The organism is Achromobacter arsenitoxydans SY8 (genome assembly GCF_000236785.1).
Lineage (GTDB): Bacteria > Pseudomonadota > Gammaproteobacteria > Burkholderiales > Burkholderiaceae_B > Achromobacter > Achromobacter arsenitoxydans.
On sequence record NZ_AGUF01000013.1, the window covers coordinates 1 to 113526 of the forward strand.

The 113526-nt window shown below is 67.7% G+C and carries 98 protein-coding genes (1 of these 98 only partly in view); 40 read left to right on the forward strand and 58 right to left on the reverse strand.

From position 1 onward, the window contains the following. Window positions 1–56: 56 nt before the first annotated feature. Genes KYC_RS02525 through KYC_RS02545 form a run of 5 tightly spaced genes read right to left on the reverse strand, consistent with a single transcriptional unit; the run spans window position 57 to window position 5179 of the window. Window positions 57–1019 carry an NAD(P)H-dependent flavin oxidoreductase gene (locus KYC_RS02525; protein ID WP_008158549.1) on the reverse strand — a complete coding sequence of 321 codons (963 nt, stop codon included), beginning with the start codon at window positions 1017–1019 and terminating at the stop codon, window positions 57–59. A gap of 20 nt (window positions 1020–1039) precedes the next feature. Next, window positions 1040–2014: a Bug family tripartite tricarboxylate transporter substrate binding protein gene (locus KYC_RS02530; protein WP_008158550.1), complete on the reverse strand. Its 975-nt coding sequence runs from the start codon at window positions 2012–2014 to the stop codon at window positions 1040–1042. Between the two features lie 56 nt (window positions 2015–2070). Next, window positions 2071–3588 (reverse strand): class I adenylate-forming enzyme family protein, encoded by a 1518-nt coding sequence (locus KYC_RS02535; protein WP_008158552.1) that lies wholly within the window; start codon window positions 3586–3588, stop codon window positions 2071–2073. Window positions 3589–3605: 17 nt separating this feature from the next. Continuing rightward, window positions 3606–4778, reverse strand: coding sequence for a thiolase (locus KYC_RS02540; RefSeq protein ID WP_008158553.1), 1173 nt, complete (start codon window positions 4776–4778; stop codon window positions 3606–3608). After that, the gene (locus tag KYC_RS02545; protein WP_008158556.1) at window positions 4775–5179 is read right to left on the reverse strand and encodes a Zn-ribbon domain-containing OB-fold protein; all 405 of its coding nucleotides are present in this window, start codon (window positions 5177–5179) and stop codon (window positions 4775–4777) included. The genes KYC_RS02540 and KYC_RS02545 overlap by 4 nt, the downstream gene beginning before the upstream one ends. Before the next feature lie 205 nt (window positions 5180–5384). Here KYC_RS02545 and KYC_RS02550 point away from each other — a divergent pair, with 205 nt between their 5' ends. Genes KYC_RS02550 through paaG form a run of 3 tightly spaced genes read left to right on the forward strand, consistent with a single transcriptional unit; the run spans window position 5385 to window position 8523 of the window. Further along, the gene (locus tag KYC_RS02550) at window positions 5385–6575 is read left to right on the forward strand and encodes an acyl-CoA dehydrogenase family protein (protein ID WP_008158558.1); all 1191 of its coding nucleotides are present in this window, start codon (window positions 5385–5387) and stop codon (window positions 6573–6575) included. Between the two features lie 32 nt (window positions 6576–6607). Beyond that, window positions 6608–7720 carry an acyl-CoA dehydrogenase family protein gene (locus KYC_RS02555; RefSeq protein ID WP_008158559.1) on the forward strand — a complete coding sequence of 371 codons (1113 nt, stop codon included), beginning with the start codon at window positions 6608–6610 and terminating at the stop codon, window positions 7718–7720. Then, window positions 7717–8523, forward strand: coding sequence for a 2-(1,2-epoxy-1,2-dihydrophenyl)acetyl-CoA isomerase PaaG (paaG, locus tag KYC_RS02560; protein WP_008158561.1), 807 nt, complete (start codon window positions 7717–7719; stop codon window positions 8521–8523). The genes KYC_RS02555 and paaG overlap by 4 nt, the downstream gene beginning before the upstream one ends. 13 nt (window positions 8524–8536) lie before the next feature. Here the strand turns inward: paaG and KYC_RS02565 are convergent, their stop codons facing one another. Then, window positions 8537–9430, reverse strand: a complete 894-nt coding sequence (locus KYC_RS02565) for a LysR family transcriptional regulator (protein WP_008158563.1) — start codon at window positions 9428–9430, stop codon at window positions 8537–8539. A 149-nt stretch (window positions 9431–9579) separates the two neighbouring features. Here KYC_RS02565 and KYC_RS02570 point away from each other — a divergent pair, with 149 nt between their 5' ends. From KYC_RS02570 to KYC_RS02585, 4 genes are all read left to right on the forward strand, one after another. Continuing rightward, entirely contained in the window at window positions 9580–10410 is an 831-nt protein-coding gene (locus KYC_RS02570) for an HTD2 family dehydratase (protein ID WP_008158564.1), read from the forward strand. After that, window positions 10407–11600 carry a CaiB/BaiF CoA transferase family protein gene (locus tag KYC_RS02575; protein WP_008158566.1) on the forward strand — a complete coding sequence of 398 codons (1194 nt, stop codon included), beginning with the start codon at window positions 10407–10409 and terminating at the stop codon, window positions 11598–11600. The genes KYC_RS02570 and KYC_RS02575 overlap by 4 nt, the downstream gene beginning before the upstream one ends. Continuing rightward, entirely contained in the window at window positions 11597–12430 is an 834-nt protein-coding gene (locus KYC_RS02580) for an HpcH/HpaI aldolase/citrate lyase family protein (protein WP_043517379.1), read from the forward strand. The genes KYC_RS02575 and KYC_RS02580 overlap by 4 nt, the downstream gene beginning before the upstream one ends. A gap of 150 nt (window positions 12431–12580) precedes the next feature. Further along, a complete protein-coding gene (locus tag KYC_RS02585; RefSeq protein ID WP_008158569.1) occupies window positions 12581–13477 on the forward strand; it encodes a sugar kinase in 897 nt (298 codons plus the stop codon). Window positions 13478–13525: 48 nt separating this feature from the next. On the opposite strand, the gene KYC_RS02590 is transcribed toward KYC_RS02585, so the two are convergent. Genes KYC_RS02590 through hda form a run of 4 tightly spaced genes read right to left on the reverse strand, consistent with a single transcriptional unit; the run spans window position 13526 to window position 16786 of the window. Further along, a complete protein-coding gene (locus KYC_RS02590; protein WP_008158571.1) occupies window positions 13526–14014 on the reverse strand; it encodes a 2-amino-4-hydroxy-6-hydroxymethyldihydropteridine diphosphokinase in 489 nt (162 codons plus the stop codon). 4 nt (window positions 14015–14018) lie between these two features. Beyond that, window positions 14019–15389: a polynucleotide adenylyltransferase PcnB gene (pcnB, locus tag KYC_RS02595; protein WP_008158573.1), complete on the reverse strand. Its 1371-nt coding sequence runs from the start codon at window positions 15387–15389 to the stop codon at window positions 14019–14021. Next, window positions 15390–16088, reverse strand: a complete 699-nt coding sequence (locus tag KYC_RS02600) for an HAD family hydrolase (RefSeq protein ID WP_008158576.1) — start codon at window positions 16086–16088, stop codon at window positions 15390–15392. It abuts the gene before it with no gap. Next, window positions 16085–16786, reverse strand: a complete 702-nt coding sequence (gene hda, locus KYC_RS02605) for a DnaA regulatory inactivator Hda (protein WP_008158578.1) — start codon at window positions 16784–16786, stop codon at window positions 16085–16087. Before hda ends, KYC_RS02600 begins: the two co-directional genes overlap by 4 nt. A gap of 433 nt (window positions 16787–17219) precedes the next feature. Between hda and purM the strand changes: the two genes are divergently transcribed. Beyond that, a complete protein-coding gene (gene purM, locus KYC_RS02610) occupies window positions 17220–18269 on the forward strand; it encodes a phosphoribosylformylglycinamidine cyclo-ligase (protein ID WP_008158581.1) in 1050 nt (349 codons plus the stop codon). A gap of 77 nt (window positions 18270–18346) precedes the next feature. Here purM and miaA read toward each other — a convergent pair whose 3' ends face one another. Further along, window positions 18347–19306, reverse strand: a complete 960-nt coding sequence (gene miaA / locus KYC_RS02615; RefSeq protein WP_008158583.1) for a tRNA (adenosine(37)-N6)-dimethylallyltransferase MiaA — start codon at window positions 19304–19306, stop codon at window positions 18347–18349. 1 nt (window position 19307) lies between these two features. Further along, window positions 19308–21251 (reverse strand): DNA mismatch repair endonuclease MutL, encoded by a 1944-nt coding sequence (gene mutL, locus KYC_RS02620; RefSeq protein WP_008158585.1) that lies wholly within the window; start codon window positions 21249–21251, stop codon window positions 19308–19310. 100 nt (window positions 21252–21351) lie between these two features. On the opposite strand from mutL, the gene KYC_RS02625 reads away from it, so the two are divergent. After that, the gene (locus tag KYC_RS02625) at window positions 21352–21990 is read left to right on the forward strand and encodes a VTT domain-containing protein (RefSeq protein ID WP_008158587.1); all 639 of its coding nucleotides are present in this window, start codon (window positions 21352–21354) and stop codon (window positions 21988–21990) included. A gap of 72 nt (window positions 21991–22062) precedes the next feature. On the opposite strand, the gene KYC_RS02630 is transcribed toward KYC_RS02625, so the two are convergent. Together KYC_RS02630 and tsaE are read right to left on the reverse strand one after the other, a co-directional pair. Beyond that, window positions 22063–23445 (reverse strand): N-acetylmuramoyl-L-alanine amidase, encoded by a 1383-nt coding sequence (locus KYC_RS02630; protein WP_008158588.1) that lies wholly within the window; start codon window positions 23443–23445, stop codon window positions 22063–22065. After that, a complete protein-coding gene (tsaE, locus tag KYC_RS28550; protein WP_008158589.1) occupies window positions 23373–23912 on the reverse strand; it encodes a tRNA (adenosine(37)-N6)-threonylcarbamoyltransferase complex ATPase subunit type 1 TsaE in 540 nt (179 codons plus the stop codon). The genes KYC_RS02630 and tsaE overlap by 73 nt, the downstream gene beginning before the upstream one ends. Window positions 23913–24074: 162 nt before the next feature. On the opposite strand from tsaE, the gene fumC reads away from it, so the two are divergent. After that, window positions 24075–25472, forward strand: coding sequence for a class II fumarate hydratase (fumC, locus tag KYC_RS02635; RefSeq protein WP_008158592.1), 1398 nt, complete (start codon window positions 24075–24077; stop codon window positions 25470–25472). 58 nt (window positions 25473–25530) lie between these two features. Here fumC and KYC_RS02640 read toward each other — a convergent pair whose 3' ends face one another. After that, window positions 25531–26430, reverse strand: a complete 900-nt coding sequence (locus tag KYC_RS02640) for an AEC family transporter (protein WP_008158594.1) — start codon at window positions 26428–26430, stop codon at window positions 25531–25533. A gap of 244 nt (window positions 26431–26674) precedes the next feature. Between KYC_RS02640 and KYC_RS02645 the strand changes: the two genes are divergently transcribed. Beyond that, the gene (locus tag KYC_RS02645) at window positions 26675–27667 is read left to right on the forward strand and encodes a tripartite tricarboxylate transporter substrate binding protein BugE (RefSeq protein ID WP_008158595.1); all 993 of its coding nucleotides are present in this window, start codon (window positions 26675–26677) and stop codon (window positions 27665–27667) included. Window positions 27668–27754: 87 nt separating this feature from the next. On the opposite strand, the gene KYC_RS02650 is transcribed toward KYC_RS02645, so the two are convergent. Then, window positions 27755–28660 (reverse strand): LysR family transcriptional regulator, encoded by a 906-nt coding sequence (locus tag KYC_RS02650; RefSeq protein WP_008158597.1) that lies wholly within the window; start codon window positions 28658–28660, stop codon window positions 27755–27757. Window positions 28661–28845: 185 nt separating this feature from the next. Between KYC_RS02650 and ggt the strand changes: the two genes are divergently transcribed. Next, complete coding sequence (ggt, locus tag KYC_RS02655) at window positions 28846–30609, forward strand: gamma-glutamyltransferase (RefSeq protein ID WP_008158598.1); 1764 nt, start codon at window positions 28846–28848, stop codon at window positions 30607–30609. A gap of 9 nt (window positions 30610–30618) precedes the next feature. Here ggt and KYC_RS02660 read toward each other — a convergent pair whose 3' ends face one another. The 4 genes from KYC_RS02660 to KYC_RS02675 form a co-directional block, all read right to left on the reverse strand. After that, window positions 30619–32010 carry an APC family permease gene (locus KYC_RS02660; RefSeq protein ID WP_008158601.1) on the reverse strand — a complete coding sequence of 464 codons (1392 nt, stop codon included), beginning with the start codon at window positions 32008–32010 and terminating at the stop codon, window positions 30619–30621. A 133-nt stretch (window positions 32011–32143) separates the two neighbouring features. Beyond that, on the reverse strand, window positions 32144–33253 hold the full coding sequence (locus KYC_RS02665; RefSeq protein WP_008158602.1) for a CaiB/BaiF CoA transferase family protein: 1110 nt from the start codon (window positions 33251–33253) through the stop codon (window positions 32144–32146). Window positions 33254–33265: 12 nt separating this feature from the next. After that, entirely contained in the window at window positions 33266–34246 is a 981-nt protein-coding gene (locus KYC_RS02670) for a Bug family tripartite tricarboxylate transporter substrate binding protein (protein WP_008158605.1), read from the reverse strand. 46 nt (window positions 34247–34292) lie between these two features. Beyond that, the gene (locus KYC_RS02675) at window positions 34293–35999 is read right to left on the reverse strand and encodes an acyl-CoA dehydrogenase family protein (RefSeq protein WP_008158608.1); all 1707 of its coding nucleotides are present in this window, start codon (window positions 35997–35999) and stop codon (window positions 34293–34295) included. Between the two features lie 118 nt (window positions 36000–36117). Here KYC_RS02675 and KYC_RS02680 point away from each other — a divergent pair, with 118 nt between their 5' ends. Continuing rightward, entirely contained in the window at window positions 36118–37035 is a 918-nt protein-coding gene (locus KYC_RS02680; RefSeq protein WP_008158609.1) for a LysR family transcriptional regulator, read from the forward strand. 3 nt (window positions 37036–37038) lie between these two features. Here KYC_RS02680 and purU read toward each other — a convergent pair whose 3' ends face one another. From purU to KYC_RS02710, 6 genes are all read right to left on the reverse strand, one after another. Further along, window positions 37039–37893 carry a formyltetrahydrofolate deformylase gene (gene purU, locus KYC_RS02685; RefSeq protein ID WP_008158611.1) on the reverse strand — a complete coding sequence of 285 codons (855 nt, stop codon included), beginning with the start codon at window positions 37891–37893 and terminating at the stop codon, window positions 37039–37041. A 37-nt stretch (window positions 37894–37930) separates the two neighbouring features. Further along, a complete protein-coding gene (locus KYC_RS02690; RefSeq protein WP_008158612.1) occupies window positions 37931–39040 on the reverse strand; it encodes an NAD(P)/FAD-dependent oxidoreductase in 1110 nt (369 codons plus the stop codon). Beyond that, entirely contained in the window at window positions 39037–39561 is a 525-nt protein-coding gene (locus KYC_RS02695) for a flavin reductase family protein (RefSeq protein ID WP_008158614.1), read from the reverse strand. Before KYC_RS02695 ends, KYC_RS02690 begins: the two co-directional genes overlap by 4 nt. A gap of 54 nt (window positions 39562–39615) precedes the next feature. Next, on the reverse strand, window positions 39616–40245 hold the full coding sequence (pdxH, locus tag KYC_RS02700; protein WP_008158615.1) for a pyridoxamine 5'-phosphate oxidase: 630 nt from the start codon (window positions 40243–40245) through the stop codon (window positions 39616–39618). A 131-nt stretch (window positions 40246–40376) separates the two neighbouring features. Then, window positions 40377–41039: a gamma-glutamylcyclotransferase gene (locus KYC_RS02705; RefSeq protein ID WP_085945405.1), complete on the reverse strand. Its 663-nt coding sequence runs from the start codon at window positions 41037–41039 to the stop codon at window positions 40377–40379. 2 nt (window positions 41040–41041) lie between these two features. Further along, a complete protein-coding gene (locus KYC_RS02710) occupies window positions 41042–42250 on the reverse strand; it encodes an MFS transporter (protein WP_085945406.1) in 1209 nt (402 codons plus the stop codon). Between the two features lie 397 nt (window positions 42251–42647). Here KYC_RS02710 and KYC_RS02715 point away from each other — a divergent pair, with 397 nt between their 5' ends. From KYC_RS02715 to KYC_RS02730, 4 genes are all read left to right on the forward strand, one after another. Then, complete coding sequence (locus KYC_RS02715) at window positions 42648–43832, forward strand: efflux RND transporter periplasmic adaptor subunit (RefSeq protein ID WP_008158618.1); 1185 nt, start codon at window positions 42648–42650, stop codon at window positions 43830–43832. Between the two features lies 1 nt (window position 43833). After that, window positions 43834–45792, forward strand: coding sequence for a MacB family efflux pump subunit (locus KYC_RS02720; protein ID WP_008158619.1), 1959 nt, complete (start codon window positions 43834–43836; stop codon window positions 45790–45792). 5 nt (window positions 45793–45797) lie between these two features. Further along, entirely contained in the window at window positions 45798–47216 is a 1419-nt protein-coding gene (locus KYC_RS02725) for an efflux transporter outer membrane subunit (protein ID WP_043517415.1), read from the forward strand. 851 nt (window positions 47217–48067) lie between these two features. Then, window positions 48068–48907 carry a tRNA threonylcarbamoyladenosine dehydratase gene (locus tag KYC_RS02730; RefSeq protein WP_008158621.1) on the forward strand — a complete coding sequence of 280 codons (840 nt, stop codon included), beginning with the start codon at window positions 48068–48070 and terminating at the stop codon, window positions 48905–48907. 40 nt (window positions 48908–48947) lie between these two features. Here KYC_RS02730 and KYC_RS02735 read toward each other — a convergent pair whose 3' ends face one another. The 3 genes from KYC_RS02735 to KYC_RS02745 are packed head-to-tail and all read right to left on the reverse strand — an operon-like array spanning window position 48948 to window position 51010. Further along, window positions 48948–49259, reverse strand: a complete 312-nt coding sequence (locus KYC_RS02735) for a non-heme iron oxygenase ferredoxin subunit (protein ID WP_008158622.1) — start codon at window positions 49257–49259, stop codon at window positions 48948–48950. Between the two features lie 15 nt (window positions 49260–49274). Continuing rightward, a complete protein-coding gene (locus KYC_RS02740) occupies window positions 49275–49748 on the reverse strand; it encodes an aromatic-ring-hydroxylating dioxygenase subunit beta (RefSeq protein WP_008158623.1) in 474 nt (157 codons plus the stop codon). Window positions 49749–49750: 2 nt separating this feature from the next. Beyond that, window positions 49751–51010 carry an aromatic ring-hydroxylating dioxygenase subunit alpha gene (locus KYC_RS02745; protein ID WP_008158624.1) on the reverse strand — a complete coding sequence of 420 codons (1260 nt, stop codon included), beginning with the start codon at window positions 51008–51010 and terminating at the stop codon, window positions 49751–49753. 212 nt (window positions 51011–51222) lie between these two features. On the opposite strand from KYC_RS02745, the gene KYC_RS02750 reads away from it, so the two are divergent. Then, window positions 51223–52125: a LysR family transcriptional regulator gene (locus KYC_RS02750; RefSeq protein WP_008158625.1), complete on the forward strand. Its 903-nt coding sequence runs from the start codon at window positions 51223–51225 to the stop codon at window positions 52123–52125. Window positions 52126–52256: 131 nt separating this feature from the next. Here KYC_RS02750 and KYC_RS02755 read toward each other — a convergent pair whose 3' ends face one another. The 6 genes from KYC_RS02755 to uvrA form a co-directional block, all read right to left on the reverse strand. Then, complete coding sequence (locus tag KYC_RS02755) at window positions 52257–54647, reverse strand: TonB-dependent siderophore receptor (RefSeq protein WP_008158626.1); 2391 nt, start codon at window positions 54645–54647, stop codon at window positions 52257–52259. 106 nt (window positions 54648–54753) lie between these two features. Further along, the gene (locus KYC_RS02760; RefSeq protein ID WP_008158627.1) at window positions 54754–55767 is read right to left on the reverse strand and encodes a FecR domain-containing protein; all 1014 of its coding nucleotides are present in this window, start codon (window positions 55765–55767) and stop codon (window positions 54754–54756) included. After that, window positions 55731–56246 carry a sigma-70 family RNA polymerase sigma factor gene (locus KYC_RS02765; RefSeq protein ID WP_008158628.1) on the reverse strand — a complete coding sequence of 172 codons (516 nt, stop codon included), beginning with the start codon at window positions 56244–56246 and terminating at the stop codon, window positions 55731–55733. Before KYC_RS02765 ends, KYC_RS02760 begins: the two co-directional genes overlap by 37 nt. Before the next feature lie 93 nt (window positions 56247–56339). Beyond that, on the reverse strand, window positions 56340–56972 hold the full coding sequence (locus KYC_RS02770; protein WP_008158629.1) for an aminotransferase class IV family protein: 633 nt from the start codon (window positions 56970–56972) through the stop codon (window positions 56340–56342). 63 nt (window positions 56973–57035) lie between these two features. Then, the gene (locus KYC_RS02775; protein ID WP_008158630.1) at window positions 57036–58172 is read right to left on the reverse strand and encodes an aminodeoxychorismate synthase component I; all 1137 of its coding nucleotides are present in this window, start codon (window positions 58170–58172) and stop codon (window positions 57036–57038) included. A gap of 8 nt (window positions 58173–58180) precedes the next feature. After that, window positions 58181–63946 (reverse strand): excinuclease ABC subunit UvrA, encoded by a 5766-nt coding sequence (gene uvrA / locus KYC_RS02780; protein ID WP_008158631.1) that lies wholly within the window; start codon window positions 63944–63946, stop codon window positions 58181–58183. A gap of 239 nt (window positions 63947–64185) precedes the next feature. Between uvrA and KYC_RS02785 the strand changes: the two genes are divergently transcribed. From KYC_RS02785 to KYC_RS30035, 4 genes are all read left to right on the forward strand, one after another. Further along, window positions 64186–64971 (forward strand): IclR family transcriptional regulator, encoded by a 786-nt coding sequence (locus KYC_RS02785; protein ID WP_008158632.1) that lies wholly within the window; start codon window positions 64186–64188, stop codon window positions 64969–64971. A 22-nt stretch (window positions 64972–64993) separates the two neighbouring features. After that, window positions 64994–65644 carry a bifunctional 4-hydroxy-2-oxoglutarate aldolase/2-dehydro-3-deoxy-phosphogluconate aldolase gene (locus KYC_RS02790; RefSeq protein ID WP_008158633.1) on the forward strand — a complete coding sequence of 217 codons (651 nt, stop codon included), beginning with the start codon at window positions 64994–64996 and terminating at the stop codon, window positions 65642–65644. Beyond that, window positions 65637–66569, forward strand: coding sequence for a sugar kinase (locus KYC_RS02795; RefSeq protein WP_008158635.1), 933 nt, complete (start codon window positions 65637–65639; stop codon window positions 66567–66569). The genes KYC_RS02790 and KYC_RS02795 overlap by 8 nt, the downstream gene beginning before the upstream one ends. A gap of 216 nt (window positions 66570–66785) precedes the next feature. Next, the gene (locus tag KYC_RS30035; protein WP_006226408.1) at window positions 66786–66914 is read left to right on the forward strand and encodes a hypothetical protein; all 129 of its coding nucleotides are present in this window, start codon (window positions 66786–66788) and stop codon (window positions 66912–66914) included. Window positions 66915–66973: 59 nt separating this feature from the next. Here the strand turns inward: KYC_RS30035 and KYC_RS02800 are convergent, their stop codons facing one another. Further along, the gene (locus KYC_RS02800) at window positions 66974–67933 is read right to left on the reverse strand and encodes a LysR family transcriptional regulator (RefSeq protein WP_008158648.1); all 960 of its coding nucleotides are present in this window, start codon (window positions 67931–67933) and stop codon (window positions 66974–66976) included. Window positions 67934–68163: 230 nt separating this feature from the next. Here KYC_RS02800 and KYC_RS02805 point away from each other — a divergent pair, with 230 nt between their 5' ends. Next, window positions 68164–69099: a glycosyltransferase family 2 protein gene (locus tag KYC_RS02805; protein ID WP_008158650.1), complete on the forward strand. Its 936-nt coding sequence runs from the start codon at window positions 68164–68166 to the stop codon at window positions 69097–69099. A 39-nt stretch (window positions 69100–69138) separates the two neighbouring features. On the opposite strand, the gene KYC_RS02810 is transcribed toward KYC_RS02805, so the two are convergent. The 14 genes from KYC_RS02810 to KYC_RS02875 all read right to left on the reverse strand — a co-directional run bounded on the left by KYC_RS02810 (window position 69139) and on the right by KYC_RS02875 (window position 86524). After that, entirely contained in the window at window positions 69139–69876 is a 738-nt protein-coding gene (locus tag KYC_RS02810) for an ABC transporter ATP-binding protein (RefSeq protein WP_008158653.1), read from the reverse strand. After that, window positions 69877–71670, reverse strand: a complete 1794-nt coding sequence (locus tag KYC_RS02815) for a branched-chain amino acid ABC transporter ATP-binding protein/permease (protein WP_008158655.1) — start codon at window positions 71668–71670, stop codon at window positions 69877–69879. It abuts the gene before it with no gap. After that, window positions 71667–72707 (reverse strand): branched-chain amino acid ABC transporter permease, encoded by a 1041-nt coding sequence (locus tag KYC_RS02820; protein WP_008158656.1) that lies wholly within the window; start codon window positions 72705–72707, stop codon window positions 71667–71669. The genes KYC_RS02815 and KYC_RS02820 overlap by 4 nt, the downstream gene beginning before the upstream one ends. 167 nt (window positions 72708–72874) lie before the next feature. Continuing rightward, window positions 72875–74026, reverse strand: a complete 1152-nt coding sequence (locus tag KYC_RS02825; protein ID WP_008158657.1) for an ABC transporter substrate-binding protein — start codon at window positions 74024–74026, stop codon at window positions 72875–72877. Between the two features lie 176 nt (window positions 74027–74202). Continuing rightward, entirely contained in the window at window positions 74203–74931 is a 729-nt protein-coding gene (locus KYC_RS02830; RefSeq protein ID WP_043517384.1) for an SDR family NAD(P)-dependent oxidoreductase, read from the reverse strand. A gap of 39 nt (window positions 74932–74970) precedes the next feature. Continuing rightward, window positions 74971–75756 carry a cyclase family protein gene (locus tag KYC_RS02835; protein WP_008158661.1) on the reverse strand — a complete coding sequence of 262 codons (786 nt, stop codon included), beginning with the start codon at window positions 75754–75756 and terminating at the stop codon, window positions 74971–74973. Window positions 75757–75806: 50 nt separating this feature from the next. After that, window positions 75807–77054, reverse strand: a complete 1248-nt coding sequence (locus tag KYC_RS02840) for an SDR family NAD(P)-dependent oxidoreductase (RefSeq protein WP_008158663.1) — start codon at window positions 77052–77054, stop codon at window positions 75807–75809. After that, a complete protein-coding gene (locus KYC_RS02845; RefSeq protein ID WP_008158665.1) occupies window positions 77051–78220 on the reverse strand; it encodes a thiolase family protein in 1170 nt (389 codons plus the stop codon). Before KYC_RS02845 ends, KYC_RS02840 begins: the two co-directional genes overlap by 4 nt. Continuing rightward, window positions 78217–79866, reverse strand: coding sequence for an AMP-binding protein (locus tag KYC_RS02850; protein WP_008158667.1), 1650 nt, complete (start codon window positions 79864–79866; stop codon window positions 78217–78219). The genes KYC_RS02845 and KYC_RS02850 overlap by 4 nt, the downstream gene beginning before the upstream one ends. Before the next feature lie 9 nt (window positions 79867–79875). Further along, a complete protein-coding gene (locus KYC_RS02855; protein WP_008158670.1) occupies window positions 79876–80367 on the reverse strand; it encodes an aromatic-ring-hydroxylating dioxygenase subunit beta in 492 nt (163 codons plus the stop codon). Further along, window positions 80364–81683 carry an aromatic ring-hydroxylating dioxygenase subunit alpha gene (locus tag KYC_RS02860; protein WP_008158671.1) on the reverse strand — a complete coding sequence of 440 codons (1320 nt, stop codon included), beginning with the start codon at window positions 81681–81683 and terminating at the stop codon, window positions 80364–80366. The genes KYC_RS02855 and KYC_RS02860 overlap by 4 nt, the downstream gene beginning before the upstream one ends. A 55-nt stretch (window positions 81684–81738) precedes the next feature. After that, on the reverse strand, window positions 81739–82716 hold the full coding sequence (locus KYC_RS02865; protein ID WP_008158673.1) for a PDR/VanB family oxidoreductase: 978 nt from the start codon (window positions 82714–82716) through the stop codon (window positions 81739–81741). 27 nt (window positions 82717–82743) lie between these two features. Further along, a complete protein-coding gene (locus KYC_RS02870) occupies window positions 82744–84288 on the reverse strand; it encodes an indolepyruvate oxidoreductase subunit beta family protein (RefSeq protein ID WP_008158675.1) in 1545 nt (514 codons plus the stop codon). A 13-nt stretch (window positions 84289–84301) separates the two neighbouring features. After that, window positions 84302–86524 carry an indolepyruvate ferredoxin oxidoreductase subunit alpha gene (locus tag KYC_RS02875; RefSeq protein WP_008158677.1) on the reverse strand — a complete coding sequence of 741 codons (2223 nt, stop codon included), beginning with the start codon at window positions 86522–86524 and terminating at the stop codon, window positions 84302–84304. Between the two features lie 366 nt (window positions 86525–86890). Between KYC_RS02875 and KYC_RS02880 the strand changes: the two genes are divergently transcribed. From KYC_RS02880 to KYC_RS02905, 6 genes are all read left to right on the forward strand, one after another. Continuing rightward, window positions 86891–87388, forward strand: a complete 498-nt coding sequence (locus tag KYC_RS02880) for a MarR family winged helix-turn-helix transcriptional regulator (RefSeq protein WP_008158678.1) — start codon at window positions 86891–86893, stop codon at window positions 87386–87388. A 184-nt stretch (window positions 87389–87572) separates the two neighbouring features. Continuing rightward, window positions 87573–89144 (forward strand): ABC transporter substrate-binding protein, encoded by a 1572-nt coding sequence (locus tag KYC_RS02885; protein WP_008158680.1) that lies wholly within the window; start codon window positions 87573–87575, stop codon window positions 89142–89144. Between the two features lie 62 nt (window positions 89145–89206). After that, window positions 89207–90196, forward strand: coding sequence for an ABC transporter permease (locus tag KYC_RS02890; RefSeq protein WP_008158681.1), 990 nt, complete (start codon window positions 89207–89209; stop codon window positions 90194–90196). Beyond that, the gene (locus KYC_RS02895; RefSeq protein WP_008158682.1) at window positions 90196–91110 is read left to right on the forward strand and encodes an ABC transporter permease; all 915 of its coding nucleotides are present in this window, start codon (window positions 90196–90198) and stop codon (window positions 91108–91110) included. Before KYC_RS02890 ends, KYC_RS02895 begins: the two co-directional genes overlap by 1 nt. Window positions 91111–91233: 123 nt before the next feature. Beyond that, entirely contained in the window at window positions 91234–92208 is a 975-nt protein-coding gene (locus KYC_RS02900) for an ABC transporter ATP-binding protein (RefSeq protein WP_043517386.1), read from the forward strand. After that, entirely contained in the window at window positions 92205–93200 is a 996-nt protein-coding gene (locus tag KYC_RS02905) for an ABC transporter ATP-binding protein (RefSeq protein ID WP_008158686.1), read from the forward strand. Before KYC_RS02900 ends, KYC_RS02905 begins: the two co-directional genes overlap by 4 nt. Window positions 93201–93281: 81 nt before the next feature. On the opposite strand, the gene KYC_RS02910 is transcribed toward KYC_RS02905, so the two are convergent. Beyond that, on the reverse strand, window positions 93282–93803 hold the full coding sequence (locus KYC_RS02910) for a hypothetical protein (protein WP_043517388.1): 522 nt from the start codon (window positions 93801–93803) through the stop codon (window positions 93282–93284). Window positions 93804–93976: 173 nt separating this feature from the next. On the opposite strand from KYC_RS02910, the gene KYC_RS02915 reads away from it, so the two are divergent. The 4 genes from KYC_RS02915 (at window position 93977) to KYC_RS02930 (ending at window position 97756) form a co-directional block, all read left to right on the forward strand. Beyond that, entirely contained in the window at window positions 93977–94897 is a 921-nt protein-coding gene (locus tag KYC_RS02915) for a DMT family transporter (protein ID WP_008158690.1), read from the forward strand. A 93-nt stretch (window positions 94898–94990) separates the two neighbouring features. Next, the gene (gene ettA / locus KYC_RS02920) at window positions 94991–96664 is read left to right on the forward strand and encodes an energy-dependent translational throttle protein EttA (protein WP_008158691.1); all 1674 of its coding nucleotides are present in this window, start codon (window positions 94991–94993) and stop codon (window positions 96662–96664) included. 140 nt (window positions 96665–96804) lie between these two features. After that, window positions 96805–97338 (forward strand): isochorismatase family protein, encoded by a 534-nt coding sequence (locus KYC_RS02925; RefSeq protein WP_008158694.1) that lies wholly within the window; start codon window positions 96805–96807, stop codon window positions 97336–97338. Between the two features lie 193 nt (window positions 97339–97531). Then, window positions 97532–97756 carry a glycine zipper 2TM domain-containing protein gene (locus tag KYC_RS02930; RefSeq protein WP_008158696.1) on the forward strand — a complete coding sequence of 75 codons (225 nt, stop codon included), beginning with the start codon at window positions 97532–97534 and terminating at the stop codon, window positions 97754–97756. Window positions 97757–97842: 86 nt separating this feature from the next. Here the strand turns inward: KYC_RS02930 and minE are convergent, their stop codons facing one another. The 4 genes from minE to KYC_RS02950 form a co-directional block, all read right to left on the reverse strand. After that, complete coding sequence (gene minE / locus KYC_RS02935; protein ID WP_006217654.1) at window positions 97843–98100, reverse strand: cell division topological specificity factor MinE; 258 nt, start codon at window positions 98098–98100, stop codon at window positions 97843–97845. 3 nt (window positions 98101–98103) lie between these two features. Further along, window positions 98104–98919, reverse strand: a complete 816-nt coding sequence (gene minD / locus KYC_RS02940) for a septum site-determining protein MinD (protein WP_008158705.1) — start codon at window positions 98917–98919, stop codon at window positions 98104–98106. 140 nt (window positions 98920–99059) lie between these two features. After that, window positions 99060–99965: a septum site-determining protein MinC gene (minC, locus tag KYC_RS02945; RefSeq protein ID WP_008158706.1), complete on the reverse strand. Its 906-nt coding sequence runs from the start codon at window positions 99963–99965 to the stop codon at window positions 99060–99062. A 159-nt stretch (window positions 99966–100124) separates the two neighbouring features. Then, complete coding sequence (locus KYC_RS02950) at window positions 100125–101891, reverse strand: glutamine--tRNA ligase/YqeY domain fusion protein (RefSeq protein WP_008158708.1); 1767 nt, start codon at window positions 101889–101891, stop codon at window positions 100125–100127. Between the two features lie 136 nt (window positions 101892–102027). Here KYC_RS02950 and KYC_RS02955 point away from each other — a divergent pair, with 136 nt between their 5' ends. Then, complete coding sequence (locus KYC_RS02955; protein WP_008158710.1) at window positions 102028–103371, forward strand: cytochrome ubiquinol oxidase subunit I; 1344 nt, start codon at window positions 102028–102030, stop codon at window positions 103369–103371. Further along, entirely contained in the window at window positions 103368–104423 is a 1056-nt protein-coding gene (locus tag KYC_RS02960; RefSeq protein ID WP_008158712.1) for a cytochrome d ubiquinol oxidase subunit II, read from the forward strand. Before KYC_RS02955 ends, KYC_RS02960 begins: the two co-directional genes overlap by 4 nt. A 54-nt stretch (window positions 104424–104477) precedes the next feature. Here KYC_RS02960 and recQ read toward each other — a convergent pair whose 3' ends face one another. Together recQ and KYC_RS02970 are read right to left on the reverse strand one after the other, a co-directional pair. After that, window positions 104478–106307, reverse strand: coding sequence for a DNA helicase RecQ (gene recQ / locus KYC_RS02965; protein ID WP_008158713.1), 1830 nt, complete (start codon window positions 106305–106307; stop codon window positions 104478–104480). A gap of 93 nt (window positions 106308–106400) precedes the next feature. Further along, window positions 106401–107702 (reverse strand): hypothetical protein, encoded by a 1302-nt coding sequence (locus KYC_RS02970; protein WP_008158715.1) that lies wholly within the window; start codon window positions 107700–107702, stop codon window positions 106401–106403. A 256-nt stretch (window positions 107703–107958) separates the two neighbouring features. On the opposite strand from KYC_RS02970, the gene KYC_RS02975 reads away from it, so the two are divergent. The 5 genes from KYC_RS02975 (at window position 107959) to KYC_RS02995 (ending at window position 113500) form a co-directional block, all read left to right on the forward strand. Next, window positions 107959–108660 (forward strand): response regulator, encoded by a 702-nt coding sequence (locus tag KYC_RS02975; protein ID WP_008158717.1) that lies wholly within the window; start codon window positions 107959–107961, stop codon window positions 108658–108660. After that, on the forward strand, window positions 108660–110246 hold the full coding sequence (locus tag KYC_RS02980) for a sensor histidine kinase (protein ID WP_008158719.1): 1587 nt from the start codon (window positions 108660–108662) through the stop codon (window positions 110244–110246). Before KYC_RS02975 ends, KYC_RS02980 begins: the two co-directional genes overlap by 1 nt. Before the next feature lie 72 nt (window positions 110247–110318). Further along, window positions 110319–111392 (forward strand): Holliday junction branch migration DNA helicase RuvB, encoded by a 1074-nt coding sequence (gene ruvB, locus KYC_RS02985; RefSeq protein WP_008158721.1) that lies wholly within the window; start codon window positions 110319–110321, stop codon window positions 111390–111392. Between the two features lie 108 nt (window positions 111393–111500). Then, window positions 111501–112466, forward strand: a complete 966-nt coding sequence (locus KYC_RS02990; RefSeq protein WP_008158723.1) for a threo-3-hydroxy-L-aspartate ammonia-lyase — start codon at window positions 111501–111503, stop codon at window positions 112464–112466. 95 nt (window positions 112467–112561) lie between these two features. Then, the gene (locus KYC_RS02995) at window positions 112562–113500 is read left to right on the forward strand and encodes a complex I NDUFA9 subunit family protein (RefSeq protein WP_008158724.1); all 939 of its coding nucleotides are present in this window, start codon (window positions 112562–112564) and stop codon (window positions 113498–113500) included. Window positions 113501–113512: 12 nt separating this feature from the next. On the opposite strand, the gene ruvA is transcribed toward KYC_RS02995, so the two are convergent. Continuing rightward, a protein-coding gene (gene ruvA / locus KYC_RS03000) for a Holliday junction branch migration protein RuvA (RefSeq protein ID WP_008158725.1) crosses the window boundary here: on the reverse strand, window positions 113513–113526 show its 3' portion. It continues 559 nt past the right edge of the window; 14 of the gene's 573 nt are visible here — the last part of the coding sequence; the start codon falls outside the window, past its right edge — the gene reads right to left on this strand; the stop codon is at window positions 113513–113515.

Here is a 113526-nt window from a genome sequence, read left to right on the forward strand (position 1 = left end):
ACGTTGCCTCATTTGCTAGCCGGGCGTCTTAAGAACTCAGACCGACGCGAAACGCATCACCCCCGCAGCACAGCCTCCCGAGCCTCCTGATACTCCACCTCCAGCTGCCCCACCAACTCCCCCACAGCCAGAATCTCCTGCGCAGCCCCCACGCCCTGCCCGGCGCTCCACACATCCTTCCAGGCCTTGGGCCGGGAACTCTTGTCCATATTGGCCGCCGGCTTCACCCCATTGCCGGCCAAAACCACAGGATCCAGCCCCGCCGCCACGATGCTGGCCGACAGATAATTCGCCGGCACCCCGGAGAAATAAGGCGTGTAAGTCACATCCGCCGCCTGCGCCGCCAGCACCATCTCCCGGTAGGCATCCCCCGCCAGCGACTCCTGCGTCGCGATGAAGCGCGTGCCCATGTACGCAAAATCGCACCCGAGGATCTGCGCCGCCAGAATGTCTTTGCCGTGGCTGATGCAGCCCGACAGCGCCAGCGGCCCGTCGTAGAACGCTCGGATCTCGTTGACCAGCGCGATCGGATTGACCTGGCCCGCGTGGCCGCCCGCGCCAGCCGCGACCAGGATCAGGCCGTCGGCGCCGGCGTCCAGCGCGCGCTTGGCGTGCCGCACGTTCGTCACATCGTGATAGACCAGCCCCCCGTAGGCGTGCGCCGCCTTCACCACCGCCTCTGGCGCATGCAGCGACGTAATCAGCAGCGGCACGCGACGCTCCGCGCAGATCGCCAGATCGCCCTGCCAGCGCGGATTGCTGGGATGGACGATCAGGTTCACGCCGTAGGGCGCCACCTTGGCGGCCGGGTCGGCGCTGCGCCTCGCAGCAAGGCCGTCCTCGATCCGCGTGATCCATTCGTGCAACTGCTCCTGCGGACGCGCGTTCAACGACGGAAAAGTGCCGATGATTCCCGCCGCGCATTGCGCCACCACCAGTTGCGGTCCTGAGACCAGGAACATCGGGGCGCCGATGACCGGCAGGCGGGTCTGGGCGCGCAGCGCGAGCAGGGGATTCATCGTGGGTGCTCCGGTAAAGGTCAGTTGGCCTGAATGTTGGCGCTCTGGATCACGTCCGACCACAGCGCATACTCGCGGTCGATGCGCGCCTGCAAAGCCTGGGAATCGCCTGAATTGATGGTGTAGCCGCCCTCGGTCATAGCCTGGCGGAAGGCGGGATCCTTCGACACCTCGCCCAGCGCGCGGGTCAGGCGCGCCGACACCGCGTCGGGCAGCTTCTTCGGTCCGACCAGCGCGTACCAGCCCACCACCTCGTAGTCCTTCATGCCGGCCTCCATCATCGTCGGCACCTCGGGCAGCTCGGGATTGCGGGTCTTGGACGTCACGGCCAGCGCGCGCGCCTTGCCGCTCTTGATGAAGGGAATGGCCGTGCTGGTGATATCGAACATGAACGTCACCTTGCCGCTAACCACGTCCATCATGGCGGGCGAATTTCCGCGGTACGGCACGTGCAGCATGGGCGCCTGGGCCTGCTTCTTCAGCAGCTCCGCCGACAGGTGATTCGACGCCCCGATGCCGGCCGACCCGAACGACACAGCGTCCGGATGCGCCCGGGCATAGGTGACCAGTTCTCCCACGTTCTTCGCCGGAATCTGCGGGCCGATCAGGAGCACATTCGCGTAGTCGACCACCAGCCCGATCAGCGAGAAATCCTTGCGCGGATCGAACAGGGTGCTGCGCTGCACCTGCGGCGACATGGTCAGGGTGGGACTGGCGGCAAAGCCCAGCAGATAGCCGTCGGGCGCAGCCTTGGCGGTGGCGTCGGACGCGATCATGCCGCTCGCGCCGGCGCGGTTCTCCACCACGACGGTCTGGCCCAGCTTGTCGCCCAGGTACTTGGCGAAGACGCGCGCCGTCGTGTCCACGGGACCGCCCGGCGCGTAGCCCACCAGCAGGCGGATCGGCCGTTCGGGATAGGCTTGTGCCCAGGCGCTTTGGGTGGCGGCCAGTGCGGCCACGGCCGAGGCCGCGGCGATCAGGTTCTTGATGTTCACGCTCTTGTCTCCTAGTGCATGGGTGGCCGGTCGTGGAGCGGAACGCCTGTCCGCGCCTACGCCAGCCTTTCTTTCAGCGGCTGCTTCAGGATCTTGCCGCTGACGGTGGTGGGTATTGATTCGATGGGAATGATTCGCGCCGGCCGCTTGTACGGCGCAAGCTGGGCGCGCAGGTGCAGCATCAGCAGGTTGGTGTCTACCGTGGCGCCCGGCATCGCCTCGACAAAGGCGATGACCTCTTCGTTGTGGTCGGCGGTATCGCGGCCCACCACGGCGGACAGGCGCACGCCCGGAAAGGCGTTGATGACGGATTCGACCTCGATCGGATAGACGTTGAACCCCGAGCGGATGATCAGGTCCTTCGAGCGTCCCGCGATGAACAGCGCGCCGCTGGCGTCGACATAACCGATATCGCCCGTGTTGAGCCACCCGCCGGGCAACAGCGCCAGCGCGGTCTGTTCGGGATTGCGGTAGTAGCCCAGCATGACCCCGGGGCCGCGGATCAGGATGTCGCCGCGTTCGCCGGGCGTCGGGGCGGCGTCGGGATTGCCGATGCGCATCTCGACGCCGTCCACGGCATGGCCGGACGAGCAGTCGTCGCGCGGCGCATCTATGTTGGTGATGAACATGGACCCGGCATATTCGGTGATGCCGTAGCCGTGGTGCATCGGCATGCCGAAGTAGCGCTCGGCGTCGCGCTTCTGCGTGGGGTCCAGCGCGGCGCCGCCCGTGTAGATGTAGCGCAGGGCGGGCGCGCGCAGTTCCGCGCGGGGCGGCGCCGCGGCCATCATGCGGCTGAACATGGTCGGAACGCCCTGCAGGATGCTGACGCCGGGATGCGCCAATGCCTTGAACACGTCGTCGGCGTCGAACCGGCTGCGCAGCACCAGGCTGGCCCCGGCGTACAGCGTGGCCATCAGCACGGTGGCGATGCCGAAGATGTGCGACATGGGCAATGCCGCGTAGCCGATGTCCTGCGGGGTCAACCGGCGCGACGCCGCCGACACGCGCGCAAAGTGCACCAGGCCGCGGTGCGGCACCATCACGCCCTTGGGCGCGCCCGTCGTGCCGGACGTGTAGATCACGGTGGCGACCTGGTCCGCCAGAACTCCAGTTTCCGCATGCGTGGGCGAGGCCGCGCGCGCGGCCTGGATGCCGGGCCCCCATACGGACTCGTCGGCGCCGGCGGCGCCGGCGGCGACGGCATGGGCCGCGGCCGCGGACGAGACGCCCGTGGTGTACAGCAGCAATTCGGGCTGCGCGTGCTGGCGGATGTTGTCGACTTCACGCGCGGACAGGCGGGCATTCACACCCACCGGCCACGCGCCCGCCAGGCCGCATCCGAACAGCGCCGCGATCATCGCCGCGCAGTTCTCGCCCACCATCATCACGCGATGGCCGGGTTGCACGCCCTGGGCGCGCAACCAGTCCGCCGTGTCCTGCACGCGCCGCCATAGCTGGCCGTAGGTAAGCGTGCCGCCGCCTTCCTCGTACAGACAGATGGCGTCGGGCTGCCTGCGCGCCTGCAGCGCCAGGATTTCGTGGATGCGGGTGATGGATTCTGCTTGGGACATGGATGTTGCGTTAATGATCAAAGCGTGGCCTGGGTGCCCAGGATGGCGGTGGACTGGCTGGACAGCGTACCGCCGTTTCCATGCACCAGCGCAAGCTGGGCGTCGGCGACCTGCCGCGCGCCGCACTCGCCGCGCAGCTGGCGCACCGCTTCGATCATGATGAAGACCCCGTACATGCCCGGATGCACGCAGCACAGGCCGCCGCCGTTCGTGTTCACGGGTAGCCTGCCGCCGGGCGCGATCGCGCCGTCCGCGATGAAATCCTTGCCTTCGCCCTTGGCGCAGAAGCCCAGGTCTTCCAGGAACAGCAGCGTATTGATGGTGAAGGCGTCGTAGAGTTCGACGACGTCGATGTCCCGGGGCGCCACGCCGGCCATCGCGAATGCCCGGCTGCCGGATTCGGCGGCGGCGGTCACGGTCAGGTCTTCCATCGAGGAAATCTGCCGGTTCCACACCGCCGTGGCGTTGCCCAGCACATAGACCGGCGGGCGCGGCAGATCGCGTGCGCGGTCGGCGCGCACCAGCACGTAGGCGCCCGCGCCGTCGGTGACCAGGCAGCAGTCGCGCACGCTGAGGGGGTCGGACACCATGCGCGCCGACAGGATCTGGTCCAGCGTGGCCGGCTCGCGCAACTGCGCTTCGGGATTCAATTGCGCCCATTGGTTCGCGGCCAGGGCCACCCGCGCCAGGTCTTCGCGCCGCGTGCCGTACTGGTGCATGTGGCGCGCCGCCGCCAGCGCATACGATGACAGCGGGCTGAGCGGATCGTAGGGGGTCTCGTAGGGCTGAGGGTCGAACTGCTTGCGGACCCGGCCGATCTCGGCGCGGCTCAGCGTGGACGTGCGCTGGGTGCTGCCGTAGCAGACCAGCACGGCGTTGCACTGGCCGGACGCCAGCGCGTGCAGCGCGGGCATCAGGTGCGCCACGAAACTGGAGCCGCCCAGCATGGTGCTGTCGATGAACGTGGGGCGGATGCCCAGGTGCTCGATGACCGGCATGGCCCACATCGGGGCGGCGACGCTGGCCGTGCAGATGCCGTCGATGTCGCGCATGGTCAGGCCCGCGTCCGCCACGGCGCGTTGCGCGGCCTGGACCAGGATTTCCATTTCGGTGTAGCCCGCGGCCTGTCCCAGGCCGGCGTGGCCCACGCCGGCCACCGCCACGGCGCCGCGCAGATCTTTCAGCGTCATGGCGCCTCCTTGTTGGGTACGAAGACGACCAGCCCGCGCCCGTCTTGCTGCACCACCTGGGCGCGCACGCCCATGCCGATGCGCACCGCGTCCGGCGCGACGCCTTCCACGCGGCTCATGAGCCGCACGCCTTCCTGCAGGTCGATCAGGGCCACGTTGTAGTCGCCGCCCGCGTCGGGCTTGCGCCGCACCACGGTGGTGGAATAGACGGCGCCGCGTCCGTCGGGCGTGATCCAGGAAAGCTTGTCCGCGCCGCAGTGCGGGCAGAGCATCCGGGGGTAGAACACGGCGCGGTCGCAGCCGGCGCATTGCTGGATAAGAAAACGTCCGTCGTCGAGCGCCTGGCGGTACTGCGCCTCGACGCCGTGCGACACGCTTTCCGTCTGATCGGGAGCAGTCATGGCGGGATGGGATTCCAGTGTTGGCGAAACAGGCCCTAGTGTCCGCAGTGCCGCCGGCTTCGGCCATTCTTCATTGCTGAAGCAGGACTTTTGCCAATCCGTAGTGGGCGGCTTTCCCTACACGCTGTGCGAAGCCCGTCTTCGGAAGAGGCAGATTGCCCGGGCGTGCGGGCCGTGGCTAGATATCGGGCAAAGGAGGTGGACCATGAACCTGACCTGGACGCCGCAAGAGCGCCAATTCCGTGAAGAAGTGCGGGCCTTCGCCGCCGCCAGCCTGCCGGACGACATCCGCGCCAAGGTGCAGCGGCACCAGCGGCTCGAACGCGATGACTACGTGCGCTGGCACAACATCCTGGCCGATCAGGGCTGGGGCGCGCCCAACTGGCCGGTGGAATACGGCGGCACAGGGTGGAATGCGCTGCAGCGCCTGATCTTCGAGGTCGAGTGCTTCAAGGCGGGCGCGCCGCGGCTGCTGCCGTTCGGCCTGTCCATGATCGGTCCCGTGCTGATGAAATACGGCAGCGCCGACCAGAAAGCGCGCCTCCTGCCGCGCATGATCCGCGTGGAAGACTGGTGGTGCCAGGGCTATTCCGAACCGGGATCGGGGTCCGATCTGGCGTCGCTGAAGACGCGGGCCGAGCGCGACGGCGACGGCTACGTCGTCAACGGCCAGAAGACCTGGACCACGCTTGCCCAGTACGCCGACTGGATGTTCTGCCTGGCGCGCACCGATCCCGACGCCCGCGCCCAGCGCGGCATCTCGATGCTGCTGCTGGACATGCGCGATCCCGGCGTCACCGTGCGGCCCATCCGCACCCTGGACGGCGGCCACGACGTCAACGAGGTCTGGCTCGAGAACGTGCGGGTGCCGGCCGCCAATCTGGTCGGTGAAGAGAACCAGGGCTGGACCTACGCCAAGTACCTGCTCGGCCACGAGCGCACCGGCATCGCCGGCCTGGGTCATTGCCACCGCGAACTCGGCATCCTGAAAGACATGGCGGCGCGCGCGCAGTCGCGCGGCAGGCCGCTGCTGGCGGACAGCCGGATGCGCGACCGCATCTCGCGCATCGAGGTCGACATCATGGCGCTCGAAATGCTGCTGCTGCGCGTGGCCTCCGCCAATGACGGCTCGCCGGGCCCGGAGGCGTCGGTGCTGAAGATCCGCGGGTCCGAGATCCAGCAGGACCTGGCGATGCTGCAGATGGAGATCGCGGGCCCGGAATCCTGGCCCTACGATCCCGACTGGCTGGTCGCCGGCAACGACTTTCACGGGCCCGGACCCGAGATGGCCGCCGCCGCGGGCGCGGGCTACGCCGATATGCGCAAGACCTCGATCTACGGCGGCACGACCGAAGTGCAGAAAGGCATCATCGCCCGCCTGGTGCTGGGCCTGTAGGCCCGGCGCGCAACCGCACAGGAACACGACGCATGGATTTCATCTACACGGAAGAACAGCGCATGCTGGCCGACAGCCTGCGCCGCCTGGTGGACCAGGCATGGACCTTTCCCCAGCGCCGCGCCCGGCAGGCCGCCGGCAAGCTTGACGGACAGGCCTGGAGCGCGCTGGCCGAGCTGGGCGTGCTGGGCCTGAACATCTCGCAGGATCATGGCGGCTTCGGCGAAGTGCCGGCCAGCCTGCTGCCGGTGCATGTCGAACTCGGCCGCGGGCTGGTGTCCGAGCCGGTCATCCCCAGCGCCGTCATGGGCGCCGCGCTGCTCGACGCCTGCGGCGACGCGGCTCGCGCCGAGTGGCTGCCCGCCATCGCTGCGGGCGAGGCCATCGTCAGCGTCGCCTGGCAGGAGCCCGGACGCCGCTATGATGCGGCCCCGCAGGGCTGCCGCGCCGCGCGCACCGCCGAGGGCTGGCGGCTGGACGGCGCCAAGCACCTGGTGTGGCATGGCGCAGCCGCCACCGCCTGGTTCATCAGCGCGCGCGGCGACGACGGCCAGACGCTGCTGCTGGCCGTGCCCGCGGACGCGGCGGGCGTACGCATTACCGACACGCCCACGCTGGACGGCGCGCGCTGCGCGCGGCTGGACCTGGACGCGGTCAGCCTGCCCGCCGGCGCCCTGCTGGCCGAAGGCGAGGCCGCCGGCGAGGCCCTGGCGCAGGCGCTGCAATGGGGCACCGCTGCGTTGTGCGCACATGCGGCGGGCGCCATGGACCGCCTGCTGGAAATCACCGTCGACTACCTGAAGACGCGCAAGCAGTTCGGCCAGCCCCTGGCGTCCTTCCAGGCCCTGCAGCACCGCCTGGCCGAGATGCTGGTGGCCAAGGAACTTGCCCTGTCGATGGCCTACGTGGCGGTGGCGGCCCTGACCGAATCCGACGCCGCGCAGCGGCGCCGCATGATCGCGTCGGCCAAGCTCGAAGCCGCGCGCGCGGGCCGGCTGGTGGCGCAGATGGCGGTGCAGCTGCACGGCGGCATGGGCATGACGGACGAACTCGAAGTGGGCGACTATTTCAAGCGCCTGACGGTCGTGGACCAGCTGCTGGGCGACACCGCCGAGCAACTGGCAGTACTGGAGGAACTGGCATGAACGCCAACACCGCGGAATTCACGCAGATCCGCTTCACGCTGGAGCGCGGCGTGGGCGTCATCACGCTCAACCGGCCCGAGCGCATGAACAGCTTTACCGAAGTGATGCACGGCGAGCTCGCCCGGGCGCTGGACATTCTTGAGGCCGACGCCGGCTTGCGCGGCCTGGTGATCACCGGCGCCGGCCGCGGATTCTGCGCCGGCCAGGACCTGGGCGAACGCAAGCCGGCGCAGGACGGCACGCGCCGCGATCTGAGCCTCATGCTTGAAAAATGCTATCGCCCGCTCATCAACCGGCTGCGCGCCTTGCCCGTGCCCGTGGTGTGCGTGATGAACGGCGTGGCGGCGGGCGCGGGCGCCAGCCTGGTGCTGGCCTGCGACGTGGTGTACGCCGTGGAGTCGGCCCGCTTCGTGCAGGCGTTCAGCAAGATCGGCCTGCTGCCGGACGCGGGCGGAACCTGGTTCCTGCCGCGCCTGGTGGGTTCGGCGCGCGCGATGGGGGCGGCCCTGTTCGGCGAATCGGTGTCCGCGGCGCAGGCCGAGTCCTGGGGCCTGATCTGGCGGGTGGTGCCCGATGCGGCGCTGCCGGACACGCTGCAACAGGTGCAGGACACGCTGGCCGCGGGCCCCACGCGCGCCTACGCGGCCACCAAGGCGGCGCTGCATGCGTCCAGCGGCAACACACTGGCGCAGCAGTTCGATCTGGAATGCAGCCTGCAGCGCGAACTCGGCTACACCGACGACTACCTGGAAGGCATGCGGGCGTTCGCCGAAAAACGGCCGCCCGCGTTTTCCGGAAAGTGACGCGCGCGCCGGCTCAGGGCGCGCGCGGCGATTGGATCTGTTCGATCAGTTCGCGCGCGCAGCCGGGCAGGGCGTCGATGTCCCGCACCAGCAGCTTGCGTTCGCGCACCACCCAGGGTTCGTCCAGCTCGACGACGCGCAGCGTGGTGTCCGCGCCATAGCGGCGGGCGGCCGAATCGGGAATGACGCCGACGCCGACGCCCGCCTGCACCATGCGGCAGATCGAATCGAAGCTGTAGAGCTGGATGCGCTGCGGCAGACGCTGGCCGATGCGCTCGAGCTGGTCGCGCAGGAAGGCCACCAGCGTGGAGCCTTCGTGCATGGTGATGAACGGATAGCGCACCGCGTCCGCCAGCTTGACCTTGTCTTGGTCTTGCAGCGGGTGGCCATTGGGCACGACCAGCACCAGCCGGTCGGTGCTGAAGTGGATGGTCTGCAATTCGGGCGCGTCCACCGGGCCTGCGACGATGCCCAGGTCGGTCGTGCCGTCCAGCACGCCGCGCACGATGTCGCGCGTCAGGCGTTCCTGCAGGTCCACGGTGACCCCGGGATGTCCGGACAGGAACTGCGCCAGGATGTCCGGCATGAATTCCGTAACGGCGGTGGTGTTGGCGAAGATGCGGATATGGCCGGCATCGCCGTCGGACTGCTCCTGGAAGTCGTGCTTCAGGTGATCCACCTGCCGCATGATGACCCGCGCATGCTGCAGCAGTTTCTGACCGGCGGGGGTGATTTCCACGCCGCGGCTGTCGCGGTACAGGAGGCGCGTGTTGAGCTGGTTTTCCAGCGCCTTGATCCGCACGCTGACCGCAGCCAGGGACAGATGCGCCCGTTTGGCCGCCTGGGTCAGGCTGGGGGATTCGGCGATGTGGATGAACAGTCTGAGGTCGGCGAGGTCGAAGTGCATGGCCCATATATTACGGCGCGTTGTGCCGGGCCGGGCGCGGATGGCCGATTCAGGCCCAGCAAACCCCGCCTTGAGGAAAAACGAATTCACTTAGGCTGGGGCTTGCGGGCATGCTTCAGGCTTGATAATTCCACCAGAGGATTTCCGGCATGACTTCAACAGATCCGGCCGCATGGATCGGCAGCGGCGAACGCAAGGCGGACGCCATGGATCCCGGCCACGCCGCGCGCATCGCCGCAACCCTGGGCGGTCCCGTGCCCGCCGCGGGAGATGACCTGCCGCCGCTGTGGCAATGGGCCTTCTTCATCGGCACGGTGGGCATGGACGGGTTGGGGACGGATGGGCATCCCTCGCGCGGCGGCTTTCTTCCGCCCGCGCAGGACCGCAACCGCATGTGGGCGGGCGGCCGCGTCGAATTCCGCCAGCCGCTCAAGGTGGGGACGCCCGCCGAACGCGTTTCCACGGTGGCCGACGTCAAGGAAAAATCGGGCCGCACAGGCTCCTTGCTGTTCGTGACCGTGCGCCATGAATACCATCAGGCGGGCGAGCTGGCCATCGTGGAAGAACAGGACATCGTGTACCGCCAGCCGTCGCCGCCCAAGCTGACCGGCAGCGAGCCGGCGCCGCAGGCGCAATGGACCGACACCGTGAATCCTTCTCCGGTGCTGCTGTTCCGCTATTCGGCGGTTACCTTCAACGGCCACCGCATCCACTACGACCATCCCTACGTGACCGGCGTCGAGGGCTATCCCGGCCTGGTGGTGCACGGTCCCCTCATCGCCACCGAAATGGTCGCCGCGTTCCGGCGCGCCCATCCCAAGGCGCGCCTTACGCACCTGTCCTACCGCGGCTTGCGTCCGCTGATCTCGCCCGCGCCCTTCCAGGCGGCCGGCCGCCTGACCGAGCCGGGCGTGGCCCAGCTCTGGGCAGAGCAGGACGGCACGCTGGCCCACCAAGCTGAATTGAGGTTCACCGAATGAACACGCAGGCCTCCCGCCCGCTGGACGGCATTACCGTCGTCAGCCTTGAACACGCCATCGCCGCGCCTTTCTGCACCCGCCAGCTGGCGGACATGGGCGCGCGCGTCATCAAGATCGAACGCCCCGGCAGCGGCGATTTCGCCCGCGGCTACGACGAACGCGTGCGCGGCCTGTCCTCGCACTTCGTCTGGACCAACAGGTCCAAGGAAAGCCTGACGCTGGATCTGAAGCGCGACGAGGCCGGCGACATCATGGACCGCCTGCTGGAATCGGCCGATGTGCTGGTGCAGAACCTGGCCCCCGGCGCGGCAGCGCGGCTCGGGCTGTCTTTCGATGCGCTGCACAAGAAGCATCCGCGCCTGATCGTCTGCGATATCTCGGGCTACGGGGAAGGCGGCCCCTACCAGGACAAGAAGGCCTACGATCTCCTGATCCAGAGCGAAAGCGGCTTCCTGTCGGTCACCGGCACGAAGGACGACCCGGTCAAGGCCGGCTGCTCCATCGCGGACATCGCCGCCGGCATGTACGCCTATTCGGCCATCCTGAACGCGTTGCTGCTGCGCCAGAAGACGGGCCTGGGCAGCCGCCTGGACGTGTCCATGCTGGAAAGCATGGTCGAGTGGATGGGCTTTCCCATGTATTACGCCTTCGATGGCGCGGCGCCGCCCGTGCGCGCCGGCGCCGCCCACGCCTCCATCTATCCCTACGGGCCGTTCCCCGTGGGCGGAGGCTCCACCATCATGCTGGGCCTGCAGAATGAACGGGAGTGGCGCGTCTTCTGCGCCCAGGTGCTGCGCCAGGCCGAGCTGGCGGAAGATCCGCGCTTCATTTCCAATTCGCTGCGCACCGCCAATCGCGACGCCCTGCGCGGCCTTATCGTGGCCGCCTTCGCCGACCTGTCCATCGAGCAGGTGACGCAACGCCTGGAAGACGCGCAGATCGCCAACGCGCGCGTCAACGATATGGCGGGCGTGTGGGCGCATCCCCAATTGCAGGCCCGCCAGCGCTGGAGCCAGGTCGACAGCCCGCAGGGCGTGCTGCCTGCGCTGCTGCCGCCCGCCAGCAGCAGCGCCTTCGCGCCGCGCATGGGGGCCGTGCCCGCGGTGGGCCAAAACACCGATGCGGTGCTAGCATCACTGGGATACGCGCCGGAACAGGTGGCGCAATTCCATGCCTCGGAGGTCGTGTGATGCATCCCGTCGTTCGTAGCGCCCTGTTTGTGCCGGCCTCCCGGGCCGAGCGCATACCCAAAGCGCTGGCCGCCGGCGCGGATGCCGTCATCGTTGACCTGGAAGACGCGGTGGAACACCTGGCCAAGGCTTCCGCCCGCGAAGCCCTGTGCGACTTCCTGGGCCTGAATCCCCAGGCGCGGGTGTGGATCCGCATCAACGACGCGTCGACGTCCTGGCATGACGACGATCTCAAGGCCTGCCGCGGCAAGCCCGGCGTGACGGGCATCCTGCTGCCCAAGGCCGAAAGCATGATGCAGGTGCGCCACGCCGCCCAGGCTGGCGTGCCCGTGATTCCCATCATCGAAACCGCCCAGGGCGTCCTCAACGCCGGCGAGATCGCGGCGACGCCCAGCGTCGCGCGCCTGGCCTTCGGCAGCCTGGATTACGGCCTGGACCTGGGGCTGACGCCCGACACCCCTGGCGCCGAAACCGTGCTGGACCACGCCCGCGTGCAGGTGCTGCTGCATACCCGCTCCGCCGGCCTCGCGCCCGCGCTGGACGGCGTCTTTCCCGGCGTGCAGGATCAGGCTGGCCTTGCCGCCGCAGCGGGCCGCGCGCAGCAGATGGGATTCGGCGGCATGCTGTGCATCCATCCCACGCAGGTGCCGGTCATCCACGCCGCCTTCGTGCCGGCGCTGCAGGAACTGGAATGGGCGCGGCGTGTCGTCGCCGCCCATCGCGACACGGCCGCGGGCACCTTCATGCTGGACGGCAAAATGGTCGACGCGCCCGTCATCGCGCGCGCCCGCCTGGTGCTGGCGCAGGCGGGGGAACCCGCGCGGGCCTGATTCCCCTGCGGCGCGCGACAGGATCCGCCCGCCGCTTTCCGGCGCGCGCGGCAGGCCGGTTTAACCTTGCGCAAGTGTTCCAGGGTCACCGGGCGCCGCGCAGCCGCCGGCGTGTCAGACTCCACACATAGCTTCCTTAAAGGCAGGCCCATGGGCGACGCGCTTTTCATCGGACATACCTACATCGACGTCACCGTGCTGGCCGACGAATGGCCCACGGGCGACCAGAAGAGCGTGGCGCGCGACTATGCCGTGTCCTTCGGCGGCAATGCGGTCACGGCCGCATTCGCCTGTGCGCGGCTGGGCTTGCCGCCGGACCTGATCTGCTCGCTGGCGCCGGACTGGCTGGGGCACATGTACACCGACATGGCGGCCGCGCACGGGGTGACGCTGCATGCGCGCCAGGTGCGCCGGTCGTCCCTGTCTTTCATCATGCCCAACCACGGCAAGCGCGCCATCCTGCGCGCGCGCGACGTGGAATACCTGAACGATTTCCCCAGACTGGACATCGGCGGCTACCGGGCCCTGCATCTGGACGGCCATCAGCCCGACGCGGCCCTGCATTACGCGCGCGCCTGCCGTCAGGCGGGCATCCTGACCTCGCTGGACGGCGGGGGCGTGCGCGAGAACACCGACGAACTGCTGCGCTTCATCGACGTGGCCGTCTGCGCGGAGCGCATGTGCGAGCAGCTGGGGCTGACGCCTGCGGGCCTGCTGGACCTGCTCAAGGCGCGCGGCTGCCGCATCGGCGCGGTCACGATGGGCGAGCGCGGCATGCTCTGGTACGACGAGACGGGGCGGGTCGATACGCTGCCTTCGCTGGACGTGCCGGGCTCGCGCATTGTCGACACATCGGGCGCGGGCGACGTGTTCCATGGCGCCTATGTCTGGTCCTACCTGACGCGGCCCGAGCAGCCCTGGATCGAACACTTTACTTTCGCGCGGGCCGCCTCCGCCCACAAGATCCAGCACCTGGGCAACGAAGCGGGGCTGCCGCAGGTCGAGGACGTCGAGCGCGCGATGATGGCGTTCACGCCGAAGGCGTGACGGGCTGGCGGCGCCTGGATGCGCGCCGCACGGAATCGCCGCGGGCGGTCAGGCGGCGATCCGCTCGATGGACTGGTCGTGGATCGCGGCGATCCACGCGGCTATCGGCTTGCCCTGCAGCAGCAGGCCAGGCGCCAGGTCGCGCAAGGGCAGCAGCACAAAGGCGCGTAGATGCATGCGGGGATGCGGCAGGATCAGGCGTTCGTGGTCCAGCTGCGTGTCGCCGTACAGCAGCAGGTCCAGGTCCAGCGTGCGGGGCGCGTTCCGGTAGGGACGCTGGCGGCCATGCTGGTTTTCCAGGGCCTGCAGCACGTCCAGCAACTCCAGCGGCGGCAGGGTGGTGTCCAGCGCCGCCACGGCGTTGACGAAGTCGGGGCCCGAGGCGTCGACCGGCGCGCTGCGGTAGAAAGGCGACGCCGTCGCCGCGGCAATGCCGGGCGTCAATTGCAGTTCCGCCAGCACCTGGCGCAGCGTCGCGGCGCTGTCTCCCAGGTTGGCGCCCAGGCCGATATAGGCGCGGACAGGCTGGCGCTGCATGGCGTCAATCGCCGCTGGGCGAGCTGCTGCGCGGACCGCTGCGGCGCGGACGGCGGCGCCGGCGGGCGGGCGACGACGACGGCGCGTCGCCGGCATCGCGCGGCTGGCGCGCGATTTCTTCGATCATGTCGGCGCGGGTGACGTCGTCGGCATTGGCCAGGTCCATCCACCACTGCGCCAGCACGCTGTCGAATTCGCCGGCGGCGGCGCGCAGTTGCAGGAAGTCGCAGGCGGCGCGAAAGCGCGGCTGCTCGATCATGCGGTAGATGGTCTTGCCCATGCGGCGTTCGAAGCGCGGCTGCATGAACCAGATTTCGCGCATGTCCGACGAAAAGCGGCGCTGGATGGCCAGCTTCTCGGTCTGTTCGTCCAGCACCGAGTCGGCGGCCGACGACAGCGCCGGGATGGTGTGTTCGCCCTGGGCGCGCAGCTGCTTCCAGCGCACGTCCACTTGCTGCCACAGCAGCGCGGCGAACAGGAAGCTGGGGCTGATGGTCTTGCCGGCGCGCACGCGTGCGTCGGTGCGTTCGAGGGCGAGTTCCACGAAGTGTTCGCCGCCGGGCTGCTCCAGCACGACGTCCAGCAGCGGCAGCAGGCCCTTGTGCAGGCCATCCGCGCGCAGCTGCCGCAGGCAGTCCATGGCGTGGCCGCAGGTCAGCAGCTTGAGCATTTCGTCGAACAGGCGCGAGGCCGGCACGTTCTCGATCAGGTCCGCCATGGTCTGGATCGGCTGGCGCGTGGCCGGGTCGATCGCGCCGTTGAGCTTGGCGGCGAAACGCACCGCGCGCAACATGCGGACCGGGTCTTCGCGGTAGCGCTTGACGGGATCGCCGATGATGCGGATCTGGCGCTTCTTCAGGTCGGCCACGCCATCGTGGTAGTCGATGACTTCCTCGTTGTGCGGGTCGTAGTACAGCGCGTTCATGGTGAAGTCGCGGCGCTTGGCGTCTTCTTCCTGCGACCCGAACACGTTGTCGCGCAGGATGCGGCCGTGCTCGTCGGTTTCCTGGTCTTCCGAGGCCGGGGCGCGGAAGGTGGAGGTCTCGATGATTTCCTGGCCGAACACGACGTGGACGAGCTGGAAGCGGCGGCCGATGATGCGGGCGCGGCGGAACAGCGGGCGGATCTGTTCGGGCGTGGCGTTGGTGGCCACGTCGAAGTCCTTGGGTTCGAGGCCGACGATGAGGTCGCGCACCGCGCCGCCGACGATGTAGGCTTCGTAGCCATGCTGGCGCAGGACTTCGCATACCTTGATGGCGTGGCGCGACACGTTGCGGCGGTCGATGCCGTGCTTGTCGCGCGTGATGCGCAACGGCCCCTTGGGCGCCGGCGCGAACAGTCGGCCGACGAATTTTCTTATGGTTTCAGTGATCATTTAGGACTTCGAATCTTCCATGTGGTCGAACAGGTCGATCACTTGCCAGCCGCGTTCCTGCGCGATGCCGCGCAGGGTGGGGCTGGGGTTGGCGGCGATCGGGCGGGTCACCTTTTCGAGGAGAGGCACATCATTGACCGAATCGCTATAGAAAAACGATTCGGAGAAATCCGCAAGTCCCAATCCCATGCCGGACAGCCAATCGTTGACGCGCACCACCTTGCCTTCCTTGAAACTGGGCGTGCCCAGGATCCGGCCGGTGTAGCGGCCGCGCAGATATTCGGCGTCGGTCGCGACCAGGTGGGGCACGCCGAAGGCGCGGGCGATGGGGGCGGTGACGAAGCTGTTGGTGGCCGTGACGATGGCGCAGAGATCGCCGGCTTCCAAGTGGGAATCCACGAGGTCGCGCGCGGCGGGGGTGATGGACGGGCGGATGACTTCGCCCATGAAGGCTTCGTGCCAGGACGCCAGGTCGTAGGGCGAATGCGCGGCCAGGAGGCCCAGCATGAACTCCGCGGCCTGTTCGGCCGTCAGTTCGCCGCGGTTGTAGCGGTCCATCAGATCGTCGTTCAGACGGCGGGCTTCGACGGGATCGCCCGCGCGGCCCGTGCGAGCCAGATAGTCGGCCCATTGATAGTCGCTATCCAGCGGCAACAGGGTGTGATCCAGGTCGAACAGGGCGAGACGTCGGGTGGTCATGTGCGTTGTGAATCAGGATCTGCGAGCATGGCGCGCAGCAGAGGCAGGGTGATGGGGCGGCCGGTGGCCAGGGAATAGCGGTCCAGGGCGTCGAGCAGGGCCGCCAGCTTGCGGATGTCGCGCTCGTGGTGCGTGAGCATCCAATTGATGATTTCCGGCGCAAGATGCAGGCCGCGTTCGGCCGCCTGGAAAGACAGCGCGGCCAGCTTGTCGGCATCGGACAGCGGGTCCAGGCGGAACACCAGGTCCCAGCCCAGGCGCGTGCGCAGGTCTTCGCGCAGCGGCATCGACAGCGGAGCGCGGTCGCCCGCCAGCGCCAGGGCGAAGGCGCGGCCCGTGGCGGCGGATTCGCGCCAGCGGTTGTACAGCGCAAAGAGCGCGGCCTGGCGGCTGTCGTCCATGCGGTGCACGTCGTCGACGGCCACGAACTGGGGCATCGGGGACTTGGAATCGGCTTCCGCCAGGCGCCGCAGCATGTTCTCGCCGTTGGCCGGGTCGATGAAGACGGCGTCGGGGCGCGCGGTCAGGGCGCGCAGCAGGTGGGTGCGGCCGCAGCCCGCGGCGCCCCAGATGTACAGGGCGCGGCCCGGTTTTAGCGTGCGCACGGCCGCCAGCGCTTCCCCGTTGGGGCCGGCGATATAGTTGTTCAGCGATGGCGCTGGCGCGGGAAGAACGTCGAGCAGCAGCTGGCGGTTCATGAGAGGTTATCAATCGGGCTCTTCCGAAGCCTTCCGGAAACCTGCGCCGCGAAGGTTCGCAGCGGATTTCCGCGGGGGACATGCCGGGCAACGCTGCCGGGGCGCCGGAAAAACCAAGAAAATCAGTGATACATGGGCCAAAATTCGACCTGGCAAGGCCGGGGTTTGCCGTTGGGTTTTGCCCATTGGGTTTGCCATCGGGGCTTGCCGCCAGGCCTGGTTGGACCCGGCTTGGGCTTTAACCGCCAGAAACTGGCAAAATCAATACCGGCCAACCCTACACTTTAAACCACCTGAGGGGATGGTGTCGCGTCCGAGCGCTTGGCCTGGCTTGGGTTTGCGCCCTTGAGCCCTGCTTGCGCCCGCGTCATCGTAAAATGCAGGGCGTTCCACCAAATTCCCAGCAATTGTTACATACCCCACGGCATTTCTCATGACGAATCAACCTAAAGCCCCCCTGACCTACCGCGATGCCGGTGTCGACATCGACGCAGGCGACGCCCTGGTCGACCGTATCAAACCCCTTGCCGCGCGCACCATGCGCCCCGGGGTGCTGGCCGGTATCGGCGGCTTTGGCGGCCTGTTCGAAGTGCCGAAGACCTTCAAGGAGCCCGTGCTGGTCTCGGGCACCGACGGCGTGGGCACCAAGCTGCGCCTGGCGTTCGACTGGAACCGCCACGACACCGTGGGCATCGACCTGGTCGCCATGAGCGTCAACGACATCCTGGTGCAGGGCGCCGAGCCGCTGTTCTTCCTGGATTACTTCGGCTGCGGCAAGCTGTCGGTGGACACGGCGGCTGCGGTGGTGGGCGGCATTGCCAAGGGCTGCGAACTGTCGGGCTGCGCGCTGATCGGCGGTGAAACCGCCGAAATGCCGGGCATGTACCCGGACGGCGAATACGACCTGGCCGGTTTCGCGGTGGGTGCGGTGGAAAAGTCCAAGATCATCGACGGCAAGTCCATCAAGGCGGGCGACGTCGTGCTGGGCCTGGCGTCCAGCGGCGCCCACTCCAACGGCTATTCGCTGCTGCGCAAGATTCTCGAGCGCGCCAACGCCAAGCCGGACGACGATTTCCACGGCCAGAAGATGGTCGACGTCGTCATGGCCCCGACCCGCATCTACGTGAAGCAGGTGCTGGCCGCGCTGGCCAAGCATGGCGCCGCGATCAAGGGCCTGGCCCACATCACGGGCGGCGGTCTGCTGGATAACGTGCCGCGCATCCTGCAAGACGGCCTGGCGGCCAAGCTGCATCGCGACGCCTGGGAAATGCCCAAGCTGTTCCAGTGGCTGCAGGAGCAGGGCGGCGTCGAGGACACCGAAATGTATCGCGTCTTCAACTGCGGCATCGGCATGGTGCTGGTGGTGGATCCGGCCCAGGCCGACGCCATCGCCGCCACGCTGCGCGAGCAGGGCGAAACCGTCAGCAAGCTGGGCGAAATCGTGCCGCAGGAAGCGGGCATGGCGCAGACTTTCGTGGTGTAGCGCCGCGCGGCAGTTTCGCCGCAACAAAAAACCGCCGGCAACGGCGGTTTTTTTACGTCTGCGCGCTGGCGCCTTGGCTAAGCCGCGAGCGCCGCCGCCACGGCGTCGATCGTCCGGGCCACGGCGTCCGGGGCCAGGCAGTCCACGATGACGCGTTCGGGCTGTGCGCGCAGCCAGGTGATCTGGCGCTTGGCCAGTTGGCGCGTTGCGGCGATGCCCTGCTCGCGGGCGGTGTCCAGGTCGATTTCACCGTCCAGGTGGGCCCACATCTGGCGATAGCCCACGCAACGCACGGACGGCAGGCCCGGATGCAGGTCGGGGCGGGCGTGCAGGCGGCGCACCTCGTCGATGAGGCCCTGGCGCAGCATGGCGTCAAAGCGCTGTTCGATGCGCGCATGCAGCGCGGCCCGGTCCGAGGGCTCCAGGCTGATGGTCAGGTAGCGGTTGGCGTCGTCGTCGGGCTTGCGATGCGCGCGCTGCAGCAGCGCGGACATCGGCTGGCCGGACAGCTGGCAGATTTCCAGGGCGCGCTGGATGCGCTGGCTGTCGTTGGGCGCCAGTCGGGCGGCGGTAGCCGGGTCCAGTGCGGCCAGTTCGGCATGCAGGGCGGGCCAGCCCAGCCGGGCGGCGCGCGCTTCCAGTTCGGCGCGCAGGGCGGGGTCGGCCTGCGGCAGGTCGTCCAGGCCGTCGCGCAGCGCCTTGTAGTACATCATGGTGCCGCCCGCCAGCAGCGGGATGCGCCCGCGTGCGCGGATCTCGCCGATCAGCCGCAGCGCGTCCGTGCGGAACTCTGCGGCCGAGTACGACTGCACGGGATCCAGGATGTCCAGCAGGTGCTGCGGCACGCGGGCCTGTTCGTCACGCGACGGTTTGGCCGTGCCGATGTCCATGCCGCGGTAGATGGTGGCCGAATCCACGTTGACGATTTCCAGCGGCCAGCGCTCGGCCAGCGCCAGCGTGGACGCGCTCTTGCCGGCCGCGGTGGGGCCGGCAAGGCATAGGACGAGATCCGAAGCGGGGGCGAGGGAGGAAGGCAAGCTATTGTCCGCGCAGGAAAAGCTTGTCCAGGTCCGACATGGACCACTGCACCCAGGTGGGGCGGCCATGGTTGCACTGGTCGGCCCGTTCGGTGGATTCCATCTGGCGCAGCAGCCCGTTCATTTCTTCGAGGGTGAGCTTGCGGTTGGCGCGCACCGACCCGTGGCAGGCCATGGTGGACAGCAGTTCGTTGCGCTGCTCGGTCAGCAGGCGCGAGACGCCGACGGCGCCCAGGTCGCGCAGCACGGCGCGGGCAAGGGTTTCGATGTCGCCGCGGGCCAGGATGGCGGGCACCGAGCGCACGGCGATGGACGTGGGGCCGGACGGCCGCATTTCGAAGCCCAGGTCGTTCAGCTGTTCCTCGAACTCTTCGACGATGGCCACGTCCTTTTCCTGGGCGTGGAACACCACGGGCACCAGCAGGTCCTGGCGCGGCAGGCTGCGGGCGTCCAGCGCGTGCTTGAGCTGTTCGTAGACCACGCGTTCATGCGCGGCGTGCATGTCCACCAGCACCATGCCGCGGCGGTTCTGCGCCAGGATGTAGACGCCGTGCAGTTGCGCCACCGCCATGCCCAGGGGGTGTTCCTCGTCCGCGGGCAGCGTGGCGGCCGGCGCGGGTTCGCGCAGGGGGGCGGCCTTGCCGGCGGTGTCGTCGTTCAGCGGTCGGTAGAGCGATTGCCAGTCGGCCGCCGGAATGCCGGCAGGCTCCGTGTGCAGGCGGAACGGCACCTGGCTGTGGGGGCGCTGCGGGGCGGGCGATGGGCGCAGGCCGTACGAGGCGCCGCCGCCATTGCCGCCGGCATAGCCGGGCCGCGGCGAGTCCGCGGACGCCGGGTTCAGGCCGGGGGTGGATGGGGGCGCGGTCTGCGGGGCCGGCGCTGCATCAGCGGCCGGGCGCGCCACGGTTTCGAATTCGGCGTCGTCATGTTGGCCGGCGGGCGCCACCGCCGACGAGCCGCCGGTCTGCGCCAGCGTCTGGCTGACCGCATGCGAGACGAAGCGGTGCACGGCGCCGCTGTCGCGGAAGCGGACCTCGTGCTTGGCCGGATGGACGTTCACGTCCACGGCGGCGGGGTCGATATCCAGGAACAGCACGTAGGCGGGCTGGCGGTCGCCGTGCAGCACGTCCGCATAGGCGGCGCGCAGCGCATGGCTGACGGTGCGGTCGCGCACGTAGCGGCCGTTCACGTAGAGGTACTGGCGGTCGGCCCGGGCGCGTGCGGCGGTGGGGCGAGTAATCATGCCGGCCAGGCTGACCGTGCCCACCGAATGCGACAGCAGCAGGCCGTGTTCGGCGAATTCGGCGCCCAGCACGTCGCGGATGCGCTGCGGCGGTTCGGCCGGCAGCCATTGGCGCTGCGCGCGGTCGTGGTGGAAAAGCCGGAATGCGATCTGGGGGTGCGCCAGCGCGATGCGCTCCATCGCGTCGACGCAGTGGCCGAATTCCGTGGCCTCGGAGCGCAGGAACTTGCGGCGCGCCGGCACGGCGTCGAACAGCTGGCGCACGTCCACGGTGGTGCCGGGCGGGCCCGATGCGGGGCCGACCTGCATGCTGCCGGCGTCAATCTGCCAGGCGTGGTCGCCGTCGCGCGTGCGGGAAATGATGGAGACCTGGGCAACGGAGGCGATGGACGCCAGCGCTTCGCCGCGGAACCCCATGGACGCCACCGACTCCAGTTCGTTGAGCGAGCGGATCTTGCTGGTGGCGTGGCGCGCCAGCGCCAGCGGGAGTTCTTCAGGGGGGATGCCGCCGCCGTCGTCGGTGACGGCGATGCGCCGGATGCCGCCGCCCTCGAGGCGGACCTCGATGGCCCGCCCGCCGGCGTCGATGGCGTTTTCAAGAATTTCCTTGAGCACGGACGCCGGCCGTTCGATCACCTCGCCAGCGGCGATCTGGCTGATCAGCAGGTCGGGAAGCGCGAGGATGGAACGGCGTTCGGTCATTGGGCTCAGGTCTGGTGTAGCTATGCGGACGATTTTAACGTCTTGGCCCGGTGGGCTATAGTCGCTGGCAAAATTCCCTTCCGATATCAGGGCTGCTTCAATGCTTGAATTCTTCAATATGGTGCTCCACATCGACCAGACGCTTGGCGTCTGGGTCGCGCAATACGGCGTGTGGGTGTACCTGGTGCTTTTCTTGATCGTCTTCGCAGAAACCGGGCTGGTGGTGCTGCCCTTCCTGCCCGGGGACTCGCTGCTGTTCATCGCCGGCGCCTTCGGCGCGACGGGGCATATCGACCCGATTCTGATGTCTGTGCTGCTCATCGTCGCGGCGGTGACCGGCAACACGCTGAACTACGCCATCGGCCGGTATATCGGGCCGCGCGTTTTTTCGATGAACCTGCGCTTCCTGGACCGCGGCGCCCTGATGCGCACGCACGCGTTCTACGAAAAGCACGGCGGCAAGACGATCGTGATGTCGCGCTTCATTCCGGTGGTGCGGACCTTCGCGCCGTTCGTGGCGGGCGTGGCCGACATGTCGCTGGCGCGATTCCAGCTGTTCAATATTCTGGGCGCGCTCTTGTGGGTGATCAGCCTGGTGGCGGCGGGCTACTTCTTCGGCAACATCCCGCTGGTCCGCGAACACTTGAACACTATCGTCCTGATCGGCCTGGCCGCGGCCATCGTGCCCGTGGTGGGGGCGGCCGTGGTCAAGCTCTTCCGCTCGCGCCGCACCCAATAGGTCCGCGGTTCCGGCACAAAGAAAAAGGGCTGTGCGCCAGATGACGCACAGCCCTTTTCAATGCTTGGACGCCTAGCTGACGTCGCCCAGGCGGGCCAGCGGCGGGTTGGCCGTGAAATAGCGCTGGATGCCGGTCATCATGGCCTGCGCCAGCTTGTCCTGGTGCGAGGTGCTGCGCAACAGCGCCTCTTCCTGGGGATTGCTGATGAAGGCGGTTTCGACCAGCACGGACGGGATGTCCGGCGCCTTCAGCACGGCAAAGCCGGCTTGTTCGACGCTGTTCTTGTGCAGGCGGTTGATCTTCTTGATTTCGTCCAGGAAGGCGTTGCCGACCTTGAGCGAGTCGTTGATCTGCGCGGTGGTGGACAGGTCCAGCAGCACCTTGGCCACCTGGCGGTCGTGGGTGCCCAGGTTGACGCCGCCGATCAGGTCGGCCGCGTTTTCCTTGTCGGCCATCCAGCGCGCCTGCGCGCTGGTGGCGCCGCGCTGCGACAGGGCGAACACCGACGAGCCATTGGCCGACGGCTTGACCCAGGCATCCGCGTGGATGGAGACGAACAGGTCCGCATGCACGCGGCGCGCCTTCTGGACGCGCACGTGCAGGGGCACGAAGTAGTCGTCGTCGCGCGTCAGGTAGGCGCGCATGTAGGGCTGGCTGTCGATCAGCGCCTTCAGGCGCCGCGCGATGCGCAGCACCACGTCTTTTTCGCGCAGGCCGCTGCGGCCGATGGCGCCAGGGTCCTCGCCGCCATGGCCGGGGTCCAGCGCGATGGTCAGCATGCGCTTCTTGCCGCGGCTGGCCGTGGCGGGGGGGCTGGGCGGCGTGGGCAGGGCGGGCGCCGGCTGCTGGCCGCGCACGCGCGGCGGCTCGGGCGGATCCGCCCGCGTCACCGGATTGCGCTGGATGTCTTCCAGGATGCGCGCCAGCGGGTCGTCGACGTCAGGGCCGCTCTGCTTGTTCAGGATCGCGATGAGGGGATCCTGCGCGACCTTGGGATACAGGTCGAGCACCAGGCGGTACTGGTAGTCGGCCACGGGCTTGAGCGTGAATACCTGCGGCGCCACGGGCTGCTTCAGGTCGAACACCAGGCGAACCACGTTCGGCCGGTTTTGCGCCACGCGCAGGCTCTGGATGTAGGGATCGTCGGGGCGGACCTTGGAAACCAGGTCGTTCAGGGCTGCACTGAGGGTCAGTCCCTCGATGTCGACCACCAGGCGGTGGGGATTTTCCAGCGTGAACTGTTCGGCCTTGAGTTCGCTGTCGAGTTCGAGCGTGACCCGGGTGTATTCGTCGGCTGGCCAGGTCCGTACGGCCAGGATCGTTGCCGCCTGCGCCAGGCGCGGCACAACCGGCAGGACGAGCAGGGTGGCGGCGACGCTGATCAGGCGGCGTCGGGTGGCGCCTGCCGAGGGGAGGGCGCCGTCAGGGGCGGGGGGACAATCGCGTTCAACCATGTTTGTCCTCGAGCGGTGTACGCGGTCAGGGTGGCGTCACGTCCGTCGCCTGCATAGGCAAGGGAAATCAGCAGGTCTGGCGGAGGTAAAAGACCCTCTGCCCGCTCCGGCCATTCGATCAAAACGACCGCATCGTCACGCAGTAAATCTCGGAATCCTGCGTCCAACCATTCGCGCGAATCACTAAATCTATAAAAATCAAGGTGATAGAAGTATAAGTTAGAAACTTTATAAGATTCAAGCAGCGCGTAGCTTGGACTCTTGATTCGGCCTGTGATGCCGCATTCGCGCAACAATGCCCTGGTGAAGGCCGTCTTTCCTGCCCCCAGGTCCCCCTGAAGATGGATACATGCGCCTTTCGGGCCGGTTTCGCCTCCCGAGACCAGGGGGGCGAGCTGCCGCGCCAAGGACTCCGTGGCGGCTTCGTCGGACAGGTGCAAAGTCAGGCTGCAAAGAGGGGCGGACATGGCGCGGGGCAGGTGGTAAAAAACGATGATCGGAGCATGGATTGGAGCAATTATAGGAATGCGGGTTTCTGCTAACCTATAACTGATTGTTATTCTCAATAATGTCGCGACTGAAGGCTTGTTGCCGCCCGCGACCGACGCCGCCACGGAGTTGTAAGCGCCATGAAGACCCGCATCGAAAAAGACACGTTTGGCCCCATCGAGGTCCCCGAGGATCATCTCTGGGGCGCCCAGACGCAGCGCTCGCTGCATTTTTTCGCGATTTCCACCGAAAAGATGCCGGAACCGCTGGTCAACGCCATGGCGCGGCTCAAGCGCGCGGCGGCCAAGGTCAATGCCGACCTCGGCGAGCTGGACCCCAAGGTGGCCGACGGCATCATGCAGGCCGCCGACGAAGTCATCGCCGGCAAGTGGCCGAATGAATTCCCGCTGTCGGTCTGGCAGACCGGCTCCGGCACGCAAAGCAACATGAACATGAACGAGGTGCTGGCCAATCGCGCTTCGGAACTGCTGGGCGGCGTGCGCGGCGAAGAGCGCAAGGTGCATCCCAACGACCACGTCAACCGCGGCCAGTCGTCCAACGACACCTTCCCCACCGCCATGCACGTGGCGGCCGCCGTGCAGGTGGAGCACCAGCTGCTGCCGTCCCTGAAGGCGCTGCGCGCCACGCTGGCGGCCAAGAGCGCCAAGTTCTACGACATCGTCAAAATCGGGCGCACCCATCTGCAGGACGCGACGCCGCTGACCCTGGGCCAGGAGCTGTCGGGCTACGTCGCCCAGCTGGACCTTGCCGAGCAGCAGATCCGCGCCACCCTGCCGGGCCTGCATCAGCTGGCCATCGGCGGCACCGCCGTGGGCACCGGCCTGAATGCGCACCCGCAATTCAGCGCTAAGGTGTCGGCCGAACTGGCCCACGCCACCGGCACGGCCTTCGTGTCCGCGCCCAACAAGTTCCAGGCGCTGGCGTCGCACGAAGCGCTGCTGTTCGCCCATGGCGCGCTGAAGTCGCTGGCCGCTGGGCTGATGAAGATCGCCAACGACGTGCGCTGGCTGTCCAGCGGTCCGCGTTCGGGCCTGGGCGAAATCAGCATCCCCGAAAACGAGCCGGGCAGCTCGATCATGCCGGGCAAGGTCAACCCCACGCAGTGCGAAGCCATCACGATGCTGGCCGCGCAGGTCATGGGCAATGATGTGGCCATCAACATCGGCGGCGCCAGCGGAAACTTCGAGCTGAACGTGTACAAGCCGCTGGTGATCCACAACTTCCTGCAATCCGTGCGTCTCTTGACGGACGGCATGGCCAGCTTCGACAAGCACTGCGCTGCGGGCATCGAGCCCAATTGCGACCGCATTGCCGAACTGGTCGACCGTTCGCTGATGCTGGTGACGGCGCTGAATCCGCACATCGGCTACGACAAGGCCGCGCAGATCGCCAAGAAGGCGCACAAGGAAGGCCTGTCGCTGAAGGAATCGGCGCTGGCGCTGGGCTATGTGACCGAAGCGCAGTTCGCTGAATGGGTTGTGCCGGGCTCGATGACCAACGCGCACAAGCCGTCGTAAGCGGCGGCGTGCAAGTGAAATGGCCGCCCTTTCGGGGCGGCCATTTTGCTGGGGCGCATCACGCGTGCCCCATCGCCAGCAGCCACATGGGTATGGTCACGGCCGAAAACAGCGTGCCCAGCGAGATCAGCACGGCCACCATCCTGCCGTCGCCGCCCATGCGCATCGCCAGCACGTAGGCGGCGGACGCCGTGGGCAGCGCCGCGAACAGCAGCAGCATCCGCGACTCCAGCGGCGGCAGGTCCAGCAGGTGGGCCACCAGCAGGGCCACGGCCGGGAGCGCGACCAGCTTGACCGCCAGCATCCAGGCGATCAGCGAACCGTAGCCTTTGCCGCCTTCCCAGGCCAGGCTGGCGCCCACGCAGATGATGCCCAGCGCGATGGCGGCCGCGCCCAGCCGGGCGAGCGCGGTGTCCACGGGGCCGGGCAGTTGCAGGCCGGCCAGGTTGCAGGCCAGGGCCAGCAGTGTGGATATCACCAGCGGATTGCGCGCCAGTTCGCGCAGCAGGTTGCCGCCGCTGTGGCGCGCCAGCCCGTAGACGGCCGCCACGTTGGCCATGGGCACGGCGAAGCCGATGATCAGCGCCATGACCGTCTGGCCCTGCGTGCCGGCCAGGCTGGCCGACAAGGCCAGGCCGATATAGGTGTTGAAGCGGAAGCCGCATTGCGCGGATGACGCGAGGCCCAGGGACGAGGGGCGCAGCGCCAGGCCGGCCAGCCATGCCAGCGCCACGCCGGCGGCCATGACCGACGCGGTGGCCTGCAGCAGCAGGACCGCGTTGCCCGCCGTGATGGGGGTGCGGAGTATTGATTGGAACAGCAGCGCGGGGAACAGCACGAAGTACACGAGCCGTTCGGCGCCGGCGAAGAATTCGCGGGAAAAACCCAGTTTGTGACGCAGCGCCCAACCCAGCGCAACCAGCAGGAAATCAGGGAAAACCAGGAGTGCAACCGACATGAGTCAAAGGGATTCCGGGCGAGCGCCAGCCGGGGATCGGCGCGCTATGCGTGTGTAAGCATTTGCTGCTATTCTCCGTCATTCTGGCGGGCGCGTGTGCCACAAGCAACCTATAAATGCAGTGTCCATCACGCTGCGCACACGCAACGCGTCCCCACCGTTATCTGCTGGTCCGCCTACAGGCGGGCACAACACACAACGGTCCGTTTACATACGGGCTCGCAATCTTGGAGGAAACACATCTATGAATAAAGTCCGCTCCCTCGCAGTGGCCATCGCTGTCGCCACCGGCGCCGCCGGCACGCTCGGCGCGTCGGTCGCTCACGCCGCCGACAAGTACCCCAGCAAGGCCATCCGCGTGATCGTTCCGTTCGCGCCGGGCGGTTCCACCGACATCATCGCGCGCCTGGTTACGCAGCGCATGAGCCAGGAACTCGGCCAGCCGATGGTCGTGGAAAACAAGGGTGGCGCGGGCGGCGCCATCGGCGCGGCCGAAGCCGCGCGCGCCGATGCCGACGGCTACACGCTGTCCATCGCCACCGTTTCCACCATGGCCGTGAACCCGGCATGCCGTCCTAAGGACCTGCCGTACGATCCGATCAAGGACTTCCAGCCCGTCACCAACTTCGCCAACACCGCCAACGTCGTGGCCGTGAATCCGAAGTTCCCCGCCAAGGACTTCAAGGGCTTCATCGAAGAGCTGAAGAAGAACCCGGGCAAGTACTCCTACGGCAGCTCGGGCACTTGCGGCGTGCTGCACCTGATGGGCGAATCGTTCAAGATGGCCACGGGCACCGACATCGTGCACGTGCCCTACAAGGGTTCGGGCCCGGCGCTGGCTGACGCCGTCGGCGGCCAGATCGAAATCCTGTTCGACAACCTGCCGTCGTCGATGCCGCAGATCCAGGCGGGCAAGCTCAACGCCATGGCCATCGCCTGGCCCGAGCAGATCGCCGCGGTCAAGGGTGTCCCGACCTTCAAGGACGCCGGCTACCCGGTGCTGAACCAGCCGGTCTGGTACGGCCTGCTGGCGCCCAAGGGCACCCCGATGGAAATCGTGAACAAGCTGCGCGACGCCGCTGTCGTGGCCCTGAAGGACCCGAAGGTCGTCAAGGCGCTGGACGAGCAGGGCTCCGCTCCGTCGGGCAACACGCCTGAAGAGTTCGCCAAGGAAATCAAAGAGCAGTTCGACTGGGCTCAGGACGTCGTGAAGAAGCAGAACATCAAGCTGGACTGATGCTGCGCGGGGCGGGCTGGTCCGCCCCGAACGACATGCAACGGGCGCCTTCGGGCGCCCGTTGTGCTTTGCGGCGCCCGAAGGCAATCAGGCGTGTGCGTCCAGCGCCGCCAGCCGTGCGGCGCAGGCGCCGCGCAGGCGCTCGATCAGGTCGCGGTGCAGCGCGGACAGGGGATCCTGGTTGCGCGTCATGATGCTGATCGGCACGCGCAAGGCCGGTTCCAGCCGCCGCAGGCACATGCCAGGCCGCAGCATCGCCTGCGCGGTGATCGCATCCACGATGGCGTCGCCGCAGCCCGCGTCCACCAGCGCGCAGGCCACGTAATGCGTCTGCACCTGGATGGCGACCTGGGGGGCCAGGCCCTGCGCATCCAGCGCAAGCTGCAGCAGCGCGCCGGAGGCGTCGCCGGCGTCCAGCACGATCAGCGTATCGCCCGCCGGCTCCGAGAGTTCGGACAGGCGCAGCGGGCCGCTGGCGGGCTTGCGGCTCAGGTGCACCAGTTCGGTGTGGCCCAGGCCCATGCGCGTCAGGCCGGGATAGTCGTTCGTGTCGAACGTGATCGCCAGATCCAGTTCGCGGGTCAGCAGGCCCTGCACCAGTTCAGCGCTGTGGTGGGTGTGGATATCGAAGGTGATGCCGGGCTGCGCGTCGCGGCTGTCGCGCACGACGCCCGGCAAAAGGCCCAGTCCCAGGGCGGGCGCGCAGCCCAGCCGCAGGTGGCCGTGGGGGCGGTCGCGCAGGTTCGACGCCAGCCTGCGCACACTGCTCAGGTCCTGGCTCAGGCGCGCGATCTCGGGGGTGAGGATTTCGGCCTCGCGGGTGGCGACCAGCCGGCCCTTCACGCGGTCGAACAGCTTGAAGCCGAGCTGGCTTTCGGCGTGCGCCAGCAGCTTGCTGGCGGCGGGCTGCGAGATGTGCAGCGCGGCGGCGGCTTCGGTCAAGGATCCGGTGCGGCGGATCGCTTCGAATATCTCGATGTGGCGCAGGCGCATGACGCGATGTCGGGGAAGGTGGAGCGGAAACCGCGATTCTATGCCGGATGGGGCAGGGAAGTGGCCGGCTGCGCACAGGACGGCCGCCGCGCCGGCCCAGGGACGCGTGCGCCCGTGCGACAGGCGCGGACGCCTTGATTATGATGGACGACTGCCGGAAGCCCGGCCACACTCCGGAGCCGTCCATGCGCCTACGCCGTCACGCCGCCCTGCTGCTCGCCGCCGCAATGGCCGGCACGCTCCATCTTGCGCCCGGCTGGGCGCGCACCCCGCAGGCCGCCGAGGACCTGAATCCGGAAGCCGCCAGCGGCGTGCGTGCGCGCCAGCTTGTGCGCGCGCCGCATTTCATGCTGGTGTCCGCCAACCCGCTGGCGACGCAGGCGGGCGACGAGATGCTGCGCCGCGGCGGCAGCGTGGTGGATGCGGCCATCGCCACGCAACTCGTGCTGAACCTGGTCGAGCCGCAATCGTCCGGCATTGGCGGCGGCGCCTTCATGGTGGTGTATTCGGCCAAAGACGGGCGCATCAGAACCTACGACAGCCGCGAGACGGCGCCCGCCGCGGCCCGGTCCGATCGTTTCCTGGATGCCGAGGGCAAGCCGTTGCCCTTTGCGCAGGCGGTCAACAACGGCATGTCGGTGGGCGTGCCGGGCCTGCTGCGCGGGCTGGAGCTTGCGCACCGCGAGCAGGGCGCGCTGCCCTGGGCCGATCTGTTCCAGCCCGCCATCCGGCTGGCGGAGCAGGGCTTTGCCGTGTCGCCGCGCCTGCACGCGCTGCTGGCCGGCAACAAGGCCCTGCCCATGCAGCCGGCGGCCGCGGCCTACTTCTATGCGCCCGGCGGCGCGCCCTGGCCGGTGGGCCACGTGCTGAAGAACCCCGAGTTCGCACGCACGCTGCGCATGGTGGCGGCGCGGGGCGCCGACGCGTTCTACCAGGGCGACATTGCCCGCGACATCGTGGCCGCGGTGCAGGGCCACGCCAAACCCGGCGACCTGAGCCTGGAGGATCTCGCCGCCTATCGCGCCCTGGAGCGCGATCCGGTCTGCGGCGCCTATCGCGGCTACCGGCTTTGCGGAATGGGCCCGCCCAGCAGCGGCCCCATCGCGGTTCTGCAAATACTGGGCGAACTGGAACAGTTTCCAATGGGCACCTACGCGCCGGGCAGCGCGCAGGCGGTGCACTACTTTTCAGAGGCGGGCCGGCTGGCCTTCGCCGACCGTGATTTTTACGTGGCCGATCCCGACTTCGCGCGGGTGCCGGTGCGCGCCATGCTGGACCCCGCCTATCTGCGCGCGCGCGGCGCCCTGATCCAGCCGGACCGCAGCATGAAAGTCGCGCTGCCTGGCGATCCGGAGGGCAAGCTGCTGTCGCTGGGCCGCGACAACGCGCTGGAACTGCCTTCCACCAGCCATCTGGCGGCCGTGGACGCGCAGGGCAATGCATTGACGATGACGACCACGATCGAAAGCGAATTCGGCAGCAAGATCTTCGTGCGCGGCTTTTTGCTGAACAACGAGATGACGGATTTCTCATCCTCGTTCAAGGACCCGGAGGGCCGGCTGGTGGCCAACCGGATCGAACCGGGCAAGCGTCCGCGCAGCGCGATGGCGCCGATGATCGTGCTGCGCGACGGCAAGCCCTACATGCTGGTGGGTTCGCCGGGCGGCAGCGCCATCATCAACTACGTGGCCAAGACCATCGTGGGCGTGCTGGATTGGGGGCTGGACATCCAGGCCGCGATCGACCTGCCCAACATGGGCAGCCGCAACAAGGAAACCGAGCTTGAGAAAGGCACGCCGCTGGAAGCGCTGGCGCCGGAACTCGAGCGCATGGGGCATCCCGTGCGCGTCCTGGAGTTCCCCAGCGGCATCCACGGCATCGTCATTGATGGCGGCGGGCTGCAGGGCGGCGCGGATCCGCGCCGCGAGGGGCAGGCGCTGGGCGGCTGACGTCCGCGCTCACTCCAGCGACGACGGATCCAGTTCCATCCTGCTTTCGCGGCGTCGCGCCAGGTAAGTCACGCCCCACATCACGACGCCCAGCAGCAGCAGCCAGCCCGCGACCTGGTACTGGATGACATCGCGCCCGGTGAGCGGGGTGACGAGGAACAGGCAGGCCGCCGCGCCCAGCCACGGCACGACGCGGCTGATGGTGAAGTGCTCGTGCTTGACGCGTTCGCGCCGCAGGACCAGCACGGCCACGTTGACGAAGGCGAAGACGCCCAGCAGAAGCAGCGCGGTGGTGCCGCCCAGCGCCCGGATGGCCTGGGAGTCGGCCAGCGCCACCAGGATGATCAGGCAGAAGGCCAGCGCGGTGGTGAACAGGATGGCCGTCCAGGGCGTCTGGTTCTTGCGGTGCACCTGCGCCAGGAAGGCCGGCAGCACGCCCTGGCGCGACATGCCGTACAGCAGGCGGCTCGCCATCATCATGTTGATGAGGGCGGAGTTCGCCACCGCGAACATCGAGATGATGGGCATGATGTACTCCACCGGCAGCCCTGGCGCGGCGCGCTTGACCACCAGCACCAGCGGCGTGCTGCTCTTGGCCAGTTCGCCCACGGGCACCAGCGCCACGGCGCAGATCGACACCAGCACATAGATCACCGCGGTGATGCCCAGGCCCGTCAGCATGACCTTGGGAAAGATGCGGCTGGGGTCGTGCGTCTCTTCGGCCATGTTGACCGAGTCCTCGAAGCCGACCATGGCGAAGAACGCCAGCGCCGTGGCCGAGGTCACGGCCAGGAACACGCTTTTGTCCTCGGGCGTGTCGAAGGCGATGACACGCGAGAAATCCGCTTGCCCGCCCGATATGGCGTAGAAGCCCAGCACGATCACCATCAACAGGCCCGACAGTTCGATCAGCGTGAGCACCACGTTGGCCCGGACGCTTTCGGCCGCCCCGCGCAGGTTCACCAGCATGACCAGCAGCATGAAGCCCAGCGCCCCGATCGTGACCCAGCTCTTGTCCGCCTTGATGCCCATGGCCACGAACAGGTTGGCCGCGAAGGCCTGCGAAGCGGTCGCGGCCGACGTCAGGCCCGAACACATGACGGTGAAGCAGACGATGAAGGTCAGGAAATGCAGGCCGAAGGCCTTGTGCACATAGAGCGCGGCGCCGGCGGCCTTGGGGTACTTGGTGACCAGCTCAAGATAAGACAGCGCGGTCAGCAGGGCCACCGCGAAGGCCACCAGGAAGGGCAGCCAGGCGGCGCCGCCGACCTCGGCCGCCACCTGTCCGGTCAGGGCATAGACCCCCGTGCCCAGAATGTCGCCAACAATGAAGAGCAACAGCAGCTTGGGTCCCATCACCCGCTTGAGCTGAGTGTGATCCTGCGTTTCTTTCGTGGCCATAGTCTTTTTCCTCTCTCTTGCGATTCGGGGAGGTCGCGCCAAGGCAACGCGAGGTGCTGGAAAAAGTCTAAGGCGGCAATCGTGGGGCGTGCTGAAACGAAATGTCTAAGTTGTTGGCGGCTGTGAATAGCGCTCAGTCCATCGCGGGCGGCAGCTTGCGCAAAGTGGCTGGCGTGCGCGACAGCTTGATCGGCGACCCCACGCCCTTGTAGCCGTCCTGCTCAAGCACCATGCCGCGATGGCGCGTATGCGGATGCGCCAGCGCCTGGTCCACGGTCTGCACGGCCGCGGCGGGCACGCCGGCGCGCAGCAGGCGGTCGGCCAGCGCGGCGGCGTCATGGCCGGCGAGCAGGCGGGTCAGTTCGTCGCGCAGCGCCTGGCGGTTGCGCAGGCGGTCCGCATTGGCGGCGTAGCGCGCATCCTGAGCCAGCGCCGGCGCGTCCAGCACCTGCGCCAGCATGGCGAACTGGCGGTTGTTGCCCACGGCCAGGAAGATCGGCCCGCTGGCGGTGGGCAGGGTTTCGTAGGGCGCGATGTTCGGATGGGCGTTGCCGGTGCGCTGGGGCACCTTGCCGCTGTAGAAGTAGTTGGGCGCATGCGGATGCAGCAGCGACAGCGCGCAGTCGTACAGCGTGATGTCCAGGAACTGTCCCAGCCCGCTGCGCGTGCGTTCGTTGAGCGCCAGCAGGATGGCCACGGCCGCGTTCAGCCCGGTCACCATGTCCACGACGGGCAGCCCGACGCGCGTCGCCTCGCCGTCGGCGTCGCCGTTCACGCTCATCAAGCCGCACATGGCCTGTGCGCAGGCGTCGTAGCCCGGTAGGCCGCCCAACGGGCCGTCCGATCCGAAGCCGCTGACGCGGCAGTGGATGAGCGCGGGGAACGCCTGCTTCAGGTCCTCGTAGCCCAGGCCCCACTTCTCCAGCGTGCCGGGCTTGAAGTTTTCGACCAGCACATCGGCGTCGGCCAGCAGATGGCGCAGCAATTCCTGGCCAGCCGCCTGCGACAGGTCCAGCGTCATGCCGTCCTTGTTGCGGTTCACGCCGATGAAGTAGGAGGCCGTCTCGCCCAGGAAGGGCGGCCCCCAGCCGCGGGTCTCGTCGCCGCCAGGCGGCTCGATCTTCAGTACGTCGGCGCCGTGGTCCGCCAGGATCTGCGTGCAATAGGGGCCGCCCAGCACGCGGGACAGGTCGATCACCTTGCAGCCCGCCAGGGCGCCTGGATTGGGTAGGGTCTGGGCCATGTGTCTTCCGCTTCAATCAATGGAAACGTTGGCGCTCTTGATGAGTTCGCGCCACTTGGGAACTTCTTTCGTGATGAAGGCGGACAGGCCCTGCGGGGTCTTGTCCTGCGCTTCCACGATGCCCTGCGTGCGCAGGGTCTGCTCGATCGCGGGATCGGACAGCGCCGTCTTGAAAGCCTGGTTCAGCGTGTTGACCACGTCGGCCGGCGTATCCTTGGGCGCGACGATGCCGAAAAAGACGCTGACGTCGTAGCCCGCCAGGCCCTGCTCGGACAGCGTGGGCAGATCCGGCAGCGCTTCCGAGCGCTGGGCGCTGGCCAGGCCGATGGCGCGCAGCTTGCCCGCCTTGACGTAAGGCAGCGCGGTCAGGATGTCGGTGAACGACATCGACACCTGGCCGCCCAGCAGATCGTTCAGCGCGGGGCCTGTGCCCTTGTACGGGATGTGCATGATCTTGGTGTCGGCCATGCGGTTGAACAGGATGCCGGCCAGGTGCGACGACGCGCCGTTGCCCGACGAGGCATAGCTCAGCTTGTCCGGGTTCTTGCGGGCGTAGGCGATGAGCTCTTGCAGGTTGTTTGCCGGCACGGACGGGTTCACCACCAGGATATTGGGCAGGTGGCCGATGCGGATGATGGGCGCGAAGCTGGTCTCGGGGTTGTAGCCCTGGTTCTTGTACAGGCTGACATTGATGGCCAGCGGCCCCGAGGTGCCGAACAGGATGGTGTAGCCGTCGGGCTTGGCGGCGGCGACGTATTCGGAGCCGATGTTGCCGCCCGCGCCGCTGCGGTTTTCGACGATGACGTTCTGCTTCAGCGGTTCCCGCAGCTTTTCGGCCAGGCGGCGCGCCAGGGCGTCGGTGGGGCCGCCGGGCGGGAAGGGCACGACCAGCGTGACGGGGCGCGCCGAGGGGTAGGCGTCCGCGGCGAGGGCGGGCGTGGCCGCGACGGCGGCGGCCGCCGCCAGGAACAGGGGGGCGAAAAGTCGTTTCATGGTTGTCTCCAGTGGATGGCGCGCCGGCTGTGCCGCCGGCGTCGGTTTACAGCGCGTACTGCAGGATGGCCTGGCAGGCCGCGCTTTCGTCGGGCGGGATGGCGTAGGGATCGCGCGGCGCCAGGCGATGCAGCAGCACCTGGTCCGCCAGCCGCGCGCGGCTTTCCAGGCCGGCGCCGGTGGCTTCCCAGCGCAGCGCGGCCATGGAGACGGCGTGATAGAGCAGCGACGCGGCCTGGCGCGCCAGCTCGGCATGGTCGCCCTGCGCGGCGTGCTCGGCCAGCGCATAGGTCTTTTCCAGGGCGCTCGCCTGCGCGGCGGCCAACTCGGGCGGGCAGGGCGCGCCGTCGGCCAGCAGCCGGTCGATGTGGCTGCGCAAGGCCGGCAGCGAGTTTTCCTTCTTGATGGCGCGCAGCACGTCCAGCGCGACGATATTGCTGGTGCCCTCCCAGATCGAGCCCAGGTGCGCGTCGCGGACCAGCCGGGGCTCCGTCCATTCCTCGATGTAGCCGCAGCCGCCGCGCACTTCCATGGCGTCGCCGGTGACCTTGCGCGCATCGCGGCAGGCGCGGAACTTGATCAGCGGGGTCAGAATGCGGGCCAGGGCCGGGTCCGCCGCGCCCTGGTCGGCATCGGCCAGCGCGCGCGCCGTCTGGAACATGACGCTGCGCGCCTGTTCGGCCCAGACCGTCATCTTGACCAGCTGGCGCTGCATCAGCGGCATGTCGATGAGCCGCTTGCCGAACGCGCGGCGGTGTTGCGACACGTAGACAGCCTCGGTGACGGCCCGGCGCATCAGGCCGGCCGCGCGCATGCCGTTGGACAGGCGCGAGTTGTTGATCATGTCGGCCATCTGCTTGAAACCGCGGCCGCGCTCGCCCACCAGCCATGCCACCGCGCCCTCCAGGCGGATTTCGCCGCTGGCCATGGAACGCGTGCCCAGCTTGTCCTTCAGCCGCAGGATGCGGTAGTGGTTATGCGCGCCGCCGGCCAGGTCGCGCGGCAGCAAAAAGAGCGACACGCCCTTCAGGCCGGGCTGCGGCTCGCTGCGCGCCAGCACCATGGCGAAGCCCGCGTCGGGGTTCGAGCAGAACCACTTGTCGCCGTACAGGCGCCACGTGCCGTCTTCCTGGGCCTGCGCGGCGACTTCGGTGGCGCTGACGTCCGACCCTGCGCCCTGTTCGGTCATGAACATGGCGCCCTGGCGCAGCGCGTCGAAATCCAGCGAGGTCACCTGGGGCAGCACGCGTTCGACCAGCGCGGGATCGCCGAACTTGCGCAAGGTGCGCGCCAGCGAGTCCGTCATGCTGACCGGGCAGCACAGGCCGAATTCGGCCTGCACGAAAAGGTGGCTCAGCGCGTACTTGGCGGCGGCCGGCATCGGGTCGGGCCAGCCCAGCACGCCGCCGCGATGCGACAGCGCGGCCAGGCCGAATTCGCTGTACGCCAGGCGTTCAAGCTCCACGTAGGCGGGATGCTTGTCGATGCGGGATTCGTCCGTGCCGGCGCGGCTGCGCACCGACAGGGTGGGCGGATGCTTGTCCGCCGTCGACGCCAGTTCGTCCATGACCCCGCCCGCCAGTTCGCCCAGCCTGGTCAGGTGGGGCAGCAGGTGGGCCTGCAGGGCGGGGGGCAGGTAGCGCCGGCTCAGGGGCTCGGCGTAGGGGTCCGCGTGAAACAGGTTCAGCCCGCGGGAGTCCGGGACGGGTGTGGCGGCAGCGGTGGCGGCGACGGGCATGACGGGGGTATCCATGGCGGCATCCTGGCGAAACGGGAGATGTCCCATGGTGCGGGGCTTGATTAATCTATTCAAATACTGTTTTGATGTAGATCAATCTAAAAAAAATATAGATATGCCAGAGGAGCGACAAATGGACCTGGATCCGCGCCTGTTGCGTTACTTCATCACCGTGGCCGAGGAGCGCCATTTCAGCCGGGCGGCTGCGCGCCTGCATATTTCCCAACCGCCGCTCAGCTATGCGATCCGGCAGCTGGAGGAAAACGTGGGCGCGCGCCTTCTGGCCCGCACCAGCCGCCATGTGGAACTGACCGACGCCGGCCAGGTGCTGTACCGCGAAGCCCTTATCCTGCTGCGCCAGGCCGAGGAAGTGCGAACGCTGGTGCGGCAGGTGGACGCCGGCCTGCGCGGCCGGCTGCGCATCGGCTTCGTGGGGTCCATGCTGTACCGGGGCCTGCCCGCGCTGCTGAATGCGATGCGCGCGGAACTGCCCGATGTGGAGCATGTGCTGACCGAGCTGAATTCGCACGACCAGATCGAGGCGGTGCGGCGCGGCGAACAGGACTTGGGTTTCATCCACGCCAATCCCGTGCCGGAAGGGGTGCAGGCGCGCGACCTGCTGGCCGAGCCTTTCGTCATCTGCCTGCCCGAGGCGCATCCGCTGGCGCGGCGCCGGTCGCTGCGGCTGGCGGAACTGGCGTCGGACGATTTTGTGTTTTTTGCGCGCGCGGCGTCGCCCAGCTATTACGAAACGGTCCTGTCGATGTGCGTGTCGGCCGGCTTCATGCCCGCGATCCGCCACGAGGTGCGCCATTGGCTCAGCGTGGCGTCGCTGGTGTCGCAGGGGCTGGGCGTGTCCATCGTGCCGGCGTGCCTGTCGCGCAGCGGGCTGGCCGGCACGCGGTTCATTGCGTTCGAGCACCAGGCGCGCTCGGTCAGCCAGGTGATCTGGCCCGACGCGTCGCGCTCGCCCTTGCAGGAGCGGGCGGTGGCGCTGGTGGCGCGCCAGTTTCCGTCCGTGGAGCCACCCGCCGGCGGCGCGCCGGCGTGAGGATCAGCGGAACACGACGGTCTTGTTGCGGTTCAGCAGGATGCGGTGTTCGACGTGGCTGCGCACCGCGCGCGACAGCACCAGGGATTCGATGTCGCTGCCCACCTGGGTCAGGTCCTGGGCGGTCATGGTGTGGTCGACGCGTTCGATGTCCTGGTCGATGATCGGGCCTTCGTCCAGGTCCGAGGTCACGTAGTGGGCGGTGGCGCCGATGATCTTCACGCCGCGCGCATGCGCCTGGTGGTAGGGGCGCGCGCCCTTGAAGCTGGGCAGGAAGCTGTGGTGGATGTTGATCGCGCGGCCGGTCAGGGCGCGGCACATGTCCTCGGACAGGATCTGCATGTAGCGCGCCAGCACCACCAGGTCGATACCCGCCTGGTCGACGATTTCCAGGACCTGCTTTTCCTGCTGGAGCTTGGTGTCGGGCGTGACCGGCAGGTAGTGGAACGGGATGCCGTAGGACGCGGCCAGGGCGGCGTAGTCGTTGTGATTGGAGACGATGGCCGCCACTTCCGCATGCAGGTGTCCGCTGTGCACGCGGAACAGCAGGTCGTTCAGGCAGTGGCCCTGCTTGCTGACCATGATCAGCAGGCGTTCCTTGCGGCGGGCGTCATGCAGCTTGAGCTCCATGTCGTATTCCCCGGACATGGCGTCCAGGCGGGCGCGCAGCCCGTCGACCGCCACGCTGGCGGGCAGGTCGAAGTGCACGCGCAGGAAGAAGCGGCCCGTTTCTTCGTCGCCGAACTGCTGCGAATCGAGGATGTTGCAACCCAATTCGAACAACAGGCCGCTGACGCGATAGACGATGCCGGTGCGATCGGGGCAGGACAGGGTCAGGATGTAGTCGTTGTGCTGCATGGCGGAAATTGGCTGGAATTGAAAAAAGGTGGACGGATCAGGCGGACAGGCGCGCCAGGGTTTCTTCCGCCAGGGCCAGGCTGGAGGTCAGCCCGGGCGATTCGATGCCGAACAGGTTCACCAGGCCGGGCACGCCATGGTCGGCGGGACCGGCAATGACGAAGTCGGCGGCGGGCTCGTGCGGCCCGGAAATCTTGGGCCGGATGCCGGTGTAGCCGGGCGCCAGGGCGCCATCGGGCAACGCTGGCCAGTAACTGCGGACGGCTTCGTAGAACACGTCGGCGCGGGACGGGTCGATCGTGTAGTCCTCGGTGCCGACCCATTCGGTGTCGGGGCCGAACTTGGCCTGGCCGCCCATGTCCAGCGTCAGGTGCACGCCCAGGCCGGCATGCTGCGGCACCGGGTAGATCAGGCGCGAAAACGGCGCGCGTCCGGACAGCGTGAAATAGCTGCCCTTGCACAGGTAATCGGTGGGGATGCTGGCCGCCGGCACGCCGTCGATGCGGCGGGCCAGCGCCGGCGCCTGCAGGCCGGCGGAGTTGATCAGCACATTGCAGGTGAGGTTCATGGCCTCGTCTCCGCCGAACTGCAGCTCGAAGCCGCCTTCGGGCCGGACGCGGCCGGACACGAGCGGGGTGTGGAAGACGCATTGGGCGCCCGCGTTCTCGGCGTCGCCCTGGAAGGACAGCATCAGCGCGTGGCTGTCCACGATGCCGGTGGACGGCGACACCAGCGCCGCGGTGCAGCGCAGCGCGGGCTCCAGGCGCATGGCCTCTTCGCCCGAAATGTATTGCAGGTCGTCGACGCCGTTGGCGCGGGCGCGCTGCGCGATGCCTTCCAGCTGCGTCGCCTGTTCCGGGGTGGTCGCCACGATGAACTTGCCCAGGCGGCTGTGCGGCACGCCGCGCTCGGCGCAATACGCATAGAGCAGGTGCTTGCCGCGCACGCACAGGCGGGCCTTCAGGCTGCCGGCCGGGTAGTAGATGCCCGCGTGGATGACTTCCGAGTTGCGCGAGCTGGTGCCCGTGCCGATGGCCTCGGTGGCCTCGGCCACCAGGACCTCGCGTCCCGATTGCGCCAGCGCCCGGGCGATTGCCAGGCCCACCACGCCGGCGCCGATGACGACGCAATCGACGTCGGCGCTCATGAGCGGGCCTTTTCGGAACGGGCGCCGGCCGGGGTCAGGTCGAACCCGCCCGCGTGAAAGACCAGCGGAGGCTCGCCGCTATGTCCGCAACGTTCGACTTCTCCGACCATAATGACGTGATCTCCCTCTACGTAGCGGCTGCGGTTGCGGCATTCGAACCAGGCGGCGCAATGGCCGTCCAGCATCGGCGTGCCGCCCGGCGCATGGTGCACCGTCAGTCCCGCATAGCGGTCCGGCGTCTTGCCCGTGGCGAATCGGCGCGCCAGCGCGATCTGCTCCGCGCTGAGCACATTGACGACATAGCGTTCGCACTGCTCGAACGCGGCCAGCGAGGACGAGGCCAGCGACAGGCTCCACAGCACCAGCGGCGGGTTCAGCGACACGGAGTTGAAGGAGCTGACCGTCAGGCCGATGGGGGCGCCCTCCAGGTCGGCGGTCGTCACGACCGTTACGCCGGTGGCGTAGCGGCCCAGTGCGGTGCGGAAAAATGCGGAGTCGAAATCAGGGGAAGAGGCGGACATGCAATAGACGGTTCGGTCGGGCGCGCAAGGCGCCCGGCGTGGGGGCGCCCCGGCTCAGGGCGACAGGCGTTCGATCTTCCAGGCGGCGCCGTCCGCGACGTAGCGCAGGCGATCGTGCAGGCGCGAGGGCCGGCCTTGCCAGAATTCAAAGGCGGTGGGCTTGAGGCGGTAACCGCCCCAGTGCGGCGGGCGGGGCGGCTGTTCGCCGAAGCGCTCGCGGAATTCCTTCTCGCGGGCTTCCAGCTCTTCGCGGGTGATGGGCTGGCTCTGGCGCGAGGCCCAGGCGCCGATGCGCGAACCGGCCGGACGGCTGTGGTAGTAGGCGTCCGACTCTTCGGCCGCCACCTTTTCCACCACGCCTTCGATGCGGATCTGGCGCTCCAGCGGCTGCCAGAAGAACAACAGGCTGGCGCGCGGCTCGGCCTGCAGGTCCAGCCCCTTGCGGGATTCGTAGTTGGTGAAGAACGTGAAGCCTTGCTCGTCGTACCCCTTGATGAGGACGATGCGGGCGCTGGGCTGGCCGTCGGCGTCCACCGTGGCCAGGGTCATGGCATTGGGTTCCGGCACCTTGGAGGCCAGGGCCTCGTCGAACCAGCGGTGGAATTGCTCGAACGGAGAGGCGGCCGCCTGGCTTTCCAGGAGCACGTTCTTGTCGTAGCTTTGACGCAGATCAGAGACAGACATGGTCGTAGGGACTCAGCGTTGATAACAGGGAGTTTATACCGCTTGGGGATACGCTTCCCTATTGACCCCGCTCAGGCCCCGGGCAAGTCGGCCGCGGAGCCGGGGATCAGGGGCTGAAAACCAGGGCCGGTTCAGGCGCCTTCGGGCAGCGGACGGCCGTCCAGTTCGAGCCGGCGGGCGATGGCGTCCAGGCGGGCGTCATGGATGCCGGCAGCGCGCAGCGCCTGGGCGGTCTGCACCACGTAGTCGGTGCAGGGGCCGTAGCGTCCGGCGGCGCGGCGCACGATCGCCAGCAATTCCGCTTCCGGCAGGGCGCGGATGTAGGCCGGATTGTCCCGGTTCATGATGAACACCAGCGCGCGGACGGTGCCGGTGTCGGTCGCGCAGTTGATCCAGCGGGGCAGGTAGGCGCCCGTGGACATCTCGCGCTCCCAGAGCGCGGGGAAATAATTGGGGACCTGGTCGCCGGCCAGCCGGTAGACCACGCCTCGGCAGGAGCCGCCGCGGTCCAGCCCGAACACCAGCCCGGGGCATTCCGGCGTGCCGCGGTTGACCCGCGACCACAGGCAGAGCGCCCGGTGATGGCCGCGCAGCGTGGCCAGGCGGCGTTCCATGAAGTCGAAGTCGGGGCGCCAGATCAGCGATCCATAGCCGTAGACCCACACGTCCTCGCCTTCCTGCGTGTGGCGCAGCGCGTCCTCGAGCGAGGCCTGCCGTTCTTCGGGCGTCCAGAGGCGAAAGGGCAGGGAGGCGCCGGACAAATCCGAGGCGGGCGGGGATAACGGCTTATTCACGACTACGGTTTCCGTTCAGGCTCGTGCGGAGGATTGCGATTGGCCCAGCCCCCGGCCATCAGGGCCACGGAATAGGCCCAGAACAGCGGGGCAACGCCAATTACCGCACCCAGCGCGCCGAAGGTCAACGGCAGCGACACCTGGGAGCCGTTGATCAGCGCCATCCGCAGGCCCACGGCCTCGGCCGCGCGCCCGGGGGGCGAATGCTGGTGCAGCAGGGAAAGCATACTCGGCTGGCAACATCCCAAGGCCAGCCCAAGGATGAAAGACAGCACGATCAGGACGGTAACGTCGGTGAACAACGGGTAAAGCATGAAGTCGATCGCCGCGGTGGCCATGGCCACGCGGACCAGTGTCCAGGAACGGACGCGGCGCTGGATCAAGGGCAGAATCAGGCGGATGACGAATGTTGCCGCCGCGAACGAGGCAAGAATGACGCCGATCGTGGTGGCGGACAGGCCGATGGCCACGCCGAAGATCGGCACGACAAACAAATGAGTGTCCCAGGCGCCGGACAGGATGGTGTTGACCATGAGGATGCGCCGCAGCGCGGGCACGGCCAACAGTTCGGTCACGCGGCGGCGCTGGGCCTCGCGCACCCCGGAAATGGCGGCATCCACGGCTTTCAATTGGTGGCGCAACACGTACAATCCACCGGCGGATAGCAACGGGCCCAGCGCGAGAATCCCGAATGCGCTGCGGGTGCCCAGATGGTCAATCGCCAGCCCGGCAATAAGGGGGCCGGAAAAGCCGGAGCCCGCAAGGGCCAGGGACATGAAGGAAAAATTGCGCAGCCGCTGCTCGGGCTCCGCGTGCCCCAGCAGATCCTGCGTCGCGACCTGATGCAGCATGAAGCCGATGCCGATACAGCACGATGCGACCAGCAGGGCAAGCTGAGTTTGCGAAATAAAGGGCAATAGCGTGCCGATGGCGACCAAAGTCGTCCCGATGACGAGGGGGCGGACGATGCCCACGCGATCCACCCAGCGCCCGGCGCGCACCGAAAACAGCATGGGCAGCACGGCGAACACGGCGACCAGGGTGCCGACCTTGAAGGTGGACAAGCCCATCTGCAGCGCGGTCAGTGAAACGGTGATGCGTCCCCCTGTCAGCGCCACATGATTCATCATGGCCAGCAGGCACAAAAGCACCGCCCCGGAAAATTCCGGGGAACTGGATGGCGAGGAGGGGGATCTGTTGGAGGTAGACACGGCTTAACTGCAGTCATTCTGTTCGCAACGTCCGTCTATGTCGAGGCGACGATATCTTGCGCTGCCGCAGGCAGTGACTAGTCACTGCGGCGAGATAGCCATCATCTAGCGGCCAAGTCGTGTCCTTACGAAGCAAGATGACGGCACGTTCGCGTCAGGTGCGTTAAAAGGGTTCCGGATGCCCCGCGTGAACGTTGTATCGTTCTCGCAACGGAACCATCCCGGGCGGTGATCCGCCTTACTGTTTCTCACGTTTTTGGCGTCGGTTGGATATGGGCTGAAACAGGGCGCCGTTTAGGATGGGCGGGCAATGGGGCCCGTCCCCGCTGCCCAAGCCGTCAATCGCGGCATTACCGGCGCCGGCCGCGGCGCCCGCCGTTCATTTCGATCAGGTTCAATGAAAAAGTCCCGCAGCAAATTCAAGCGCTACGCCCTGGCGGCGGCGCTCCTCCTGCTTCTTGGTTTCGGTGTCCGTGCCGCGTTCTTTTCGGCGCCGCCGCCGCCCACCTTCGCGGTGGCCGAGGTCACCCGCGCCGATCTGGAAGACAGCGTGCTGGCCAGCGGCACCATCGACGCCATCGAGCGGGTCAGCGTGGGCGCCCAGGCGACCGGGCAGTTGAAATCCCTGAAGGTGGCGCTGGGGGACCGGGTCAAGAAGGGTCAACTGGTAGCGGAAATCGACGATCTGACCCAGCAGAACGAATTGCGCAACGCCGAGGCGGCGCTGCAGACGCGCCGCGCCGAGCGGGCCGCCAAGGTCGCCACGCTGAAGCAGGCCGAACTCAACTTCAAGCGGCAGCGCCAGATGCTGGCCGCGGACGCCAGTTCGCGCGAAGCCTATGAGACCGCCGAGGCCACGTTGGCCGTGACCCGCGCGGAAATCGCGTCCCTGGATGCGCAGATCGCCCAGGCCGAGATCCAGGTCGATACCGCCCGGGTCAACCTGGGCTACACGCGCATCGTTTCGCCCATCGACGGCATGGTGGTGGCCGTGGTCACGAAGGAAGGCCAGACGGTCAACTCGATCCAGAGCGCGCCCACCATCATCAAGGTGGCCCAGGTGGACACCATGACGATCAAGGCGCAGATCTCCGAGGCCGACGTAACGCGGGTCACGACGGGGCTGCCGGTCTACTTCACCATCCTGGGCGAGCCCGACGAGCGCTACCGGGCCACGCTGCGCGCGGTGGAGCCGGCGCCGGACTCTATTCAGAAGGACGACGCGACCTCGTCGCTGACGTCTTCCACCAGCACGTCCACCAGCGCCGCCGTGTACTACAACGGGATTTTCGACGTGCCCAATCCGGATGAGAAGCTGCGCATTTCCATGACCGCGCAGGTCTTTATCGTGCTGGGCGAGGCCAAGAATGCCGTGGTGGTGCCGGCTTCGGCCCTGGGCAAGCGCGGCGAGGACGGGCGCTACGCGGTGCGGGTGGTCTTGAAGGACAACAAGACGGAAACGCGCCAGGTCCGCATCGGCATGAACAACAATGTGCAGGCGCAGGTGCTGGAAGGCCTGGAGGTGGGCGAACGCGTCGTGTCGGCCGATGCCGCGGCGGCGGTCGCCAAGCCAGGGGCCTGACATGAGCGGGCCGCTGATTTCCCTGGCCGGGGTGCGCCGCGAGTTTCCCGCGGGCGACCAGACCATCGCCGTCCTGAAGGACATCGACCTTACGATCGAGGCCGGCGAAATGGTGGCCATCGTGGGCGCGTCCGGATCGGGCAAGTCCACGCTGATGAACATCCTGGGCTGCCTGGACCGGCCGACCCGCGGCGACTACGTGGTGGGCGGCCGCAGCACGGGCGACCTGGATCCCGACGAATTGGCCGAACTGCGCCGGGAGCACTTCGGCTTCATCTTCCAGCGCTACCACCTGCTGTCGGACCTGACCGCGCAAGGCAACGTGGAAGTGCCGGCCGTCTACGCGGGCAAGCGCCGCGAGGCGCGGCTTGCGCGGGCCGCCGAGCTGCTGGCGCGGCTGGGGCTGGCCGAGCGCTCCGAACATCGGCCCGGCCAGCTTTCAGGCGGCCAGCAGCAGCGCGTGAGCATCGCGCGGGCGCTGATGAACGGCGGCGACATCATCCTGGCCGACGAGCCCACCGGCGCGCTGGACACGCATACCGGCCAGGAGGTGCTGCGCATCCTGGAAGAGCTGAACGCGGCGGGCCACACCATCATCATCGTGACGCACGATATGAATGTGGCGCGCCATGCCCAGCGCATCATCGAGATCAGCGACGGCGAGATCGTCGCCGACACGCGCAATCCCGACGCGCCGCGCCGCGACGCCGCCAGGGACGACGCCCCGGCGCTGGCCCAGCGCCCGGCGTGGCAGGCCTATCTGGACCGCTGCGGCGAGGCGCTGCGCATGGCGCTGCTGGCCATGAACGCCCACCGGCTGCGCACGTCTTTGACGATGCTGGGCATCATCATCGGCATCGCCGCCGTGGTGTCGGTGGTGGCGCTGGGCGAAGGCTCGCGGCGCAAGATCCTGGACGACATCAGCGCGATCGGCACCAATACGGTCGAGATCTTTCCCGGCAAGGATTTCGGCGACGAAAAGGCGGTCAACATTCGCACGCTGGTCGCGGCGGACGCCGACGCGCTGGCGCGCGAGTCCTATGTGGACAGCGTCACGCCTGAAGTCGCCACCAGCAATACGCTGCGCTTCCGGAATGTGTCGGTGAACGGCGCGATCCAGGGCGTGGGCGAGCAGTACTTCCGCGTGCGCGCGATCCAGCTGGAGCAAGGCAAGTTCTTCGACGAGACCAGCGTGGCGCGCCGGGCGCAGGAGGTGGTGATCGACGAGGGCACGCGGCGCGCGCTGTTCGGCACCCACACCGAACCGATCGGGCAGGTGGTATTCCTGGGGTCCATGCCGGCCCGCGTGATCGGCGTGACGCAGAAGAAGGACACGGTCTTCGGCAACAATGACTCGCTGAACGTATGGATTCCGTACACCACGGCGCTGTCGCGCGTGCTGGGCCAGCAGCACCTGAAGAGCATCACGGTGCGCGTCAACGACGCCACGCCGCCGGCCGCGGCAGAGCAGGCCATCGTGCGCGTGCTGACGCGCCGGCACGTGGTGAAGGATTTCTTCGTGTTCAACACCGATGCGATCCGCAAGACCATCGAGCGCACGACCGCCACGATGACCCTGCTGGTGTCGCTGATCGCGCTGATTTCGCTGATGGTGGGCGGCATCGGGGTCATGAACATCATGCTGGTGTCGGTTACCGAGCGCACCCGCGAGATCGGCGTGCGCATGGCGGTGGGCGCGCGCCGCAGCGACATCATGCAGCAGTTCCTGATTGAAGCGGTGCTGGTCTGCCTGATCGGCGGCGCGGTGGGCATCCTGCTGTCGCTGGGGCTGGGCGTGCTGGTGTCCAAGGCCACCGGCGGGTCTTTCCAGATGATCTATTCCACGGCATCTATGGTGGCGGCATTCACGTGCTCGACCCTGATAGGTGTGATTTTTGGCTATTTGCCGGCGCGCAACGCGGCGCGCCTGGATCCCGTCGAGGCCCTGGCCCGGGAATGATGAAGATGAAAGCGGTTTCCCTGATCCTCAAGCCCGCCGCGCTGGCCCTGATGCTGGCGCTGGGCGGTTGCGGCAGCCTGCTGCGCACCGATTACGAGCCGCCGGCGACCAGCACGCCCGCCGCCTGGACCCACGCGCCGCAGGGCGGGCAGGCGGACCCGCAGGCGTCCCTGGCCGACGGCGGCGCCTGGTGGCGCAATTTCGACGACCCGGTGCTCAACGGCCTGGTGGACGCCGCGCTGGCCCGCAATAACGACCTGGCCGCGGCGGCGATCCGCGTGCGCCGCGCGCAGTACCAGGCGGGCCTGTCCGAAGACAAGCTCATCCCGCAGCTCGGCGGCGACGCGAATGTCTCGCGGGTTCGCAACCTGGACGGCGACCGCGCCATCACCCGCACCAACTCGGCCCAACTGACCGTCAGCTACGAAGTGGACCTGTGGGGCAAGCTGTCGCGCCAGCGCGATGCCGCGCAGTGGGAAGCCCTGGCAACCGAGCAGGATCGCCGGAGCGCCGCGCTGTCGTTGGTGGGCACGACCGCGACGCTGTATTGGCAGAAGGCGTTCATCAACCAGCGCATCGCCAGCAGCGAGGAAAGCATCGCCTATGCGCGCCGCACGCAGGACCTGGTGCGCGCGCAGTATGCGGCGGGCGGAGCGTCCGCGCTGGAGCTGGCCGAGGCTGAGCAGACCGTGGCCAGCCAGCAGGCCGCGCATGCGCTGCTGGTGCAGCAGCGCGTGGAATACACGAACGCGCTGACCATCCTGTTCGACGGCCCGCCGGACCGCAGCATGGCCGATCCGGTCCGCCTGCCGTCCAACGCGCTGCCGGAAGCCCGCGCGGGCGTGCCTGCAGAACTGCTGGGCCGGCGTCCCGACCTGCAGGCCGCGGAAATGCGGCTGCGCGAGTCGTTGGCCACTGTCGACGCCACCCGCGCCAGCTTCTATCCGCCGCTGACGCTGACGGGGGCGCTGGGAAGCTCCAGCCCGACACTGTCCGATGTGCTGCAGAACCCCATCGCGACGTTGGGGGCTGGGCTGACGCTGCCGTTTCTGCAGTGGAACCAGATGCAGCTGAACATCAAGATTTCCAAGGCGGATTACGAGGAGCGGGTGGTCAACTTCCGGCAGTCGCTGTATCAGGCGATGGCGGACGTGGAGAACGCGCTGTCGAACCGGACGCAACTGGCGCTGCGGGCGGAACAACTGGATGTGTCCCTACGGTCGGCGAGGGAGGCCGAGCGGCTGTACGAGGTCCGGTACCGGGCCGGGGCCGTGTCGCTGAAGGACTGGCTGGATGCGCAGGAGAAGCGCAGGACCGCGGAGATTGCGCGGGACGAGAATATGTTGAATCGGCTGGTGAATCAGGTGACGGTTTATCAGGCGCTGGGGGGGGATGATGTTGTGGGGCGCGTTGGCGGAGAATAGGCAACCGGCTGGGGGCGGTGTCGATTGAGTCCTTAAGACGCCCGGCGCGGCGCGGGCCTGGGCGGGCGGGGCTACGATTGCGGTCCGGAGCCTTCGCTCCGGACTGCCCCTGGCTCATCCTCGTCATCGCCTTCGGCGATTCCTTCGGATTCCGCCGGGCGCATCTACACGCCCCGCCCACCCCAGGCCCGCGCCGCACCGGGCTCTGGCGGTTGAATCTTCACCGGAGCTGGGGCGGGCGGGGTTCTTCAGGTTCTGGCCATCGGCAGTGGAAGAGAGAAAAATCTTGCGGGGCCCGCCGCCGGCCGGCCGCGCGGGCGGCCTTCGGGGCGTTACGCGGTGCCTTGCGTCGGGGTGATGACGCTTCGCGTGTTGGGGCGGGTTTATGCTTCTTGCCGCGTTTCGCGCGCGGTGGCCGGTGTCTGACACCGGCGAGGAGCCGGCGACCCGGGCACGTGAAGAGCTTCGACGCGGACGCCTCCAAAGCGCGCAGCGTCAACGCCACGCCGACGACATCCATATGCCAAAGAAGGCCGCCCGCGCGGCCGGTTTTGGCGTCCCTGCAAGATCTCTCTCTTTTCCTTCGCCGGGGAGAAAAACGCCAAGCACGCAGATCCTCCCCAGCGACCGCCAAGATTCCTCAGCAAAGCCTGGCGCGGGGACGGCTTGGGGGCGCGGGGCGTGTAGATGCGCCCGGCGGAAACCGTAGGGAGCCGAAGGCGGACGAGGTTGAGCACGGGGCAGTCCGGAGCGAAGGCTCCGGACCGCAATCGTAGCCCCGCGCCCCCAAGCCGTCCCCGCGCCAGGCGTCTTAAGAACCAACGCCCGCGCCCTGCAATAAAATCCCGTCCATGAACTCCCCCGAACACCTCCCAGAATCCGCCGACCTCGACCGCCGCTTCGGCGCCCTGTCGCGCCTGTATGGCCCCGAGGCCCCCGCCCGCATCCGCAACGCCCATGTGGCCGTCGCGGGGCTGGGCGGTGTGGGCTCCTGGACCGTCGAGGCGCTGGCGCGTTGCGGGGTGGGGGCGTTGACGCTGATCGACCTGGATCACATCGCCGAATCCAACGTGAACCGGCAGATTCACGCCCTGAGTTCGACGCTGGGCCAGTCGAAGGTGGATGCGATGGCCGAGCGGGTGCTGGCCATCAATCCGGAATGCCGGATCACGCGGGTGGATGATTTCGTTTCGCCCGAGAACGTGGGCGAGGTGCTGCCTGGCCCGTACACCGTCATCATTGATTGCACGGATCAGGCGGCCGCCAAGATCGCGATGATCCTGCATGCCCGCAAGCAGGGCGTTCCAATGCTGTTGTGCGGCGGCGCGGGCGGCAAGACGGATCCGCTGGCCCTGCGTGCCGGCGACCTGTCCGGCGCGGTCAATGACGCGCTGCTTGCCAAGCTGCGCAACAAGCTGCGGCGCGAGCACGGATTTCCGCGGGCGTCAGACAAGAACGGCAAGGCGCTCAAGCGCGTGCCCAAGATGGGCATCCATGCCTTGTGGTTCGATCAGCCCGCGATTCTGCCGGATGCCTGGACCCGGCCTCGCGAAGGAGAGGACGATATGGGCGCCTCGGGCCTGAACCTGGCGCCGCAGGGCCTGTCCTGCGCCGGCTACGGGTCGGTGGTGACCGTGACCGCCGCCATGGGCATGGCGGCGGCCAACGAAGCGTTGCGCCTGGCGGTCTGAGGCCGCGCAGGCGGCCTCAAGGGCTTGTCCGCCCGATGGTTCAAAGCGCCACGAACACCATGCCGTCCTCGATCCGTACGGGATAGGTCGCGATGTTTTCGCGCAGAGGCGAACAGAGCGCGCGGCCGTCGCGCACGTCGAAGCGGCCCTGGTGCAGCGGGCATTCGATCTCGTGGCCCGTCAGGAAGCCGTCGCACAGCCTGGCGTTGCCGTGCGTACAGAGGATGTCGGTGGCGTAGACCTCGCCGTCCACGCCATACAGGGCGATCTCGCGGTCGCCGGCCTGCACCGCGATCACGTCTTCTTCCGGCACGTCGTCCCGCCCGATGGCCTTGATCCATTGCACACTCATTGCGTCGTCTCCTGGTCAGATGGGGTAGATCAGCGAATTCGGAATCAGCTCGCTGTCGAAGATGCATAGCCGGGATTCGAATTTCAGGCCGTCCGGCGTCTGGCGGATCACGTCCAGGTAGTGGCCCACGTTGAATACCGTGGTGAGCTGGCTGGGCTTGGTGCGGAACACGGCGTAGCTGGCCTCGGACTCGATGCGCCCGTCCTGCGCCAGCAACACGCGCGGCGCACCCACCACGTGGCGTTGATAGTAGGGATCGTGGAAGATCGTCTCGGTGGCGCCGTAGATGCGGTCCTTGAGCATGCCGCGGCTCTCGAACGCCATGGTCGCCAGGGGATAGCCGCGTTCGTAGTTCTCGCGCGGCATCACCTTGTAGACGCAATCCTCCACGAAAAAGTCCGGCCATTTTTCCCATTCGCCGGCATCCAGCGCGGCGGCGTAGTCGGCGTACAGGCGGGTCAACTGGTAGTAGAGCGGAAAGTCCAGCATCGTCAGGCCTCCATGATCCGGCGCCAGTACGCGTACATGCCGCGTATCAGTGTTTCGGTGACCATGTGGTCGGTGTTCTCGGCGGTCTTGCCGCCCAGTTCCGCCACGCTGCGATGCCACGGCTTCTGTTCGAAACCCGATTGCGAGAATTCGATGACTTCGCCGTCGTCGGCGGACACGAAGCCCGCCGGTCCGAACAGGTTGGCCTGGCGCAGGCGGCGTTGCGTCATTTCCGGGGTGTCGTCGGCAAAGCCGAAGTGGGTCCAGACGAAATCGAACGCGTCGTGTCCCACCGGCTGGATGTGGCGGGTGGACAGCGAATTGACCTGCTGCTGGATGATGACGCTGGGGAACAGCGTCATCAGCACCGCGGTGGGGCCGTTCCACCAGGGCTCCTGAACGATGTCCAGGAAGCGGTCGTCGTTCAGCGACATCTGTTCCTTGAAACTGGACACGCCGCTGGTGACCGTGCCTTTGCCGCCTTGGCCGCGCGTGGAGATCATGGCGGCGTGGCGGAAATGGCGGTCCATCTTCAGTTCCGACCGGTTGTCGGCGCGCCACAGCCCGAAGGTCACGAACCACGTGTGCAAGAGGCCCGGGTGGTAGGGATCCTTGATGTTCTCCTGCATCAGCTTCCAGTTGCCCGGTATGCGCTGCCGGCTGTAGCCGTGGATCACCAGTTCCCGGCCATCGAAGACACGGTCGAAATAGTGCAGGATGTCCGGGCCCAGGTAGTCTTCCAGCGGCTCCACGCCATGGTCGAACGAAGCGAACACCACGCCGTTGCGGCAGGCCACCGCCAGCTTGGTCAGGCCGTGGTCCTCGGGCTTGAAGTCGGCAGGCATGCCGCCGTTGACCTTGCCGTCTTGCTTGACGCCGCGGCGGAAGGGCACGCCGATCAGGTTGCCCTGCAGGTCGTAGTTCCACTGGTGATAGGGGCAGACGAACTCGCTGCGGTTGCCCGCGCGTTCGCGGCAGAACTGCACGCCCCGGTGGGCGCACACGTTCTCTACCACGCGCACCTGGCCGTCGTTGTCCCGCAGCAGGATGACGGAACGCTCGCCCACCACGGTGCGCTTGAAGTCGCCCGGGTTGGGAATCTCGGCCTCCAGGCCGACGTAGCTCCAGTGCCCCTGGTAGAACAGGCGCTCAAGTTCGCGCTGGTGCAGCGCGGCATCGGTGTAGACGCCGAAGGGGATGCGGTGGGAGCCGTCGCCCTGCCAGGGCGGAACAATGTGGACGGGTTGTTCGGGGGCGTTCATGGACGGCCCCTTCTACAGGGCGTGGCGGCGCAATGCGTACAGGCGCGCATGGTTTGTCTCCGTTTTTCCATCTGGCCGCTCGGCGGCCGGGCAGAGCCTTGCGCGACATCGGCGCAGGCGTTTGTCGCATGATCGGGCAGGGCAGGAGATAAATAAATAGAATCTGCCTTATTACATAAATCACCAGAATCAATATTGGTGGAGACAAGCGCATGAACCTGAAAGACGTGGACCTGAATCTGCTCGTCGTCTTCAATGAATTGCACAAACATGGCCGGGTGTCGGCGGCGGCGGCAAGCCTGGGTATTTCGCAGCCGGGCGTCAGCAACGCGCTGGGCCGGCTGCGCAAGCTGCTGGGCGACGAACTGTTCCTGCGCACCTCGCGCGGCATGGTGCCGACACCGTATGCCGAAAGCCTGGCCCAGCCCATCGCGGATGCGCTTGGGGCGATCCACGGCACCCTGAACGCGCGCGTGGCGTTTGACCCGGCGCGTAGCGAACGCGCCTTCGTGATCGGCGTGAACGACGTGGGGGAAACCTATTTCCTGCCTCGCCTGATGCGGGCGCTGGACCAGGTGGCGCCCGGCGTCACCATCCGCACGGTGCGCACGACCTCGATCGACGTGAGGGACGAGATGGAGCGCGGCCGCATGGACCTGGCCATGGGCTTTCTGCCCGGGCTCAAGGGCGGCTTCTTCCAGCGGCGGCTGTTCCGCCAGCCGTATGTCTGCATCTTCCGCCATGACCATCCGCTGGCGCGGTCAGGCGTGTCGGCCAGGCAGTTCCGCGCGGCCGAGCATGTGGCCATCGTGTCCGAGGGCACGGGCCACGGGGTGGTGGATGAAGTGATCGAGCGCGCCGGCATCCGCCGCCGGCTGAGGCTGACCGTGCCGCACTTCATGGCGGTGGGGCCGGTGCTACAGACTACCGACATGATCGCGGTGGTGCCGCAGCGCTTCGCCGACTGCGCCTGCGGGCCCTTCGGACTGGCGGCCGCGCCCTGTCCGGTGAAGATTCCCGAATCCGTCATCAACGTGTTCTGGCACGCCCGCAATCATCGCGAGGCGGCCAACCAATGGCTGCGCCAAGTCGTCGTAGACGTCTTCGGGGAGTGAGGCGTCGTGCAACAGGCGACGTGCAACGAGCGTCGTGCAACAGGCGACGTGCAACAGGCGTCGTGCAACAGGCGTTGTGCAACAGGCGCGCCCGGCCGGCGCTTCCGGCCGGGCGCGCAAGCGGGCAAGGCTCAGAACTGGAGCTGCGCCGACAGCGCGACGCTGCGAGGGTTGCCGAGGTAGTAGCTGTTGATCCAGTAGTCGCGCCCGGTGACGTTGTTCACGTTCAGGCGCAAGGTCAGCGGACGGCCTGACACCTTGGCCGCGTAGCGCAGGCCCACGTCGAACGTGGTGTAGGAAGGCAGGCGGTCGACGTTCGTGGCGGACGACCATTGCTTGCCGACGTGGTACACGCCGCCCGTGACGCTGAGCCCGGGGGCAAACGGCAGCGCGTATTCCGAATACAGCTTGGCCATGAACTTCGGCACATTCATGGGGTCCTTGCCGTCGTTGGCGCCGCCTTCCACGCGGGCGTGCAGGTACGTGATCCCGCCCACCACGGTCCAGGCCGGCGTCACCTTGCCCACGGCCGACATCTCCGCGCCGCGATGGCGCTGGACGCCGTCCTGGCTGTAGACGTTGGCGTCGTTCGTGTACTCGTAGGATTTCTCGATGTCGAACAGCGCGCCGCTCAGCAGCACTCCGCCCACTTCGGCCTTGATCCCAAGCTCCTTCTGCTTGCTGCGCATCGGGGCCATGATCTGCAGCGCGTTGGCGGCGTTCTCCGGCGCGACGCCGCCTTGTTCCAGGCCTTCGATGTAGGTCGCGTAGGCGGTCATCCACGGCACGGGCGTGAACATCAGGGACGCGTTGGGCGAGTTCCTGCCCCGGTCATAGTCGGGCTGGCTGAGGCTGCCGTCGGCGTTGCGGTCGGTCGTCTGGATGGTGCTGCGGTTGATGCCGACCAGCGCGGACCAATGCTCGTTGAATCGGATCTGGTCGCCGATCATGAAATTGTCGTTGCTGATGCGGCTGGAAAAATACATGGACTTGGACGGCGTGGACGGCCAGGCCGGTTCCGGCACGTGCGTGGGCGAATCGAGGCTGTAGGGGCCCTGATAGCCCGTGCTGGGGAACCAGGTGTTCTGCCATTGCCTGTCGGTGTAGCCGTAGTAGCCCATGGTGATCTTGTGGTCGACCGGGCCCGTGGCGAACGAGATGTCGGCCAGCGCCTGCCACGCTTCCGATTCCGTGCGGGTGGGGCCGACTTTCTGCCGCAGCTGGAAGTATTGCCCGGCGGACCGCACCGAATTCATCGTGTGGTACTGCACCGGCCTGTCCTGGTATTCGCGCAGATGGGCCACGCGCAGCGTCAGGTGGTCGCTGGCCTCATAGATCGCCCGGGCCATCCACTTGCGGCTCTCGGTTTCGTCGCGGATCCAGGGCTGGCTCCAGTTGCGGGTCGTGTCCAGCGTAGGGCGGGACACGCCGTCGCGGATGAACCAGTAGGAATTGGGGGCCTGCATCTTGTAATCGCTGTAGGACGCGCCCAGTTCCAGTTTGAAGCGGTCGGTGATGTTGAAGTCCAGCGCGGCGGTCGCCAGGCTGCGGTCGATCTTCTGGTCGTCCACGGCGGTGTCGCCGTCCTGGCGCACCAGGTTGACGCGGTAGCCGACCTTGCCGTTGCTGTCTACCGGCCCGCCGAAGTCGCCGTGCACGTAGTACTGGCCGCCGCCGTAGTTGCCCACGGTGACGCTGTTCAGGCGGTCCGGGGTGGGGCGCTTGTAGACGTAGTTCACCATCCCGCCGGGCGAGGCGGCGCCGAACAGGAAGCCCGACAGGCCGTTGAGGATCTCGACGCGCTCCTTGTCCTCGATCGACGCCGCAAAGCCAAAGGAGCGGCGCAGGCCTTCTTCGGCCCGGTCGTAGCTGTTGAATCCGCGGATCTTCACCATGGGCGCCCAGCCGCTGATCTGCGGCGTTTGCGTCAGGGCGGAGGGGCTGATCCGGTACACATCGTCGGGCGACTGGGCCTGCACGTTCTGCAGCAGTTCGCGCGGCACGACGTTCATGGCGAAGGGCGTGTGCTGCCAGTCCATGCCGCCCAGCGCGCCCACGGATGACACGATGGCGCTGCGGTAGCCGTCGCTGGCAAGGCCGTCCTGCTGCAGGGCGGCGCTTGCTGAGCCGGTGACGGTGACGCCGGGCAAGGTCACCACGCCGGGCGTGGCCGGAGCTGGACGCAGCGTGTATTCGCCGCCGCCGCGATGGACCGCCTCAAGGCCGGTGCCCGCCAGCAGCGCGTTGAAGGCGGCCGGCACGGCATGCCTGCCGCGCAGGCCGGGGCTCTGGCGGCCTGCGGTCAGCGACGCGTCCACCGACACCTGTACCCCTGCCTGCGCCGCAAACTGGGTGATGGCCCGGCTGAGCGGGCCGGGCGCGATGTCGTAGTCGAGGTCGGCGGAAGCGGCCGGCGCGGCCTGCGCGTGCGCGGGAGCGCTGGCGGACGCCGCGACGCCCAGCAGGGCGGCGGTGATCGCCAGGGACAGGATGGTGCGGCGGGTGAGGGGCGACGAATGCATGACGGGCCTGATCCTTATGGAGAGAAGAGGGTCTTCACCCCGTATGCCAAACATGGCCCTCGAAAAGGGAACCTCCGCCCCAAAAATATTTCCGGTCGGCGCCGGGTCAGCGCGGAACCACCGTCACCCACCAGGGCAGGGTCGACTGGATGCGCACGGGCAGCGTGTCCGCCAGGGCGGCCAGCACCCGGTCCGTGTCCGCCAGCGCGTAGGCGCCGACGATGCGCAAGTCCGCCACTTCCGGCGCGCAGCCCAGATAGCCGCGCCGGTATCGGGACACCTGCGCGATGAAATCGCCCAGGCGCATGTTCTCGGCGATGAGCAGCCCGCGCGACCACGACTCACGCGCCAGGTCGGCGGGCGCGATGGGCGCTGCGGCGTTTCGGGTAACCCGGGATTGCTGGCCGGCGCGCACGATGAGGGGCTCGGCGCCGGGCGCCAGCGGACGTACTTCCACGGCGCCGTCGAACACGGCGACCGTGCTGGCCCCGTCCTCCTGGTAGACCGCGTAGCGAGTGCCGAGCGCGCGTAACCGCGCCTCGGCCGTGTCGACCACGAAAGGCCGCGCGGGAGACTGCGTGTCCGGCGCGGTGCTGACGAGGATTTCGCCGGCCAGCAGTATTACGCGGCGCAGCTGCGAGCCATAGTCGACGTCGATCGCGCTGCCGGTGTTGAGCCAGAGGACGGCGCCGTCGGCCAGGCGGATCTCGCGGCGTTCGCCCACGCCCGTATGGTGGGAGGCGGTCCAGGCCTGCCACGGCGTGGACTGCGTGGCGGCCCAGGCGCCCAGGCTCGTGCCGCACAGCAGGGTCAGCATTTTCAGGGCGCGGCGGCGTTGCGTCCGGCGGGCGGCGACGGCGTCCAGCAGGCGATGCGCCGTGGGCTTGTCGTCGTCCGGCAGGTCTTCGAATTTGCCGCTGATGGCTTCCACGCGGCGCCAGGCCTGCTGGTGCGCCGGGTCGGCATCGTGCCACACGCGCCAGCGCTGGCGTTCGCCGGGCGGAACGGCCGGTGCGCGCAGGACGGCGAACCACTCGGCCGCTTCCTGCAGCACCCTGAAGCTGGGCGCGCTGTCCGTGGGCGTCATGCCGCGGCCGGCGCCATGCCAGAGGTCAGGCAATGCAGCATCGCCTGCGCCATGTACTTTTTGACCATGCGTTCGGAGACGGCGAGCCGCTCGGCGATTTCGACGTAGCCCAGGCCTTCCAGGTGCGCCAGCAGGAAGGCGGCGCGGGCCTTGGGATTCAGCTGGTTCAGCAGCGCATCCAGTTCGCACAGCGCGTCCATCAACAGGGCGCGCTCTTCGGGCGAGGGATGGAGGGTGTCGGCGACGGTGGCCAGCGTGTCGCGGTAGGCGCGTTCCAGATCCTGCCGCCGCCAGTGGTTCACAACCAGCCCGTGGGCAATCGTGGTCAGGAACGCGCGCGGCTCGCGGATCGGCTCCTGGTTGCGGAACAGGCGCACGAATGTGTCGTGGGCGATGTCGGCCGCGTCGAACGCATTCCCAAGGCGCCGCCGCAACCAGTCCTGCAGCCAGCCATGGTGGTCGCAATACAGGGATTCGATGCTGGCGGGCGCCGCGTGGCGGTTGGAAGACACAGTGAAGCCGCTGACATGATGTCAATAAGAATGAGTATCAATTATTCTTCAGCGGCGCGGGTTTTGCAATCGGCGCGAACGCGCAGATCGCGTCTACGCCTCGCGGAATGACACCGTGAACCAGCCGCGCAGCGCGTTGGAAAGGCGGATTTCGTCGGCGGCATGCAGGTCGGCCAGGGTCAGCACGCGCTCCTTGACCTTGCCGGCGTCCAGCAGTTCGCCGCGCTGCACGCCAGGCAGGCAGCCGCTGTCGACCGGCGGCGTGTACCAGGCGTTGCCCATGCGCAGATAGACATTGCTGCGGCTGCCTTCGCAGAGTTCACCGCGTTCGTTCAGATAGACCAGATCGAAGATGTGCGGATGCGCCGGCAGCCATTCGATCGTTTTGGTGTACCAGGGGCGGTGCGTGGTTTTGTAGCGCAGCAGCGGTTCCGACGAGCGCAGCGCCTCGGGCGCCAGCATGATTTCCTGGTGCGCGGGCAGCGGCGGCAGGACGGCGGTCTGGATGTGGCGGCTGCCGTCGCGCGCGACGAGCAGGCGCAGGCGGTGCGGACCCGCGGTGCCCAGCGCCATCACGGCGACCAGGATGTCGCCTTCGACGGCGCGGCCGCCCCACACATAGCCCAGCGCCTTGCAGGAAGCTTCCAGGCGGCGCAGGTGGCGCGCCAGCAGCGGCACGGTGCCGGAGGCGTCCACCAGGATGGTCTCGATCAGTTCAGGCTGCATGGGGCTCTCCTGGTGGCGGGCGGGGCGCGCTCTATGCTACTACCGCCGGCGGGGTTTGCGCGCTCAGGCGCGCAGGATGCGGGCCTTCCAATGGCACTCCTGCCATTCCCCGGCGGGGTCCGAATCGTACACGATGCCCCCGCCGACGCTATATACGCCCTGGCCGGACGCATTCAGCACCAGCGTGCGGATCGCCACGTTCAGCGAAAAGTCGCCGTCAGGCGCCAGCCAGCCGACGCTGCCGCAGTACAGGCCGCGCGGGGCGGATTCCATCTGGCGGATGCGCCGCATCGCGGCGACCTTCGGCGCGCCGGTAATCGAACCGCAGGGGAACAGGGCGTGCAGCACGTCTCCCAACGATGCCCTGGGCGCCATGGCGGACACGGTGGACGTCATGGTCCAGACGGTGGGATAGCGCTCCAGCGTGAACAGGGCGTCCACCTTGACCGACCCGGGTTCCGCCAGGCGGCCCAGGTCGTTGCGCAGCAGGTCGACGATCATCAGGTTTTCCGATCGGTTCTTGTCGCTGGCCAGCAATTCCCGGCCCAGGCGCTCGTCTTCGGCCGGATCTGGATGGCGCGGCGCGGTGCCCTTCATGGGGCGGGTCGTCAGACGGGGGCCGTCGCGCCGGACAAAGAGTTCGGGCGAAAACGACAGCACAGTGCGCGCGCCGTCCTGGATGAAGGCGCCGTGGGCCACCGGGTTGCGCGCGGCGATGCGCCGATACAGCGTGGCCGCGTCGCCCTGGAGCTGCAGGTCCAGCGGCTGCGTGAAATTGACCTGGTATAGCTCGCCGTCGCGGATCAGGCCGCGGATGGCGTCGATCTGGCGCACGTACGCGGCCTCGGTCATGCGCGGCGCGGGCAGGCTGATGGCGGCCGGCGTGGCATCCGCGTCCGGCGCGCCCCAGGGCGCCTCGTCCAGCTTGCGCTCGAACACGAGCGCGGTCAGGCGGGCCCGGCCGTCGTCGGACGGGGGCGTCCAGGGGCCTGCGGGCGGCGCCAGCGCGGCTTCCGGGAGCAGCCATTCGCCCAGTTCGTAGTCCAGCAGCAGGGCGATCCAGCGGCCCTGGCGCCGCGCGGCCTCGATGGCGGCCAGCGCGGGGCCGACCTCGGCGGCCGCGCGCGCCTCGATCCGGGCGCAAAGCCCGTCCAGCCGCAGCGCGCGGCCGGCCAGCCGGTCTTCAAAACGACATTCCATGCTTGTTGCTACTGCTGCTGTTGCGCCAGGAATTCCGTCAGGACCCGGCCGGTGTGGGAATGGTCGGCCAGCGTCATGACGTGTTCCGGCGAGCCTTCGCCCACCAGCTGCCCGCCGCCCGTTCCCCCTTCGGGACCCAGGTCCAGCAGCCAGTCGGCTTCGGCGATGACATCCAGGTTGTGTTCGATCACGACGACGGTGTTGCCGGCCTCCACCAAGCGGTGCAGCACATGGATCAGCTTTTCGACGTCGGCCATCGACAGGCCCACCGTCGGCTCGTCCAGCACGTACAGCGTGTGCGGGATGCGCGAGGCGCGGCCGGTCTTGATCAGGCCGTCGGTCAGGCGGGCCTTGGACAGCTCGGTCACCAGCTTGATGCGCTGCGCCTCGCCGCCCGACAGGGTGGGCGACGGCTGGCCCAGGGTCAGGTAGCCCAGGCCCACGTCCTGCATCAATTGCAGCGGGCGATGGATCTTGGGATGGGCGGCGAAGTAGCCGATGGCGTCGTCCACTTCCATGGACAGCAATTCGCCGGCGTTCTTGCCGCGCATCTGCACGCTGAGCGTGTCGCTGTTGAACCGCGCGCCGTTGCAGGCGTCGCAGGGCACCTTCACGTCGGGCAGGAAGTTCATCTCGATGGTGCGCATGCCCTGGCCTTCGCAGATCGGGCAGCGGCCGTCGCCGGTGTTGAACGAAAAGCGCGCCGAGGTCCAGCCGCGCATGCGGGCTTCGCGGGTGTCGGCGAACTGCTTGCGCACGTCGTCCCAGAAGCCCACGTAGGTGGCCGGGCATGAGCGCGGGGTCTTGCCGATGGGCGTCTGATCCACTTCCAGCACGCGGTCGATGGCTTCCCAACCCTTGATGCTGTCGCAGCCGGCCCAGCCCGGCGCCTTGCCTTGCGAGACGGCCTGGGTCAGGTTGTCCAGCAGCACTTCGCGCGCCAGGGTGGACTTGCCGGACCCCGATACGCCGGTCACCACGCTCAGGCGGCCAACCGGGATGCGCGCGTCTACGCTGCGCAGGTTGTGCAGGCGCGCGCCGCGGATCTCGATCATGGGCGTATCGGCCTCGACCGGACGGCGGCCCTGCAGCGGATGCGCAAGCGGCGCCTTGAGGTAGCGGCCGGTGACGGATTCGGGCGCCTCGATCAGGTCCTGCACGCTACCTTGCGCCACGACGCGGCCGCCGCGGATGCCCGCGCCCGGCCCGATGTCGATGACGTGCGAGGCGCGGCGGATCGTGTCGTCGTCGTGCTCGACCACCACCAGCGTATTGCCGTTGCCTTCCAGCCGCGCCAGGGCGTCCAGCAGGATGCGGTTGTCGCGCGGGTGCAGGCCGATGGTGGGTTCGTCCAGGACGTAGCAGACGCCCTGCAGGTTGGAACCCAGCTGCGCGGCCAGGCGGATGCGTTGGGCTTCGCCGCCGGACAGGGTCGGGGCGGCGCGGTCCAGCGCCAGGTAATTCAGCCCCACTTCCTGCATGAAGTTCAGCCGGCCGCGGATTTCCGCCAGGATGTCGCGGGCGATCTCGCCTTCGCGGCCGCGCGCCACCAGTCCGGTGAAGAAGGTGTGCGCGTCCGACACCGGCAGCGACGCCAGCTCGGCGATCGACTTGTCGCGCCAGCGCACGGCGCGCGCGACGCGGTTCAGGCGCTGGCCGTTGCACTGCGTGCAGGCCTTGGCTTCGCCTTCGTACCAGGCGTTCCAGGCGGTTTCCTCGCCGGTCTGCTCTTCGTCGAAGCCCTGCAGCTGCAGGCCCGTCCCGAAGCAGCCCGTGCACCAGCCGTGCTTGGAGTTGTACGAGAACAGGCGCGGGTCGGGTTCGGGGAAGCTGGTGCCGCAGGACGGGCAGGCGCGCTTGACCGAAAAGTGCTGCTGCTGGAGTTCGCTGTTCAGCGCCTCGTGCAGCTTGTTCACAGGCCAGACGACCGACATCACGCCCTGGCCGTTTTCCAGCGCGCTCTTGACCGCCGCGCGCAGATCGGCTTCGTTGGCCGGGTCCACGACCACGTCGGCCACCGGCAGTTCGATGGTGTGTTCCTTGTAGCGGTCCAGGCGCGGCCACGGCGCGACGGGGATGAATTCGCCGTCCACGCGCAGGTGCGAGTGGCCTTTGGACCCGGCCCACTTGGCCAGGTCGGTGTAGTAGCCCTTGCGCGCGGTGACCAGCGGCGCCAGCAGGCCGATGTGCTCGCCCTTGTGTTCGCGCAGCAGGCGCGCCACGATCTGGTCCGTGTTCTGGGGTTCTACCGCGACGTTGCAGTCCGGGCAGTACTGCGTGCCCAGCTTTACGTAGAGCAGGCGCAGGAAATGGTGGATTTCCGTCATCGTGGCCACGGTCGACTTGCGGCCGCCGCGGCTGGTGCGCTGTTCGATCGCCACGGTGGGCGGGATGCCGAAGATGGCGTCCACGTCGGGCTTGCCGGCCGGCTGCACGATGGCGCGCGCGTACGCGTTCAGCGATTCGAGGTAGCGGCGCTGGCCTTCGTTGAACAGGATGTCGAAGGCCAGCGTGGACTTGCCCGACCCCGACACGCCCGTGATGACGGTGAACTTGTCGTGGGGAATTTCGACGCTGATGTTCTTCAGGTTGTGTTCGCGCGCGTTACGGATCTGGATCGCCATGTTGTCGTGGCGGCGTTCGCGCACCAGGGACTGCAGCGGCGTTCCTTCGCCCGCGCCATAGGCGGCGCCGGGCTCTGCGATGCGGGCCGTCAGGCCGGCCTGCTCGACCTCCTGCGCGTCGGCGTCGCTGCTCACCACGACGTCGGCGGGCAGAATGCTGACCTCGTAGTCGCGCAGCGCGGCGCCGGTGTGCGACTTGGGGTTGTCCATCAGATCCTGCGGCGTGCCCGTGCCGATCACCAGGCCGCCGGCGTCGCCGCCTTCCGGACCCAGGTCGATCAGCCAGTCCGCGGCGCGGATCACGTCCAGGTTGTGCTCGATGACCAACAGCGTGTGGCCCGCGGCCAGCAGCTTGCGGAAGGCCCGCATCAGGCGGGCGACGTCGTCGAAGTGCAGGCCGGTGGTGGGTTCGTCGAACAGGAACAGGCTGCCCTTCTTGGCGACCTTGGCGGTGGAAATGCCGCTGCGCGCGGCCTCGGCCAGGTGGCCGGCCAGCTTGAGCCGCTGCGCCTCGCCGCCCGACAACGTCGGCACGGGCTGCCCCAGCCGCACGTATTCCAGGCCCACGTCGGCCAGCGGCGCCAGGCCCGTCTGCACGTCGCGCAGGCCCTTGAAGAAGTCCAGCGCCTCGCTGACCGTCATCTCCAGCACTTCGTCGATCGAGGCGCTCTTGCCCAGGTGCTCGACGCGCACTTCCAGCACTTCGGGGCGGAAGCGCTTGCCGTCGCAATCCGGGCAGCGCAGGTATACGTCGGACAGGAACTGCATTTCCACGTGCTCGAAGCCGGTGCCGCCGCAGGTCGGGCAGCGGCCGTCGCCGCCGTTGAAGCTGAACGTGCCCGCGGTGTAGGCGCGTTCGCGCGCCAGCGGAGCCTGGGCGAACAGCTTGCGGATGGCGTCGAAGGCGCCGACATAACTGGCCGGGTTGGAGCGCGCGGTCTTGCCGATGGGGGTCTGGTCCACCATGACCACGTCGGCGATCTGTTCGGCGCCCAGCAGGCGGTCGAACGCGCCCGGCGCTTCCGAGGGCTTGCCCTTCTGCTTGAGCAGCGCGGGGTACAGCACGTCCTGCACCAGCGTGGACTTGCCCGACCCGGACACGCCGGTCACGCAGACCAGGCGGCCCAGCGGCAGCTCGACCGAGACGTTCTTCAGGTTGTGCGCGTTGACGCCTTCCAGGAGCAGGCGCGGCGTGTTTGCCGCCACCGGCATCGGCCGCGGCGCTTCCACGCGCATGCGGCCGCCCAGATAGTCGCCCGTCAGCGTCGGGGCCGCACGCAGGCGGTCGGGCGGTCCGTCGAAGACGATGCGGCCGCCGCGTTCGCCGGGGCCAGGCCCGATGTCGATGATGCGGTCGGCGGCCACCATGACCTGCGGATCGTGTTCCACGACCACCAGCGTATTGCCGGCGTTGCGCAGGCGGTGCATGACCTCCACGACCCGGTGCATGTCGCGCGGATGCAGGCCGATGGACGGCTCGTCCAGGACGAACAGGGTGTTCACCAGCGAGGTGCCCAGCGCCGTGGTCAGGTTGATCCGCTGCACTTCGCCGCCCGACAGCGTGCGGCTCTGGCGGTCCAGCGTCAGGTAGCCCAGGCCGACGTCGCACAGGAACTTCAGCCGCGCGCGGACTTCGGTCATGAGCAGATCGGTGGCGGCGTCCAGCGCGCCAGAGAACGACAGCGTGTCGAAGAAGCGCCGCACCCGCTCGATGGGCAGCAGCATCACGTCATGGATGGAAAGCCCGTCCAGATTGTTGAGCTGTTCGCGGGTCCAGTTGGCGGCCACCGGCATGAAGCGCTTGTAGCGGCCGTCTTCCGGCGGCAGCACGGCGTCGGCTTCGTCCTTGGCGCCCAGGCGCCAGAGCAGGGCGTCGGGCTTCAGGCGCGCGCCGTTGCAGGTGGGGCAGGGCGTATAGCTGCGGTACTTGGACAGCAGCACGCGCACGTGCATCTTGTAGGCCTTGGTTTCCAGCCAGTCGAAAAAGCGCTGCACGCCGTACCACTGGTGCTTCCAGGCGTCGTTGCCGCCCTTCCAGTCAGGCGTGCCGTAGAGCACCCAGCGCTTGTGCTCTTCGCTCATGTCCTTCCAGGGCACGCCCAGCGGCACGCCCGCGCGCGGCGCGTACTTTTGCAGCTCGTCCTGGCATTCCTTATAGGACGGTGTCGTCCAGGGCTTGATCGCGCCTTCCAGCAGGGTCTTTTTCTCGTCGGGAATGACCAGCCCGAAGTCGATGCCGATCACGCGGCCGAAACCGCGGCAGGCCTCGCACGCGCCCAGCGGCGAATTGAACGAGAAGCTGCTGGGCAGCGGGTCGGTGTATTCGATGTCGCAGTCGGCGCAGTGCAGGCGGTCGCTGTACTTCCAGATGTGCGCATTGCCGCCATCGGCGTCCATGACATACACGGCGATATGGCCGGCGCCCATGCGAAGCGCGGTGTCCAGCGCTTCCATGATGCGTTCGCGCTCGGTGCCGGCGAAGCGGAAGCGGTCCTGGATGACGTGCAGGATGCGGCGCGCCTCGGTGGCGGCCTTCGCGCCCTTGGCCTTCTTGGCCCCCTTGGCTGGGGCGGCCTTGGCCGGGGCGGGAGCGTCTTCCTCGGCATGCACGCGGGTGTAGCCCTGCTGCTCGAGAAAGCCGCGCACTTCGTCTTCGGTGAAGTTGGCGGGCACGGCGATGGGGAACGTCACGACCAGGCGCGGATCGCCCGCGTTGGCTGCGCGTTCCGCCAGCGAGTGGTAGACGGACTCGGGCGTGTCGCGGCGCACCAGCTTGCCGCAGCCGCGGCAGTAGAGCCGCGCGCCGCGCGCGAACAGCAGTTTCAGGTGGTCGTTCAGCTCGGTCATCGTGCCGACCGTGCTGCGCGAGCTGCGCACGGGGTTGGTCTGGTCGATGGCGATGGCGGGCAGGATGCCTTCGATGCGGTCCACCTGCGGCTTGTCCATGCGGTCCAGGAACTGGCGCGCGTAGGGCGAGAAGGTTTCCACGTAACGCCGCTGCCCCTCGGCGTACAGGGTGTCGAAGGCCAGCGAACTTTTGCCGGACCCCGACACGCCGGTGACGACGACCAGTTCGCCGGTGGCGATGGTCAGGTCCAGGTTCTTGAGATTGTTCTGGCGGGCGCCAACGATGCGGATTTGGGAGCTCATGGACGGTATCGTAGCCTGATGGGGAAGGCATGCCGGCGCGGCGATCCATTGCTGGTTCCGGGCGCGTCGATATGGAATAATTGACTATATTGTGACGCAGCTGTCCATAATATGGACAAACCGGCGCCCGTTAGCTGTACAAATAAACAGTATCGCAGATTCGTCTGAAATTCGCGCTGCTTGCGTTGCGAATCTGGTTATCCACCGTTATTGGCTATCGCCTTTATTTGGAGACGTTCTTGCCGGAAACCAAGGTCGCGGGCGCGGCGGCGTTCGCGAAATTCATGACAGTGCTGCAGGCGGTGGCCGACGCGCCGCAACCGCCCACGGCCGCGGGGCTGGCGCGCACCTGCGGCTATCCGCGTCCCACCGTCTACCGCATCGTCGCCGCCCTGGCGGAACAGGGCATGGTCGCCGAATCCGGCGGCCTTTACCGCCTGGGCCCCCGCCTGATGTCGCTGGCCAGCCGCGCCTGGTCGCAGTTCGACCTGCGCGCCGCACTGGCGCCCGAGCTGCAGGCCCTGCGGGACCAGACCGGCGAAACCGTGCACCTGGCGGTGCCCGCCGGCCGCGAGATGATCTATATCGACAAGCTGGAGAGTCCCGGCCCCGTGCGCATGGTGTCGCGCGTGGGCGCCTCGGTGGCGCTGCATTCCAGCGCCGTGGGCAAGGCCTACCTGGCCGCGCTGGACGAGGCCTCGCGGGAACGGCTGCTGCGCGACCTGCCCCTGCCCGGGCGCATGCCGTCCACGCTGACCAGCCTGCCGGCGCTGCGCGCGGCGCTGGGCGCGGCGGCCGCCCACGGCTACGCTGTGGATAACGAGGAAAACGAGCCCGGCATCGTCTGCTACGGCGTGGCGCTGTGCGACGCGGCCGGCAGGCCCGTCGCCGGGGTCAGCGTCAGCACGCTGCTGTTCCGGCGGCGCGGCGATCCGCAGGCCGCCTATATAGAACCCTTGCTGCGGCTGCGCGACGCCGCCGCGGCCAAACTCGCCGTCCTGCCGGTATCGTCCGGCGGCGCCTGACCGTCAGCCCCAGAGGAATTCCATGACCGCATCCGCTGCTCCCATCGCCTCCAAGCTTGCCGCCCTGCTTGCCGCCCGGGTCGTGCCCGTGCTGCGCTACACCGACGCGGCCGCCGCGGCGTACGCCGCCGAAGTCGCGGTCGCGGCCGGCTGCTCCACGCTGGAACTGACCTGGACCATCCCCGGCGTCACCGATCTGGTGCGCGCCCTGCGCGACAAGCACGGCGCCAGCCTGCTGCTGGGCGTGGGCACCGTGCTCGACGAAACCCAGGCGCGCGAAGCGCTGGTGGCGGGCGCGGACTTCCTGGTGTCGCCGGCGCTGGCCACCGAAATCGTCGACATGGCGCACGCCGCCGACGCCTTGTGCCTCCTGGGCGCGTACACGCCCACCGAAGTGCTGGCCGCGCGCCGCGCGGGCGTCGATGTGGTGAAGGTGTTTCCCGCGGATACTGGCGGCCCCAGGCACCTGGCCGCGCTGAAGTCTGTCTACCCGGACACCATTTTCTGCCCCACGGGCGGCGTTACGCAGGAAAACATGGGCGAGTACTTCGCGGCTGGCGCGGGCCTGGTCGGCATCGGCAGCAATCTGTATGACAAGGCGGCCTTCGCCGCGCGCGATACGGCCGCCCTGGTGGCGCAGATCGTCCGCACCCGGGAGGCCGCCCATGGCTGACTTCGACATCGTCGCGCTGGGCGAGCCGCTGGTCGAACTGAACCAGACCAGCAAGGACCAGCGGCAGTACCTGCAGGGCTTTGGCGGCGACACGTCCAATGCGGTCATCGCGGCGGCGCGCCAGGGCGCCCGCTGCGCCTATCTGACCCGCGTGGGCAAGGACGCCTTCGGCAGTCAGTTCCTGGACCTGTGGCACGTCGAGGGCGTGGACACGTCGGGGGTTGAAGTGGACGACGACGCCCATACCGGCTTGTACTTCGTGCAGCACGGACCGGACGGGCACGCGTTCAGCTATCTGCGGCGCGGCTCGGCGGCCAGCCTGATGACGCCGGCCAGCCTGGCGGGCGGGCTGATCGAACGCGCCCGCTTCCTGCATGTGTCGGGCATCAGCATGGCCATCAGCACCAGCGCCTGCGACACGGTTTTCGCCGCCATCGAGCGCGCGCATGCCGCCGGCGCGCAGGTCAGCCTGGATTCGAACCTGCGGCTGCGGCTGTGGCCGGTGGACCGCGCCCGCGCCGTGCTGCGCGAAGCGATGCGCTCGGCCGATCTGTTCCTGCCCAGCATGGACGATATGCAGCACCTTACCGGCAACGACGATCCCGAACGCACGCTGGACTGGATCCGCGACGGCGGGGCGTCCGGCGTGGTGGTGCTGAAGCTGGGCAAAGACGGCTCCATCATCGACGACGGCCGCCACCGCACGCCCATGTCCGCCCTGCGGGTCGATGCGGTCGACGCCACCGGCGCGGGCGACTGCTTCGCGGGCAGCCTGTTGGCGCGGCGCTGCCAGGGAGATTCCTGGGAAGACGCCGTGCGCTACGCCAATGCGGCGGCGGCGCTGTCCACGCTGGGCTATGGCGCGGTCGATCCGCTGCCGCGCGCCGCGCAGGTCTTGGAGCGGCTGAAGGCCACGGCCGGTTGAGCGCCGCCCGGCAGCATGCCGGTGCCCGAGATCAAGCCGGAATGAATCGTCCCCAATTGTCTGGAGCCCATGCGCGTCGCCCGGGCAGCCCGCCAATCCTGCCCGATGGCGCGCTTTTTGGATTTCAGGCTAAAATGCCAAGTTATCCCAATTTTTTCCGCCAGCCCAACTCCGGTTGTGCGGGCCACTTTCCGCGAATTCAACAGGAGAATCAACATGGCTGAACGCAAACGCGTGCGTCGCAACACCCTGGAACGCCGTTGCCTGGGCAAGGCCTTCAAGCGCTTGTTCGTCAAGTCGCCCAAGGGTGTGTTCAAGATGCTGGAAAAGATCAAGCGCGTCTAATCGACGAACCTGATTTCAAAAAAACCGCAAGGCGCGAGCCTTGCGGTTTTTTTTATCTTTCAGGACTGCGGAGGCCCCAGCTTGGGCCGGATGAAATCCATGAAAGCCCGCGTCTTGGCCGGCTGGATGCTGGAAGGGAACACCACGTAGATCGAAATCGGGTCGACGGACCAGCCCGGCAGCACCCGCCGTAGCGAGTTGCGCTTGATGATGGGCTCCAGCGCCAGGCAATGGGGCATGCGCGTGATGGCCAGGTCCAGCCCGGCCAGGGTGCCCGCGATGCTCATGTTGTTGGCCGCCAGGTGTCCCTGGACCGGGACGCGCTGGGTGACTGCGCCGTTGTGCAGAGTCCAGTGGGAATGCGCCTCGTCGATGGTGGTGCGCAGGCATTGGTGCTGCGAGAGATCGGCCGGGGTTTTGGGCTCGCCGTGCCGTTCCAGATAGTGGTCGGACGCATACAGATAGTTGTCCAGCGACACCAGCTCGTGCACGACCGCGCCTTCGACTGCCGGCAGCGGAACGCCGTTGCCGTTGTCGGACGCCGCGCCAGGGTAGTCGGTCTCGCGGCCGAAGCGCAGCACCACGTCGAACGGGGTGCCTTGCGCGTCCGAGGCGGTCAGCATGCTGAGATCGAATTCGCACTCCACGTCGGGATAGCGTTCGATGAAATCGTTGATGGTTTCGGGCAGCAGCCACATCGCCAGGCTGTACGGCATGGAGACCCGCAGGTTGCCGGACGGGCCGCCGGAAAGCGACAGCAGTTGCTCGTGCGCCAGGCGGGCCTCGTCGATGAGGCCCTGGCAACGGCGCATATAGGCCGCGCCGGCTTCCGTAAGGTCGAGCCGGCGCGTGTTGCGGTTGATCAGCCGCAGGCCGATGGCGCGTTCGAGCTCGTTGATGCGCCGCGAGAGCGTCGAGGTGGGCATGTCCAGCGCGCGCGCAGCCTGGCTGAAGCTCTTGCGCTTGGCAACCTCGACGAACAAGGCAATGTCATTGAGCTGGACGGGCGAGGCTTCCATAGGCGTTCCGAATTGGGCCGCCCGAGTTTACGCCACTACTGCGCCCGGCCCAACGCTGGCGGCGACCGTCCGCCGCGATTAAGCGCGTGCAGATTGTCAGATTTGATTGCAAATTCGAATGCGATGGCATCAGAACCCGCAGGCATATCCCCTAAACTTCAGGCGAAAACACAAGAACCAAGACCAAGACCGCAGCGGTTCCTCGGATATCGCAAAGGGGCACAGCAGGCATGACCGATACACCGATATTCTTCACAGTTCTGACTCCGACGTACAACCGGGCCGGCACGCTGCACCGGGTTTATGAATCGCTTTCCCGGCAGACGTTCAGGGGATTCGAATGGGTGGTGGTGGACGATGGCTCCACCGACAATACGCACGAGTCCATCCTGGACTGGCAGGCGCGCGCCGATTTTCCCATCCGCTATTTCTGGCAGAACAACAAGCACAAGAAAACCGCGTTCAACCGCGGGGTGCGCGAGGCGCGCGGCCAGATGGTGGTGGGCCTGGACAGCGACGACGAGATGCCCTCCGATGCGCTCGCGATCTTCAAGCAGGCCTGGGACGCCATCCCGCCCGCGCGCCGCGACTCTTATGTCGCCGTGACCGGGCTGTGCGCGCGTCCTGACGGAACCGTCGTGGGCGACCGCTATCCGCAGGACGTCTTTGACAGCACCGCCGTCGACGTCTACTTCCGCTATCGCATCAAGGGCGAGAAATTCGGCTGTATGCGCACCGACATCCTCAGGAAGTATCCGTTTCCCGAGGACGTCGCGGGCTTCGTGCCCGAGAGCCTGGTCTGGTGGGCCGTGGCGCGCGCCGGCTACCTCAGCCGCTTCATCAACCGCGTCGTGCGCACCTATCACGACACGCCGGGCGGACTGTCCCAGGGCGCGGTTTCGGTCGCGCACAACGCCCAGGGCCTGTACCTGCTGGCCTGGGACATGCTGCAGCACCACCTGGAATTCTTCCGCTACCGTCCGCGCGAGTTCATCATGGCCGCGGCGCGCTATACGCGCTTTCGCCTGCACCTGAAACACTCCGGCGTGCCGACGGCCGTGAAGGCCTACCGGCTGACCAATCCCGTGGCGACCTTCCTGGTGGCCGCCATGTGGCCGCTGGGCTACGCCCTGTACCGCCGCGACCGGCGGCGCGGCGTGGCGTAGTCCGCCGCCCGCCCCGGCGCCCGTCGCCGCCCTGGAGCGTCACGCAGGCGCTCCGTGCCCCAAGCCCAGATACACCTCGACCACGCGCGGGTCCTGCGCCACGTCGGCGGCCGGCCCTTCCAGCGTCACGGCGCCGGTCTCCAGCACGTAGGCGTAGTCGGCCACCTGCAGGGCCGCGCGCGCGTTCTGCTCGATGAGCAGGATGGACACGCCCATTTCCCGCAGCCGCGCCACGATACGGAACACTTCGCGCACGATACGCGGAGCCAGGCCCAGGCTGGGCTCATCCAGCATCAGCAGGCGCGGCTTGGCCATCAGCGCGCGGCCCACGGCCAGCATCTGGCGCTCGCCGCCCGACAGCGTGCCGGCAAGCTGGGCGCGCCGTTCCTGCAGGCGGGGGAATAGTTCGTAGACTTCGGCCAGCGTCTGGTCCTGGTCGCGCAGACCGCGCCGGAAGCGGTCGAAGGCGCCCAGCATCAGGTTGTCCTCGACCGTCATTTCCGCGAACAGCTCGCGCTTTTCGGGCACGAGGTTCATGCCCGCCGCCACCATTTCCTCGATCTCGGCGTGTTCCTGTTCCTTGCCGCCAAAGACGATCCGGCCTTGTGAAGGCAGCACGCCCATGATGGCGGACAGCAAGGTGGTCTTGCCCGCGCCGTTGGGACCGATAACCGTGACGATCTGGCCTTCGCCCACCGCCAGGCTGACGCCCGTAACGGCTTCCACCTTGTCGTAGGCGACGCGCAGGTCGCGCACTTCCAGCAGTTTTGCGCTCATCTATTCCACTCCGCCCAGATAGGCCTCAAGCACCGCGGGGTTCTGCTGGATCTCGGCCGGCAGGCCTTCGGCGATCTTCTCGCCGAAGTCCATGACCACCACGCGATCCACCAGGCCCATCACGAAGTCCATGTCGTGCTCGACCAGCAAAATGGCCATGCCTTCGGCGCGCAGCTTCTTCAGCAGCTCGGCGAGTTCGCATTTCTCCTGGTAGCGCAAGCCTGCGGCGGGTTCGTCCAGCAGCAGGATGCAGGGATCCGAAGCCAGCGCGCGCGCGATCTCCAGGATGCGCTGCTGCCCCAGGGCCAGCGAGCCGGCCTCGTCTTGCAGGTGCTTGCCCAGACCCACGCGCTCGACCTGGCGCGCCGCCTCGGCCAGGAGGCGCGCCTCTTCGGGGCGGTCCAGCCGCCAGGCGGCCGGCAGCACGCCCCGGTGTCCGCGCAGGTGCGCGCCGATGGCGACGTTCTCCAGCACGCTCATGCGGCCCAGCAGCCGCACGTGCTGGAAGGTCCGAGACAGGCCCAGACGGGCGATCTTGCGCGCGCCCGCGCCGGCCACCGGCTGGCCCAGCAGCGTGACCTGTCCCGAGGTCGGCGTGTCCACGCCGGATATCTGGTTGAACATCGTGCTCTTGCCGGCGCCGTTGGGGCCGATCAGCGCCAGGACTTCGCCGGCCCGGATTTCCAGGTTCATGGCGTTGTTGGCGACCAGGCCGCCGAACTTGCGCGTCACGTCCACGGCCTTGAGCACCACCTCGCCCCGCGGCGGCATGGCGCGCCGGGGCAGCGGTTCGGCGGACATATCCAGCTTGCGCGGCTGCTTCCTGACGGGGACCCAGCGCGTGAGCACCGGCCACAGCCCGCTGCGGGCGCGGTGCAGCAGCAGCACCATGCCGAAGCCGAAGACGATGACCTCGAAGTTGCCCGTCTGGCCCAGCACCTTGGGCAGCAGGTCCTGCAGCCATTGCTTGAGCACGGTGAAGACCCCCGCGCCGACCAGCGCGCCCCAGACCTGTCCGGCGCCGCCGATGACGGTCATGAACAGGTATTCGATGCCCATCTGCAGGCCGAACGGGTTGGGATTCACGAATCGCTGCATGTGCGCGTACAGCCAGCCGGACGCGCAGGCCTGCAGGGCGGCGATGACGAAGATCACCATGCGCGACCGCGCCGTGTCCACCCCCATCGACTCGGCCATGACACGCCCGCCCTTGAGCGCGCGGATCGCGCGGCCTTCACGCGAATCCAGCAGGTTCTGCGTGGACCAGACGGCGATCAGCAGGAATGCCCAGATCAGGTAGTAGATGTTGCCGCCCTGGTTGAGCGTCCAGCCGAACAGGCTGATGGCCGGGATGTCCGGGATGCCGGTGTGGCCGCCCAGGCCCTCGACGGAGCCGAAGACGAAGTACAGCGACAGGCCCCAGGCAATGGTGCCCAGCGGCAGGAAGTGGCCGGACAGTTTGAGCGTGATCGCGCCCAGCAGGTAGGCAAGCGCCAGCGTCAGCGCCAACCCGGCCAGCAGGGTCAGCCACGGCGAGGCGCCCAGCCAGGCCAGCCAGGCGGGCAGCGTGTCGGCGCGGGTGGTCAGCAGCGCAGTCGTGTAGGCGCCCACGCCCACGAAGGCGGCCTGCCCGAAGCTGGTGAGGCCGCCGACGCCGGTCAGCAGCACCAGGCCCAGCGCCACCAGGGCGTACAGGCCGATGTAGTTCAGCAGCGTCACGTAGAACGGCGGCAGGACCAGGGGGCCAAGCGCCAGCAGGGCCAGGAACGCAAGGAGGATGTGGCGCGGGGTCATTCGTCTTCTTCCTCGACGTGATGGCTTTTGAGTGAACGCCAAAGCAGCACGGGGATGATCAGCGTGAATACGATGATTTCCTTGTAGGCGCTGGCCCAGAACGACGAGAAGGCCTCGATCAGGCCGACCAGCACGGCGCCGGCCGCGGCCAGCGGATAGCTCACCAGGCCGCCGATGATGGCGCCCACGAAGCCCTTGAGGCTGACCATGAAGCCGGAATCGAAGTACATGGTGGTGATGGGCGCGATCAGGATGCCCGACACCGTGCCGATCAGCGCCGCAAGAAAAAAGGTGGCCTTGCCCGCGAAGACCGGCGAAATACCCATCAGGCGTGCGCCCAGCCGGTTGAAGGCCGCGGCCCGCAGCGCCTTTCCGTACATGGAGCGCTCGAAGAACTGGTAAAGCACGATGATGAGCACCGCCGACACCGCCACCACCCACAGCGCCTGGCTGTTCACGTTGATGGGGCCCAGCGCCAGGCTGGCGTCGCTGAACGGCGCGGTGCGCGCACCTTCCGCGCCGAACGCCAGCAGCCCCAGGCCGACCAGCGCCAGGTGGACCGCGATGGAGACGATCAGCAGCACCAGCGTCGAGGCCGACGCGATGGGCTGGTAGAACAGGCGATAGAGCTGCGGCCCCATCGGCACGAGCAGCAGCAGCGCCAGAAGCGCCTGCGCCGCCATCGGCAGCTGGGCCAGCGGCAGGCGGTAGAGCAGCGCGGCCAGGGCCAGCGGGTAGACGACCTTGGCAGCCATGCGCCAGAGCCCGCGTCCGCGGCCGGGGCGCTTGCGGCGCGCCATCAGGTCGGCGGCGACTTCAGCCAGCGCGAAGGCCAGCAGCAGCCACACCAGCAGGACCGGCTTGCCGGCCTGCAGCGACGCCATCGTCAGCGCGCCAAAGGCGACGAACTCGCCCTGCGGGATGAACAGCACGCGGGTGACGGTGAAGACCAGCAGGATGGACAACGCCAGCAGCGCGTAGATGGCGCCATTGGTGATGCCGTCCTGCCCAAGGATCAGGGCAATCTGAGCATTCATGCGAAATTCCGGGTAACGAGCGGGTGTCCCCCCCCGAAGCGCTGCGCGCTTCCCCCCAGGGGGCATGCCTGCGGACCGGCGGAGCCCGGATCCGCGGCATCCCGATGGGACGCGCGGAGCCTGCTTCCTGGCGCCGTCCGCAGCGCATGTGAGCGTGGGGGCTCCTTTTACTTGACCAGCGTCCAGTTGCCGTCCTTGACCGTGATGAGCTCGCGGCCGCGGTCGTCAAAGCCGCTGTGGTCGGCGGCGCTCATGTTGTAGACGCCCTGCGTGCCCACCAGCTCCTTGGTCTGCTCCAGCGCGTCGCGCAGGGCGCTGCGGAATTCCTTGGTGCCCGGCTTGCCGGCCTTTTCCGCCAGCGGCACGGCCTTTTCCAGCAGCAGGCCGGCGTCGTACACGTTGGCGCCGAAGGTGGCGGGCTTGGAGCCATTGAGCTTTTCGTAGGCGGCGATGTAGTCGGTCGCGACCTTCTTGGACGGGTTGCTGTCCGGCATCTCGGGCAGCACCAGCATCAGGCTGGCGGCCAGCACGGTGCCTTCCACCTTCTTGCCGCCCAGCTTCAGGAAGTCGGGGAGCGCGGCGCCGTGCGTCTGGTAGAACTTGCCCTTGTAGCCCTGGTCGAACAGCGTCGTCTGCGGCAGCACGCTGGCGGCGCCGGGGGCGGCCACCAGCACGGCGTCCGGCTTGGCGGCCAGGATCTTCAGCGCCTGGCCCGTGACCGAGCTGTCGAAGCGCAGGTAGCGTTCGTTGGCGGCGATCTTGATGCCCTTTTCGTTGGCCAGTCCGGAGAAGACCTTGTACCAGTTCTCGCCATAGGGGTCGTTCAGGCCGATGAAGCCGACCGTCTTGATCCCGGTCTTGGCCATGTGGTCCACCAGCGCGCGGGCGATGATGTCGTCGTTCTGCGTGGTCTTGAACACCCACTTCTTCTGGTCGTTCATCGGCAGCACCACCGCGGCAGTGCCCACCGGCGCCAGCATCGGCACGCCGGCCTCGGCTGCAAACTGGATCACGCCCATGGCGTTGGGCGAGCCCGACGGCCCGATCAGCGCGTCTACGTTCTGCTCCGTGATCAGCTTCTTGAAGGCCGTGACCGAGTTCGTGGAGTCGCTGGCGTCGTCCAGCGAGATGTATTCCACGGTCAGGTCGCCGATCTTCTTGGGCAGCAGCGGCACCGTGTTCTTCTGCGGAATGCCGACCAGCGCGGTGGGACCGGTGGACGAGGTGACCACGCCGACCTTGACTTGCGCCAGGGCGGGCAGGGCGAACAGGGCGGCGACGGCGGCGGCAGTGGCCAGGGGGAGTTTCTTCGACAGCATGGCAAAACCTCCGGGATAGGGAGCAGAGTGGGAGTGCGGCTGGAAAACGGAGAAAACAGGAACTGCGGGGATTACTTGTTGCTTAAAATTTCTAACAGTTAAGGATCAGCACTGTAGACGCGGTCCTCGTGCTTACCTATCCGTCAAAACCCGAAGCGGGCGGCGGCAATGCGATGTCAGATGGTGATCGAACTGACGCTGGCACCGCCGCAGACGAACAGCGTCTGGCCAGTGACGAAGCTGTTGGCGGGGTCGGCGAAGAACATGACGGCGCGCGCCACGTCGTCGGAACGGCCCAGGCGCTTGACCGGGATGCCCGCGGCCAGCTGTTTTTCCCGTTCGCTGCCGGCCTCGATGACCTCATAGAACATATCCGTCTGGATCGGGCCCGGCGCCACCACGTTGACCGTGATGCCGTAGGGCGCCAGTTCCAGCGACCAGGTGCGGGCCATGCCCACCATGCCGGCCTTGGTCGCCGAATACGCGGTGCGGGTCGGCAGGCCCAGGGCGCCGCGCGAGGACATCATGACGATGCGGCCGAACTTGCGTTCCTGCATGCCCGGCAGCGCGGCCTGCACCAGGCTGATGGCTGCGCCCAGGTGGATCTGCGTCAGGCCGTGCAGTTCTTCCTGGGTGACCTGCGGCAGCAGGTTGGGCCAGATCACGCCCGCGTTGTGGATAACGTGGCTGACAGGGAACTTCGCCGCGATTTCGGCGCCGGCCTGCGCGGTCGCATCGGCGTCCAGCAGGTCGACCTGCACGTTGTGCAGGCGCGGATGGGAGAAGTCGGCGGCGCGGCGCGCCATCGAAATCACTTCATAGCCCGCTTCCAGCATGCTGCGGCAGATCTCCGCGCCGATGCCGGCGCTGCCGCCGGTGACGATGGCCACATGGGTTTGCATCAGGGTTCCCCTTGTCTTGTAGGTGTTGCCGGCCCGGCCGGATCAGGCCTTGGGCGCCAGCGCCAGCACGCGCAGCGGGCTGCCGGAGCCGCTGCGGATCTTCAGCGGCGCCGAGAAGATCACGGCGCCCGTGGGCGGCAGCTGGTCCAGATTGGTGAGGCACTGCAGGCCGTAGCGGTTGTTGCCGTGCATGTAGTAGTGGCAGGGGTAGGGCGGATCCAGGTGCTGCGCCTGGCCCGCGTCCGTGCCCACGGATTCGGTGCCGAAGCCGTGCACGTCGCGCTCCTTGATCAGCCAGGGCACGACTTGCGCGTCGGGGCCGGGCGAGTGCGCGCCGTCCGCCTGCATATTGAGGTATTCGGCGGGCTTGGCGCGCTTGGACCAGTCGGTGCGCATCAGCACCCAGGACCGCGCGGGGATGCGGCCATGCTGTTCTTCCCAGGTCTTGATGAAGTCGATGGTCAGCAGGAAATCTGGATTGTCGCGGGCCTCTGCGGAACAGTCGATCACGCAGGCGCTGGCGATGAACGCGTCGATGGGGATGGTGTCCACCGTGTTGTCGGGCTGGTCCTTGCCCGTGACCCAGTGCGCCGGCGCGTCGAAGTGCGTGCCGGTGTGCTCGGAACACGAGAAGTTGTTCCAGTACCAGGCCGGACCGCGCTCGTCGTAGCGGGAGATTTCCTCGATGCGGAACGGCCAGGCCTGGCCAAATTCGGGCGGCAGCACGATGGTGGGGAATTCCGGCGTCAGGGTCTCGGTCAGGTCCACCAGACGGATGCGCCCGGAAACCAGCTCGGTCATGAATTGGGCAAGGATGTTCTGACTCATTGTGTTCTCTCCATTTCGCTACTGTGTCTGACACCGGGTCCACTGCGCCGTCAGCCGCCCGCGCCCAGCTCCCGTTCCAGTCCTTTCGGGTTCTCGGCCAGCCGGGCGCGGAATTCCTGCGCCACGTCGCCGACGTACACGTCCTCGATGCCGTCCTTCAACGCACGCACGATGGCGGCCGCGATCGCAGCCGGCGCCACGCGCGGGGGCGGCGTGCGCTGTTCCCATTCGTGGTCGACGGGGCCGGGAAACACGTTCACCACCCGCACGCCCGCGCCGCGCATTTCCGCGCGCAGGCATTGCGCCAGCGACAAGGCCGCCGCCTTGGACGCGGACCACATGCCGCGCGAAGGCAGATTCACATGCGCATAGATCGACAGCACATTGACCCAGGCCGCGGCGCTGTTGACGCCATCGGCGGCGCGTCCGCACAGCGCGGGGCCGAAGCACTGGGCCAGGCGCATCAGGCCCAGCACGTTCACGTCCATGGCGTCGCGCGCGGTGTTCACGTCCTTGCGGTTCAGCAGCCCGCCTTCGCGCTCCAGGTCGGCGGTGTTCACCAGGATCTCGACCTTGCCGCCAATGGAGGCGGCCACGCGCTCGACGGAATCGGTGTCGGTCACGTCCAGCGTCACCGCCTGCACGCGCGGGTCGGCCGCCAGCGCGTCGAAGGCGGCGTCGCGCTTCCAGGCCTGCGGATCGCCCAGGAACACCAGGGGGCTGCCTGCGTCCAGCAGCGCGCGCGCTACGGCCTGGCCGACCGCCGACTTGCCGTCGGTGACCAGCGCGCGACGGAACTTCGGATCGCACGAGGTTTCGCGCAGGGTTTTGTCGTCTTCCATGTTCGGGGTGCTCCTTTCAGGCAGGGCGATCATCACGGCCTGGCCGCTGCGGTCCAGCTTGAGCGCCAGCCGCACGCGGCCGCCGTCGACGCAGTCCTGGTGGACGTGCGCCACCACGGACGGGCCGGCGTCCATCCGCACCGTGCCCACGCGCCAGGGCAGGCGTTCGCGGAAGTACAGGTCGTTGCTGTGGTGCAGGGTGGTGCTGACCAGCAGCGCGCCGTTGGGATCGGCGGGCCGCCAGGGCAGGTGTTCGGACAGGCAGTGGCCGCAGACTTCGCGCGGCGGGTATTGCACCGTGCCGCAGTCCGCGCAGGTCTGCAGGTCGAAGCGCCCTTCGGCGGCGGCGGCGGTCAGCCCCAGCGCCGCGCGGCTGCGCGAGCCGGGCGGCAGGGTCGGCTGCCGGGTGCGCGCGACGGGATTCTTGCGAGGAGGCTTGGCCAGCGGCTCGGTCATGCGTCGCTCCTTGCCAGGATGGCCGCGGCCGTGCACAGCCCGCGGTCGTAGTTGATCATGCCGAACCCGCTGACCAGTCCCATGCGGGCGTCGGCGACCTGCGTGCCGCCAGCCGTGCCCGTGAGCTGGCGCAGCGCTTCCACCATGCCGAGGTAGCCGCCGGCGGCGCCGGCCTGGCCCACCGACAGCTGGCCGCCGTTGGTGTTGAAGGGAAAGCTGCCGTCCACGGTAAACGTATTGCCGCGCACGAACCCCGGCGCCGCGCCTTTTTCGCAGAAACCCAGGTCTTCCATCTGCATCAGGTTGATGACGGGGTAGTCGTCGTAGGCCTGCAGGAAATCCATGTCGGCGGGGGCGGCGCCGGCCTGGCCGTACAGCTCGTCCACGTCCATGGTCCAGCCGCCGCGGGTCTGGATGGGGTCGTCGATCCAGGCGTTGTGGCGTTCGATGGTGGACAGGATGCGCGCGTACGGCAGCTGCAAGGCGCGCGCGCGGTCCTCGCTCATGACCAGGAAGGCGTCGGCCCCGGCGCAGGGCATCACGCAGTCGAACAGGTGGATCGGTTCCGTGATGACGCGGGCGTCCAGGTACTGCGCCAGCGTGAGCGGCTTTTTCATGAGCGCGTGCGGATAGCGCAGGGCGTTGTCGCGCTGGGCCACGCAGAGCTTGCCGAAGTCTTCGCGGGCGGCGCCCGTGGCGCGCATGTAATTGGCGGTCAGCAGCGCAAAGCTGGCATTCGGCCCGCCCGCGCCATACGGGTAGACGGCGTCCTGCGCGAAGCGCGAGAACTGGCTGACCGTGTTGCGGAACGAGTCCACGTGGTTGGTGTCGCCCGCCAGGCAGGCGACCACGCTGGCGTCGCCTGCCTGCACGGCCCGCGCCGCGCGGCGCAGCGCGGCCACGCCGCTGGCGCCGCCCATGGGGATGTGGTCCAGCCAGCGCGGGCTCATGCCCAGGTGCTGGACCAGTCCGACCGCCGTGTCGGGCGCGAGCGTGAAGCTGGACACGCACATCCCGTCGACATCCGTCTTGGCCAGGCCCGATTGCCGGATCAGCGCGCCCAGCGCGCGGCCCAGCCACCAGTGCGCGGCATGGGTGGAATAGCGCTCGTACGGAATCGTGACGGGCAGGGCCGCCACGACGCCGCCGTAGCCCAGGCGGCTCATCGGGAAGTCCCCTCGGCGGACGCGGTGCGCTTTTTCTTCATATGGCACGTTTCCACGCAGCGCGCCGTGCCCGGCAGCGTCGGCGCCAGCGCCTTCATCTCGCCGCGCTGGATCTTGTTGGTGGTGGTCAGCGGCAGGCTGTCGACGAATGCGACATAGCCGGGCGCCTTGTAGTACGCCAGCTGATCCAGGCTCCACTCCACGATGCTGCGGGCGGCCTCGGCCATCGCGGCGGCATCGGCGGGCAGGGTCTCGGGCACGACGCAGGCCAGCACCTCGTCGCCGCGCACGGCGTCCGGCACGGCGGCGACCGCCACGGCCTTCACCAGCGGATGCTGCATCAGCACGCTTTCCACTTCCACCGCCGAGATGTTCTCGCCGCTGCGCCGGATGACGTTCTTCTTGCGGTCGACGAATCGCAGCGCGCCGTCGGCCTCGCGGCGCACGATGTCGCCCGTGTGAAACCAGCCGCCTTCCCAGGCCTCGCTGGTGGCGGCCTCGTCTTTCAGGTAGCCGGCAAAGAAGCCGTAGCGCGGGTCGTCGCCGGCATGGCGCACCAGCAGTTCGCCCGGTTCGCCGATGGCGGCGGGCGCGCCGGCGTCGGTCACGATGCGCACGTCGATGTCGTCTTCCTCGCTGCCGAAGCTGCTGGTGCCGACGTGGCGCGGTTCATGGTTGGCGATGACGACGGCGCCGGCGCCGGTTTCGGTCATGGCCCAGGCTTCCAGCAGCGGGAACCCGAAGCGTGCCTCGAAGGGCGCATGCAGCTTGCGATCCACGCCGGCGCCGAAGCCGAAGCGGATGGCGGGCTGCGGGTCGTGCCCGGACGGCTCGGCCTTCATCAGGATGGCGGGCATCACGCCCAGGTAATGCAGCACGGTGGCGCGGGATTCCCGCACGCTGTCCCACCAGGTCCTGGGATGGAAGCGGTCCAGCGGAATCAGGCAGCCGCCGGTCAGCACCATGGCCATCGCCGAATACGCCATGGCGTTCATGTGTACGAGCGGCAGCGGCGTCAGCATGCGTTCCTGGCCGGGGCGCAGCGCGGCCAGTCCGCCGATGCGCGCATACCAGCCGCCCGCGTGCAGGAAGTAGCGGTTGGGCAGGATGCAGCCCTTGGGGCGGCCAGTCGTGCCCGAGGTGTAGAGCAGCGCGCACTCGGTCAGTTCTGACAGCGGCGTGCCCTGCAACGGCGCGGCGAAGGGCGCCGCGGGCGGCGCATCGTCGGGGCCCATCACGCGCAGCTCGCGGCCGGCGCGCGTCGCGGCGGCCAGCAGGTCGGCATGGCGCTCCGGCAGGGCCACCGCCAGCGCGATCTCGGAGTGGCCCGCCAGGTACTCGAGCTCGGCGGCGCGCAGGTCCGGGTTGATGGGCACCACCGACACGCCCAGCGCGTTCAGGGCCAACCAGTGCAGGAAGAAGGCAGGGCGGTTCTCCAGCAGCAGGCCCGCGCGGTGGCCGTGGCCGTAGCCGGCACGGGCGTAGGCCGCGCGCAGCGTCTCGATGGCGCGGGCGGCGCTGGCGTAGGTCAGCTCGCCCGGGGCGATGCCGTAGGCGGCGGCCGTTTCGGGCAGGATGCACAGGAACGGCAGTTCGCCGTAGCGGGAGGCGGTGTCGAGAAAAGCCTGGTGGACGGTGGCGCTCACGGGCCGCTCCTACATGAACAATTGGATGTTGCTGAAGGCCGCGTCGCAGTTGACGAGATCGACGCGTTTAAGGCGGATGCGCAGCGCGCCGTCCTGTTCCACCAGGTGGTGCGTGGTCCAGCCGGCGTACAGCGTCTGCATGTCCTGGCGGGTTTCGACGTAATGGAACGCGGTGCGCACCACGTGACGGCCCTCGGCGGGCGCGGATTCCGGATGGCCGAGTTCGATGGAGGGCGCCTGCAGCAGGTGGTGGCAGCGGCTCTTGGGCTGTTGCGAAAACGTGCGCTGGCCGGCCAGGCGTTCGACGCGCACGCGCAGCAGCAGCTTGTCTTCGTACATCAGCGAGGCATGCAGCTTGGCGTCCGTCTGGCCATGGGCCAGCGGCATCCAGTAGTGGCCGTCTTCCGTGTACAGGTCCAGCCAGTCTTCGAAGCGCAGCTCGTCCAGCATGCGCGCCTCGGCGTAGACAAAATCAATCAGCTCGCGGTCGCTTGCGCTCATACCGACTCCGCTCCGGTCATGTAGCGGCCCCATGCGCGGTACTGGTTGCGCATCTGCCATTCGTTGGTGCCGTTGGTGACGACGTTCTTCTGGCCGGTCTCGCCGGGCGTGTACAGCCGGCCCACGTTCACCCAGTCGAGCGCGCGGGAATTCAGGCCGTCCTGCGCGCGTTCGTACATTTCAAGGTCGTCGTGGCCCACCACCGACGTCGGCGCGTTGATCAGGCGGTTGTACATGAGCGTGCGCTCCAGCAGCAGGTCGGGCGCGCCCACCAGGCGGAACGTCCAGGACTCGACCAGCGTGCGGTCCGCGGCGATGGGCTTGAAGATGCGCAGCGTCTGGATCGGGCCCTTGACCATGATGTTGGGGAAGTACACCGTGTTGTGGCGCACGTCGCCCAGGATCTGCTTGGCGCGCTCTTCGCCATAGGCCGACACCATGGATTCCCAGTAGCCCGGCACGCCGGAGTAGGACGCGTGGATGGAGTCCGACACGCCGGTGTGCCCGTGGCCGTTTTCCCAGACCCGGATGCCCATGTTCTCAAAGAACTCGTAGGGCGAGATGAACGGGGCGAACAGCTCCACCGCCATAGGCTTGGGCGTGCCTTCGGGCGCTTGCTCCCATACCTTGACGGCGGTGCCGGCCGACGACTCGTGCGCCACCATGGGGTGGCAGGTGTCGGTCTGGTTGTCGACCAGCATCTTCCAGTTGCAGCGATGCATGTAGCGCAGCACGCCGCCGGCCACTTCGAGCCTGCCTTCCGGGGAACGGTCCACCATGTTGTCCAGGGTGGTCAGCGATTCGCCGAAGAAGTCCTCGAATGACTGGCCTTCCGGATTCAGGCGGCAAAACACGAAACCGCGGTGGTTCTGGACGTCCTTCACGGCGGCCATGCCCCGGCTCGCCTCGCAGTTTTCCAGGCCGGTGTTCTCGTAGCCCTTCTTGAGCGGGATCGACAGCAGGCTGCCGTCGGTCTTGAAGGTCCAGGCGTGATAGGGGCAACGGAAGAACTTTCCCGTGTTGCCACAGGCTTCGCCCGCGACCATGGTGCCCTTGTGGGGGCAGCGGTTGTGCAGCACGCGCACGCTGCGGTCGCTGTGCCGCACCATCACGACGGGCTGGTTGCCGACGGTGGTGGTGATGTAGTCGCCCGGATTGGGCACCTGGCTGTCATGGCCGACAAAGACCCAGGTGTTGGCGTACAGGCGCTCCATTTCCAGGTCGAAAAGCTCCTGGTCGATGAACAGGTCCTTGTGCACCTCGGTGTCGCGCAGCAGGGCGCGGATGGCGTCGGGATTGTCGCGGTATTTGGCCATGGTCGCTTCCTTGTCGTCTAGGGCCTGTATGCGTTGGATGGCGTCGGGCGCGGGCCTACAGGTCCAGCACCAGGCGCGCGGACTTGGCGCGCGAGATGCAGATCTGGATGATCTTGCCGCTGGCCTTTTCGGTCTCGGAAAGGTAGTAGTCGCGGTGGTCGGGCTCGCCTTCCAGCACGGTGGCCTGGCACACGCCGCATTCGCCGCGCTTGCAGTCGAACATCGGGTCGCAGCCTTCCTCTTCCATGACGTCCACGATGGTCTTGTCGGCCGGAATGGACAGCACGCGGCCGGATTGGCGCAATTCGACCTCGAAGGGCTGGTCGCCCGCCTGGGCCGCGGCCGTGACGAAGAGTTCGAAATGGATATGGGCGTCGGGCCAGTGGCGCGCGCGGGCGCCCTGGATCACCGCGTCGATCAGGCCCTTGGGGCCGCAGACGTACAGGTGCTGGCGCGGCGAGGCCGAGTCCAGCAGCGCCTGCAGGTCGAAGCGGCTGGACGGATCGTCGTCGGCGTGCAGCGTCAGGGCCTCGCCCGCCAGGTCCTGCAGTTCGGGCACGAAAGCCAGCTGGTCGCGGCTGCGGCCGCAGTAGTGCAGGTGGAAGGCGCGGCCGGCAGCCTTCAGCGCAGCGGCCATGGAGGCGACGGGCGTGATGCCGATGCCGCCCGCGATCAGCACCACCGGCTCGTCGCCGGCGGGCGATTCATGCAGCGGAAAATCGTTCTTGGGGCCTTCGGCGGTCAGGGTGTCGCCTTCGGCCATCGCGTGCATGTGGCGCGATCCGCCCTGGCTGGCCTCCTCCAGGCGCACGCCCAGGCGGTATTCGGCGGGCTCGGCGAAGCGTCCGGCCTCGGGCGCCAACTGCACCAGCGAATAGCAGCGCGGGTCGCGCAGGCCGGGCACCGTTACTTTCAGGTGCGCGCCGGGGCCGAAGGCGGGCAGCGCGCCGCCGTCTTCACGGGCCAGCCGGAATGAGCGGATCAGCGGCGATTCCTGCCGGACTTCCCGGACGATCAGTTTGAGTGTCTGCACGATGTCTGTCTCTGTCGGTTGTCGGCCTCAGGCGGCCATTTTTTCCGCGATCTGGCGTTCCATGGGGCCGCACTTCTCATTGGCGAGCGCCGTGTCGCGCAGGGCGCGCAGCGAGTCGGCGGCGTCGGGCCGGCCAACCAGCCCGGCGGCCGCGGCGATCAACTGGCGGTACTTGCCGCCGCCGCGCGCATGCGTGTCGCTGTAGCCCTTGACCAGGCGGCGGCAGTTGACCGTTTCAACCGCCAGGGCGTAATCCTGCGGCGCCAGCCGGGCGACCAGCGCCAGCCATTGCTCAAGGCTTTCGCTTTCGATCTGGTGGCGCAGCGTGCTGCGGCGGAAACGCCACATGCCGGCCAGCGTGTAGAGCATCAGGAAGCCGCTCAGGTTGCCGCTGCGCATGCGGCGGCCCTTGCCCAGGCGGCGTTCGACGAAGCCGCCGAACGCCTTGGAACCCTCCAGCCAGCGGCCCAGCCGCGCCGGCAGCGTGCCGCAGATTTCTTCCAGCCGCGGGTGCATGAATTCCGTCGTGTGGACCAGCTGGTCCGGACGCGCGCCGACTTCCTCGCGCACGCGTTCAAAGCGCGAGCCGCGGGTCTTCAAGTCCGCCACGCGGATGACGTCGTCGTAGGCCATGGCCGTGGCCACGTAACGCGCGGCGGCACAGGTCAGCGCCCATTGGCGGGCATCGCCGCCGTGCTGCGCGTCCAGGTCGCGGATCGCCTTCAGGCGCCGCAGATAGTCCTGCGCATAGGCCAGGTCCTGGAATTCGAGCTGGCGGCGCACGCCGGCGGCCAGCATGGGCTGGGCACAGGCCGGGAAATCGCGGCGGATGGCGTCCAGCAGGGCCTGGGTCCGCGGGCTGGCGGCGCGTTCAGGCAGGGACGGCACCGGGCGCGTCAGGTCGATGGCGGCGGGCTGCGCCGGAGCTTCGCGCGCCGAATCGAAGCCCAGCGCGAAGGCGCGCAGGCTGGCGTCCACGCCCAGTCCGGCGCGGCGCACCGTGGCTTCGAAATCGTCGCGCGAAAAGGGCAGGGCGCCGCTGCCGGCGACCGCGCCGAACAGGCTGGCGCTGATGACGCTGCCGGCGCGGTCGGCCTGGGCCTGCAGGTCGAAGCACAGGAAGCGCCGGGCGGCGGCGCGGCCGGCCTCCAGCACCTTGTTCGGGTCGGCGATGCCGTTGCCAGGGGCGGATTTTTCGCTGACGGCATAGCTGCGGTGCGACGAGGAGATCAGCACCGTGCGTTCCGGCGTGACCAGCCCGCGCTGGATGGCGCGGCCGCCTTCCATCAGCTCGGCCGCGACCACCAGGTCCACGTCGCCGGGCGTCGGCATGAGCGCCAGCGCGGGCTGGCGGCCGGCGCGGTGAACCTCGGATTCGGGCAGCAGTTCCAGGTAGTAGATCGTCGCGCCGGTGCGCTGCGCTACGCCGGGCACCGACGTGGTCTGCGCCCACCAGCCGGCGTGTTCGGCCATGTCGACGATCCAGTCGGCCAGTACGCCGCCGCCCTGGCCGCCCATGGCCAGGATGGCGATCTTGATCGGGTTGCCTTGCTGCACGGGCGCCGGGTTCATGAGACAGAGGTCCTTAAAGGGCGTTTTGGGCCAGGCGCGCGGCGCGCCGGCGCTGCAGGAAGCCGATCACCGCGCCGCGCACGCGCGCCAGGAAGCGGTCGGCGCCGGTCGGGTTGTGGATGATGTCGGCGCGGTAGAAAGACGGGCACAGCACGGCAGCGTGGGCGACTTCGCCGCAGTTGCCGCAGCCCACGCAGCTGCTTTCCACGTGCGCCACCGGGTCTTCTTTTAGCGGGTCGCCGCTGTCCTTGACCGTCAGGGACGGGCAGCCGGACAACCGGATGCAGGCGTGGTCGCCCGTACAGACGTCCGGGTCCACGCCAAAGCGCTCCTTCACCACGCGCCGGCCTTCCTTGACGGCCTTGTTGAACAGCGGCTTCACGCGCCGTTGCTTGTTCAGCATGCACTCGGACTGCGCGATGATGACCTTGGGACCCTTGATGTCGGTGGTCAGGGCTTCCTCGATGGTGGCGCGCACCTTCGCCACGTCGTACGTGCGGTCCAGCGTGCGGACCCACTTCACGCCGACGCCGCGCACCGCCGCGTCGATGGGGTTGTTGGTCGAGCGGTCGGGGTTGTCGGCGCGCGAGGACAGGATGTCCTGCCCGCCTGTCGCCGACGCGTAGAAGTTGTCGACGATGACGATGACGCCGTCGTACTTGTTGAACACCGCGTTGCCGATGCCGGAAGCCAGCCCGTTGTGCCAGAAGCCGCCGTCGCCCATGATGGAAATGGGCCGCTTGGCGGCGGGCACGTTGAAGGCCGCCGCGCTGGACGCGCCCAGGCCGTAGCCCATGGTGGTGGCGCCCAGGTTGAAGGGCGGCAGGATCGAAAACAGGTGGCAGCCGATGTCGCAGGAAATGTGGTGCTGGCCCAGCGTCTCCTGCGCCAGGGTCAGCGCGGAGAAGATGGGTCGCTCCGGACAGCCCGTACAGAAACCGGCGGGCCGGGGCGGCACCACCGCCGCCAGGGTCTCGATATGCTTGTGGAAGGTGATGGGCTGTTCGGCGGGGCGCGCGGGCTTGGGCCGCGACACCTCGGTGATGGTGAGCTGGCTCGCATCCGCTTGCGCATCCGCCGCGACCGCCGGGTGCGTCTGCAGCGACTCCGGCCGGTTGCGCTTGAGGAATTCGCGCAGGCCGTCGCGCATGACCTGGGTCGTGTATTCACCCGCCATCGGCAGCACGTCCTTGCCGGACAGGCGCGCGCCGACGCCGGCGCGGCGCAGCACGGCGTGCAGGTTCTGCTCGATGTAATCCGGCTGGCCTTCTTCCAGCAGCAGCACGGCGCGCTTGCCGCGACAGAAGTCGATGACCTCGTCCTCGATGACGGGGTAGGTCACGTTCATGACATACAGCGGAATGCGGCTGTTGCCGAAGTGGTCCGCCAGCCCCAGCAGCTGCAAGGCGCGGATGACGCCGTTGTACAGGCCGCCCTGCAGGATCAGGCCGATGTCGTCCTGGTCGCCGTCGAAGTGCTCGTTGAGCTTGTGTTCCTTGATGTAGCGGATGGCGGCGGGCCAGCGTTCCTTGATCTTTTCCTGTTCGTGCAGGAAGGACGCCGGCGGCAGCACGATGCGGCTGGTGTCGCGCGCCGGGCTTTCCAGCGCCTGCGCCAGCGAGAAGGCGGGGCGCTTGTTTTCCTTGGCGGTGAAGCGCCCATGCACGTGGCAGCCGCGGATGCGCAGCTGCAGCATGACGGGCGTCCGGCTGGCTTCCGACAGTTCGAAGCCGTCTTCCACCGCCTTCACCATGCTTTCCAGATTGGGGCGGGGATCCAGCAGCCAGATCTGCGACTTCATGGCGAATGCGTGCGAGCGTTCCTGCATGATGGACGAGCCTTCGCCGTAGTCCTCGCCCACGATGACCAGCGACCCGCCCGTGACGCCGCCTGAAGCCAGGTTGGCCAGCGCGTCCGACGCGACGTTGGTGCCGACCGTGGATTTCCAGGTGACGGCCCCGCGGATCGGGTACATGACGGATGCGGCCAGCGTGGCGGCGGCGGTGGCTTCCGAGGCGCTGGCCTCGAAATGCACGCCCAGTTCCTGCAGGATGTCGTTGGCGTCCGCCAGCACGTCCATCAAGTGCGAGATCGGCGATCCCTGGTAGCCGGCAACGTAGCCGACGCCCGACTGCAGCAGCGCTTTCGTGACGGCAAGAATGCCTTCGCCGCGGAACTCCTGGCCCGCGCCGATGCGCAACTGCTGGACTTCTTTCTTGAAAGACCTTTCAGCCATCTGGATCCCTTTCGCGGACCGGCGCGGTCCTCAAACCTTGCTGCTTCGCAGCATCGAGTCGTCACGAAATCATCGCCTGAAAAATACTTTAGGAGTCAACGTTTTAGCTGTCAATAAAAAAGATGAAATTTCATGGAAATTAAAAAATATCACGCTAAAACAAGGGTGTATATACTGGTTGTTCTCTAGGATTTTGGTCGATACGGAGCGCTGCAATGGTGCAAAAACGGGTTCCGATTCGGGGTATACCCTGTGCTGCGCAACAGCATTGCGATTCATCATGGCGCGCGGCTGCGCCGTCGTGGTGCAATGCGCTTTTCGTCAAAGGGGCGAGCCTTGGAAACTGCTGCGTGGGAGCAAAGCAACATGCGTGCGGATAAGCAGCGCGGCGGCCGCGCGGCCGCGTCCGGGCCCCGATTCGTCGACGGCTATCTGGCTTACCTGCTGGCGCAGGCCAGCCAGCGCATCTCAGCCGAATTCCACATGCAAGTGAAGGCCGCCGGCCTGTCGGTCACCGAATGGCGGGTGCTGGCCAGCCTGCAGGGCAGCGCGGGCGAAACCATCGGCAGTCTGGCGGTGCTGGCCATCACCAAGCAGCCCACGCTGAGCAAGGTGGTCCAGCGCATGGAGGCTGAAGGCCTGGTAGCCCGCACCGGCGTGCGCGCCGACCGTCGCCAGACGCGGGTCTGCATCACGGCCAAGGGCTCCAACCTCATTTCCAGCCTGTGCGACCAGGCGCTGCAGCACCAGAAGGCGGTGCTCGCGCCGTTCGGCGAAGACAAGGCCGCGTTGCTGATCGACATGCTGGGCGTGCTGATGACCGAACACGTTCCGCTCGAGCTGCCGATCGACGCCGACGACTAAGTCCGTTGCAGGCGCGCACTCGAACATCGTTCGCTTCAATTATTTTGTTACAAGCAAATGCGTCCCTGATTGTTTTCACTCAGTGAAAAGCGTCTCCGGTACGCATAAACCCTGAATTGACGCGGGTCTGGCGGGTAGGCACACTCGCGCCGGTAATTCAGACTATTGTCAGGAGTTGACACTTATGCGCCGCACTTTGATTGCTATCGCGATCGCCGCCGCCGTGGCCGTGCCCTCGATCGGGCAAGCCAAGACCTTCCGCTGGGCCGCCCAGGGCGACATCCTCACCTTCGATCCGCACTCGCAAAACGAGGGCATGACGATCGCCGCCAACAGCTACATCTACGAACCCCTGGTCGACTACGACAAGGACTTCAAGGTCACGCCCCGCCTGGCCACTGGTTGGGAGCAGGTGTCGCCCACCCTGTACCGCTTCAAGCTGCGCCCCGGCGTGAAGTTCCATGACGGCGCCGCCTTCACCGCTGACGATGTGGTGTTCTCGATCCACCGCGCCATGGCGCCGACGTCGAACTACAAGGCGTACACGACCGGCATCAAGGAAGCGCGCAAGATCGACGACCTGACCATCGAGATCGAGACCTCGGCGCCCAACCCCGTGCTGCTGCGCCAGCTGACCAACGTCTTCATCATGAACAAGGCCTGGTCGGAAAAGAACAACGTCGCCAAGCCGCAGGACTACGTCAACAAGGAAGAAACCTACGGCGCGCGCAACACCAACGGCACGGGCCCCTACAAGCTCAAGAGCCGCGAAGTCGACGTGCGCACCGTGTTCGAGGAAAACAAGGACTGGTGGAACAAGGCCGGCAAGGTCGGCAACGTGACCGAAGTGGTCTTCACGCCGATCAAGCAGAACGCCACGCGCACCGCGGCGCTGCTGTCAGGCGAGATCGACTTCGTGCTGGATCCGGCCGCCCAGGATCTGGAGCGCCTGCGCCAGGCGCAGAAGGTCGTGGAAGGCAACGAATACCGCACCATCTACCTGGGCCTGGACCAGAAGCGTCCCGAGCTGCAGTACTCGAACATCAAGGGCAAGAACCCGTTCCAGGACATCCGGGTGCGTGAAGCGCTGTACCGCGCCATCGACGTCGATGCGATCAAGCGCGCCGTGATGCGCGGCCTGTCCGCGCCCACCGGCACGATGATCGCGCCGCAGGTGCATGGCTGGGCCGAATCCGTGCACAAGCGCGTGCCCTACGATCCCGAAAAGGCCCGCGCCCTGCTGAAGGAAGCCGGCTACGACGGCACGCTGAACTTCACGCTCGACTGTCCCAACAATCGCTACATCAACGACGAAGCCATCTGTCAGGCCGTCGTGGGCATGTGGGCCAAGGTGGGCGTCAAGGCCACCATGAACGCCATGCCGCGTTCGACCTACTTCCCCAAGGTGCAGTCGTTCGACACCAGCGCCTACCTGTTCGGCTGGGGCGTGCCCACGTTCGACGCCATGTACACGCTGCAAAACCTGATCCGCACCAAGGGCGAGGGCGCGGACGGCATGTACAACCTGGGCAACTACAGCAACAAGGAACTGGACGTCATCATCGACCGGATCAAGACCGAGACCGATCCGGCCAAGCGCGACGCCGACATCATCACCGTGCTGCAAGGGCACGCCAAGGACTTCGGGCATATCCCGCTGCATGACCAGGTCATCCCCTGGGCAATGCGCAAGAACGTCACGGTCATCCACCGTGCCGACAACCGCCTCGTTGCCGATTGGGTCAAGGTTGACTGATCCAGGCTAACCAGACGGCGAGGGGCCTATCCGGCTCCCCGCCGTCTTGCTTTTTTTCGCCTATGTTCGCTTTCATACTGCGTCGCCTGTTGCAGGCCGTAGCGGTGATGCTCACCGTCGCGCTACTGGCCTTTGTGCTTTTCCAATACGTCGGCGACCCTGTCACCATCATGCTGGGGCAGGACGCCACCGATGCCGAACGCATCGAATTGCGTGAACGCCTGGGCCTGAACGAGCCCGCCATCGTTCAATTCGGCCATTTCGTGGCCAATGCCGTGCAGGGCAATTTCGGCATATCCCTGCGCCAGAGCGAACCCGTTTCCACCCTGTTGAAGTCGCGCCTGCCGGCCACGCTGGAACTGTCCATGGTCGCGGCGCTGCTGGCGCTGGTCGTGGGTGTGCCGCTGGGCGTGTACACGGCGCTCAAGCGCAACAGCCTGGTGTCCCAGATGCTGCTGGCTGGCTCCCTGCTGGGGGTGTCGCTGCCCACGTTCCTGATCGGCATCCTGCTGATCCTGGTGTTCTCCGTGCAGCTGGGCTGGCTGCCTAGCTACGGACGGGGCGACACCGTCAGCCTGGGATGGTGGACCTCGGGCCTGTTCACGGCCACGGGCTGGAAGCACCTGATCCTGCCGTCCATCACGCTGTCGCTGTTCCAGATGACGCTGGTGCTGCGGCTGGTGCGTTCGGAAATGCTGGAAGTCCTGCGTTCCGATTACATCAAATTCGCCCGCGCCCGCGGCCTGAAACGGCGCGCCATCCACTTCGGGCACGCCCTGAAGAACACGATGGTGCCGGTCATCACCATTACCGGGCTGCAGCTGGGCGGCATCATCGCCTTCGCCATCGTCACGGAAACCGTGTTTCAGTGGCCGGGCATGGGCTTGCTGTTCATCCAGGCGGTTCAATTCGCCGACGTGCCGGTCATGGCCGCGTACCTGTGCCTGATCGCACTGGTGTTCGTGGTGATCAACCTGATCGTCGATCTTCTGTATTTCGTCGTGGACCCGCGGCTGCGTTCCGGGCTGACTCGCGGCGGGGGGGCTCACTAATGCGCGCCGTACTCAAACGCTGGTGGGACAGCGACATTGCCTGGGCCTGGCGCCGGGCTCCCGTGGCCATCGTGGCGACCTTGCTGCTTGCCGCCTTGCTGATCGGCTCTTTCGGGGCCGGCTGGGTGGCGCCGCACAATCCGTTCGACCTGACCAAGGTGGAACTGCTGGACGCGCTGCTGCCGCCGGCATGGGAAGCCAACGGCCAGGCCACCTATCTGCTCGGCACCGACAGCCAGGGACGCGACCTGTATTCGGCCATTCTGTACGGCACGCGCGTGTCGCTGCTGATCGGCCTGGCGTCGGTGCTGCTGTCGATGCTGATCGGCATTGTGCTGGGCCTGGTCTCGGGTTACGCGGGGGGGCGCATTGATGCCTTCATCATGCGTGTCGCCGACGTGCAGCTGTCGTTTCCCGCCATCCTGATCGCGCTGCTGATCGACGGCGTGGCGCGCGCGGCCGTGCCGCGCGACATGCACGAGCTGATCGCCTTCCCGGTCCTGATCGGCGCGATCGCGCTGGCGGGGTGGCCACAGTACGCCCGCACCGTGCGCGGCTCGACCCTGGTCGAGAAAAACCGCGAATACGTGCAGGCTGCGCGCGTGATCGGCGTGGCGTCGCCCGTCATCATGTTCCGCCACGTGCTGCCCAACGTGCTGGGGCCGGTGCTGGTGCTGGCTACGGTGCACCTGGCCACGGCCATCATCACCGAGGCGACGCTGTCGTTCCTGGGGGTGGGCGTGCCGCCGACCGCGCCGTCGCTGGGCACGCTGATCCGCATCGGCAACGATTTCCTGTTTTCCGGCGAATGGTGGATCACCATATTCCCGGGCGCGGCGCTGGTGCTGCTTGTGCTGTCGGTCAACCTGCTGGGCGACTGGCTGCGCGACGCGCTGAACCCGAGGCTGAACTGATCCACCCCCGAAGCGCCTGCGGCGTTTCCCCCTGAAACGGGGCGCCGCGAGCGGACCGGGAAGCCCGGATCCGCTGCGGTCCCGCAGGCGCATGCAACAGATATTTGAATTGAGGTATCGCACATGAGCGCACTATTGGAGGTCCGCAATCTGCGCGTGGAGTTTCCCACGCGCCGCGGCACGCTGCGCGCCCTGGACGACGTGTCCTTTTCCATCCAGGCCGGCGAAGTCCTGGGCGTGGTGGGCGAATCCGGCGCCGGCAAATCGCTGACCGGCGCATCCATCATCGGCCTGCTCGAACCGCCCGGCCGCATCGCGGGCGGGGAAATCCTGCTGGCGGGCCGCCGCATCGACAACCTGCCCGACGAACAGATGCGCCGCGTGCGCGGCCGTGAGATCGGCGCCGTGTTCCAGGATCCGCTGACGTCCCTGAACCCGCTGTACACCGTGGGCAGGCAACTGGCGGAAACCATCGTGACCCACCTGGACATGACCTGGTCGCAGGCGCGCAATCGCGCGGTCGAGCTGCTGGCGTCCACTGGCATCCCCGCCGCGCGGGAACGTATCGACCACTATCCGCACCAGTTCTCGGGCGGCATGCGGCAGCGCGTGGTGATTGCGCTGGCGCTCGCCGCCGAACCCAAACTGGTGGTGGCGGACGAGCCCACGACGGCGCTGGACGTATCCATCCAGGCGCAGATCATCGAACTGCTCAAGCGCCTGTGCCGCGAGAACGGCACGGCCGTCATGCTGATCACGCACGACATGGGCGTGATCGCCGAGACCGCCGACCGGGTGGCGGTGATGTACGCGGGCCGCGTGGCCGAGATCGGTCCGGTCGCCGACGTCATCCACAAGCCGCGCCATCCTTACACGGCGGGGTTGATGGGGTCGATTCCCACGTTGGAAGGCCACGCCGAACGGCTGGTGCAGATCGACGGCAGCATGCCGCGGCTCAATGCCATTCCGCCGGGCTGTGCGTTCAATCCGCGCTGCGGCAAGCGGTTGCCGCGCTGCGCGCATGACCGGCCCGAATTGCTGCCGGCGGGCACGTCCCGCGCGGCCTGTTGGTTGCATGAAGACAAGGTGGCCGCATGAGCACCCCTCTCGTAGAAGTCAAGGACGCGGCCCGCTGGTTCGACGTATCTCCGCCCTGGCTGGAACGCAAGCTGGCGCGCAAGCCGAAGGTGATGCTGCGCGCGGTGGACGGCGTGTCGTTCGAAATCGCGCGTGGCGAAACGCTGGCCCTGGTCGGCGAATCGGGCTGCGGCAAGTCCACGGTGGCGCGCATGCTGGTGGGGCTCTATGGCCTGACCCGCGGGGACATCCGCTTCGACGGCCAGCCGCTCTCGCGCATGTCCGAGCCTGGCGGCCGCGCCTTGCGCAAGCGCCTGCAGATGATTTTCCAGGATCCCTATGCCAGCCTGAACCCGCGCTGGCGCGTGGGCCGCATCATCGCCGAGCCGATGCTGACGCATACCCGCATGACGCCGGAGGAACGCGTGGCGCGGGTTGGCGACCTGCTCAGGCAGGTGGGTCTGGATCCGGCAGACCAGGGGCGCTATCCCCATCAATTCTCGGGCGGCCAGCGCCAGCGCATTTCGATCGCGCGCGCGCTGGCGGTGAATCCGGAGTTCCTGGTGTGCGACGAGCCCACCTCGGCCCTGGACGTGTCGGTGCAGGCGCAGGTGCTGAACCTGATGAAGGACCTGCAGCGGGAACTGGGGCTGACGTACCTGTTCATTTCCCACAACCTGGCGGTCGTGCATCACGTTGCCGACCGGGTAGGGGTGATGTACCTGGGGCGCATGGTGGAAGTCGCGCCGCGCGACGAACTCTTCGCGCGACCGCGCCATCCCTATACGCGCATGCTGCTGGAAGCGATTCCGGACATCAACGGCGCGGGCAAGCCGCGCACTGCGGTGGCCGGAGAGGTGCCCAATCCGCTCAATCCGCCGCCGGGCTGCACGTTCCATCCGCGCTGCCCGCACGCCAACGACCGTTGCCGGTCGGAGGCGCCCGTGGCGATGCTGGCTGGGGTGTCGATCGTGGCCTGCCATGCGGTGCAGGAGGGGCGGATCTCCGCCTGAAGCCCGGCAGGGCCCGGAACAGGGGGCGCCTCCATCCGGCGCTCCCGTCCACCATGCTTGCGAAGCCGCGACGCGCGCCGCTCAGTGGCGGTGGTTGCGCTCGTCGTCGTCGTACGGCGTGTCGTCGTCCTCGTCGTCTGCGCCGTCTTCCTCTTCTTCGTCTTCTTCGTCCGGATCCGGCTGCGGTTCCTCGGTCAGCGCAAAGGGCAGCACATCTTCCAGGCTGTCGGACCAGGCGGATTCTTCGCCATCGTGGTCCAGTTTGACGAAGCGCTCGCCCTCATTGAGCGAGATCTGGATCGCCCAGAGGTACAGGCAGTCATAGGTGTCGTCGTCGGACTGCGGCAGGCCGCCGCGGTTGCCCAGCAGGCGCGCGCCGGGGCCGCCCATCTGGACGTGGGTCTGCTCTTCGTCTTCTTTGGCGTTCTCGTCCATGGGAACGCCGTAGGTCACCCATTCGGTGCCCTCATCGCCCAGCACCACTTCGGCCAGCACGGGTTTGCCCAGGTAGGCGCTGAGCGCGTCTGCGGTCTTGGCCAGCATGTCCAGTTCGGCTGCGCTGAAATGGGTCAAGGAAGCAGGGGGAGTAGCAGAGGCGGACATGAAGGTTCCTGGGCGCGATGAAGCCGCGACGGCACGGCAGATGCAAAAAGTCAGGCGCTATTGTCGCGCGAACAGCGCCGCAGTGCATCGGGCGCTTGGATGACGATAGGGGACGGGGCAATCTGGCCAGGCTTACACTGGCGGTCTGTTTTCATCCGGCACTGGTTTACTCGATGCGCCCCGACACCACCCATGTTCCCGCCCGCTATCTGTTGTTTCCCTTGCTTGCGGCGCTGATCTGGTCCGTCAACATGATTGTCACGAAGATGGCCGCCGGCGTGATCTCGCCCGCCGTCATCGGCTTTTACCGCTGGGCGCTGGCCGGCGCGGTGCTGACGCCGTTCGCGCTGCCGGGCGTGTGGGCGCAGCGCAGGCTGATCGCGCCGCACCTGCCCAAGTTCGCCGTGCTCGGGGGGCTGGGGATGGCGCTGTATCAGGGCCTGGCCTACGTCGCCGCGTCCACCACCACCGCGACCAACATGGGCATCATCACGGCCATGATTCCGCTCCTGACGATCGCGGTCGGCGCCGTGGTGCTGCGCCAGCGGCCCACGCTGATGGCGCTCGCGGGCGGCCTGGTGTCGTTGGCGGGGCTGGCCCTGCTGATCGGCGAGGGAGACCCCGCGCGCCTGCTGTCGGTGGGGGCGAACCCAGGCGACCTGCTGATGGGCCTGGCCGCGCTGGCCTACGCGCTGTACGGCGTCCTGCTGCGCCTTTGGGCGCTGCCGGTGGGGCCGTGGCAGTCGCTGTACGTGCAGGTGGGCTTTGGCGTGCTGTTCCAGCTTCCCGCGTTCCTGATGGCGGCGCCGTCGCCGCTGAATTCCGCCAATGTGCCGCTGGTGCTGTACGCGGCGATATTCCCGTCCCTGTTTGCGCCGTTCCTCTGGATGCAGGGCGTCAGGCATCTTGGGCCCAACCGGGCCAGCATCTTCCTGAACCTGATGCCGGTCGGCACCGTGGCCATCGCGGCGATATTCCTGGACGAAAAACCGCACCTGTTCCACATCGCGGGCGGCGCCATGGCGCTGGCCGGCGTGATGCTGGCGCAGATGCGCACGCCACGCCTCGGAAAGCCCGCCGGCGGGGCCGCCTGACCGCCGGCAAGGGACGGATCGCCGCTGTCGCGCGCCGGTCAGGGTTCCGGCCTACAATCAACGGTTTCTCAGCTATATCTCTTCTACGAGCCCATGGCCCAATACGTCTACACCATGAACCGCGTCGGCAAGATCGTGCCGCCCAAGCGGCAGATCCTGCGCGATATCTCGCTTTCGTTTTTTCCTGGCGCCAAGATCGGCGTGCTGGGCCTGAACGGCTCGGGCAAGTCGACGCTGCTGAAGATCATGGCCGGCGTCGACCGCGAGATCGAAGGCGAAGCCGTCCCCATGCCGGGCCTGAACATCGGCTACCTGCCGCAGGAACCGCAGCTCAATCCCGAGCACACGGTCCGCCAGGCGGTCGAAGAAGGCCTGGGCGCCGTCGTCACCGCCAAGAAGCGCCTGGACGAGGTCTACGCCGCCTACGCGGAACCGGACGCGGACTTCGACGCGCTTGCCGCCGAGCAGGCTGAACTCGAAGCCATCATTGCCGCAGCCGCCTCCAGCGGCGCGGACGATATCGAGCACCAGATGGAAATCGCCGCCGACGCGCTGCGCCTGCCGCCCTGGGACGCCATCGTCGGCAAGCTGTCCGGCGGTGAAAAGCGCCGCGTGGCCCTGTGCCGCCTGCTGCTGTCCAAGCCCGACATGCTGCTGCTGGACGAACCCACCAACCACCTGGACGCCGAAAGCGTGGAATGGCTTGAGCAGTTCCTGCACAAGTTCCCCGGCACCGTCGTGGGCGTGACCCACGACCGCTACTTCCTCGACAACGCGGCCGAATGGATCCTCGAACTGGACCGCGGCTACGGCATTCCCTGGAAGGGCAACTACAGCTCGTGGCTGGAACAGAAAGAAGACCGCCTCAAGCAGGAAGAATCGTCGGAATCCGCCCGCCAGAAGACCATCAAGAAGGAACTGGAATGGGTGCGCCAGAACCCCAAGGGACGCCAGGCCAAGGCCAAGGCGCGCCTGGCGCGTTTCGAGGAACTGTCGTCCTACGAATACCAGAAGCGCAACGAAACCCAGGAAATCTTCATTCCCGTGGGTGAGCGCCTGGGCAACGAGGTCATTGAATTCAACAATGTCAGCAAGGCCTACGGCGACCGCCTGCTGATCGACAACCTCAGCTTCAAGGTGCCGCCTGGCGCCATCGTGGGCATCATCGGCGCCAACGGCGCCGGCAAGTCGACGCTGTTCCGCATGATCGCGGGCCGCGAGCAGCCGGATTCGGGTGAAGTGAACATCGGCAAGACCGTCAAGCTTGCTTACGTCGACCAGTCGCGCGATGCGCTGGAAGACAAGAAGACGGTGTTCGATGCGGTGTCCGACGGCGCCGACATCCTGACCGTGGGCAAGTTCGAAATGTCGTCGCGCGCCTACCTGGGCCGCTTCAACTTCAAGGGCGGCGACCAGAACAAGGTCGTGGGCCAGCTGTCCGGCGGTGAACGCGGCCGCCTGCACATGGCCAAGACGCTGATCGCCGGCGGCAACGTGCTGCTGCTCGACGAACCGTCCAACGACCTCGACGTGGAAACCCTGCGCGCGCTGGAAGACGCCTTGCTGGAATTCCCCGGCAGCGTCATGGTGATCAGCCACGATCGCTGGTTCCTGGACCGCATCGCCACGCACATCCTGGCCTTCGAAGGCGATTCGCAAGTGGTGTTCTTCGACGGCAACTACCAGGAATACGAAGCCGACAAGAAGCGCCGCCTGGGCGAAGAGGGCGCCAAGCCCAAGCGCCTGCGCTACAAGGCCCTGAAGTAATTCGGCCCGCGGCTGCATGTCCCTAAGAATCCCGGCCCTCGCGCCGGGATTTTTTCATCGCGAGGTGTCAGACACCGGCCTGGCGCGACATCGCCGCCCCTCGGGGTTATGCTGACCCCTTACCCTCGGGAGTCATCATCATGCTGCTGTCCGCCTCCGATTCCACCCTGCTCATCGTCGACATGCAGGGCCGCCTGATGCCCGCCATCCATGATGCCGATGCGGTGCTGGGCGCCGCGCACAAGCTTGCGCAGGCGGCTCGCCTGCTGGATGTGCCGGTGATGGCCACCGAACACCACAGCAAGATGCTGGGCGTCACGGTGGAGCCGCTGCGCGAACTGGTGCAGGGCGCGTTCCAGAAGATGCATTTCTCGTCCGCCCGCGAGCCGGGCTTCGACGGCTGGCTGCCGGCCGCGCGCAGGACTGTGTTGGTGGCGGGCTGCGAAGCGCATATCTGCGTCCTGCAGACCGTAATCGGCCTGATCGAACTGGGCTACAAGGCTGCGCTGGTCGCCGACGCCGCCGGGTCGCGCAAGCCTTCGGACCACCACGCTGCGCTGCGCCGCGCGCGTGCGCACGGCGCCGAAATCATCACGTCGGAAATGGCGATTTTCGAATGGATGGAAACCTGCGAGCACCCGCGCTTCCGCGACGTGTTACGTCTCGTCAAATAGCGGCGGACGCCTGCAACATGGTCTCCAGGGCAGGGTAAAAAATCACTCTCCCTTTGACACAATTCCTGGGCAAACCTAACAGCATGGCCCTGATTATTTTGCGATCCTGAAAGCTCTAAACCCACAAAGGGGTCGTGCGCTCGCATCAGCTTCATTGCTGCGGCCCCACGGGTAGAAGAATAGGAGCTTCAACATGAAAATCGCATCGCTTTCCAAGATCTGTGCCGCAGTGGCCCTGGCCGCCGTCATGGCGGGTTGTTCGTCGTGGGATGGCATGAGCCATCGCCAAAAGAGCACTGTGGGCGGCGCCGCGCTGGGCGGTGTCGCGGGCGCCGTGCTCACCAACGGCGGCATTCTCGGCACCGTGGGGGGCGCGGCAATCGGCGGCGTGATCGGCGATCAGGTCGGCAAGCGCTAAAACCGCTTTCCCAAAGTGGAACGCCCGGCATTGCCGGGCGTTTTTTATGCGTGGCGCGCGCCGGAAGGCCGGCGAGCTACGAGGCCTCAGGTCTCGTTTTGCGGCATCTCGATCTTCACTTCCAACACTTCCAGCGTGTCCTGGCGTTCCAGGTGCACCTTGATGTCTTCAGGATTGATCTTCACGTACTTGGAGATCACCGCGATAAGTTCCTGCTGCAGCTGCGGCAGGTAATCGGGCGAGTCGCCGCGACCACGCTCGTGGGCAAGGATGATCTGCAACCGTTCTTTGGCGACGGACGCGGAGGTCTTCTTTTGACCAAGCAGAAACGACAGGAAGGACATTGCTTACTTGCCTCCGAACAGGCGCTTCAGGAAACCGGGCTTTTCGTAATCGGTAAAGCGCAGCGCCTTGTCTTCGCCAAGGTAACGGCTGACGACGTCCTTGTAGGCTTCCGAGACGTCGGTGTCTTTCAGGTGGATGGCCGGCAGGCCTTGGTTCGAGGCCTGCAGCACGGCTTCAGATTCGGGGATCACGCCGATCAGCTTGATGCGCAGGATGTCTTCGATGTCGGTCAGGGACAGCATTTCGCCGTCGGACACGCGCTTCGGGTTGTAGCGGGTCAGCAGCAGGTATTCCTTGACCGGCTCGTCGCCTTCGACCGCGCGCTTGGACTTGGCCGCGAGAATGCCCAGGATGCGGTCGGAGTCGCGCACCGACGACACTTCCGGGTTGGTGACCACCAGCGCGTCGTCGGCGAAGTAGGCCGCCATGAGCGCGCCGGTTTCGATGCCCGCGGGCGAATCGCAGACGATGTAGTCGAAGCCCATTTCCTTCAAGTCGTTGATGACCTTTTCAACGCCTTCCTGGGTCAGCGCGTCTTTGTCGCGCGTTTGCGAGGCGGGCAGGATGAACAGGTTTTCGAGCTGCTTGTCCTTGATGAGCGCCTGCTTGAGGGTGGCCTCGCCCTGGATCACATTGACGAAGTCGTACACCACGCGACGCTCGCAGCCCATGATGAGGTCGAGGTTGCGCAGGCCGACGTCGAAGTCGATGACAGCGGTCTTGTGGCCCCGCATCGCGAGGCCCGCGGAAAAACTGGCGCTCGTCGTGGTCTTGCCCACGCCGCCTTTGCCGGAAGTCACCACAACAATGCGTGTCATGACGATCAAACCCTTATGTTCGAATAAATCGCGTTATCGTAAAGCAAAAAGCCCATGTAAGGCTTCTTACAGGATGTGTTGAGATTTGTGCGGCTGCCGCCGCGCAGCCGTCTCGGGGCGGAAACCATGGGACTGCGGCGCTACGCCTTCAAGGCTTCGATGCGCAGGGTGTCGCCGTCCAGCCGGACAAGCGCGGGCTGGTTCTGCAGCGTGCGGTCCAGCTTGTCTTCAACCACGCGGTAGACCCCGGCCACGGCCAGCAGCTCCGCGTCCAGGTGCGTCGTGAAGATGCGCGCCGAAGCGTCGCCCCGCGCACCCGCCATGGCCTTGCCGCGCAGCGGACCGTACACGTGCACGTTGCCGTCGGCGATGACTTCCGCGCCCTGGCTCACCATGCCGATCACGACCAGGTCCGTGTGGCGCGCATAAACGCGCTGGCCGGAACGCAGCGGCTTGGTGATGACCAGCGCCGACGACGAATGCGGCGCGGCGGGCGTGGGACTGGGCGCGGACGTGGTGCTGCTTGCGGCGCGGGCGGGCAGCGGATCGGCCGCCGAGGCGGCCGGCGCTGCGGATTCGTCAGCGGCGGATTTTTCGGCCGGAGCCGCTGCGGTATCGGAGGCGGACGTATCCGTGGGGCCCTGCGCGATCTCGACCGAGGCGGCCGGCACGGACGGCACCGGGGTGGCGACGTCGTTCGGCGGCGCGGTGTCGACCACGGGCGCGGGCCGCGCGGCGGGCGTGGACAGCTCCACCGGCGTCAGGCCGGCATCGCGGGCGGCCTGCAGGTTGGCGCCTTCGGCCACCACGCCGATAGGGGGCAGGTTGTGGCCGCGCAGCGCCGCCACCAGGGTGGTCCAGTCGATCGTTTCCTCGACGCGGCTGGCGTCGATGACGACGGGTTCGTTTTCGAAGAAGCTGCCCGCATCCGCCATGCGCTTGGTCAGCGCTGCGTTCAGGCGTTCGGGATCGGCGCTATGCAGGACCACCCGGATGGCATACAGGGTGGCGCTTTTGAAGTCCAGGGCTAGGGATTCAGTATTCATCTTGATTGTGGCTGGCGGTACGCGCGTCTGGAAACGGCGCGCGCGACCGGCTGCGGGATGTCGGGGATGATAACCCGCCCAGGGCGGCCTGAGCCGGACGCGCAACGAAAGAAAAAGGACCCCGCAGGGCCCTTTTTCCCGTATTGCACGCGCGGCGCGTCAACCTTGCGCCCAGGAATCGCGCAGGGTCACGATGCGGTTGAGCACCGGGGCCTCTTGCGTGGAATCCTTCAGGTCGGCCGTGAAGTAGCCCAGGCGCTCGAACTGCCAGGTGGCGCCAGGGGTGGCGACGGTGCCCGGTTCCAGCCAGGCCGTGACGGTCTGCTTGGAGTTGGGGTTCAGGCAGGCCAGGAAGTCCTTGTCGCCGCCGTCGGGACGCGCGTCGGCGAAGAGGCGGTCGTAAAGGTGGATCTGGGCGGGCACGGCGTGCGCGGCGCTGACCCAGGTGATGTTGCCCTTGACCTTGACGCTGTCTGCGCCCGGCGTGCCGCTCTTGGTGTCGGGCAGGTATTCGGCCTGGACCTCGACGACTTCGCCGGCCTCGTTTTTGGTGAAGCCGGTGCAGCGCACGACATAGCCGTACTTCAGGCGCACGGTGTTGCCGGGGAACAGGCGGAAATACTTCTTGGGCGCCTCTTCGCGGAAGTCGTCGCGCTCGATCCACAGTTCGCGCGACAGCGGGAACTCGCGCACGCCGGCTTCCGGATCGTGCGGATTGCGCGGCGCCGTGCAGAGCTCGGTCTGGCCTTCCGGGTAATTGGTGATGACCAGCTTGATCGGGTCCAGCACGGCCACCGAGCGCGGGGCGATCGGGTCCAGGTCGTCGCGCACGGCCTGTTCGAGCAGGCTGTAGTCGATGCGCGAATCGGACTTGGACACGGCGGTGCGGTCGCAGAACAGGCGGATCGACGCCGGCGTGTAGCCGCGGCGGCGCAGGCCGAAGATGGTCGGCATGCGGGGATCGTCCCAGCCGTCGACATGGCCTTCGCGCACCAGCTGCAGCAGCTTGCGCTTGCTGGTGACGACGTAGCTCAGGTTCAGGCGGGCGAACTCGTACTGGCGCGGCAGCGGCTGGGTCAGCTTGCCCAGTTCGGCCAGGCGCGCCAGGATCCAGTCATAAAACGGGCGCTGGTCTTCGAATTCCAGGGTGCAGACGCTGTGGGTGATGCCTTCAAGCGCGTCTTCCACCGGGTGCGCCCAGCTGTACATCGGGTAGATGCACCATTGGTCGCCCGTGCGGTGGTGGGTGGCGTGGCGCACACGGTACATGACCGGGTCGCGCAGGTTGATGTTGGGCGAAGCCATGTTGATCTTCGCGCGCAGCACCAGGCTGCCGTCGGGATGCTTGCCGTCGCGCATTTCGCGCAGCAGCGCGATCGACTCTGCCGCCGGGCGGTTGCGCCAGGGCGAATCGGTGCCCGGTTCGGTCAGCGTGCCGCGATTGGCGCGGATTTCGTCGGCGCTCTGTTCGTCGACATACGCGTGGCCGGCTTCCACCAGGGCCTCGGCGAATTCGTACATGTAGCCGAAATAGTCGCTGGCGAAGTACAGGTTTTCGCGGCCGTCGGCCTTCCAGTCGAAGCCCAGCCAATGGACGGCCTCGATGATGGCGTCGACGTATTCCTGGTCTTCCTTCTCGGGGTTGGTGTCGTCGAAGCGCAGGTGGCAGACGCCGCCGAAGTCGCGCGCCAGCCCGAAGTTCACGCAGATGCTCTTGGCGTGGCCGATGTGCAGGTAGCCGTTGGGCTCCGGCGGAAAGCGCGTGCGGATGCGGGCCGGATCAGCTTCACCCTGCTGCTGCAAGGCCGCCGGGCCAGGCTTGCCCGCCCAGCGCTTGCCCTGGAAGCGGTTGGCCTCCAGGTCGTCTTGGACGATGTTGAGCAGGAAATTTGATGCGGCGGGGGTCGGCGTCGTGGCGGAGGTCATTCTTGAAAGAATAGGAAAAAGCAGCGACAAAGCGTCAATTTTGCCACGTTCCGCCGGGCAGCCATTTTCGCCACGCCTGCAACCGGTTTCAATCCGCCCCCATAGTCATGTAACTGGCTCTACACTACGGGCCATTATGGATATCTCCACCTTATCCCTGGCCCGGGCGCAGTTCGTGGCCAGCCTGAGCTTCCTGGCGCTGTTTCTTGCCGTTTCCCTGGCGCTGGCCTGGGTGCTGCTGTTTTTCAAGATCCGGGCCCGCTGGTCCACCCATGGCGGCTGGACGGCCGCCTACCGGTTCTGGGTGCGCATATTCGCCCTGGCGTTTGTGCTGACCCTGGCGGCCAGCGTGCCTGTCCTGATCCAGATCGGCAGCCTGTGGGCGGGGCTGATGGACAAGATCGGCAACGTGGCGGGTCCGCTCCTGGGCTACGGCATCCTGTCGGTCTTCATCCTGAAATCGTGTTTCCTGGGCGTCATGCTGTTCGGCCAGCGCCGCGTGTCCGACGCCGCGCATACCCTGGCCGTGCTGATGGTGGCGGTGGGGCAGTTGGTGGCCGTGTTCTGGGTCCTGGCCCTGCAGTCGTGGATGCAGACGCCGGACGGCGCGCTGCTGGTCGATGGCCGCTACCAGGTCTACGACTGGGTGGCGGTGGTGCTGAATCCGTCGGTCGGGTGGCGCATGGCCGTCGTCATCGTTGGCGCCGCGCTGGCCGCGTCCTTCCTGATGATGGGCGTGACGGCGCTGCAGGCGCTGCGGCGTCCGTTGGGCGACGGCGAGCGCAGCGCGTTCAAGACCGCCCTGGTCGTCGCCGTGGTGGGGGCCTTCCTGCAATTGCCGGTCGCGACGGGAGCCGGACAGATGATGGCCAAGCTGCAGCCCGCCAAGGCGGCCGCGGCGGCCGGCTTTTGGGAAAGCGGACCCGTGCCGCAGCTGGTGCTGTTCGGCTGGCCGGACGCCCGCACCCACAAGAATGTGGCCGACCTGACCCTGAACAACGCCGGCGGCATGTGGCTGCACCGCAATCCGGACGGCACCTACCAGGGGCTGGACAAGTATTCCGGCATGCTCCCGCCGGTGGCGCTGACCTTCTGGTCGCTGCGCGTGGCGGCGGGGATGGGCCTGCTGATGCTGGCGGTGGCGTGCGTGACCTTTCTAATGACGTTCCGCCGCGGCCTGGATCCGTCGACCCTGCCGCATTGGTGGCAGCGAGTGCTGTGCGGCATGATGTTCTCGGGCGGCATCGCCGTCGTGGCAGGCTGGTGGGTGTCCGTCATCGGCCTGCAGCCCTTCGTCGTGAACGGCACCATCACGCAATCCGAGGTCCTGGGGCCGGCGGCCTCCAGCACCGTCCTGTACGGCCTGGGCGGCTATGTGCTGCTTTACGGGCTGCTGCTGGCCGCGTTCACCGGCATGCTGTTCCACGCGGCGCGCTACGGCGTCGTGCCCGTGCGCAAACTGAGCGGAGGTGCGCCATGATCAACATGCTGGCGGCCTCGCAAGGCCTTAGTCCCGACGACCCCTCATTCTGGATGCCGCTGGCGTTCATGGGCCTGCTGTTCGTGGTCATCGCCGCGGGCATGGTGCTGGACGGCTTCGACCTGGGCGTGGGCATCCTGCTGCAGGTGGCGCCCGAGCACGAGCGCGGCCGCATGATGAGCCTGCTGAGCCCGTGGCGCGACGCCAACGAGTTCTGGCTGTTGCTGGGCATGGGCCTGTTCGCGGCGGCGTTCCCGTTTGCCTGGGGGGCGGTGCTGGGCAAGCTGTATGGGCCACTGACCTTCATGGTGCTGGGGGTGGTGCTGCGCAGCGTCTCGTTCGAGTTCCGCATCCGCGCCCGCAACGAACTGAAGCCGCGCTGGATCTTCGCGTTCTGGGTGGGGTCGATCATCACCGCGTTCGGCCAGGGCATGCTGCTGGGCCGCATCGCCACCGGCTACCAGTCCGATGCCGGCTACGGCTGGTTCGCGATGTTCGTGGGACTGTGCGCGGTGGCGGCCTATGTGCTGCTGGGCGCGTCGTGGCTGGTCATGCGCGTGGACGGCGACCTCCAGCGGCGGGCCGCCAACTGGGCCCGCCACGCCATCCGCTGGACGGCGGTGGGCATGGTGTCGATCGCGGCCACGCTGGGCCTGGCCAACGCGGGCATCTTCTATAAATGGAGCAACATCGCGCACCTGAGCCTGGCCGCGTCCGTCTGGGTGCTGATGCTGGCGGGCTTCGTGGCCGCGGAAATGCTGCTGGCCCGCCTGCCCGGACGGGCCGATCGTTTCAGCTGGCTGCCTTTCGTGCTGACGGTGGCGCTGTGCCTGCTGATGCTCAGCGGCCTGGCCTACAGCCTGTTCCCGTATCTGATCCTGGACGACATGACCCTGTGGGACGGCGCCGGCGCGCTGGGTTCCATGCGCCTGGTCATGGCGGGCGCCGTCGTGGGGATCCCGGTTGTCCTGGTGTTCAACATCCTGGCGTACCGGTCGGTGTTCGGCAGGGAACGCCCGCGGGTGCCGCTGCTGCCGCCGCCGTCGTACTGACGGCGCGCGGCGGCCGCCGGTGGCGCGGCCATCGGCCAGCCCCGGCGGGATCCGCTAGAGCACCGGCCGGGACACGCGCTGCAGGATTTCTTCGCCGTAGGCTTCCAGCTTGCGGGCGCCCACGCCGCTGATGTGGCTCAGGGCGTCCATGGAATCGGGCCGGGCCATGGCGATTTCCCGCAGCGTGGCGTCGTGGAAGATCACGTAGGCCGGCACGCCATGGCTTTTGGCGACTTCGCCGCGCCAGGCGCGCAGCGCCTCGAAGACGGGCTGCAATTCGGCCGGCAGGTCGATGGTGGCGGCCTTCGGGCGGCCGCTGCCGGTCTTGGCGGAGCGCGGCTTCTTTTCGGATTCGCGCCGCAGCATCAGTTGCCGTTCGCCCTTGAGCACGGCGCGGCTGCCTTCGGTCAGGGCCAGCGTGCCGAACCCTTCGTTGTCCACCGTCAGCAGGCCCTGCGCCAGCAATTGGCGCAGCACGCCGCGCCAGGCGGTGTCGCTCAGGTCTTCGCCCACGCCGAACACGCTGAGTGTTTCGTGGCCGTGCTGTTTGGTGCGGTCGGTGACCTTGCCCCGCAGGATGTCGATGATGTGGCCGGCGCCGTACCGCTGGCCGCGTTCCTTCCACAGCCGATAGACGGCCGACAGCACCTTTTGCGCGGCGATGGTGCCGTCCCAGGCTTGCGGGGGATCCAGACAGACGTCGCAGTTGCCGCAGGCGGTGATCTGCTGGCCAAAGTAGGCCAGCAGGCGCACGCGGCGGCATTCCACGGTTTCGCACAAGCCCAGCATGGCGTCCAGCTGCTGGCCCAGCCGCCGGCGGTAGGATTCGTCGCCAGGCGACTCGTCGATCATGCGGCGCTGCTGCACCACGTCCTGCAGGCCATAGGCCAGCCAGGCGGTGGCCGGCAGGCCGTCGCGGCCGGCGCGGCCGGTTTCCTGGTAGTAGCCTTCGACGGATTTGGGCAGGTCGATATGCGCCACGAAGCGCACGTCGGGCTTGTCGATGCCCATGCCGAAGGCGATGGTGGCGACCATGACGACCCCGTCCTCGCGCAGGAACCGGGCCTGGTTGGCCGCGCGCACCTGCGGGCTGAGCCCGGCGTGGTAGGGCATGGCGTCGATGCCCTGGTTGCACAGGAATTCGGCGGTTTCCTCGACGCGGGCGCGCGACAGGCCGTACACCACGCCGGATTCGCCTTCGTGTTCGGTGCGGATCATGTCCAGCAGCTGCTTGCGCACTTCATTCTTTTCGACAATGCGGTAGCGGATGTTGGGGCGGTCGAAGCTGGAAACGAAGTGGCGAGCTTCGTCCAGCGACAGGCGCTGGGCGATTTCGGTCCGGGTGGCGGCGGTGGCCGTGGCCGTGAGCGCGATGCGCGGCACGTCGGGCCAGCGCTCGTGCAGCATGGACAGGCCCAGGTACTCGGGCCGGAAATCGTGGCCCCACTGAGACACGCAGTGCGCTTCGTCGATGGCGAAGAGCGCGATGCGGCCGCGTTCCAGCAGTTGCAGGCAGCGGTCGGTCAGCAGGCGCTCGGGCGCCACGTAGAGCAGGTCCAGTTCGCCGTCAAGGAAGGCCTGCTCCACTTCGCGGGCCACGCGCCATTCCTGCGTGGAGTTCAGGAAGGCCGCGCGCACGCCGAGTTCGGTCAGGGCGTCCACCTGGTCCTGCATCAGCGCGATCAGCGGAGACACGACGATGCCGGTGCCTTCGCGGACCAGCGACGGAATCTGGTAACAGAGCGACTTGCCGCCGCCGGTGGGCATGAGGACCAGCGCGTCGCCGCCGCCGATCACCTGTTCGACGATGGCTTGCTGGTCGCCGCGGAAGGATTCGTAACCGAAGACGCGCTGCAACACGCCGAGGGCGCGCGCGTCAGACATGGAGGTAGGCCGGGAGGATCATGGCAGGGATTTTAAGCCCCAATTCCGGCGGGGCTGTTCCGGGCGGGATATTTCCGTCCGCGCGCGGGGCGCCTACCAGCTCAGCCAGGTGCCGCGCATGAAGGTGTCGACGGGCATGCTCAGGTTGGCGCGCCAGCCGTAGTCTCCCGTCACGATGTCGCGGTCCGCGCCCACCGCCAGCTTGACCTTGGGGGCGACGAACATGCTGTGGGACAAGCCCACGCGCTGCTCGGCCAGGACCGAGCCCTCGCGCAGCCCGGAATAGGTTCCGCTGAGTGTGCCCCAACCCGACAGCGGGACGCCGGCGGACACGGTGTTGCGCGTCTGGGGGGTCGAGGCCACGCCGCCGGAGTAGGTCGACAGGTCGCCGTAGCCCGCCCCGATCTGCTCGTTGGTGTAGCCCAGGTTCACGGCGTCGGCCACGTCCACGCTGTAGCCGAACCGGTAGCGGTAGCCGCTGGCGGAGTCGAACGTGCTCTGGGTGGCGCCGGCCTGGAAGGTGCCGAACTCGCCGGCTGTGTAAGTGGTGCCGACGCCGCGGGTGGTCAGCGAGGGCGCAGTCTGCACCTGGCCCTCGAGCGTCAGGACTGGCGTGAGCCCGTAGCGCACGCTGCCGGTGCCGACGGACGCTCCGTAATCGACGGCGCCGGACCGGGCGGCGGGGTCCATCAGGTTGAGCTTGCCCAGCGATGATGAGTACCCGAAGCTGCCCTCGGGCACGGTTGGGCTGGTGCCGGCCCAGTTGGAAATCTGCAGCCCGCCCACGGGCGCCCCGGTGCCCCACGCGGGCGAATTGGGGTTGACGTTGCCGACAGTGACGGAGGGGCCCGAGGTATTGCGGTAGACCCAGTTCCGGTTGCCGCCATAGAGCAGTCCGTCCTGTCCGCTGACGGACGCGAACCAGGGGCGGCTGGGGCGGGAGACGCCCGAAATCACGACCACCGGCACGCGCGGAATGTCCCCGTCCTCCAGGGCGAACGAATAGTCCGGCGGGGCGTCTTCAGGGACGGCTGGCGTGGCGAGGGGGTCGCAGGACAAGGGAGGGGGAGCGCCGCCGCCGGAAAGCGCCGGTCCGAGTCCGGGAATGAAGTCGGCCTCTGGATCGTCGCCTCCGCCTTGCACGCTGGTGTCCATCGCGGGTTCCGTACCGTGCAGGTCGCAGGGTGTGGGATCCAGCGGCACGGCCTGCGCATCCAGCGAGGGAGCGGGACGCACCGGAAATGGTTGAACCGGGGACAGAATGCCGATGCCGCGCGCCACGCGAGTCGGCGCTGCCTGCGCAGGCGGCGGCGAAACAATAAGGGACGCTTCAGGCTCGTCGCCGAACGCCGGCGCCAGCGGCAAGGCCAGGCCTGCCGTCAGCGTCGCGTGCAACAGCCGTCTGCGCCAGAGGATTGCAGGGGCGACCATAAGGGACAGTGTAGAGAGAGCCCGGCGCCGGATCTGTAAACGATCTTTAGTAAACCCCACGAGCGGCAGCAGGCGTCGCGGTATTTTAGGGCCAGACGGATTTCGCCGGGCGACACGTTGCGAAAGCGCGCGAACAGGGGCCGTACATCGCGCAACAGGTATATTTCAGATGATTTCCTGCCTCTTGCGGGCAAAGGCGGCGCGCCGCACTATGACGTCCATGGACAACTCCCACACCAAGCTGCTGGTCGTCGACGACGACCCGGCATTGCGCCAGTTGCTGGCCGACTACCTGAACCGGCACGGCTACGACACCCTGCTGGCGCCCGACGCGACCGATCTGTCGTCGCGCATTACCCGCTACGCCCCCGACCTGCTCGTTCTCGACCGCATGCTGCCCGGCGGCGATGGCGCCGACGCGTGCCGCCGCCTGCGCGAGCAGGGCGAGGACATCCCCGTCATCCTGCTGACCGCGCGCGACGAAGCCGTGGACCGCATCATCGGTCTGGAGGCCGGCGCGGACGACTACGTCGGCAAGCCTTTCGACCCGCGCGAACTGCTGGCCCGCATCGAGGCCGTGCTGCGCCGCAAGCGCGGACCGTCCGCGCTCACCAAGGACGCGCCGGTTTCCTTCGGCCCCTTCGTGTTCGACCCGTCCACCCGCCAGCTCTCGCGTGATGGCACCGTCGTCAAGCTGACCGGCGGCGAGATCAACCTGCTGGAAGCCCTGGTGCGCAACGCGGGCAAACCGCTGTCGCGAGAGCGCCTGCTGGCCTTGGCCCGCGACGACGACGCCGGCGAGCGCAACGACCGCGCCATCGACATCGCGATCCTGCGCCTGCGCCGCGTGATCGAAGACGATCCCAAGCAGCCTCGCTGGATCCAGACCGTCTGGGGCATCGGCTACCGGTTTTCTCCCTGATGCGCTTTTCTCCCGGCTTACTGGTGCCCCGTTCGCTGCGGGCGCGGCTGATCCTGCTGATCCTGGGGTCTGTCCTTTTGACGCAGGCGGCCACGTTGGTGACGGTGTCGTACTTCCGTCACAAGTTCATGGAAGACGTGGCCATCGGCTACATCGTCACCACCATCCGTACCCTGCGCGCCGCCGTGTCCCAGGTGCCCGCCGAAGACCGCGCCGATTTCGTGCGCACGGCGTCGCAGAACCAATGGCGGCTGTGGTCGCGCGTCTTGCCCGCCGAGGCCAAGCTGCAGCGTTTCAATGGCCGCCGTCCGCCACCCCCGCCGCGCGCCGCGCCGCGTCCGCCGCCTCCCGCGCCTGCGATGGATTCGCAGTTGCACGGCCCCCCGCCGCCGCCGCCGCCCGAAGTCCGGGGCGAGGACCGCGACATGGAAGGCGCCCGGGCCGACGACCGCACGGACGCGCAGCGCGAGGCCGACCGCGCCCGCGAGCGCGAGGAACACAACCGCCGCCACCCCCCGGAGCCGGACGACATCCGCCGCGACCTGCGCGTGCTGGTCCAGCAGCTTAATGAACGCCTGAACGACGGCACGCGGGTCGCGCTGTCGCGCGGACCCACGCCGGAAGTCTTCATTTCGCTGGCGCCCAACCCCGCCACCGAAGACGCGCCGCGGCTGCGGGAATGGCTGGTCATTCCGCTGGACCGGCTGGACCCGCCCGTGGCCACGCCTTTCATCGCCGCCTGGCTCGGCGGCCTGGGGCTCCTGTTGCTACTTGCGGTGGGCTTTTCCTGGCACATCACGCGGCCGATCACGCGGCTTGCCGACGCGGCCGACCGGCTTGCCGCCGGGCAGCCGCAGCGCGTGGAGCCCTCGGGCCCGCACGAAACCCGGGCGCTGGGCGAACGCTTCAACGCTATGCTGGACGCGCTGGCGGAATCCGATTCCGTGCGCCGCACGCTGCTGTCCGGGCTGCCGCATGACCTGAAGGGGCCCTTGTCGCGCATGTGGCTGCGCGTCGAGATGGCGGACGACTCCACGCTGAAGGAAGGGTTGCGCACCGATCTGCGGGACATGCAGCACATGGTCGACCAGTTCATCGGCTTCGTGCGCGGCACGGATCCCGCGGCCTATCGCTATGCGCCGATCGTCCTGTCCGAATGGCTGACGGAACGCGTGGGCGCCTGGCATGGCGCCGGCACCGACATCAACCTGGATACGGCCGCCGACGCCGGGGCGCTGGTGGTGCAGGCGGACGCCGTGGCGCTGGGCCGCCTGCTGGACAACCTGATCGGCAACGCGCTGAACCATGGCGCGCCGCCGGTGGACGTTGCGCTGCGCGGCGAGGACGGCCACGCGGTGCTGGACGTGGCCGACCATGGCCCAGGCATCGTGCCGGAACGCCGCCAGGAGGCCTTGCGGCCATTCAGCCGGCTCGACGACGCGCGCACGCGCACCGGCAGCGTGGGCCTGGGGCTGGCGTTGGCCGAGGCCATCGCCAGGGCCCACGGCGGTTCGCTGGAACTGCGCGAGGCGGACTCCGGCGGCCTGTGCGTGCGCGTCAGGCTGCCCCTGTCCCAGACCGCCTGAGGCGGGGCCGCCCCGGGGCGGCCCGCGCTACGGTACGATGCATCCTGCTTCGTCCTTTGTCGTTTCCGCACCATGGCCATCCAGTCCGATTCGCTTTCCTCCCGTCCCGACGCGCCCCGTATCGTGGCGCCGCAGCCGGTGTCGCCCAACGAGGAGTCGATCGAACGCGCGCTGCGGCCCAAGGCGCTGGACGAGTACGTCGGACAGCAGCGCGCCCGGGAACAGCTCGAAATCTTCATCGCCGCAGCCAGGAAGCGCCAGGAGGCCCTGGACCACGTCCTGCTGTTCGGCCCGCCGGGCCTGGGCAAGACCACGCTGGCGCACATCATTGCCCATGAAATGGGCGTGCAGCTGCGCCAGACCTCCGGGCCGGTGCTGGAACGTCCGGGCGACCTGGCCGCGCTCCTGACCAACCTGGAAAAGAACGACGTCCTCTTCATCGACGAAATTCACCGCCTGTCGCCCGTGGTCGAGGAAATCCTCTATCCCGCGCTCGAAGACTTCCAGATCGACATCCTGATCGGCGAAGGCCCGGCTGCCCGCAGCGTGAAGCTGGACCTGCAGCCGTTCACGCTGGTGGGCGCCACCACGCGCGCCGGCATGCTGACCAACCCGCTGCGCGACCGCTTCGGCATCGTGTCGCGGCTCGAGTTCTACAACGCGGACGACCTGGGGCGCATCGTGACCCGCAGCGCCGGCCTGCTGAACGCCGTCATCACCCCGGACGGCGCGGGCGAGGTGGCGCGCCGCGCCCGCGGCACGCCGCGCATCGCCAACCGCCTGCTGCGCCGCGTGCGCGACTACGCCGAGGTCAAGGCCGGCGGCACCATCGACGCCGACGTCGCGGGCCGCGCCCTGGCCATGCTGGAGGTCGACCCGCAGGGCCTGGACCTGATGGACCGCAAGCTGCTCGAAGCCATCGTCCACAAATTCGACGGCGGTCCCGTCGGCGTGGACAGCCTGGCCGCGGCCATCGGCGAAGAGCGCGACACGATCGAAGACGTGATCGAACCCTACCTGATCCAGCACGGCTACCTGCAGCGCACGCCGCGGGGGCGCACCGCCACGCTGACCACCTGGCGCCACCTGGGCCTGGCCCCGCCGGCCGGCACGACGGGCGGCAGCGGCGACCTGTTCGGCAAATAGCGGCGCGGCGCCTCGCGCGCGCCGTGCTGCCGGACGGCGCGCAAACGGCGCGGACGGGTTTATGATCCGAGGGTTTCGTTTCCCCTCGCGATCAAAGGACCCAAATTCATGCAGCCCGAATTGCCCACCTATGATGATGTCGCGCGCGCCAGCGAGCGCCTGGCCGGCAACGCACACCGCACGCCCGTCTTGACCTCGGCCACCGCCGACGCCATCGCCGGCGCGTCGCTGTTCTTCAAGTGCGAGAACTTCCAGCGCATGGGGGCCTTCAAGTTCCGCGGGGGATACAACGCCATCGCGCGCCTGACGCCCGAACAGCGGGCGGCCGGCGTGGTCACCTTTTCGTCGGGCAACCATGCGCAGGCCATCGCGCTGGCCTCGAAGCTGCAGGGCGTGCAGGCCACGATCATCATGCCGCTGGACGCGCCCGCGGCCAAGCGCGCGGCCACCGAAGGCTATGGCGGCAAGATCGTCACCTATGACCGCTACACCGAAGACCGCGAAGCGATCGCCCGCCGCATTCAGACGGAAACCGGCGCCACGCTGATCCCGCCGTACGACCACGAAGACGTGATCGCCGGGCAGGGCACCGCGGCCAAGGAACTGTTCGAGGAAGTCGGCGAGCTCGATTACCTTTTCGTGTGCCTGGGCGGCGGCGGCCTGCTGTCGGGGTCGGCCCTGTCCGCGTTCGCGCTCAGCCCGCGCTGCCTGGTGTACGGCGTCGAGCCCGAAGCCGGCAACGACGGCCAGCAGTCGCTGCGCAAGGGCGAAATTGTCCGAATCCCCGCCCCCAAGACCCTGGCCGATGGCGCCGCCACGACCCACCTGGGCAACCTGACCTTCCCCCTCATCCAGAAGTACGTCCGCGACATCGTCACGGTGACGGATGAGCAACTGGTCGCCACCATGAAATTCTTCGCCGAGCGCATGAAGATGGTGGTCGAGCCTACCGGCTGCCTGGGCGCGGCCGCGGTCATGCAGAACGTGGTGCCGGTGCGCGGGGCCCGGGTCGGCGTGATCATCAGCGGCGGCAACGTCGACCTGCCGGCCTACGCCAGACTGCTGGCGGCCTGAGGTTCCGCGGGCGGCCCGCCGCCCGTGCGCGCTTGCGGTTGTCGACCTTGCAGGGCAGAATCGGAATTCGATCCCGACGAACAGGAGGCTGCGCCATGCGTATCCTGGTTATCGGCGGCACGGGGTTCATCGGCCGTCACTTGGTAGCACGGCTTTGCGCCGACCAACACCAGGTCATCGTGCCCACGCGCCTCTTCGCGCGCGGACGCGACCTGCAACTGCTTCCCACCGTCACCCTGCTACAGACCGACATCCACGACGATGCCTCGCTGGACCGCCTGGTGCAGGGGTGCGATGTGGTCGTCAACCTGGTGGGCATCCTGCATGGCAATGCAGGGCGGCCCTACGGTTCGGATTTTGCGCGCGCCCATGTGCACCTGCCGCAGCGTATCGCCCAGGCCTGTCTGCGTCACGGCGTACACCGCCTGCTGCACGTCAGCGCCCTGGGGGCCGACTCCAGCGGCGACAGCATGTACCAGCGCTCCAAGGGTGACGGCGAAGCCGCCATCAAGCAGGCCTTCCATGACCGGCGCGACGGCTGCTGGACCATCTTCCGCCCATCGGTGCTGTTCGGCCCGGACGATCACTTCACCAATATGTTCGCGTCGCTGGCGCGCTGGCTGCCCGTGCTGCCGCTTGCCGGCGCGCACGTGCGCATGCAGCCGGTGTACGTGGGCGACGTGGTGACCGCCATGTCGACGGCGCTGGGCGACACGCACACGTGTGGCAAGACCTACGAACTGGGCGGTCCCCAGGTCTACACGCTGGGCGAGATCGCGCGGCTGTGCGCTGCCTGGAGCGGGCATCCCCGGCCCGTAATCAGCATCCCCATGGGCGTGGGCCGCATGCAGGCCCGGCTGTTCGAATGCATGCCCGGCACGCCGCTGATGTCGCGCGACAACCTGGATTCCCTGCGCCGCGACAACATCTGCAGCGGCCCGATCGCGCCGGAACTGCATGTGGTGCCGACGGGCCTCGAGGCCGTTGCGCCCCGCTATCTGCAGACGGAACCCTGGAACGCCCGCCGGCCCTAGCGCTCTAGCGCTTTAGCGCACCAGCG

What these genes read in the sequence shown, in the direction of transcription:
- KYC_RS02525 (WP_008158549.1), bottom strand. Translation starts at nt 1,019, where the DNA reads ATGAATCCCCTGCTCGCGCTGCGCGCCCAGACCCGCCTGCCGGTCATC.
- KYC_RS02535 (WP_008158552.1), bottom strand. Translation starts at nt 3,588, where the DNA reads ATGTCCCAAGCAGAATCCATCACCCGCATCCACGAAATCCTGGCGCTG.
- KYC_RS02540 (WP_008158553.1), bottom strand. Translation starts at nt 4,778, where the DNA reads ATGACGCTGAAAGATCTGCGCGGCGCCGTGGCGGTGGCCGGCGTGGGC.
- KYC_RS02545 (WP_008158556.1), bottom strand. Translation starts at nt 5,179, where the DNA reads ATGACTGCTCCCGATCAGACGGAAAGCGTGTCGCACGGCGTCGAGGCG.
- KYC_RS02550 (WP_008158558.1), top strand. Translation starts at nt 5,385, where the DNA reads ATGAACCTGACCTGGACGCCGCAAGAGCGCCAATTCCGTGAAGAAGTG.
- KYC_RS02555 (WP_008158559.1), top strand. Translation starts at nt 6,608, where the DNA reads ATGGATTTCATCTACACGGAAGAACAGCGCATGCTGGCCGACAGCCTG.
- paaG (WP_008158561.1), top strand. Translation starts at nt 7,717, where the DNA reads ATGAACGCCAACACCGCGGAATTCACGCAGATCCGCTTCACGCTGGAG.
- KYC_RS02565 (WP_008158563.1), bottom strand. Translation starts at nt 9,430, where the DNA reads ATGCACTTCGACCTCGCCGACCTCAGACTGTTCATCCACATCGCCGAA.
- KYC_RS02570 (WP_008158564.1), top strand. Translation starts at nt 9,580, where the DNA reads ATGACTTCAACAGATCCGGCCGCATGGATCGGCAGCGGCGAACGCAAG.
- KYC_RS02575 (WP_008158566.1), top strand. Translation starts at nt 10,407, where the DNA reads ATGAACACGCAGGCCTCCCGCCCGCTGGACGGCATTACCGTCGTCAGC.
- KYC_RS02585 (WP_008158569.1), top strand. Translation starts at nt 12,581, where the DNA reads ATGGGCGACGCGCTTTTCATCGGACATACCTACATCGACGTCACCGTG.
- KYC_RS02590 (WP_008158571.1), bottom strand. Translation starts at nt 14,014, where the DNA reads ATGCAGCGCCAGCCTGTCCGCGCCTATATCGGCCTGGGCGCCAACCTG.
- pcnB (WP_008158573.1), bottom strand. Translation starts at nt 15,389, where the DNA reads ATGATCACTGAAACCATAAGAAAATTCGTCGGCCGACTGTTCGCGCCG.
- KYC_RS02600 (WP_008158576.1), bottom strand. Translation starts at nt 16,088, where the DNA reads ATGACCACCCGACGTCTCGCCCTGTTCGACCTGGATCACACCCTGTTG.
- hda (WP_008158578.1), bottom strand. Translation starts at nt 16,786, where the DNA reads ATGAACCGCCAGCTGCTGCTCGACGTTCTTCCCGCGCCAGCGCCATCG.
- purM (WP_008158581.1), top strand. Translation starts at nt 17,220, where the DNA reads ATGACGAATCAACCTAAAGCCCCCCTGACCTACCGCGATGCCGGTGTC.
- mutL (WP_008158585.1), bottom strand. Translation starts at nt 21,251, where the DNA reads ATGACCGAACGCCGTTCCATCCTCGCGCTTCCCGACCTGCTGATCAGC.
- KYC_RS02625 (WP_008158587.1), top strand. Translation starts at nt 21,352, where the DNA reads ATGCTTGAATTCTTCAATATGGTGCTCCACATCGACCAGACGCTTGGC.
- KYC_RS02630 (WP_008158588.1), bottom strand. Translation starts at nt 23,445, where the DNA reads ATGGTTGAACGCGATTGTCCCCCCGCCCCTGACGGCGCCCTCCCCTCG.
- tsaE (WP_008158589.1), bottom strand. Translation starts at nt 23,912, where the DNA reads ATGTCCGCCCCTCTTTGCAGCCTGACTTTGCACCTGTCCGACGAAGCC.
- fumC (WP_008158592.1), top strand. Translation starts at nt 24,075, where the DNA reads ATGAAGACCCGCATCGAAAAAGACACGTTTGGCCCCATCGAGGTCCCC.
- KYC_RS02640 (WP_008158594.1), bottom strand. Translation starts at nt 26,430, where the DNA reads ATGTCGGTTGCACTCCTGGTTTTCCCTGATTTCCTGCTGGTTGCGCTG.
- KYC_RS02645 (WP_008158595.1), top strand. Translation starts at nt 26,675, where the DNA reads ATGAATAAAGTCCGCTCCCTCGCAGTGGCCATCGCTGTCGCCACCGGC.
- KYC_RS02650 (WP_008158597.1), bottom strand. Translation starts at nt 28,660, where the DNA reads ATGCGCCTGCGCCACATCGAGATATTCGAAGCGATCCGCCGCACCGGA.
- ggt (WP_008158598.1), top strand. Translation starts at nt 28,846, where the DNA reads ATGCGCCTACGCCGTCACGCCGCCCTGCTGCTCGCCGCCGCAATGGCC.
- KYC_RS02660 (WP_008158601.1), bottom strand. Translation starts at nt 32,010, where the DNA reads ATGGCCACGAAAGAAACGCAGGATCACACTCAGCTCAAGCGGGTGATG.
- KYC_RS02665 (WP_008158602.1), bottom strand. Translation starts at nt 33,253, where the DNA reads ATGGCCCAGACCCTACCCAATCCAGGCGCCCTGGCGGGCTGCAAGGTG.
- KYC_RS02670 (WP_008158605.1), bottom strand. Translation starts at nt 34,246, where the DNA reads ATGAAACGACTTTTCGCCCCCCTGTTCCTGGCGGCGGCCGCCGCCGTC.
- KYC_RS02675 (WP_008158608.1), bottom strand. Translation starts at nt 35,999, where the DNA reads ATGGATACCCCCGTCATGCCCGTCGCCGCCACCGCTGCCGCCACACCC.
- KYC_RS02680 (WP_008158609.1), top strand. Translation starts at nt 36,118, where the DNA reads ATGGACCTGGATCCGCGCCTGTTGCGTTACTTCATCACCGTGGCCGAG.
- purU (WP_008158611.1), bottom strand. Translation starts at nt 37,893, where the DNA reads ATGCAGCACAACGACTACATCCTGACCCTGTCCTGCCCCGATCGCACC.
- KYC_RS02690 (WP_008158612.1), bottom strand. Translation starts at nt 39,040, where the DNA reads ATGAGCGCCGACGTCGATTGCGTCGTCATCGGCGCCGGCGTGGTGGGC.
- KYC_RS02695 (WP_008158614.1), bottom strand. Translation starts at nt 39,561, where the DNA reads ATGTCCGCCTCTTCCCCTGATTTCGACTCCGCATTTTTCCGCACCGCA.
- pdxH (WP_008158615.1), bottom strand. Translation starts at nt 40,245, where the DNA reads ATGTCTGTCTCTGATCTGCGTCAAAGCTACGACAAGAACGTGCTCCTG.
- KYC_RS02715 (WP_008158618.1), top strand. Translation starts at nt 42,648, where the DNA reads ATGAAAAAGTCCCGCAGCAAATTCAAGCGCTACGCCCTGGCGGCGGCG.
- KYC_RS02720 (WP_008158619.1), top strand. Translation starts at nt 43,834, where the DNA reads ATGAGCGGGCCGCTGATTTCCCTGGCCGGGGTGCGCCGCGAGTTTCCC.
- KYC_RS02725 (WP_043517415.1), top strand. Translation starts at nt 45,798, where the DNA reads ATGAAAGCGGTTTCCCTGATCCTCAAGCCCGCCGCGCTGGCCCTGATG.
- KYC_RS02730 (WP_008158621.1), top strand. Translation starts at nt 48,068, where the DNA reads ATGAACTCCCCCGAACACCTCCCAGAATCCGCCGACCTCGACCGCCGC.
- KYC_RS02735 (WP_008158622.1), bottom strand. Translation starts at nt 49,259, where the DNA reads ATGAGTGTGCAATGGATCAAGGCCATCGGGCGGGACGACGTGCCGGAA.
- KYC_RS02740 (WP_008158623.1), bottom strand. Translation starts at nt 49,748, where the DNA reads ATGCTGGACTTTCCGCTCTACTACCAGTTGACCCGCCTGTACGCCGAC.
- KYC_RS02745 (WP_008158624.1), bottom strand. Translation starts at nt 51,010, where the DNA reads ATGAACGCCCCCGAACAACCCGTCCACATTGTTCCGCCCTGGCAGGGC.
- KYC_RS02750 (WP_008158625.1), top strand. Translation starts at nt 51,223, where the DNA reads ATGAACCTGAAAGACGTGGACCTGAATCTGCTCGTCGTCTTCAATGAA.
- KYC_RS02755 (WP_008158626.1), bottom strand. Translation starts at nt 54,647, where the DNA reads ATGCATTCGTCGCCCCTCACCCGCCGCACCATCCTGTCCCTGGCGATC.
- KYC_RS02770 (WP_008158629.1), bottom strand. Translation starts at nt 56,972, where the DNA reads ATGCAGCCTGAACTGATCGAGACCATCCTGGTGGACGCCTCCGGCACC.
- KYC_RS02775 (WP_008158630.1), bottom strand. Translation starts at nt 58,172, where the DNA reads ATGGAATGTCGTTTTGAAGACCGGCTGGCCGGCCGCGCGCTGCGGCTG.
- uvrA (WP_008158631.1), bottom strand. Translation starts at nt 63,946, where the DNA reads ATGAGCTCCCAAATCCGCATCGTTGGCGCCCGCCAGAACAATCTCAAG.
- KYC_RS02790 (WP_008158633.1), top strand. Translation starts at nt 64,994, where the DNA reads ATGACCGCATCCGCTGCTCCCATCGCCTCCAAGCTTGCCGCCCTGCTT.
- KYC_RS02795 (WP_008158635.1), top strand. Translation starts at nt 65,637, where the DNA reads ATGGCTGACTTCGACATCGTCGCGCTGGGCGAGCCGCTGGTCGAACTG.
- KYC_RS30035 (WP_006226408.1), top strand. Translation starts at nt 66,786, where the DNA reads ATGGCTGAACGCAAACGCGTGCGTCGCAACACCCTGGAACGCCGTTGC.
- KYC_RS02800 (WP_008158648.1), bottom strand. Translation starts at nt 67,933, where the DNA reads ATGGAAGCCTCGCCCGTCCAGCTCAATGACATTGCCTTGTTCGTCGAG.
- KYC_RS02805 (WP_008158650.1), top strand. Translation starts at nt 68,164, where the DNA reads ATGACCGATACACCGATATTCTTCACAGTTCTGACTCCGACGTACAAC.
- KYC_RS02810 (WP_008158653.1), bottom strand. Translation starts at nt 69,876, where the DNA reads ATGAGCGCAAAACTGCTGGAAGTGCGCGACCTGCGCGTCGCCTACGAC.
- KYC_RS02815 (WP_008158655.1), bottom strand. Translation starts at nt 71,670, where the DNA reads ATGACCCCGCGCCACATCCTCCTTGCGTTCCTGGCCCTGCTGGCGCTT.
- KYC_RS02820 (WP_008158656.1), bottom strand. Translation starts at nt 72,707, where the DNA reads ATGAATGCTCAGATTGCCCTGATCCTTGGGCAGGACGGCATCACCAAT.
- KYC_RS02825 (WP_008158657.1), bottom strand. Translation starts at nt 74,026, where the DNA reads ATGCTGTCGAAGAAACTCCCCCTGGCCACTGCCGCCGCCGTCGCCGCC.
- KYC_RS02835 (WP_008158661.1), bottom strand. Translation starts at nt 75,756, where the DNA reads ATGAGTCAGAACATCCTTGCCCAATTCATGACCGAGCTGGTTTCCGGG.
- KYC_RS02840 (WP_008158663.1), bottom strand. Translation starts at nt 77,054, where the DNA reads ATGACCGAGCCGCTGGCCAAGCCTCCTCGCAAGAATCCCGTCGCGCGC.
- KYC_RS02845 (WP_008158665.1), bottom strand. Translation starts at nt 78,220, where the DNA reads ATGAGCCGCCTGGGCTACGGCGGCGTCGTGGCGGCCCTGCCCGTCACG.
- KYC_RS02855 (WP_008158670.1), bottom strand. Translation starts at nt 80,367, where the DNA reads ATGAGCGCAAGCGACCGCGAGCTGATTGATTTTGTCTACGCCGAGGCG.
- KYC_RS02860 (WP_008158671.1), bottom strand. Translation starts at nt 81,683, where the DNA reads ATGGCCAAATACCGCGACAATCCCGACGCCATCCGCGCCCTGCTGCGC.
- KYC_RS02870 (WP_008158675.1), bottom strand. Translation starts at nt 84,288, where the DNA reads ATGAACCCGGCGCCCGTGCAGCAAGGCAACCCGATCAAGATCGCCATC.
- KYC_RS02875 (WP_008158677.1), bottom strand. Translation starts at nt 86,524, where the DNA reads ATGGCTGAAAGGTCTTTCAAGAAAGAAGTCCAGCAGTTGCGCATCGGC.
- KYC_RS02880 (WP_008158678.1), top strand. Translation starts at nt 86,891, where the DNA reads ATGCGTGCGGATAAGCAGCGCGGCGGCCGCGCGGCCGCGTCCGGGCCC.
- KYC_RS02885 (WP_008158680.1), top strand. Translation starts at nt 87,573, where the DNA reads ATGCGCCGCACTTTGATTGCTATCGCGATCGCCGCCGCCGTGGCCGTG.
- KYC_RS02890 (WP_008158681.1), top strand. Translation starts at nt 89,207, where the DNA reads ATGTTCGCTTTCATACTGCGTCGCCTGTTGCAGGCCGTAGCGGTGATG.
- KYC_RS02895 (WP_008158682.1), top strand. Translation starts at nt 90,196, where the DNA reads ATGCGCGCCGTACTCAAACGCTGGTGGGACAGCGACATTGCCTGGGCC.
- KYC_RS02900 (WP_043517386.1), top strand. Translation starts at nt 91,234, where the DNA reads ATGAGCGCACTATTGGAGGTCCGCAATCTGCGCGTGGAGTTTCCCACG.
- KYC_RS02905 (WP_008158686.1), top strand. Translation starts at nt 92,205, where the DNA reads ATGAGCACCCCTCTCGTAGAAGTCAAGGACGCGGCCCGCTGGTTCGAC.
- KYC_RS02910 (WP_043517388.1), bottom strand. Translation starts at nt 93,803, where the DNA reads ATGTCCGCCTCTGCTACTCCCCCTGCTTCCTTGACCCATTTCAGCGCA.
- KYC_RS02915 (WP_008158690.1), top strand. Translation starts at nt 93,977, where the DNA reads ATGCGCCCCGACACCACCCATGTTCCCGCCCGCTATCTGTTGTTTCCC.
- ettA (WP_008158691.1), top strand. Translation starts at nt 94,991, where the DNA reads ATGGCCCAATACGTCTACACCATGAACCGCGTCGGCAAGATCGTGCCG.
- KYC_RS02925 (WP_008158694.1), top strand. Translation starts at nt 96,805, where the DNA reads ATGCTGCTGTCCGCCTCCGATTCCACCCTGCTCATCGTCGACATGCAG.
- KYC_RS02930 (WP_008158696.1), top strand. Translation starts at nt 97,532, where the DNA reads ATGAAAATCGCATCGCTTTCCAAGATCTGTGCCGCAGTGGCCCTGGCC.
- minE (WP_006217654.1), bottom strand. Translation starts at nt 98,100, where the DNA reads ATGTCCTTCCTGTCGTTTCTGCTTGGTCAAAAGAAGACCTCCGCGTCC.
- minD (WP_008158705.1), bottom strand. Translation starts at nt 98,919, where the DNA reads ATGACACGCATTGTTGTGGTGACTTCCGGCAAAGGCGGCGTGGGCAAG.
- minC (WP_008158706.1), bottom strand. Translation starts at nt 99,965, where the DNA reads ATGAATACTGAATCCCTAGCCCTGGACTTCAAAAGCGCCACCCTGTAT.
- KYC_RS02950 (WP_008158708.1), bottom strand. Translation starts at nt 101,891, where the DNA reads ATGACCTCCGCCACGACGCCGACCCCCGCCGCATCAAATTTCCTGCTC.
- KYC_RS02955 (WP_008158710.1), top strand. Translation starts at nt 102,028, where the DNA reads ATGGATATCTCCACCTTATCCCTGGCCCGGGCGCAGTTCGTGGCCAGC.
- KYC_RS02960 (WP_008158712.1), top strand. Translation starts at nt 103,368, where the DNA reads ATGATCAACATGCTGGCGGCCTCGCAAGGCCTTAGTCCCGACGACCCC.
- recQ (WP_008158713.1), bottom strand. Translation starts at nt 106,307, where the DNA reads ATGTCTGACGCGCGCGCCCTCGGCGTGTTGCAGCGCGTCTTCGGTTAC.
- KYC_RS02975 (WP_008158717.1), top strand. Translation starts at nt 107,959, where the DNA reads ATGGACAACTCCCACACCAAGCTGCTGGTCGTCGACGACGACCCGGCA.
- KYC_RS02980 (WP_008158719.1), top strand. Translation starts at nt 108,660, where the DNA reads ATGCGCTTTTCTCCCGGCTTACTGGTGCCCCGTTCGCTGCGGGCGCGG.
- ruvB (WP_008158721.1), top strand. Translation starts at nt 110,319, where the DNA reads ATGGCCATCCAGTCCGATTCGCTTTCCTCCCGTCCCGACGCGCCCCGT.
- KYC_RS02990 (WP_008158723.1), top strand. Translation starts at nt 111,501, where the DNA reads ATGCAGCCCGAATTGCCCACCTATGATGATGTCGCGCGCGCCAGCGAG.
- KYC_RS02995 (WP_008158724.1), top strand. Translation starts at nt 112,562, where the DNA reads ATGCGTATCCTGGTTATCGGCGGCACGGGGTTCATCGGCCGTCACTTG.